Origin of the sequence: Shinella agrisoli (genome assembly GCF_046557955.1) — a bacterium.
Classification (GTDB): Bacteria; Pseudomonadota; Alphaproteobacteria; order Rhizobiales; family Rhizobiaceae; genus Shinella.
This window is the reverse complement of record NZ_JBJIEP010000013.1, coordinates 1-110171: the sequence shown is the minus strand read 5'-3', so window position 1 is coordinate 110171 and position 110171 is coordinate 1. Positions and strand designations below refer to the sequence as shown.

At 66.3% G+C, this 110171-nt stretch carries 107 protein-coding genes, 1 tRNA gene and 1 pseudogene (1 of these 109 running past the window's edge); 48 read left to right on the top strand and 61 right to left on the bottom strand.

From position 1 onward, the window contains the following. Window positions 1-997 carry the 5' portion of a TAXI family TRAP transporter solute-binding subunit gene (locus ACIIOY_RS15035; RefSeq protein ID WP_411035485.1) on the bottom strand. Its footprint begins 41 nt before the window's first position, so only the first 997 of its 1038 coding nucleotides appear in the window; its start codon is at window positions 995-997; its stop codon lies beyond the left edge, outside the window. Between the two features lie 45 nt (window positions 998-1042). Further along, window positions 1043-2074 carry a coiled-coil domain-containing protein gene (locus ACIIOY_RS15030; RefSeq protein ID WP_411035484.1) on the bottom strand — a complete coding sequence of 344 codons (1032 nt, stop codon included), beginning with the start codon at window positions 2072-2074 and terminating at the stop codon, window positions 1043-1045. 155 nt (window positions 2075-2229) lie between these two features. On the opposite strand from ACIIOY_RS15030, the gene hspQ reads away from it, so the two are divergent. Beyond that, complete coding sequence (hspQ, locus tag ACIIOY_RS15025; protein WP_411035483.1) at window positions 2230-2562, top strand: heat shock protein HspQ; 333 nt, start codon at window positions 2230-2232, stop codon at window positions 2560-2562. 236 nt (window positions 2563-2798) lie between these two features. Here the strand turns inward: hspQ and ACIIOY_RS15020 are convergent, their stop codons facing one another. Next, window positions 2799-3422: an invasion associated locus B family protein gene (locus tag ACIIOY_RS15020; RefSeq protein WP_411035482.1), complete on the bottom strand. Its 624-nt coding sequence runs from the start codon at window positions 3420-3422 to the stop codon at window positions 2799-2801. A 294-nt stretch (window positions 3423-3716) separates the two neighbouring features. Between ACIIOY_RS15020 and ACIIOY_RS15015 the strand changes: the two genes are divergently transcribed. Continuing rightward, on the top strand, window positions 3717-5519 hold the full coding sequence (locus ACIIOY_RS15015) for an extracellular solute-binding protein (protein ID WP_411035571.1): 1803 nt from the start codon (window positions 3717-3719) through the stop codon (window positions 5517-5519). A gap of 170 nt (window positions 5520-5689) precedes the next feature. Then, on the top strand, window positions 5690-6361 hold the full coding sequence (locus ACIIOY_RS15010; protein ID WP_411035481.1) for a DsbA family oxidoreductase: 672 nt from the start codon (window positions 5690-5692) through the stop codon (window positions 6359-6361). A gap of 6 nt (window positions 6362-6367) precedes the next feature. Here ACIIOY_RS15010 and mfd read toward each other — a convergent pair whose 3' ends face one another. Next, window positions 6368-9880: a transcription-repair coupling factor gene (gene mfd, locus ACIIOY_RS15005; protein WP_411035480.1), complete on the bottom strand. Its 3513-nt coding sequence runs from the start codon at window positions 9878-9880 to the stop codon at window positions 6368-6370. Continuing rightward, on the bottom strand, window positions 9877-10185 hold the full coding sequence (locus ACIIOY_RS15000; protein WP_411035479.1) for an FAD assembly factor SdhE: 309 nt from the start codon (window positions 10183-10185) through the stop codon (window positions 9877-9879). Before ACIIOY_RS15000 ends, mfd begins: the two co-directional genes overlap by 4 nt. 106 nt (window positions 10186-10291) lie before the next feature. Between ACIIOY_RS15000 and recG the strand changes: the two genes are divergently transcribed. Then, window positions 10292-12397 (top strand): ATP-dependent DNA helicase RecG, encoded by a 2106-nt coding sequence (gene recG, locus ACIIOY_RS14995; protein WP_411035478.1) that lies wholly within the window; start codon window positions 10292-10294, stop codon window positions 12395-12397. A gap of 98 nt (window positions 12398-12495) precedes the next feature. Next, the gene (locus tag ACIIOY_RS14990; protein ID WP_411035477.1) at window positions 12496-12711 is read left to right on the top strand and encodes a hypothetical protein; all 216 of its coding nucleotides are present in this window, start codon (window positions 12496-12498) and stop codon (window positions 12709-12711) included. 169 nt (window positions 12712-12880) lie between these two features. Here ACIIOY_RS14990 and ACIIOY_RS14985 read toward each other — a convergent pair whose 3' ends face one another. The 5 genes from ACIIOY_RS14985 to ACIIOY_RS14965 form a co-directional block, all read right to left on the bottom strand. Next, window positions 12881-13588 (bottom strand): DUF502 domain-containing protein, encoded by a 708-nt coding sequence (locus ACIIOY_RS14985; protein ID WP_411035476.1) that lies wholly within the window; start codon window positions 13586-13588, stop codon window positions 12881-12883. A 35-nt stretch (window positions 13589-13623) separates the two neighbouring features. Then, complete coding sequence (locus tag ACIIOY_RS14980) at window positions 13624-14118, bottom strand: GNAT family N-acetyltransferase (protein ID WP_411035475.1); 495 nt, start codon at window positions 14116-14118, stop codon at window positions 13624-13626. Next, complete coding sequence (gene glmS, locus ACIIOY_RS14975; protein ID WP_411035474.1) at window positions 14115-15941, bottom strand: glutamine--fructose-6-phosphate transaminase (isomerizing); 1827 nt, start codon at window positions 15939-15941, stop codon at window positions 14115-14117. Before glmS ends, ACIIOY_RS14980 begins: the two co-directional genes overlap by 4 nt. Window positions 15942-16065: 124 nt before the next feature. Next, window positions 16066-17445, bottom strand: a complete 1380-nt coding sequence (glmU, locus tag ACIIOY_RS14970; RefSeq protein WP_411035473.1) for a bifunctional UDP-N-acetylglucosamine diphosphorylase/glucosamine-1-phosphate N-acetyltransferase GlmU — start codon at window positions 17443-17445, stop codon at window positions 16066-16068. A gap of 81 nt (window positions 17446-17526) precedes the next feature. After that, window positions 17527-19176, bottom strand: coding sequence for a Na/Pi cotransporter family protein (locus tag ACIIOY_RS14965; RefSeq protein ID WP_411035472.1), 1650 nt, complete (start codon window positions 19174-19176; stop codon window positions 17527-17529). Window positions 19177-19458: 282 nt separating this feature from the next. Between ACIIOY_RS14965 and ACIIOY_RS14960 the strand changes: the two genes are divergently transcribed. The 6 genes from ACIIOY_RS14960 to lexA all read left to right on the top strand — a co-directional run bounded on the left by ACIIOY_RS14960 (window position 19459) and on the right by lexA (window position 25744). After that, window positions 19459-21348: a peptidylprolyl isomerase gene (locus ACIIOY_RS14960; RefSeq protein ID WP_411035471.1), complete on the top strand. Its 1890-nt coding sequence runs from the start codon at window positions 19459-19461 to the stop codon at window positions 21346-21348. Between the two features lie 15 nt (window positions 21349-21363). After that, window positions 21364-22377 carry an anthranilate phosphoribosyltransferase gene (gene trpD / locus ACIIOY_RS14955; protein WP_411035470.1) on the top strand — a complete coding sequence of 338 codons (1014 nt, stop codon included), beginning with the start codon at window positions 21364-21366 and terminating at the stop codon, window positions 22375-22377. A gap of 17 nt (window positions 22378-22394) precedes the next feature. Beyond that, complete coding sequence (gene trpC, locus ACIIOY_RS14950; protein ID WP_411035469.1) at window positions 22395-23210, top strand: indole-3-glycerol phosphate synthase TrpC; 816 nt, start codon at window positions 22395-22397, stop codon at window positions 23208-23210. Beyond that, window positions 23210-23704 carry a cyclic pyranopterin monophosphate synthase MoaC gene (gene moaC, locus ACIIOY_RS14945; RefSeq protein ID WP_411035570.1) on the top strand — a complete coding sequence of 165 codons (495 nt, stop codon included), beginning with the start codon at window positions 23210-23212 and terminating at the stop codon, window positions 23702-23704. The genes trpC and moaC overlap by 1 nt, the downstream gene beginning before the upstream one ends. After that, window positions 23704-24927, top strand: a complete 1224-nt coding sequence (locus ACIIOY_RS14940) for a molybdopterin molybdotransferase MoeA (protein ID WP_411035468.1) — start codon at window positions 23704-23706, stop codon at window positions 24925-24927. The genes moaC and ACIIOY_RS14940 overlap by 1 nt, the downstream gene beginning before the upstream one ends. Before the next feature lie 94 nt (window positions 24928-25021). Continuing rightward, complete coding sequence (gene lexA / locus ACIIOY_RS14935) at window positions 25022-25744, top strand: transcriptional repressor LexA (protein ID WP_411035467.1); 723 nt, start codon at window positions 25022-25024, stop codon at window positions 25742-25744. On the opposite strand, the gene ACIIOY_RS14930 is transcribed toward lexA, so the two are convergent. After that, window positions 25735-28191, bottom strand: coding sequence for a ComEC/Rec2 family competence protein (locus tag ACIIOY_RS14930; protein WP_411035466.1), 2457 nt, complete (start codon window positions 28189-28191; stop codon window positions 25735-25737). The two genes, lexA and ACIIOY_RS14930, sit on opposite strands and share 10 nt — an antisense overlap. A 301-nt stretch (window positions 28192-28492) precedes the next feature. On the opposite strand from ACIIOY_RS14930, the gene gltA reads away from it, so the two are divergent. Continuing rightward, window positions 28493-29782 carry a citrate synthase gene (gene gltA, locus ACIIOY_RS14925; protein WP_411035465.1) on the top strand — a complete coding sequence of 430 codons (1290 nt, stop codon included), beginning with the start codon at window positions 28493-28495 and terminating at the stop codon, window positions 29780-29782. A gap of 201 nt (window positions 29783-29983) precedes the next feature. Here gltA and lpxB read toward each other — a convergent pair whose 3' ends face one another. From lpxB to ACIIOY_RS14855, 14 genes are all read right to left on the bottom strand, one after another. Beyond that, complete coding sequence (gene lpxB / locus ACIIOY_RS14920) at window positions 29984-31162, bottom strand: lipid-A-disaccharide synthase (RefSeq protein WP_411035464.1); 1179 nt, start codon at window positions 31160-31162, stop codon at window positions 29984-29986. Beyond that, window positions 31159-32037, bottom strand: coding sequence for an LpxI family protein (locus ACIIOY_RS14915; RefSeq protein ID WP_411035463.1), 879 nt, complete (start codon window positions 32035-32037; stop codon window positions 31159-31161). The genes lpxB and ACIIOY_RS14915 overlap by 4 nt, the downstream gene beginning before the upstream one ends. 5 nt (window positions 32038-32042) lie before the next feature. After that, the gene (gene lpxA / locus ACIIOY_RS14910) at window positions 32043-32858 is read right to left on the bottom strand and encodes an acyl-ACP--UDP-N-acetylglucosamine O-acyltransferase (protein WP_411035569.1); all 816 of its coding nucleotides are present in this window, start codon (window positions 32856-32858) and stop codon (window positions 32043-32045) included. After that, window positions 32855-33322 (bottom strand): 3-hydroxyacyl-ACP dehydratase FabZ, encoded by a 468-nt coding sequence (gene fabZ, locus ACIIOY_RS14905; protein WP_411035462.1) that lies wholly within the window; start codon window positions 33320-33322, stop codon window positions 32855-32857. Before fabZ ends, lpxA begins: the two co-directional genes overlap by 4 nt. After that, window positions 33315-34382, bottom strand: a complete 1068-nt coding sequence (lpxD, locus tag ACIIOY_RS14900) for a UDP-3-O-(3-hydroxymyristoyl)glucosamine N-acyltransferase (RefSeq protein WP_411035461.1) — start codon at window positions 34380-34382, stop codon at window positions 33315-33317. The genes fabZ and lpxD overlap by 8 nt, the downstream gene beginning before the upstream one ends. Before the next feature lie 49 nt (window positions 34383-34431). Then, the gene (bamA, locus tag ACIIOY_RS14895) at window positions 34432-36774 is read right to left on the bottom strand and encodes an outer membrane protein assembly factor BamA (RefSeq protein WP_411035460.1); all 2343 of its coding nucleotides are present in this window, start codon (window positions 36772-36774) and stop codon (window positions 34432-34434) included. Between the two features lie 237 nt (window positions 36775-37011). Beyond that, entirely contained in the window at window positions 37012-38145 is a 1134-nt protein-coding gene (rseP, locus tag ACIIOY_RS14890; protein ID WP_411035459.1) for an RIP metalloprotease RseP, read from the bottom strand. Between the two features lie 25 nt (window positions 38146-38170). After that, window positions 38171-39004 (bottom strand): phosphatidate cytidylyltransferase, encoded by an 834-nt coding sequence (locus ACIIOY_RS14885; protein ID WP_411035458.1) that lies wholly within the window; start codon window positions 39002-39004, stop codon window positions 38171-38173. Then, window positions 39004-39750, bottom strand: coding sequence for an isoprenyl transferase (locus tag ACIIOY_RS14880; protein WP_411035457.1), 747 nt, complete (start codon window positions 39748-39750; stop codon window positions 39004-39006). Before ACIIOY_RS14880 ends, ACIIOY_RS14885 begins: the two co-directional genes overlap by 1 nt. 41 nt (window positions 39751-39791) lie before the next feature. Next, on the bottom strand, window positions 39792-40352 hold the full coding sequence (gene frr / locus ACIIOY_RS14875) for a ribosome recycling factor (RefSeq protein ID WP_411035456.1): 561 nt from the start codon (window positions 40350-40352) through the stop codon (window positions 39792-39794). Between the two features lie 58 nt (window positions 40353-40410). Further along, on the bottom strand, window positions 40411-41133 hold the full coding sequence (gene pyrH / locus ACIIOY_RS14870) for a UMP kinase (protein ID WP_411035455.1): 723 nt from the start codon (window positions 41131-41133) through the stop codon (window positions 40411-40413). A gap of 206 nt (window positions 41134-41339) precedes the next feature. Then, window positions 41340-42263 carry a translation elongation factor Ts gene (gene tsf / locus ACIIOY_RS14865; protein WP_411035454.1) on the bottom strand — a complete coding sequence of 308 codons (924 nt, stop codon included), beginning with the start codon at window positions 42261-42263 and terminating at the stop codon, window positions 41340-41342. Between the two features lie 254 nt (window positions 42264-42517). Continuing rightward, window positions 42518-43285 carry a 30S ribosomal protein S2 gene (rpsB, locus tag ACIIOY_RS14860; protein WP_411035453.1) on the bottom strand — a complete coding sequence of 256 codons (768 nt, stop codon included), beginning with the start codon at window positions 43283-43285 and terminating at the stop codon, window positions 42518-42520. 270 nt (window positions 43286-43555) lie between these two features. Beyond that, window positions 43556-44383, bottom strand: a complete 828-nt coding sequence (locus tag ACIIOY_RS14855) for a cell envelope integrity EipB family protein (RefSeq protein WP_411035452.1) — start codon at window positions 44381-44383, stop codon at window positions 43556-43558. Between the two features lie 180 nt (window positions 44384-44563). Here ACIIOY_RS14855 and ACIIOY_RS14850 point away from each other — a divergent pair, with 180 nt between their 5' ends. The 5 genes from ACIIOY_RS14850 to ACIIOY_RS14830 are packed head-to-tail and all read left to right on the top strand — an operon-like array spanning window position 44564 to window position 47839. Continuing rightward, window positions 44564-45028 (top strand): RidA family protein, encoded by a 465-nt coding sequence (locus ACIIOY_RS14850; protein WP_411035451.1) that lies wholly within the window; start codon window positions 44564-44566, stop codon window positions 45026-45028. Next, window positions 45028-45753: a glycerophosphodiester phosphodiesterase gene (locus tag ACIIOY_RS14845; protein ID WP_411035450.1), complete on the top strand. Its 726-nt coding sequence runs from the start codon at window positions 45028-45030 to the stop codon at window positions 45751-45753. The genes ACIIOY_RS14850 and ACIIOY_RS14845 overlap by 1 nt, the downstream gene beginning before the upstream one ends. Before the next feature lie 2 nt (window positions 45754-45755). Continuing rightward, window positions 45756-46949 carry a GNAT family N-acetyltransferase gene (locus tag ACIIOY_RS14840; protein WP_411035449.1) on the top strand — a complete coding sequence of 398 codons (1194 nt, stop codon included), beginning with the start codon at window positions 45756-45758 and terminating at the stop codon, window positions 46947-46949. A gap of 21 nt (window positions 46950-46970) precedes the next feature. Beyond that, a complete protein-coding gene (locus ACIIOY_RS14835) occupies window positions 46971-47396 on the top strand; it encodes an HIT family protein (protein WP_411035448.1) in 426 nt (141 codons plus the stop codon). Continuing rightward, window positions 47393-47839 (top strand): YqhG/Tai3 family protein, encoded by a 447-nt coding sequence (locus ACIIOY_RS14830; protein WP_411035447.1) that lies wholly within the window; start codon window positions 47393-47395, stop codon window positions 47837-47839. Before ACIIOY_RS14835 ends, ACIIOY_RS14830 begins: the two co-directional genes overlap by 4 nt. Here ACIIOY_RS14830 and ACIIOY_RS14825 read toward each other — a convergent pair whose 3' ends face one another. From ACIIOY_RS14825 to ACIIOY_RS14790, 8 genes are all read right to left on the bottom strand, one after another. Beyond that, window positions 47840-48184 carry an AzlD domain-containing protein gene (locus tag ACIIOY_RS14825; protein WP_411035446.1) on the bottom strand — a complete coding sequence of 115 codons (345 nt, stop codon included), beginning with the start codon at window positions 48182-48184 and terminating at the stop codon, window positions 47840-47842. Then, a complete protein-coding gene (locus ACIIOY_RS14820; RefSeq protein ID WP_411035445.1) occupies window positions 48181-48915 on the bottom strand; it encodes an AzlC family ABC transporter permease in 735 nt (244 codons plus the stop codon). Before ACIIOY_RS14820 ends, ACIIOY_RS14825 begins: the two co-directional genes overlap by 4 nt. Before the next feature lie 228 nt (window positions 48916-49143). Beyond that, window positions 49144-51651, bottom strand: a complete 2508-nt coding sequence (clpA, locus tag ACIIOY_RS14815) for an ATP-dependent Clp protease ATP-binding subunit ClpA (protein ID WP_411035444.1) — start codon at window positions 51649-51651, stop codon at window positions 49144-49146. Between the two features lie 9 nt (window positions 51652-51660). Next, on the bottom strand, window positions 51661-52011 hold the full coding sequence (gene clpS / locus ACIIOY_RS14810; RefSeq protein ID WP_411035443.1) for an ATP-dependent Clp protease adapter ClpS: 351 nt from the start codon (window positions 52009-52011) through the stop codon (window positions 51661-51663). Window positions 52012-52276: 265 nt separating this feature from the next. Next, a complete protein-coding gene (locus ACIIOY_RS14805; protein WP_411035442.1) occupies window positions 52277-52630 on the bottom strand; it encodes a phasin family protein in 354 nt (117 codons plus the stop codon). 216 nt (window positions 52631-52846) lie between these two features. Further along, entirely contained in the window at window positions 52847-53050 is a 204-nt protein-coding gene (locus ACIIOY_RS14800; RefSeq protein ID WP_064330164.1) for a DUF3126 family protein, read from the bottom strand. Window positions 53051-53145: 95 nt separating this feature from the next. Then, entirely contained in the window at window positions 53146-53979 is an 834-nt protein-coding gene (cysE, locus tag ACIIOY_RS14795; RefSeq protein ID WP_411035441.1) for a serine O-acetyltransferase, read from the bottom strand. 90 nt (window positions 53980-54069) lie between these two features. Continuing rightward, the gene (locus tag ACIIOY_RS14790; RefSeq protein ID WP_411035440.1) at window positions 54070-54855 is read right to left on the bottom strand and encodes an alpha/beta fold hydrolase; all 786 of its coding nucleotides are present in this window, start codon (window positions 54853-54855) and stop codon (window positions 54070-54072) included. Window positions 54856-55021: 166 nt separating this feature from the next. Between ACIIOY_RS14790 and ACIIOY_RS14785 the strand changes: the two genes are divergently transcribed. Both ACIIOY_RS14785 and ACIIOY_RS14780 read left to right on the top strand, forming a co-directional pair. Then, entirely contained in the window at window positions 55022-55270 is a 249-nt protein-coding gene (locus ACIIOY_RS14785) for a zinc-finger domain-containing protein (protein WP_411035439.1), read from the top strand. A 22-nt stretch (window positions 55271-55292) separates the two neighbouring features. Further along, window positions 55293-56450, top strand: coding sequence for an FAD-dependent monooxygenase (locus tag ACIIOY_RS14780; RefSeq protein WP_411035438.1), 1158 nt, complete (start codon window positions 55293-55295; stop codon window positions 56448-56450). 6 nt (window positions 56451-56456) lie between these two features. Here the strand turns inward: ACIIOY_RS14780 and ACIIOY_RS14775 are convergent, their stop codons facing one another. Next, complete coding sequence (locus ACIIOY_RS14775; protein ID WP_411035437.1) at window positions 56457-57647, bottom strand: cystathionine beta-lyase; 1191 nt, start codon at window positions 57645-57647, stop codon at window positions 56457-56459. A gap of 356 nt (window positions 57648-58003) precedes the next feature. Here ACIIOY_RS14775 and ACIIOY_RS14770 point away from each other — a divergent pair, with 356 nt between their 5' ends. The 4 genes from ACIIOY_RS14770 (at window position 58004) to ACIIOY_RS14755 (ending at window position 62285) form a co-directional block, all read left to right on the top strand. Beyond that, window positions 58004-59032 (top strand): amino acid ABC transporter substrate-binding protein, encoded by a 1029-nt coding sequence (locus tag ACIIOY_RS14770; RefSeq protein WP_411035436.1) that lies wholly within the window; start codon window positions 58004-58006, stop codon window positions 59030-59032. Window positions 59033-59127: 95 nt separating this feature from the next. Continuing rightward, window positions 59128-60336, top strand: a complete 1209-nt coding sequence (locus ACIIOY_RS14765) for an amino acid ABC transporter permease (RefSeq protein ID WP_411035435.1) — start codon at window positions 59128-59130, stop codon at window positions 60334-60336. Window position 60337: 1 nt separating this feature from the next. After that, window positions 60338-61492, top strand: coding sequence for an amino acid ABC transporter permease (locus tag ACIIOY_RS14760; RefSeq protein WP_411035434.1), 1155 nt, complete (start codon window positions 60338-60340; stop codon window positions 61490-61492). Window positions 61493-61508: 16 nt separating this feature from the next. Further along, window positions 61509-62285, top strand: a complete 777-nt coding sequence (locus ACIIOY_RS14755; protein ID WP_411035433.1) for an amino acid ABC transporter ATP-binding protein — start codon at window positions 61509-61511, stop codon at window positions 62283-62285. Between the two features lie 108 nt (window positions 62286-62393). Here the strand turns inward: ACIIOY_RS14755 and ACIIOY_RS14750 are convergent, their stop codons facing one another. Beyond that, a complete protein-coding gene (locus ACIIOY_RS14750; RefSeq protein WP_411035432.1) occupies window positions 62394-63368 on the bottom strand; it encodes a GlxA family transcriptional regulator in 975 nt (324 codons plus the stop codon). Between the two features lie 286 nt (window positions 63369-63654). On the opposite strand from ACIIOY_RS14750, the gene ACIIOY_RS14745 reads away from it, so the two are divergent. After that, window positions 63655-64077 (top strand): BA14K family protein, encoded by a 423-nt coding sequence (locus tag ACIIOY_RS14745; RefSeq protein WP_411035431.1) that lies wholly within the window; start codon window positions 63655-63657, stop codon window positions 64075-64077. Between the two features lie 37 nt (window positions 64078-64114). Here the strand turns inward: ACIIOY_RS14745 and ACIIOY_RS14740 are convergent, their stop codons facing one another. Further along, window positions 64115-64705, bottom strand: a complete 591-nt coding sequence (locus ACIIOY_RS14740; RefSeq protein WP_411035430.1) for a TetR/AcrR family transcriptional regulator — start codon at window positions 64703-64705, stop codon at window positions 64115-64117. A gap of 118 nt (window positions 64706-64823) precedes the next feature. On the opposite strand from ACIIOY_RS14740, the gene ACIIOY_RS14735 reads away from it, so the two are divergent. After that, window positions 64824-66047 (top strand): MFS transporter, encoded by a 1224-nt coding sequence (locus tag ACIIOY_RS14735; RefSeq protein ID WP_411035429.1) that lies wholly within the window; start codon window positions 64824-64826, stop codon window positions 66045-66047. 313 nt (window positions 66048-66360) lie between these two features. Here ACIIOY_RS14735 and pyrG read toward each other — a convergent pair whose 3' ends face one another. From pyrG to tpiA, 3 genes are all read right to left on the bottom strand, one after another. Next, window positions 66361-67989 carry a CTP synthase gene (gene pyrG, locus ACIIOY_RS14730; protein ID WP_411035428.1) on the bottom strand — a complete coding sequence of 543 codons (1629 nt, stop codon included), beginning with the start codon at window positions 67987-67989 and terminating at the stop codon, window positions 66361-66363. 145 nt (window positions 67990-68134) lie between these two features. Continuing rightward, the gene (gene secG, locus ACIIOY_RS14725) at window positions 68135-68647 is read right to left on the bottom strand and encodes a preprotein translocase subunit SecG (RefSeq protein WP_411035427.1); all 513 of its coding nucleotides are present in this window, start codon (window positions 68645-68647) and stop codon (window positions 68135-68137) included. A 128-nt stretch (window positions 68648-68775) separates the two neighbouring features. Continuing rightward, window positions 68776-69546 (bottom strand): triose-phosphate isomerase, encoded by a 771-nt coding sequence (gene tpiA / locus ACIIOY_RS14720; RefSeq protein ID WP_411035426.1) that lies wholly within the window; start codon window positions 69544-69546, stop codon window positions 68776-68778. 181 nt (window positions 69547-69727) lie between these two features. Between tpiA and ACIIOY_RS14715 the strand changes: the two genes are divergently transcribed. Next, window positions 69728-71317 carry a caspase family protein gene (locus ACIIOY_RS14715; protein ID WP_411035425.1) on the top strand — a complete coding sequence of 530 codons (1590 nt, stop codon included), beginning with the start codon at window positions 69728-69730 and terminating at the stop codon, window positions 71315-71317. 16 nt (window positions 71318-71333) lie between these two features. Beyond that, a complete protein-coding gene (locus tag ACIIOY_RS14710) occupies window positions 71334-71948 on the top strand; it encodes a hypothetical protein (RefSeq protein WP_411035424.1) in 615 nt (204 codons plus the stop codon). A gap of 3 nt (window positions 71949-71951) precedes the next feature. On the opposite strand, the gene ACIIOY_RS14705 is transcribed toward ACIIOY_RS14710, so the two are convergent. Continuing rightward, window positions 71952-72836: an alpha/beta hydrolase gene (locus ACIIOY_RS14705; RefSeq protein WP_411035423.1), complete on the bottom strand. Its 885-nt coding sequence runs from the start codon at window positions 72834-72836 to the stop codon at window positions 71952-71954. A gap of 208 nt (window positions 72837-73044) precedes the next feature. Between ACIIOY_RS14705 and parE the strand changes: the two genes are divergently transcribed. Together parE and ACIIOY_RS14695 are read left to right on the top strand one after the other, a co-directional pair. Continuing rightward, window positions 73045-75114: a DNA topoisomerase IV subunit B gene (gene parE, locus ACIIOY_RS14700; RefSeq protein WP_411035422.1), complete on the top strand. Its 2070-nt coding sequence runs from the start codon at window positions 73045-73047 to the stop codon at window positions 75112-75114. Window positions 75115-75184: 70 nt separating this feature from the next. Then, entirely contained in the window at window positions 75185-75616 is a 432-nt protein-coding gene (locus tag ACIIOY_RS14695) for a hypothetical protein (RefSeq protein ID WP_411035421.1), read from the top strand. Window positions 75617-75619: 3 nt separating this feature from the next. On the opposite strand, the gene ACIIOY_RS14690 is transcribed toward ACIIOY_RS14695, so the two are convergent. Next, the gene (locus ACIIOY_RS14690; RefSeq protein WP_411035420.1) at window positions 75620-76747 is read right to left on the bottom strand and encodes a DUF2336 domain-containing protein; all 1128 of its coding nucleotides are present in this window, start codon (window positions 76745-76747) and stop codon (window positions 75620-75622) included. A 127-nt stretch (window positions 76748-76874) separates the two neighbouring features. Here ACIIOY_RS14690 and ACIIOY_RS14685 point away from each other — a divergent pair, with 127 nt between their 5' ends. After that, window positions 76875-77486: an aldolase/citrate lyase/malate synthase family protein gene (locus ACIIOY_RS14685; protein ID WP_411035419.1), complete on the top strand. Its 612-nt coding sequence runs from the start codon at window positions 76875-76877 to the stop codon at window positions 77484-77486. 40 nt (window positions 77487-77526) lie between these two features. On the opposite strand, the gene ACIIOY_RS14680 is transcribed toward ACIIOY_RS14685, so the two are convergent. Together ACIIOY_RS14680 and ACIIOY_RS14675 are read right to left on the bottom strand one after the other, a co-directional pair. Beyond that, on the bottom strand, window positions 77527-78135 hold the full coding sequence (locus ACIIOY_RS14680) for a flavin reductase family protein (protein ID WP_411035568.1): 609 nt from the start codon (window positions 78133-78135) through the stop codon (window positions 77527-77529). A gap of 4 nt (window positions 78136-78139) precedes the next feature. Further along, window positions 78140-78724, bottom strand: a complete 585-nt coding sequence (locus ACIIOY_RS14675; protein ID WP_411035418.1) for a nitroreductase family protein — start codon at window positions 78722-78724, stop codon at window positions 78140-78142. Window positions 78725-78825: 101 nt separating this feature from the next. On the opposite strand from ACIIOY_RS14675, the gene ACIIOY_RS14670 reads away from it, so the two are divergent. Then, window positions 78826-79818, top strand: a complete 993-nt coding sequence (locus tag ACIIOY_RS14670) for an RgsD C-terminal domain-containing protein (protein WP_411035417.1) — start codon at window positions 78826-78828, stop codon at window positions 79816-79818. Here ACIIOY_RS14670 and ACIIOY_RS14665 read toward each other — a convergent pair. The 8 genes from ACIIOY_RS14665 to ACIIOY_RS14630 form a co-directional block, all read right to left on the bottom strand. Beyond that, a complete protein-coding gene (locus ACIIOY_RS14665) occupies window positions 79815-80651 on the bottom strand; it encodes a lysophospholipid acyltransferase family protein (RefSeq protein ID WP_411035416.1) in 837 nt (278 codons plus the stop codon). The two genes, ACIIOY_RS14670 and ACIIOY_RS14665, sit on opposite strands and share 4 nt — an antisense overlap. Before the next feature lie 147 nt (window positions 80652-80798). Next, on the bottom strand, window positions 80799-82769 hold the full coding sequence (thrS, locus tag ACIIOY_RS14660) for a threonine--tRNA ligase (RefSeq protein ID WP_411035415.1): 1971 nt from the start codon (window positions 82767-82769) through the stop codon (window positions 80799-80801). 127 nt (window positions 82770-82896) lie between these two features. Next, entirely contained in the window at window positions 82897-83550 is a 654-nt protein-coding gene (locus tag ACIIOY_RS14655; RefSeq protein WP_411035414.1) for a hypothetical protein, read from the bottom strand. After that, window positions 83547-83957: a RusA family crossover junction endodeoxyribonuclease gene (locus ACIIOY_RS14650; protein ID WP_411035413.1), complete on the bottom strand. Its 411-nt coding sequence runs from the start codon at window positions 83955-83957 to the stop codon at window positions 83547-83549. The genes ACIIOY_RS14655 and ACIIOY_RS14650 overlap by 4 nt, the downstream gene beginning before the upstream one ends. A gap of 372 nt (window positions 83958-84329) precedes the next feature. Next, window positions 84330-84857: a DUF1697 domain-containing protein gene (locus ACIIOY_RS14645; RefSeq protein ID WP_411035412.1), complete on the bottom strand. Its 528-nt coding sequence runs from the start codon at window positions 84855-84857 to the stop codon at window positions 84330-84332. Further along, the gene (locus tag ACIIOY_RS14640; RefSeq protein ID WP_411035567.1) at window positions 84854-85261 is read right to left on the bottom strand and encodes a DUF2267 domain-containing protein; all 408 of its coding nucleotides are present in this window, start codon (window positions 85259-85261) and stop codon (window positions 84854-84856) included. The genes ACIIOY_RS14645 and ACIIOY_RS14640 overlap by 4 nt, the downstream gene beginning before the upstream one ends. Before the next feature lie 16 nt (window positions 85262-85277). Beyond that, on the bottom strand, window positions 85278-85634 hold the full coding sequence (gene yidD / locus ACIIOY_RS14635; RefSeq protein WP_411035411.1) for a membrane protein insertion efficiency factor YidD: 357 nt from the start codon (window positions 85632-85634) through the stop codon (window positions 85278-85280). A 39-nt stretch (window positions 85635-85673) separates the two neighbouring features. Beyond that, complete coding sequence (locus tag ACIIOY_RS14630) at window positions 85674-86120, bottom strand: iron-sulfur cluster assembly scaffold protein (protein ID WP_411035410.1); 447 nt, start codon at window positions 86118-86120, stop codon at window positions 85674-85676. 332 nt (window positions 86121-86452) lie between these two features. On the opposite strand from ACIIOY_RS14630, the gene folE reads away from it, so the two are divergent. The 3 genes from folE (at window position 86453) to ACIIOY_RS14615 (ending at window position 88856) form a co-directional block, all read left to right on the top strand. Then, window positions 86453-87064: a GTP cyclohydrolase I FolE gene (gene folE, locus ACIIOY_RS14625; RefSeq protein WP_411035409.1), complete on the top strand. Its 612-nt coding sequence runs from the start codon at window positions 86453-86455 to the stop codon at window positions 87062-87064. A gap of 36 nt (window positions 87065-87100) precedes the next feature. After that, the gene (gene hisI, locus ACIIOY_RS14620) at window positions 87101-87553 is read left to right on the top strand and encodes a phosphoribosyl-AMP cyclohydrolase (protein WP_411035408.1); all 453 of its coding nucleotides are present in this window, start codon (window positions 87101-87103) and stop codon (window positions 87551-87553) included. 340 nt (window positions 87554-87893) lie between these two features. After that, a complete protein-coding gene (locus ACIIOY_RS14615) occupies window positions 87894-88856 on the top strand; it encodes a patatin-like phospholipase family protein (protein ID WP_411035407.1) in 963 nt (320 codons plus the stop codon). A gap of 74 nt (window positions 88857-88930) precedes the next feature. On the opposite strand, the gene ACIIOY_RS14610 is transcribed toward ACIIOY_RS14615, so the two are convergent. Continuing rightward, window positions 88931-89359 (bottom strand): CBS domain-containing protein, encoded by a 429-nt coding sequence (locus ACIIOY_RS14610; RefSeq protein WP_411035406.1) that lies wholly within the window; start codon window positions 89357-89359, stop codon window positions 88931-88933. Between the two features lie 187 nt (window positions 89360-89546). After that, entirely contained in the window at window positions 89547-90287 is a 741-nt protein-coding gene (locus tag ACIIOY_RS14605; RefSeq protein ID WP_411035405.1) for a rhomboid family intramembrane serine protease, read from the bottom strand. A gap of 296 nt (window positions 90288-90583) precedes the next feature. Between ACIIOY_RS14605 and ACIIOY_RS14600 the strand changes: the two genes are divergently transcribed. From ACIIOY_RS14600 to ACIIOY_RS14575, 6 genes are all read left to right on the top strand, one after another. Further along, on the top strand, window positions 90584-91228 hold the full coding sequence (locus ACIIOY_RS14600) for a PAS domain-containing protein (protein WP_411035404.1): 645 nt from the start codon (window positions 90584-90586) through the stop codon (window positions 91226-91228). Window positions 91229-91368: 140 nt separating this feature from the next. Continuing rightward, complete coding sequence (locus ACIIOY_RS14595) at window positions 91369-91980, top strand: PilZ domain-containing protein (RefSeq protein ID WP_411035403.1); 612 nt, start codon at window positions 91369-91371, stop codon at window positions 91978-91980. Between the two features lie 458 nt (window positions 91981-92438). Continuing rightward, complete coding sequence (locus ACIIOY_RS14590) at window positions 92439-93038, top strand: transglutaminase-like cysteine peptidase (protein WP_411035402.1); 600 nt, start codon at window positions 92439-92441, stop codon at window positions 93036-93038. A 242-nt stretch (window positions 93039-93280) separates the two neighbouring features. Then, window positions 93281-94042, top strand: coding sequence for a hypothetical protein (locus ACIIOY_RS14585; protein ID WP_411035401.1), 762 nt, complete (start codon window positions 93281-93283; stop codon window positions 94040-94042). A gap of 105 nt (window positions 94043-94147) precedes the next feature. Beyond that, entirely contained in the window at window positions 94148-95608 is a 1461-nt protein-coding gene (locus tag ACIIOY_RS14580) for an SPOR domain-containing protein (protein WP_411035400.1), read from the top strand. Window positions 95609-95773: 165 nt separating this feature from the next. Beyond that, complete coding sequence (locus tag ACIIOY_RS14575; protein WP_411035399.1) at window positions 95774-96046, top strand: hypothetical protein; 273 nt, start codon at window positions 95774-95776, stop codon at window positions 96044-96046. Window positions 96047-96061: 15 nt separating this feature from the next. On the opposite strand, the gene ACIIOY_RS14570 is transcribed toward ACIIOY_RS14575, so the two are convergent. Further along, window positions 96062-96499, bottom strand: a complete 438-nt coding sequence (locus ACIIOY_RS14570) for a DUF1489 family protein (RefSeq protein WP_411035398.1) — start codon at window positions 96497-96499, stop codon at window positions 96062-96064. 73 nt (window positions 96500-96572) lie between these two features. Further along, on the bottom strand, window positions 96573-97973 hold the full coding sequence (locus ACIIOY_RS14565) for an L-serine ammonia-lyase (protein WP_411035397.1): 1401 nt from the start codon (window positions 97971-97973) through the stop codon (window positions 96573-96575). A gap of 588 nt (window positions 97974-98561) precedes the next feature. Between ACIIOY_RS14565 and ACIIOY_RS14560 the strand changes: the two genes are divergently transcribed. The 3 genes from ACIIOY_RS14560 (at window position 98562) to ACIIOY_RS14550 (ending at window position 100845) form a co-directional block, all read left to right on the top strand. Then, entirely contained in the window at window positions 98562-99251 is a 690-nt protein-coding gene (locus tag ACIIOY_RS14560; protein ID WP_411035396.1) for a DUF599 domain-containing protein, read from the top strand. A 204-nt stretch (window positions 99252-99455) separates the two neighbouring features. Next, window positions 99456-100367: an acetyltransferase domain-containing protein gene (locus tag ACIIOY_RS14555; protein ID WP_411035566.1), complete on the top strand. Its 912-nt coding sequence runs from the start codon at window positions 99456-99458 to the stop codon at window positions 100365-100367. A 4-nt stretch (window positions 100368-100371) separates the two neighbouring features. Then, a complete protein-coding gene (locus ACIIOY_RS14550) occupies window positions 100372-100845 on the top strand; it encodes a methyltransferase family protein (protein WP_411035395.1) in 474 nt (157 codons plus the stop codon). A gap of 18 nt (window positions 100846-100863) precedes the next feature. Here ACIIOY_RS14550 and ACIIOY_RS14545 read toward each other — a convergent pair whose 3' ends face one another. Together ACIIOY_RS14545 and mgtE are read right to left on the bottom strand one after the other, a co-directional pair. Continuing rightward, window positions 100864-101250, bottom strand: a complete 387-nt coding sequence (locus ACIIOY_RS14545) for a MerR family transcriptional regulator (protein ID WP_411035394.1) — start codon at window positions 101248-101250, stop codon at window positions 100864-100866. Between the two features lie 108 nt (window positions 101251-101358). Beyond that, window positions 101359-102789 (bottom strand): magnesium transporter, encoded by a 1431-nt coding sequence (gene mgtE / locus ACIIOY_RS14540; protein ID WP_411035393.1) that lies wholly within the window; start codon window positions 102787-102789, stop codon window positions 101359-101361. Between the two features lie 305 nt (window positions 102790-103094). Between mgtE and ACIIOY_RS14535 the strand changes: the two genes are divergently transcribed. Further along, window positions 103095-103589 carry a peptide deformylase gene (locus ACIIOY_RS14535; protein ID WP_411035392.1) on the top strand — a complete coding sequence of 165 codons (495 nt, stop codon included), beginning with the start codon at window positions 103095-103097 and terminating at the stop codon, window positions 103587-103589. Between the two features lie 114 nt (window positions 103590-103703). Continuing rightward, complete coding sequence (locus tag ACIIOY_RS14530; protein WP_411035391.1) at window positions 103704-103952, top strand: DUF982 domain-containing protein; 249 nt, start codon at window positions 103704-103706, stop codon at window positions 103950-103952. 51 nt (window positions 103953-104003) lie between these two features. Here the strand turns inward: ACIIOY_RS14530 and ACIIOY_RS14525 are convergent. Beyond that, a tRNA-Leu gene (locus tag ACIIOY_RS14525) sits at window positions 104004-104088 on the bottom strand. Window positions 104089-104283: 195 nt separating this feature from the next. On the opposite strand from ACIIOY_RS14525, the gene lipB reads away from it, so the two are divergent. Further along, entirely contained in the window at window positions 104284-105030 is a 747-nt protein-coding gene (gene lipB / locus ACIIOY_RS14520; RefSeq protein WP_411035390.1) for a lipoyl(octanoyl) transferase LipB, read from the top strand. Here lipB and ACIIOY_RS14515 read toward each other — a convergent pair. The 3 genes from ACIIOY_RS14515 to ACIIOY_RS14505 all read right to left on the bottom strand — a co-directional run bounded on the left by ACIIOY_RS14515 (window position 105003) and on the right by ACIIOY_RS14505 (window position 109364). Further along, window positions 105003-106247: a zinc metalloprotease gene (locus ACIIOY_RS14515; RefSeq protein ID WP_411035389.1), complete on the bottom strand. Its 1245-nt coding sequence runs from the start codon at window positions 106245-106247 to the stop codon at window positions 105003-105005. The genes lipB and ACIIOY_RS14515 overlap by 28 nt on opposite strands. Before the next feature lie 116 nt (window positions 106248-106363). Beyond that, entirely contained in the window at window positions 106364-108316 is a 1953-nt protein-coding gene (locus ACIIOY_RS14510; RefSeq protein ID WP_411035388.1) for an acetyl-CoA carboxylase biotin carboxylase subunit, read from the bottom strand. Window positions 108317-108413: 97 nt separating this feature from the next. Then, window positions 108414-109364, bottom strand: a complete 951-nt coding sequence (locus tag ACIIOY_RS14505; RefSeq protein WP_411035387.1) for a DMT family transporter — start codon at window positions 109362-109364, stop codon at window positions 108414-108416. 154 nt (window positions 109365-109518) lie between these two features. On the opposite strand from ACIIOY_RS14505, the gene ACIIOY_RS14500 reads away from it, so the two are divergent. Both ACIIOY_RS14500 and ACIIOY_RS14495 read left to right on the top strand, forming a co-directional pair. Then, entirely contained in the window at window positions 109519-109923 is a 405-nt protein-coding gene (locus ACIIOY_RS14500; RefSeq protein WP_411035386.1) for a helix-turn-helix domain-containing protein, read from the top strand. Between the two features lie 84 nt (window positions 109924-110007). Next, window positions 110008-110171, top strand: a pseudogene (locus ACIIOY_RS14495) (S-(hydroxymethyl)glutathione dehydrogenase); the annotation flags it as partial.

Genomic DNA, 110171 nt, shown 5'->3' with positions numbered 1-110171 from the left:
CGTTCGAATCGTCCGCATCCGCGCCGGAGGCGTTGCCGGCAGCCGGCTTGCAGGCCGGCTTGTAGTCGAGCGCCATGCCCGTCTTCACGCAGACGCCCACCTGCCAGCCGGGCGGCAGCGCCGTCAGGTCCACGGTCTTCCATTTCGGATGGCCCGTCGCCTTCAGCCTGTCGAGCCCGGTGAGGATGAGGTTGGAGAAATCCGCCACCGACTTGCAGCTGTCGCGATGATAGGCGTTGCGCCGGATGTCGTAGTCGTAAGTCATCATCACGGCCTTGACGGCGATGAGGTCGACCGGCTGGTCCTGGAACGAGTAGGTGCCGGCCTCGATGCGCGACGGCGTATAGGTCGCCAGCAGCGGCGCCTCGGTGATCGGCAGGAGATGGAACTTCGCCTTGTCGATCGCGCTGCCGGAAAAGAGCGAGGCGGGCGCGCCGGCGACGTAGAAGAAGGCGTCGATCTCGCCCGACAGCAGCTTCGGCAGCGCCTCGTCCGGGTTGATGTCCATGCGCTGGCCGGCCTTCACCTGCAGGATGTCCATGATGAGCGTGGCGGTGAGGAACGTGCCGCTGTCCTTCTTGCCGACCGCGACTTTTCTGCCGGCGAGGTCCTTCATGCCGGCGATGTCCTTGCGCGCCAGCACATGGATCTCCTCGTTGTAGAGGGGGAACATGATGCGCACGCCCTTGACCGCCTTCTGCACCTCCGGATCGTTCGCCTCGAACGTCTTGAGGTATTCGAGCACGTCGCTCTGCACGATGCCGAATTGCGTGTTGCGCCGGTTGCGCACGCCGACGAAGTTTTCCAGGGAGCCGGCGCTTTCGACCACGTTCAGCTTGAGGCCGCATTCGGCGCCGAGCGCGGCGATGTCCCGGCCGATCTGGATATAGGTGCCTTGCGGGCCGCCGGTCATGATGTTGCGCTCGAATTCCTGCCCCGATGCGCCGCCCGCCGAAAGCGCAAGGCCGAGCGCGGCCGCCACAACAGATCGCTTCATCCAAATCTCCTTCCCAAAGCCGGCGGCCGGGCCGCCGGACTAAATTCAGCAGTCGCTGTCGAGACCGCGCATCAGGTTCCTGAGCGTCAGGACCGGCACGCGCGTGAAGACGCCGCCGAGCGCATTGGTGACGCATTCGCCGGACACCAGCGTGCGCTCCAGCTGGTCGCGCTGGGCACGCGTCAGGCGGTCGAGGCCGGGCGTGTCCTGCATCGCCTCGGCCACGAGCGCGGCATTGCGCGGGCTGCGGCCCTCGTCGGGTTTCGCATTGTCGAGCGCCGGCTTGTCGCCGCCGTCCGTCTGGCCGCCGGGCTGCGCGGATCGCGCGGCCGCCTCGAGCGCGCCGATCCGTGCGGCCAGCGATGCGTTGCGTGCATTGAGCGCGGCGATTTCCCGGTCCTTGCGGGCCACCTCCTCGCGCAAGGCGGGAAGCTCCCTCGTGCGGATCGCTTCTTCGGCCTGCCGCGCCTGCGATAGGTCCCGCCGCAGCGTGTCGGCCTCCGCTTCCAGGCGCTCCATCTCGGCGTCGCGTACCGCGCCCTGCCGGCTGCACGCCTCATCGAGCGCCTTTTCCAACCGCGCGATCCGGTCGGCGTTGAGCGAGAGCCGGCGTTCGCGGTCCCGCACCGCTTGCTCGGCCCGCTTCCTCAGCGCTTCGGCATCGGCGAGGCGCTGGGAGGCCAGTTCCAGCTCGTTCTTCAGCTCCGGCACCACCTCCTGCGTCAGCCGCGCATTCTCGGCGGCCGCGCTCGCCGCTTCCGATGCGCCCGCATCGGTGCGCAGGGTTTCGACCTGGCGCCTGAGGGCGTCGTTCTCCCCGGCGAGCGCCTGCGCCTTGCGGGTGCTTTCCTCGACCTGGGCGACACGCGCGTCGAGTTCCTTGGCAAGGTCGGCGATACGCCGGTCGCGCTGCTCGATGTCGCCGGCGGGAGCCGCGCCGTCCGTCATGCGGAAGGCGCCGTAGCCGGCCGCACCGCCGAGCACCAGGCTCACCAGGACGGCAAACGCGATGCCGCCCAAGCCGACGCCGCCGCTTCCCGCCGGTCCGTTGCCGCTCCTGCCCCACTGATTGTTCATGCCACCTGATCCGTCCGAGACGTTACTCTTCGAGGTACGCCGAAACGGCTGGAGGCGCAAGCGCCGCGAGCCTCTCCCGTTGGAACGTTCCACGCACCGGAACTATTGATGTTTCAGCGAAATTACCCAAATATAAGAGGAAAGGTAGGTACGCCATGAAGATGCGGAATGCAAAATTTGCCATCGGCGACGTGGTCCGCCACCGGATTTTCCCCTTCCGTGGCGTTGTCTTCGACGTCGATCCCGAATTCGCCAATACGGAAGAGTGGTGGAATGCCATTCCGGCCGAAATCCGGCCGTCGAAGGACCAGCCCTTCTACCACCTCTTCGCGGAGAACGACGACACGGAATACGTCGCCTATGTCTCCGAACAGAATCTCGTGGCGGACGACAGCGGCAAGCCGATCCGCCATCCGCAGGTCCGCGCGCTGATGGATGTGGACCAGGGGCACTATCGCTGGAAAGAGCAGAGCGGCATCTTCCACTGATCGCCCGCCGCAAGTTCAGGGCAACAAAAAACCCGGCCGATGGCCGGGTTCAGTTTGCCGACAAAGTCCGCCCAACCTCTCCTTCGTCATGGTCGGGCTTGACCCGACCATCCATAAGCTTTGAAAAGAATGGATCCTCGGGTCAAGCCCGAGGATGACGGCGTGCTTGGAACAATGTTCGTCATCAAATTGAACCCGGCCGATGGCCGGGTCCTTCGTGTCAGAGGATGCGGAGCTTACTGGCTCTTGGCGGCCTTCTGGGCGTCTTCGAGCTTCTTGCGGGCTTCCTCGGCCTTCTTCTGCATTTCTTCCTGCAGCAGGCGCTGGCGCTCTTCGAGCTGCGACTGTTCGATCGGCTCGCCGTCGAAGACGCCGGTGAAGCCTTCGAGCGAGATCTTGATCGGGTTCGGCGCGCGCTGGAAATTGATCGAGGTGAAGACGACTTCGCCGCCCTTCTTCAGGCTGGAGATCATCTGGTCGGTCAACAGCACTTCCGCGACGCACTTGTCGGGCATGCAGATGGCGTAGTCGATCTTCTGGCCCTTGCCGCCGTCGATCTGCATCTGGACGCCCGGCGGGATGAGACGGGCGCTCGGAACCGAGACCTGCATGATCTTGCGGTTGGTCTTGCCGGTGACGGTGATCAGGCCGACGGCGGTGATGAGCTGGCCGCTGCTTGCCGTCAGCAGGTTCTGCACGATGCAGACGTCGTTGTCTTCCTGCTTGGTGCAGACCTTGAACCAGCCCTTCGGCGGCGTGGCCTGCTGAGCGAGCGTTGCGGACGGAGCGGCCGCCAGGGCAACGGAAGCAGCAAAGGCGGAAAGCACGGTCCGCTTGATGAGGTGCGATGTGAAGATCATAACGAGTTCGGTCTCCTGAAAATCCGGTGCCGGAGCGACAGCGCCCCTCCTCAAAGCCCCTCGCGGGCGTTTTGGTCAGCCGTGCGCTCTCCTGTCGGCGAAATGAGGCATTTGCATGACCCGCTTCGGCGTATCCTGTTACAATGGGCCGCGCCGGATATCCAGCCTTTCCTTGCGAAATTCCCCCCGCGCCTTCTATTTCCGGCCCCGCCACGGTACCGTCCCCGTTGCTGCGGCTATAATGGACGAGAATCATCCGGACCTCACGAGGAGACCCCCTTGCGCCCCTTCCTGATGGCCTTTGCCGCCTCAATGCTCGCGCTTACGGCGATGCCCGGCTCGGCAGCGCCGCTGCACGGCATCGCCATGCACGGCGAGCCGGCCCTGCCGCCCGACTACAGGCATTTCACCTACGTCAATCCCGACGTGAAGAAGGGCGGGCGCATCGCCTACGGCGTCGTCGGCACTTTCGACAACCTCAATCCCTTCATCCTGAAGAGCATGCGCACGACGGCGCGGGGCATGTGGGATCCGGAATTCGGCAACCTCGTCTACGAATCGCTGATGCAGCGCTCGCGCGACGAGGCCTTCACGCTGTACGGCCTGCTCGCCGAAACGGTGGAGTGGGACGACGACCGCACCTTCATCCAGTTCAACCTCAATCCCAAGGCGCGCTGGGCGGACGGCAAGCCGGTGACGCCGGAAGACGTGATCTTCAGCTTCGAGCTTCTGCGCGACAAGGGCCGCACGCCCTTCAACCGGCGCCTCGACGGCGTGGAGAAGGTCGAGAAGGTCGGCGAGCGCAGCGTGCGCTTCGCCTTCAACGACAAGGCCGACCGGGAAACGCCGCTGCTGATCGCCGCCTATTCGCCCATCCTGCCCAGGCATGCGATCGACGTGGAAACCTTCGACCGCACCTCCCTCGCCGTCCCGCTCGGCTCCGGTCCCTACAAGGTGAAGGAGGTCAAGCCCGGCGAGAAGATCGTCTATGCCCGCGACCCGGACTATTGGGCGAAGGACCTGCCCGCCAAGATCGGCTTCGACAATTACGACGAGATTTCCGTCGAATACTTCCTGCAGGAGAACTCCCTGTTCGAAGCCTTCAAGAAGGGGGAGATCGACCTCTACCAGGAAGGCAACCCGACGAAATGGGCGCGCGGCTACGATTTCCCGGCGGCGCTCTCCGGCGCCGTCGTCAAGGACAGCATCAAGCCGAAGACGCCCTCCGGCATGCTCGGCTTCGTGTTCAACACGCGCCGTCCGCTCTTCCAGAAGCAGGAGCTGCGCAAGGCGCTGACGCTGGTCTTCGATTTCGAATGGGTGAACCGCAGCCTTTTCGAGAACGCCTACAAGCGCACCGAGAGCTACTGGCAGAATTCCGACCTCAGCTCGCTCGGCGTGGCGGCCGACGCGCGCGAGCGCGAGATCGCCGGCAGCGCGATCTCGCGCATCGAGCCGGATATCCTTGCCGGCACGCATCGCCTGCCGAAGACAGACGGTTCCGGCCGCGACCGCAAGGTGCTGCGCGAGGCGATGGAGCTGTTCCGCAAGGCCGGCTACGCCATCAAGGGCGGCCAGATGGTCGATGCGGCCGGCAAGCCGCTCGCCTTCGAGATCATGACGCAGAACGCCGATCAGGAAAAGCTCGCGCTCGCCTACCAGCGCTTTCTGGCCGCCCTCGGCGTCCGGGCCGGGATCCGCACGGTGGACGATTCGCAGTACCAGAGCCGCAGCCAGACCTTCGACTACGACGTCATCGTCAAGGCGTTCCCGTCCTCGCTTTCGCCGGGCAGGGACCAGATCAGCTATTGGAGCTCGACCATGCGCGACCTGCCCGGCAGCTCCAATTTCGCCGGCGTCGCCGATCCCGACGTGGACCGCTTCCTCGATGCCATGCTGAAGGCGCGCACCGCGGAGGACTTCCGCTCGGCCGTGCGCCTGCACGACAGGATGCTGCTTTCGGGTTATTATGTCGTGCCGCTCTATCATCTCGGCGAGCAGTGGGTCGCGCGCTCGAAGCATATCGGCCGGCCGCAGACGGCTCCGCTCTACGGTTTCCAGTTCCCGACATGGTGGGACGAGCGGGCGCAGCAATAAAGGGGGCATCCCCAGAATTCGGGTTACGCCGAGGTAACCTGTTGAAAGCCGCGGTTGCGCGGCTTATCTCGACGGTAACTTTGAACCTGCCGCGCATTCCCTCATACTGATCTTGCTTTCGGGATTTGCGCGGCGGCCGGGATTTTCCGGCATCGCGAAAGGAAGCCCGGATGGAAGCCATTACGATCGATGTCGTCTCGGACGTCGTGTGCCCCTGGTGCTACCTGGGCAAGAAGCGGCTCGAAAAGGCGATCGACAACGTGAAGGACGAGCTTGCCGTCTCGGTGACGTTCCGCCCCTACCAGCTCAATCCCGACGTGCCGCCCGAGGGCGTCGACCACAAGAAGCACCTCGCCGAAAAGCTCGGCGGGACCGCCGCCGTCGAGCGTGCGCACGACATGCTGACCGGCCTTGGCCGGCAGGACGGCATCGACTTCGATTTCCCGGCGGTGAAGATCAGCCCGAACACGCTGGATGCCCATCGCCTGCTGCGCTGGGCGATGATCGAGGGGCCGGAGATCCAGAGCCGCGTCGCGCTCGCCCTCTTCAAGGCCTATTTCGAGGAGGGGCGCGATGTCGGGGACCGCGCGGTCCTCATCGACATCGCCGAAGCCTGCGGCATGGACGGCGCCGTCGTGACCGCCCTCTTCTCCGCCGGCGCCGACGTCGATTCGGTCAAGGAGGAGATCGGCATGGCCCGCGACATGGGCGTGACCGGCGTGCCCTGCTTCATCATCGACAACAAGTATGCCGTGATGGGCGCCCAGTCGGTGGACGTGCTCACCAACGCCTTCCGCGAGATCGCGGCGATGAAGGCGCAGGAAAGGACCGGAAAGCATTGAGGGGCGTCATGCCCCCTGCTTGGCCAGCCCCGCCAGCTGCGTCATGACCTGCGCCGCGCCCGTCAGGCGCTTTTCCGGCGTCGGGTAGTCGCGGGACAGGAAGAGGCTCTGGTCAGGGCGGATCTTCGCGAGCGTGCCCTGCCTGGAGATGTAGCCGACCAGCGCCGCCGGGTTCGGGAACTCCTTGTTGCGGAACTGCACGACGACGCCCTTCGGGCCGGCATCGAGCTTCTCGACATTCGCCACGCGGCAGAGCGACTTGATGTAGACGATCTTCAGGAGATGCTGCACCTCGACCGGCAGCGGGCCGAAGCGGTCGATCAGCTCCGCGCCGAAGGCGTCGATGTCGGCAAGCTCGGTGATCTCGCCGAGGCGGCGGTAGAGGCCGAGCCGCAAGTGAAGGTCCGGCACGTAGTCGTCCGGGATCATCACTGGGGTGCCGACGGAGATCTGCGGCGACCAGCCGGTGTCGGCGATCTCCTCGTCGCCCTTGATCTCGGCGACGGCCTCTTCCAACATCTGCTGGTAGAGCTCGAAGCCGACCTCCTTGATATGGCCGGACTGTTCCTCGCCGAGGAGGTTGCCGGCGCCGCGGATGTCGAGGTCGTGGCTGGCGAGCTGGAAGCCTGCGCCGAGCGTATCGAGCGATTGCAGCACCTTCAGCCGCCGTTCCGCCGTGCCCGTCAGCGTTCGGTTGACCGGCAGCGTCAAAAGCGCGAAGGCGCGCACCTTCGACCGGCCGACGCGCCCACGCAGCTGATAGAGCTGGGCGAGGCCGAACATGTCGGCGCGGTGGATGATCATCGTGTTCGCCGTCGGCACGTCGAGGCCGGATTCGACGATCGTCGTCGAGAGCAGCACGTCGTAGCGGCCCTCGTAGAAGGCGTTCATGATGTCCTCGAGCTCGGTCGCCGGCATCTGGCCGTGCGCGACGGCCACCTTCAGCTCCGGCACGTCCTGCCGCAGGAAATCGTGGATCTCCGCAAGGTCGCTGACGCGCGGGCAGACGTAAAAACTCTGGCCGCCCCGGTAGTGCTCGCGCATCAGCGTCTCGCGGATGACGAGCGGATCGAAGGGCGAGATGAAGGTGCGCACCGCCATGCGGTCGACCGGCGGCGTGGTGATGAGCGAGAGCTCGCGCACGCCCGTCATCGCGAGCTGCAAGGTGCGCGGGATCGGCGTCGCCGAGAGCGTCAGCACGTGCACGTCGCTCTTCAGCTCCTTCAGCCGCTCCTTGTGCTTGACGCCGAAATGCTGCTCCTCGTCGATGATGAGGAGGCCGAGATTGGCGAACTTGATCGACGAGCCGAGCAGCGCGTGGGTGCCGACGACGATGTCCGTCTTGCCCTCGGCAAGCTCCTTCTTCGTGAGCGCCAGTTCCTTCGATCCGACGAGGCGGGAGGCCTGCTGCACCCGGATCGGCAGGCCGCGGAAACGGTCGCAGAAGGTCTTGAAATGCTGGCGGGCGAGCAGCGTGGTCGGCACGACGACGGCGACCTGCACGCCGTTCATTGCGGCGATGAAGGCCGCGCGCAGCGCCACCTCCGTCTTGCCGAAACCGACGTCGCCGCAGACAAGCCGGTCCATCGGCCGGCCGGCGCCGAGATCCTCGCGCACGGCCTCGATGGCGTTCGCCTGGTCGTCCGTCTCGTCATAGGGGAAGCGGGCGGCGAACTCGTCGTAGACGCCCTCCGGCGCCGTCAGCACCGGCGCATGGCGCACGAGGCGGGCGGCGGCGACCTGGATGAGGCCGCTCGCCATGTCGAGCAGGCGCTTCTTGAGTTTGGCCTTGCGCGCCTGCCAGGCGACGCCGCCGAGCTTGTCGAGGATCGCGTCCGTCCCCTCGCTGCCGTAGCGCGAGAGAAGGTCGATGTTCTCGACCGGCAGGAACAGTTTCGCGTCGTCCGCATAGACGAGCTCCAGGCAGGCATGCGGCGCGCCCGCCGCCTCGATGGTCCTGAGGCCGACGAACCGGCCGATGCCGTGCTCGGCATGGACGACGATCGAGCCCTCGTCGAGGCCGGCGACCTCGGTGATGAAATCCGCGCCGCGCTTGCGGCGCTTGGCGCGCCGCACCATGCGGTCGCCGAGGATGTCCTGCTCGCCGATGACGACGACGTCGCCCGCCTCGAAGCCGCTTTCGAGGCTGAGGACCGCGGACCCCGCCTCGCCCGGCTTCAGCTTGCGAAGGTCGGCGAACTTCTCGACCGGCACGACATTGCCGAGCCCGTGTTCCGCGAGCACCTGCAACAGCCGGTCGAGCGAGCCTTCCGACCAGCCGGTGACAAGAACCTTGGCGCCCGAAGCGCGCTTGTCGGCGATGTGCTTCACCGCCTGGTCGAAGACGTTGACTCGGCCGCCGTCCGCGTCCTCGCCGCCCACCGGCCGCGCCCAGCGTACGCCCGGCCGCGCCTCGATGGTCTCGACATGCCGTGCCTCGCCCTCGTGCTCGTTGAAGGGCGAGAGGCGGATGGCGTTCCGCGCGTCGAGCTCGCTCGCAAAACGCTCGGCGTCGAGATAGAGCTGGCCGGGCGGCACGGGCTTGTAGGGCGTCGCCTGCGCCACCTGCCCCTTGCCGGGCGTGGCGGAGGCAAGGCGCGCATCGTAGTAGTCGCGCACGAGGCGCGAGCGCTCGACGGCCGCCTCGCGCACCGTATGGTCGGTGACGATGCGGAAGCCTTCGAGATAGTCGAAGGCCGTTTCCAGCCCGTCGTAGAACAGCGGCAGCCAGTGCTCCATGCCGGCATAGCGCCGGCCTTCGGAAACCGCCTGGTAGAGCGCATCGTCGCGCGTCGCGGCGCCGAAGGAGGCAAGGTAGTGCTTGCGGAAATGCGAGATCGTCTCCGGCGTCAGCGTCACCTCGCTCATCGGGTTGAGGTCGAGGGAGCGCGCCTGGCCCGTCGTGCGCTGGCTCGCCGGGTCGAAGGAGCGGATACTCTCCAGCGTGTCGCCGAAGAAATCGAGGCGCACCGGTTCGAGACTGCCCGGCACGAAGACGTCGAGGATGCCGCCGCGCACCGCATATTCGCCGACCTCGCGCACGGTCGCCACGCGCTCGAAGCCGTTGCGCTCCAGCCGCGCCGCCACGTCGTCCATGCGGATCTGGTTGCCGGGCTTTGCCGAGAAGGCGAGGCTCTCGATGACCGACCGCGGCGCCGTCTTCTGCAGCATGGCGTTGACAGTGACGAGCACGATGGCCGGGTGCGGCTTCTTCCGGTGGGCGATCAGCGCCGAGAGCGCGGAAAGCCGGCGCGCGGAAACCTCGGCGCTGGGCGACACGCGGTCGTAGGGAAGGCAGTCCCATCCGGGCAGCGTCAGCACCGGAATGTCGGGCGCGGCAAAGCCGAGCATCTGTTCCAGATCGGAGATGCGCTGGCCGTCCGACAGCAGATAAGCGACGGGACCGGACTTGCGGGCAAGCTCGGCGAGAATCAGCGGCTCGACGCCGGAAGGCACGGCACCGATCGTCATCGGCCGGCCGGCCGCTGCAACGCGTTCGGGGGAAAATCCGGGGATCATGCGCGGTCGTCTTTGAAGAGCGGCGAGAAATCGGGGCGGTAGGCGGCGATGCGCGGGAAGAGGCCGCTGCGGAACTCCTCCGGCACGGGCTTTTCGCCGGTCACCCATTTCACGAGGTCGTTGTCCTCCTCGGCCATGATGCGCTCCAGCTCGTCCAGCTCGGCGTCGGAGAGCGTCGCGATCTCGGCATCGGCGAAGGCGCCGAGCACCAGGTCCATCTCGCGGATGCCCCTGTGCCAACAGCGGAAAAGGATGCGCTTGCGGCGCGGGTCGATCTCGGCGCTGGAGCGTCTCGTTCCCGTCATGATCGTCCTCGCTTTCTGCCGCATGGGAAATTCCGCGCTTCTATAGACCGGCAAAAGCCGCTTGTCAGCCTTGCCAAAGCGTCCTTCTCCGGCGATTTTGGCCGCCATGCGCCCTGCCCTGCTCGATCCGCTCTTCGCACCGCTCTCCTCGCTTCCGGGCATCGGCCCGAAGCTCGGCGACCTGTTCGCGCGCCTGCTCGGGCAGGAGAGCATCGAGGACTGCCGGGTCATCGACCTCGTCTTCCATTTCCCGCACTCGATCGTCGACCGGCGCAACCAGCCGGGCATCGCCAACGCGCCGCAGGGCGTCATCGTCACCATCACCGGCCGCGTCGACCGCCACCAGCCGCCCCCGCCCGGCAAGCCGAACCAGCCCTACCGCGTCTTCCTGCACGACGAGACGGGGGAACTGGCGCTCACCTTCTTCCGGGTCAAGGGCAACTGGCTGGAAAAGGCCTTGCCGCTCGACGAGACGGTGGTGGTGAGCGGCAAGGTCGACTGGTTCAACGGCCGCCCCTCGATGGTCCATCCGGACTACATGGTCCGGCTCGGCGAGGCGGACAGCCTGCCGCTGGTCGAGCCCGTGCACGGCCTTACCGCGGGGCTTACCGCGCGCGTGCTGCGCAAGGCGGTCGAGGCGGCCGTCGCCCGCGTGCCGCACCTGCCCGAGTGGATCGACGAAACGCTTCTGCAACGGCAGGGCTTTCCCTCCGCCTTCGACGCCTTCCACCGCATGCACGACCCGCGCGACGAAACGGACCTCGACCCGCAGGCGCCCGCCCGCCGCCGGCTTGCCTATGACGAGTTCCTGGCCGGCCAGATCTCGCTCGCCCTCGTGCGCCAGCGCCTGCGCAAGGTCGCCGGCCGGCCGGTGGTCCCGACCGGGGCGCTGAGCCGCCCCGTCGTCGACGCCCTGCCCTTTTCGCTGACGGGGAGCCAGGAGGCGGCGGTCGCCGACGTGCTGAAGGACATGGCCGGCGAGCAGCGCATGCTGCGGCTCCTGCAAGGCGACGTCGGCGCGGGCAAGACGGCGGTGGCGCTGATGGCGATGCTCGCAGCCGTCGAATCCGGCGGGCAGGCCGTGCTGATGGCGCCGACGGAAATCCTCGCGCGGCAGCACTTTGCCACGCTCTCGCGCATGGCCGCGCCCGCCGGCGTCACCATCGACGTGCTGACCGGGCGCACCAAGGGCCGCGAGCGCGACGCCATCCTGGAGCGCATCGCCTCCGGCGAGACGCAGATCGTCATCGGCACGCATGCGCTGTTCCAGGACAACGTCGCCTACAGGGACCTCGTGCTCGCCGTGGTGGACGAGCAGCACCGTTTCGGCGTGCACCAGCGCCTGCGCCTGACGGCCAAGGGCATCTCGCCGCACATGCTGGTGATGACGGCGACGCCCATCCCGCGCACGCTGGTGCTCGCCGCCTTCGGCGACATGGACGTATCGAAGCTCACCGAAAAGCCCGCCGGCCGCAAGCCGATCCAGACCGTCGTCGTGCCGCAGGAGCGCACGGGCGAGATCGTCGAGCGCCTGCGCGCCGCGCTCGCCGAGGGCAAGAAGGCCTACTGGATCTGCCCGCTGGTCGAGGAATCGGAAGAAAGCGACCTGATGTCCGTCGAGGAGCGGCATGCGACGCTCGCCGGCGTCTTCGGCAATGCCGCCGGCCTCGTGCACGGGCGGATGAGCGGGCCGGAGAAGGATGCCGCCATGCTCGCCTTCAAGAACGGCGAGACGCGGCTTCTGGTGGCGACGACCGTGGTGGAGGTCGGCGTCGACGTGCCGGACGCCTCGATCATGGTGATCGAGCACGCCGAGCGCTTCGGCCTCGCCCAGCTCCACCAGCTGCGCGGCCGGGTCGGGCGCGGCGACGAGGCGTCGAGCTGCATCCTGCTCTACAAGGGACCGCTCGGCGAGAACGGCCGGGCGCGGCTCTCCATCCTGCGCGAGACGGAGGACGGTTTCCGCATCGCCGAGGAGGACCTGAAGCTGCGCGGCGAAGGCGAGCTCCTGGGAACGCGGCAGTCCGGCACGCCCGGCTTCCTCGTCGCGAGCCTGGAGGCCCACGGCGACCTCCTGGAGATCGCCCGCAAGGACGCCGCCTACCTGCTGGAGCGCGACCCGGACCTGACGGGCGCGCGCGGCGAGGCGATCCGCACCCTGCTCTACCTCTACCGCCGCGACGAGGCGATCCGGTTCCTGCGCGCCGGCTGAAGCAGTCCGGCAAAAATCTCCGGCCACAAAATCGTGATTTCGCCGATACCGGGCGTGAAGGCATACTGGGCGGGCATCAGCGAAGAAGGAGAAATGCCATGAAGACAGTTCTCGTAGTCGCAGCGACGCTCGGCCTGTCGGCCTCCGCAGCCTTTGCGGACTGCGCCTGGCACAACAAGACCTCGGCTGAAGCCAAGGTCGACAAGACGATCACGACCGCAAGCGTCACCACCACGGAAAAGCAGTCCCGCCTTCCGGCGGAAGCCGACCGGATCGTTCCGGAAGAGCAGAAGGACGAAGCGGCCACCAAGTAGGCTGCTTTCGAGCCCGTCCCTCGGGCGTTCCGCACCTCTCCGTCGCCGTGCTCGGCCTGGCCCGGGCATCAATGAGGGTTGCCGACAGGGATGAACCTCGGCGTTGAGCCGGGGAGATGCCGCGCGGTCCGCCGAGGACCGGCGATACCCTGGCGGCGGCTCGCCTCCCCTACCCCTTCTTCTTGGCTTTCGCCTTGGCCTTGCGCTGCTCCTCGCTTTCGACGAGCTGGAGCGACTTTTCCGGCGGCGTGACGAGGCCGACGGAGATGATGAGCTTGGCCGCATCCTCCGGGCTCATGTCGAGCGGCACGATCTTCTCCCGCGGCACGTAGACGAGCCAGCCGGCGGTCGGAAAGGGCGTCGGGGGCAGGAAGCAGGCGACCATGTCCTTGCCCATGGACTTGAACTTCACCGCGATCTCGCCGCGCGCATCCGTCGCCACGAAGACGACCGACCAGAGGCCGGCGCTCGGATATTCGATCATCGCCGCCTTGTTGAAGGACGTGCCCTTGTCCTTCAGCACCGTCTCGAAAATCTGCTTGAGGCTCTTGTGCACCGTGCGCACCAGCGGCGTGCGGTTGAACAGCGAGTCGCCGAAGTCGACGATGGTGCGGCCGATCAGGTTCTTGCCGAGGAAGCCGACGAGCGTGATCAGCACCAGCGCGATCAGCAGGCCGAAGCCGGGAATGGCGAACTGGAGGTAGTTCTCGGGGTTGTACTGCGCCGGGATATAGGGCTTCACCCAGCTGTCGGCCCAGCGGATGAACGTCCAGGTCAGCCAAATGGTGATGGCGATCGGCGCGCAGATGACGAGGCCGGTCAGGAAATTGTTGCGCAGCCGCATGGCAAGCGACTGTCTCGGAACAAGGTCGGTCATCTGATGTCCAATGTGGGGCAAGCGTGGGAGGCCGCTCAGCCGTAGAAACCCGGATGATAGGAAACGGTTCCCTCGGCGTAAACCGGTGAAAATGCCACACGCATGAAATACTCGGGCGGAACGCCGTCGAGCGTCAGCCTCGCATCCGGCTCGAAGCCGAAACGGCGATAGTAGGCCGGATCGCCGAGCAGCACGCAGCCGGCCGCCCCCAGAGCCTTCAACCGCTCCAGCCCCTCGCGCACCAGCCTGCCGCCTATGCCCTCGCCCTGCCGGGAGGGTTCGACGGAAATCGGGCCGAGGCCGTACCAGTCAGGGCTGCCGTCCGAGACCGTGACCGGCGAGAAGGCGACATGACCCACGATGGCGCCGTCCGCTTCCGCCACGAGCGAGAGCGTGAGGGCGCCTGCCGTGCGCAGGCGGTCGATGATCAGGTGCTCCGTGCCGTCGGCATGCGGCGCCGTCCTGAACGCCGTTTCCGTCAGCGTGCGGATGGCATCCGCGTCCCCTGCACGCTCCGGCCGGACGATCATTCGACCGTTACGGACTTGGCGAGGTTGCGCGGCTGGTCGACGTCCGTGCCCATGAAGACGGCCGTATGGTAGGCCAGCAGCTGGATCGGCAGCGAATAGATCATCGGCGCGATGATCTCGTCGACGTTCGGCAGCACGATCGTCGCCATGGTCGGGAGCTTGGAGGCGGCGGCGCCCTTCTCGTCGGTGATGAAGATGATCCGGCCGCCGCGGGCCGCCACCTCCTGCATGTTCGAGACGGTCTTGTCGAAGAAGCGGTCGTGCGGGGCGATGACGATGACGGGCATGGTCTCGTCGATCAGCGCGATGGGGCCGTGCTTCAGCTCGCCGGCCGCGTAGCCCTCGGCATGGATGTAAGAGATTTCCTTGAGCTTCAGCGCGCCTTCCATCGCCAGCGGATAGCTGGTGCCGCGGCCGAGATAGAGCACGTCCTTACACTTGGAGAGCTCGCGCGAAAGCTGCTCGATCGCAGGCTGGATGGCGTTGAGCACGCTCGCCATGATGCGCGGCATTTCCGCGAGATGGCGCACGAGCTCCTTCTCTTCCGCCTCGGTGAGTGTGCCCCGTGCCCTGCCCGCGCCGATGGCGAGCGCCGCCAGCACGGTGAGCTGGCAGGTGAAGGCCTTGGTGGAGGCGACGCCGATTTCCGGGCCGGCGAGGATGGGGAAGACGGCGTCCGATTCTCGGGCGATCGTCGATTCGCGCGTGTTGACCACCGCACCGATCTTCAGGCCGTGCTCCTTGCAGTAGCGCAGCGAGGCGAGCGTGTCGGCCGTCTCGCCCGACTGCGAGATGAAGAGCGCCGCCGAAGCGGGATTCAGCGGGATTTCCCGGTAGCGGAACTCCGAGGCCACGTCGATCTCCACCGGCAGGCGGGCATAGCGCTCGAACCAGTATTTCCCCACGAGGCCGGCGAGATAGGCCGTGCCGCAGGCGGAGATGGCCAGGCTCGGCACCTTGGCGAAGTCGATGTCCGTGGCAACGGGGCGAACCGTGTGCGCGAGGAAGTCGACATAGTGGCTGAGCGCGTGCGAGATCGCCTCCGGCTGCTCATGGATCTCCTTTTCCATGAAGTGCCGGTGGTTGCCCTTGTCGATGAGATAGGCGGAGGCCGAGGAAACCTGCTTCGGACGCTCGACGCGGTTGCCGTCGATGTCGAAGACGAAGGCGCCGTCGCGGCCGATCACCGCCCAGTCGCCGTCGACGAGATAGCTGATCTCGCTGGTGAACGGGGCGAGCGCGATGGCGTCGGAGCCGAGGAACATCTCGCCCCGGCCGTGGCCGATGGCGAGCGGCGGGCCGTTGCGCGCGGCCATGATGGTCGACGGATCGTCCTCGAAGATGACCGCCAGCGCATAGGCGCCGGTGACGCGCCGCAGCATGGCGTGCATCGCCTCGCGGCGCCCCAGCCCCTCGCGGCGGAATTTCGCGATGAGCTGGGCGACGACTTCCGTGTCGGTCTGCGTCGTGAAGGTCGCGCCGCCGGCGACGAGCTCGTCCTTCAGTTCGGAGAAGTTCTCGATGATGCCGTTGTGCACGACGGCGACGCCGTCGACGAAATGCGGGTGCGCATTGCCTTCCGTCGGCGCGCCGTGCGTCGCCCAGCGCGTGTGCGCGATGCCGATGGTGCCGGCAAGCGGTTCTTCCGAAAGGCGCTTCTCCAGGTTGAAGAGCTTGCCCTCGGCGCGGCGGCGCGCGAGCCGGCCGTCGATGACGGTGGCGACGCCGGCCGAATCGTAGCCGCGGTATTCAAGGCGTTTCAGGGCATCGACAAGTCGGCCCGCAACCGGCTGGATTCCGACGATACCGACAATTCCGCACATGGATCGCTCCGCTCTTGAAAACTGTTTCGATGGCGCTCTTTTCGTAGAGCTTTTTTATCGCAGCGCAACACGCCCGCACTCACTTTCGATTGCAAGCGTTAATGCGGCACACGGCGGACGAAGACTATTCGGCCGCCTTCTTCTTGGCGTCCTTGATCGCCTGGTTGCGCTCGCGCACGAGCACCGCGCGGCCCGCCTTGTTCTCCTGCCGCGCCCGGCCGAAGGCGACGGCGTCGTCCGGCACGTCGGCCGTGATGACGCTGCCGGAAGCGACATAGGCGCCGTTGCCGATCGAGACGGGGGCGACGAGCGCCGAGTTGGAGCCGATGAAGGCATCCGCGCCGATGCGGGTCACATGCTTGTTGATGCCGTCATAGTTGCAGGTAATGGTGCCCGCGCCGATATTGCTGCGCGCGCCGATGAAGGCGTCGCCGATATAGGTGAGATGGTTGACCTTGGCGCCCGCGCCGATCTCCGCCTTCTTCACCTCGCAGAAGTTGCCGACCTTCGCCCCCTCCCCGAGATTGGCGCCGGGACGCAGGCGCGCATAGGGCCCGACCTCGGCGTCAGCCGAAACATGCGCGCCCTCGATATGCGAGAAGGAATGGATGACCGCGCCGCTCTCCACCGTCACGCCCGGACCGAAGACGACGTTCGGCTCGATCGTCACGTCGCGGCCGATCTTCGTGTCGTAGGAAAGGAAGACCGTTTCCGGCGCGATCATGGAGACGCCGTCGATCATCATCTCGTGGCGGCGGCGCTGCTGCCAGAGCCGCTCGATGACGGCAAGCTCCGCGCGGGTGTTGCAGCCGGTCAGCTCCTCTTCCGGCGCCTCGACGGCGATCGCCCGCCCGCCCGCCGCGCGCACGACCTCGACGATGTCGGTGAGGTAGTATTCGCCCTTGGCGTTGGCGTTGCCGATGCGGCCGATGAGGTCGAGCGCCTTGCGGCCGTCGATGGCCATCAGGCCGCCGTTGCAATAGGTGATCGCCCGCTCGGCCTCGCTGGCATCCTTGTGCTCGCGGATCGCCAGGAGTTCGCCGTCCTCCACGATCAGCCGGCCGTAGCCGGTCGGATCGGCCGTCCTGAAGCCGATGACGACGACGTCGGCGCCGTTCGCAAGTCCGTCGCGCGCGGTGATCAACGGCGTCTCCGTGATGAGCGGTGTATCGCCGAAGACGACGAGCACGTCGTCAAAACCCTTCGTGATCGCGTCGCGCGCGGCGAGCACGGCGTGCGCCGTGCCGAGCCGTTCGGTCTGGATATGGACGGAGCTCTCCACCGCCGCGTTCTTCGCCGCCGCCTCGACCTTCTCCGCGTCGCGGCCGAGCACCAGCGCGATGTCGCAGATGCCGGCCCGGGCCAGCGCATCGACCACATGCGCGATCATCGGCCGGCCTGCGACGGGGTGCAGCACCTTCGACTGCGAAGACTTCATCCGCGTGCTTTCACCCGCGGCCAGGATGACGGCCAGGCAAGTGCGTTTCGTCCGGTCTGCGGTCATTGGGAATTCCTCGTTCACGCGAAATCGACGCCGTTCCTTAGCAAAAAGGCGCGCCAGGAGACAAAGGGATTTCGCAGCCTGTCAGTTTGCGCTGCTGCGCAGGCGGCTTTCCGTGAGCAGGCCGTTTTCGTCGAGGATCGGATAGGCGACGGAGACGAGGTGCGCATTTACGCGCTTGAGGTCGCGCAGCATGTCGAGATGGAGCGAACTCGTCTGGAGGCTGTCGAGCCGGCCGTCGCGCAGCCGCTCCAGATGCCGCTCGGAGGATTGCTTCTCCATGCGCCGCACGTCGACCTTCACCTCCATGAGCTGCCGCGCCAGCCCGGCATCGCGCGTGACGAAGATCGTCTGGGCGATGCGCAGGTTCTCGATCGTCAGGTTGAAGAGGTTGGCAAGCTCCTTGTAGCCGTCCTCGGAGAATTTCAGGCCGTTGACGATCTTCTTGCGCACCTGCTCCTGAAGGCCCTTCTCGATGATGTCGCCGACATGCTCGAGATTGATGGCGTAGTCGATGATGACGATGGAGCGCGCCGCGCATTCGCCGGTGACGCCCTGCCGGCCGAGGCGGGAGAGATAGATCTTCACCTCCTGCTGCAGCACATCGACCTGCCGCTCCAGCTCGCCGATCTCCTTCAGCGGCGCGAGATTGTTGTCGTTGAACGCCCGCATCGTGCGGATCAGCATCGATTCGATGAGGTCGCCGACGCGCAGCACTTCGCGCGTCGCCCCGGAAAGGGCGACGACGGGGTTCGAAAGCGCGGTGTCGTCGAGATATTTCGGCCCGGTGTCCGGCTCCTTCTCCTCGGGAACCAGCTTCTCCATGAGGCGCGACAGAGGGCCGGAAAGCGGCCACAAGACGAGCGCGACCGCCAGGTTGAACGCAAGGTGCACGTCGACCGGAAGCTTTGCGGCGGGAACCGGCAGCAGGGCCAGCAGTTCGGCGACCTGTCCGGCGAAGGGCAGGACCGCAAGGCACCCGACCCCGCGCACCAGGAGATTGCCGAGCGTCACGCGCCGCGCGGAAGCCGCCGCCTTCAGCGTCGCGATGACCGGCGGCACCGCCCCGCCGAGATTGGCGCCGAGCACGAGGATGACCGTCAGCGCCGGCGAAAGGATGCCCATCGCCGTCAGCGACAGGATGAGCACGACGACCGCAAGGCTGGACGAGGAGACGACGGCGAGCACCGTCGAGAAGGCGAGCGCGGCCGGCCATGCGCCGTCGAGCAGTGTCAGGAAGGCGGCGAGCGCCGGCGACTGGCGCATCGGTTCCGTCGCAAGGCCGAGCAGATGCAGGGAAAGCAGCATCAGGCCGATGCCGACGAGCGCGGAACCGAGGCCCTGCCGGGCGGTCGAACCGCTCGACCTGTGGAGCACGACACCGGCGAGGATGACGAGAGGCGAGATCGATTCGATGCCGGTCGCGACCAGCCAGGCGGTGACCGCGGTGCCGACATTGGCGCCGAGCAGCACGATCTGCGCCATCCTCGCCCGCACGAGGTTCTTCTCCACGAAGGAAGCGATCATCAGCGCCGTCGCCGTCGAGCTCTGCAGGGCGACCGTCGCGACGAAGCCGGCGAAAAAGGAGCGGAACGGGCCGCGCGTGCCGAGCGCCAGCCCGGAGCGCAGCTTGACGCCGAAGGCCCGCGTCATGCCGTCCTTCACCTGCGCAAGGCCGAACAGGAGCAGGGCCACGGCGCCGAAAAGATTGATCATGACGATGGTGGATTCCACGACTGGTGCCTCCCTGCATGCCGGCCGCGGACGGACTCAGCGGAGTAATCCCGCATCCGATCACGAATTTTCAAATTATGACAGTAGAACTCAGTCGGAATATGCCAATAATTTCAAAAAAATTTCATTTGCCGGCAAATGAAATCGACAGTTTCCGGCCGATTTGCGGCGGCCACGGTTTTGCCGGTCGTCGCGCGCACGCTCTGCACTTCAATTCCCGCGAACTTTCCGTTAAGAGACGACTTCCGGCCGCGCGGCCGCGTATATGAGGAAATTTAGACGATGCTCGACGCCCTGAGACGCGCCTCCCGTACCTGGGTGGCAAAAGCCCTGCTGATCATTCTGGTCGGTTCCTTCGCAGTCTGGGGCGTTTCGAGCTCGATCGTCACCGGTGCGTCGAACGCCGTGGTCACGGTCGGCGACGTCAAGGTGTCGCCCACCGACTTCCGCCTCGCCTACGAACGCCAGGTCGCGACCATGTCGCAGCGTTTCGGCATGCGGCTCAATGCCGAGCAGGCCCGCGCCTTCGGCATCGAGAACCAGGTTTTCGCCGAGCTCGTCGCCGGCGCGGCGCTCGACCAGCTTTCGCGCGACATGAACCTCGGCCTTTCGGAAGGCCGCCTTGCCCGGCTGATCGCCGACGACCCCGCCTTCCGCGGCGTCAACGGGCAGTTCGACCGCACGGCCTTCTCCGCGATCCTGCGCAATGCGGGCCTGCGCGAGAACGACTACATCAACAACCGCAGCCAGGTGGCGATCCGCACCCAGGTCGTGGAGGCCGTATCTGACGGCTACAAGGCCCCGGACGTGCTGACCAATGCGCTGCGCCAGTACCGCAACGAGGCGCGCACCATCGATTTCCTGCTGCTCAGCAACGCCAACATCGATCCGGTCAAGGCGCCGGGAGATGACGTGCTCGCCCCCTGGTTCGAGGAGAACAAGGCGAAGTATCGCGCGCCTGAATACCGCAAGTTCGTCTATGTCTCGCTCGAGCCGAAGGATATCGTGGACGCGGCCGCCATCACCGACGAGGCGCTGCGGGCCGAATACGAGAGGAACAAGGAAAAATACCGCACGCCGGCGACGCGCACGATCGAGCAGCTGGCCTTCGCGGACCGCGCCGCGGCAGACGCGGCAGCCGCCAAGCTCGCCTCCGGCACGACCTACGATGCGCTCGTCGCCGAGCAGGGCAAGACCGCCGCCGACGTTCTCCTCGGCGACTTCACGCAGGCGAACATGCCGGACCAGAAGCTCGCCGAGGCCGCCTTCGCCGTCACCGAGGACGGCGGCACGACGCCGGTCATCGACGGCACGTTCGGTCCGGTCATCCTGCGCGTGACGAACATCCGTCCGGAGAACGTGAAGACCTTCGACGAGGTGAAGGACGAGCTGCGCAACGAACTGGCGCTCGCCGAGGCCGCCGACGGCATCCTTGCCGTTCACGACCGCGTCGAAGACAGCCGTGCCGAAGGCCTGAGCCTTGCCGAGGCCGCCGCCAGGAACAACCTCAAGGCCGTGACGATCGATGCGATCGACGCCGAAGGCAACGACCAGAAGGGCGAGGAGATCAACGGCCTTCCGGAGGAGGCAGCGCTCCTCGGCGAAGTCTTCAAGACCGACGTCGGCGTGGAGACGCAGCCGATCAATATTGGCCGCGAGGGCTATGCCTGGTTCGAGGTGCTCGACGTGATCCCCGACCGCGACCGCACGCTCGACGAGGTGCGTGAGCGCGTCATCGCCGACTGGACCGCCGAGCAGCAGCGCCAGACGCTCGCCAGGAAGGCGCAGGAGCTGGCCGAGCGCGTGCGCAAGGGCGGCGACCTTGCGGCCATCGCCGCCGAGCTCGGCATGGTCGTCGAGAACAAGACGGGCCTTCATCGCGGCGCCCAGGATCCGGTGCTGGGGCCGGCGGCCGTCGCTGCGGCCTTTGCCGGTCCGGTCGGCCATGTCGCCAATACGCCCGGCGTCGACGGCGAGGGCCAGATCCTCCTGAAGGTGACCGAGGTGAACACGGATGCGGCGACCGACGCACTCTCCAACGAGGACCAGCAGATCGCCGCCGTCGCCCGCGCCAGCGGCGACGACATCCTCGACCAGATGGTAAGTTCGCTGCAGACGACCTACGGCGTCTCCATCAACCGGACGCTCGCCGAACAGAGCATCGCGCGGTAGGGGGAGAGGAACCGCATGTCCGACCTGAAACCCTACATCGCCAAGGTCGCAGCCGGCAGCGCGCTCGACCGCGAGGAAGCCCGCGGCGCCTTCGAGATCATCATGTCCGGCGCCGCCACCCCCTCGCAGATCGGCGGCTTCCTGATGGCGCTGCGCGTGCGCGGGGAGACCGTGGACGAGATATACGGCGCCGTCGGCTCAATGCGCGCCCGCATGCTGCCCGTCGAGGTGCCCGCCGATGCCATCGACATCGTCGGCACGGGCGGCGACGGCGCGGGCACCTACAATATCTCGACGCTCGCGGCGATCATCGTCGCCGGCGCGGGCGTGCCCGTCGCCAAGCACGGCAACCGGGCGCTGAGCTCCAAGTCGGGCACAGCGGATGCCCTCTCCTGCCTCGGCGTCAGACTCGATATCGGCCCGGCCGACATCGCCCGCTGCGTGCACGATGCCGGCCTCGGCTTCATGTTCGCCCAGCTCCACCATCCGGCGATGAAGCATGTCGGCCCGTCGCGCGTCGAGCTCGGCACGCGCACGATCTTCAACCTGCTCGGCCCCCTGTCCAATCCCGGCGGCGTCAAGCGCCAGCTCCTCGGCGTGTTCTCGCCGCAATGGCTGGTGCCGATCGCCGAGGTGATGCGCGATCTCGGTTCGGAAAGCATCTGGGTCGTGCACGGTTCGGGCCTCGACGAGATCACGACCACGGGCACCACGCAGGTGGCGGCGCTTGAAAACGGCAAGATCCGGACCTTCGAGCTGACGCCCGCCGATTTCGGCCTTGCCCGGGTGACGCTCGACGACCTGCGCGGCGGCGACGGCGCGCACAATGCCGCCGCCCTCCTTTCCGTGCTCGGCGGTGCGCACATGCCCTACCGCGACGTGGCGCTCGCCAATGCCGCGGCCTCCCTCGTCGTTGCCGGCAAGGCGCAGACGCTCGCGGAAGGCATGAGGCTTGCGACGGAATCGCTCGAAAGCGGCCGCGCCCGCGCCGCGCTGGAACGCCTCGTTGCGGTTTCCAACGAAGGCTAGGCGGAGTAGGATTGGCCATGACCGACATCCTGAAGAAGATCGAAGCCTACAAGCTGGACGAGATCGCCGCCGCCAAGGCGCGCGTCGCCCCGGCCGAGCTTCGCGCCCGGATCCGCGACCAGGAGCCGCCGCGCGGCTTTTTCGCGAGCCTCAAGGCGAGGAAGGCCGAAGGCCGCTTCGGCCTGATCGCCGAGATCAAGAAGGCAAGCCCCTCCAAGGGCCTCATCCGGCCGGATTTCGATCCGCCGGCCCTGGCAAGGGCCTATGAGGCCGGCGGTGCCGCCTGTCTTTCCGTGCTCACCGACACGCCGAGTTTTCAGGGCGCCCCGGAATTCCTGACCGCCGCACGGCAGGCCTCGGCTCTGCCGGCGCTGCGCAAGGATTTCATGTTCGACAGCTACCAGGTGCTGGAAGCGCGCGCCTGGGGCGCCGACTGCATCCTCCTCATCATGGCCTCGCTCGGCGACGACGCGGCGAAGATGCTGGAGGACGCCGCCTTCTCACTCGGCATGGACGTGCTGATCGAGGTGCACGACGAAGAGGAGATGGAGCGCGCCCTTAAGCTGAAGTCGAGGCTCGTGGGCGTCAACAACCGGAACCTGCGCACCTTCGAGGTCGACCTTGCGGTATCGGAGAAGCTCGCCGGCATGGTGCCGGAAGACCGCCTCCTGGTCGGGGAGAGCGGTATCTTCACCCATGCTGATTGCCAGCGCCTCGCTAAGGCCGGCATCTCCACCTTCCTCGTCGGCGAAAGCCTGATGCGCAAGGACGACGTGGCGGCGGCGACGCGCGCGCTTCTGACCGGCGACGCCGGCGTGCTGGCGGCAGAATGATGGCCGACGACGGCCGTTCGCTCACCCATATCGACGCCTCCGGCGAAGCCAACATGGTGGATGTCGGCGACAAGGCCGAGACCGTACGCATCGCCGTCGCCGAAGGCTTCATCCGCATGGCGCCGGCGACGCTCGACCTCATCCTCAAGGGCGACGCCAAGAAGGGCGACGTCATCGGCACGGCGCGGCTTGCCGGCATCATGGCCGCCAAGCAGACATCGAGCCTCATCCCGCTCTGCCACCCGCTGATGCTGACCAAGGTGGCGGTGGAGATCCGCGAGGACCGCGCTCTTCCCGGCCTGCGCGTCGAGGCGACGGCGAAGCTCACCGGCCGCACCGGCGTCGAGATGGAAGCGCTCACCGCCGTCAGCGTCGCCTGCCTCACCGTCTACGACATGGCCAAGGCCGCCGACCGCGAGATGGAGATCGGCGGCATCCGCCTCCGCGAGAAGTCCGGCGGCCGCTCCGGCGATTACAAGCGGAAGGACGCCTGATGTCCCTCCTGTCCGTCGCCGATGCCCTCGACCGCCTGCTCTGCGGAGCCAAGCCGGCGCAGCGCACGGAAAGCGTTCCGCTGCACGAGGCCCAGGGCCGCGTGCTCGCCGAAGACGTCGCGGCCCGCCTCACCCAGCCGCCCTTCGACAATTCCGCCATGGACGGCTATGCGGTGCGCCATGCGGACATCGCCGAGCTCGGCGCCGTCCTCAAGGTCGTCGGCACCTCTTCGGCCGGCCATGCCTTCGAAGGGTCCGCCGGCCCCGGCGAGGCGGTGCGCATCTTCACCGGCGCGCCGCTGCCCGCCTTCGCCGACACCGTGCTTCTGCAGGAAGACGCGGAGGTGCTGGAGGACGGGCGCATCCGCACCACCTTCCTCACCGCCAAGGGTCGCCATATCCGCCCCCGCGGCCAGGATTTCCGCGAAGGCGAGGTCGTGCTCAGGGCCGGCGACGTGCTCGATGCCGGACGGCTGACGGTCGCCGCCGCGATGAACCATGCGGCGCTCACGGTGTACGCCCGCCCGCGCATCGCGCTGCTGGCGACGGGCGACGAGCTGGTCCCGCCCGGCGCCTCGCCCGGCGCAAGCCAGATCATCGCCTCCAACACCTACGGCGTATCGGCCATCGCCCGCGAGGCCGGCGCCGAGGTCATCGACCTCGGCATCGTCGGCGACGACAGGCAGGCGATGCTCGAGGCCGTGCGCCACGCCCTCACCCTCGACATCGACGTGCTCGTCACGCTCGGCGGCGCCTCGGTCGGCGATTTCGACCTCGTCCAGCCGGTGCTCGGCGAGGCCGGCATGGCGCTCGATTTCTGGCGCATCGCCATGCGTCCCGGAAAGCCGCTGATGGTCGGCCGCCTCGGCGCCGTCCAGGTGGTCGGCCTTCCCGGCAATCCCGTTTCCAGCCTCGTCTGCTCGCTGATCTTCCTCGAACCCCTCGTCCGCCGCCTCGCCCGCCTGCCCGAAAGGAGCCGGCTGCGCGCGGCGGTCGCCGCGGTGCCGCTCCAGCAGAACGACCGGCGGCAGGACTATGTGCGGGCGCGAATCGCCCGCGGGCCGGGCGGCGAACTGCTGGTCACGCCGCACGACAGGCAGGATTCCTCGATGATGAAGGTCTTTGCCGCGTCGGAGGGCCTGCTCGTCCGCCCGCCGCACTCGCCGGCCGCGCAGGCGGGCGCCGCCTGCGAAATCCTTCTCCTGCGCGAACCTGACGCCTGAGCCCGTATTATTGTTTCACGAGCCTCTTGCGGAACACATATGGAACAGATAGTGTCTGTTCTGGATTTGTTTCACGATTCTGGTTGGAGAGGCCATGCTGACGCGCAAACAACAGGAACTCCTCCTGTTCATTCATGAGCGTATGAAGGAGTCCGGCATTCCCCCGTCCTTCGACGAAATGAAGGACGCGCTGGATCTCGCCTCGAAATCCGGCATCCACCGCCTCATCACGGCGCTGGAGGAGCGCGGGTTCATCCGCCGCCTGCCCAACCGCGCGCGGGCGCTGGAAGTCATCAAGCTGCCGGACGCCTATTCGTCGAGCCTCCAGCCTCGCCGCGGCTTCTCACCGGCCGTCATAGAAGGCAGCCGCGGCAAGCAGCCGCTGCCGTCCGCCCCGCAGCAGCGCATGCCGGCGCAGGCGGACATGTCCGCCTCCGTTTCCGTGCCGGTCATGGGCCGTATCGCCGCCGGCGTGCCGATCTCCGCCATCCAGAACAACACCCATGACATCACCGTGCCCGCCGAGATGATCGGCAGCGGCGAGCATTACGCGCTGGAGGTCAAGGGCGATTCGATGATCGAGGCCGGCATCCTCGACGGCGATACGGTCATCATCCGCAATGCCAGCACCGCCAATCCGGGCGAGATCATCGTGGCGCTGGTCGACGACGAGGAAGCCACGCTGAAGCGCTTCCGCCGCAAGGGCGCCTCCATCGCGCTCGAAGCCGCCAATCCCGCCTACGAGACCCGCATCTTCGGGCCGGACCGCGTGAAGATCCAGGGCAAGCTCGTCGGCCTCATCCGCCGCTACAACTGATTGCCGGATTCGGCTTCGAACCGGCCGCTCCGCCAGTCGTAGGTGCGGTGCCGCGACCAGGGCCGGTCGAGCGTCTCGACGGCGGTCGTGATCCGGGCCGCGGCCAGGGGCGAAGCCGTCGCGGCGCCCGTGGGCGTGATTTCCAGAGCCCCTGTCCGCCGCAGGTGCCGCGCCGTCACCATCCGGGCGCCGGAGCGGCAGGCGTCGAGCCGCAGGGCAAAGGATACGACGACGAGGTCTGCGGCATCGCAGGCCGTGCCGAGGAAGGCGACGTCCTCCAGCGCGACAATCCGCCAGCCGCTCGGCGAGACGGCGGCGCAGAACGCCTTTGCTTCGCAGACGAAGCCGTTACGCTTTCCCGCCGCCTCGAAGGCCGCGGACATGGCCGCTTTCGCCTTCTCCCGATCCGCCCTGCGGCGCGGCCTCTTCTCGCTGGAAGCTGCCGCGCCCTCCTCTGCCTCTTCCACCGTCAAACCTGCCGTCTTGCGCGTCTCCGGCTTGACGAGCGCGCCGAGCCGAAGCGCGCGGCGCCATTGGTCGTAGATGAAGTCGGGCGGTCGTGTCCGGTTCGTCGAAACCCCGCCGTCGCGCAGGACGGCGACGAGTCGGCCGTCTTCCGAGACAAGCACTTCGGGCATGCTGCGGCTGCCCGGCCAGCAGGCGGCGCCGATTCCGAGGACGATGAGCAGCGTGCCCAGGTGGCGCAGCCGCGTGCGCAGGATGCAGACCAGCCCGCCGCCGACGCCGACCAGGAGGAAGGCAAGCGGCGGTATGCGGCCGGTAACGATCTCCCCATTCCAGCCGGAGACCCAGTTCGACAGCGCGATCATCCATTCGATGCCCTTGCCCATGATCGCGAAGGGCACCGCATCGAGGCCGAACGGCATCAGCAGCACGGCGATGAGGCCGAACGGCATGACCACGGCGCTGATCACCGGCATGGCGAGCAGGTTGCCGGCGAGCCCGTAGGCCGGAATGCGGTGGAAATGGCCGATGGAATAGATCAGCGTCGCAAAGCCGCCGATCAGGGAGGAAAGGAGAAGCCCGCCGAAGAAGCGGCCGAGCGCGCCGCCGAAGAGCCGGAAAGGCCCTCCCCCGCTCTCCTGCCGGACCGGCCTCTCCCGCCAGGCCGCATAGCCGGCGACGAGGCCGAGGGTCGCGGCATAGGACATCTGGAAGCCGGGATTGGTGACGGCGGACGGCGTCGCCAAGAGGATGAGGATCGCCGAGATCGCGACGTTGCGCAGGCTGATGGCCGACCGTCCGAAAAGCACCGCCACGAGCATGACGCAGATCATGATCCACGAGCGCACCGCCGAGATCGCCCCGCCCGAGACGAGGATGTAGAGCGTCACCATGAGGAGCGCGCCGGCGGCGGCGATCTTCTTTGCCGGATAGCGCTCGGCAAAACCCGGGACCAGCGCCATCAGCATGCGCGCGCCGACGAGGAAGGTGCCGGCGGCAAGCACCATGTTGAGCCCCGAAATGGCAAGCACATGGGCAAGCCCCGCCTGCCGCAGCGCCTCGACCGTCTCCTCGCTGATCGCGCGCTGCTCGGCCGTCACGAGCGCCGCGGCGATCGCGCCGGCATCGCCGCCGATGCGGCCGCGGATATGCTCGGTCAGGTTGTTTCGCCAGGTCGCGATCTCCTGCCGGATCCGCTCTTTCCACCCGGCTTCGGCCCCCGCAAGGGCCGCCGGCGCTCTGTAGAAATAGCCGACGGCGCCATTGCCGGCGAAATAGGCGTCGAAGGCGAAGTCGTTGAGGCCTGAAAGCGCCGGGCCGGAGGGCGGGCCGAGACGCGCGCGTCCCGTGATGCCGCCGCCGATGGGGATCGCCTCGTGCCGGCTCCTGGCAAGCACCGTCACCACGCCGGGCGGGCGCTTCAATTCGGGATCGCGCGTCGTCTCGAGCGCGATGCGGTAGCGGATCGCGCCCCGTCCGTCGCTTTCGCGCGACAGGACCTGGCCGCCGATCTCGGTCGTCACCGGCGCATCCAGGAGGACCGTGCCGAGCCGCGCGCTTTCGAGCGCCGCCAGCAGCATGCCGACGGGAACGAGCAGGGCGGCGCCAGCGGCGAGCGCAGCCCAGTCCTCGCGATGGCGCAGGCGCCAGGCGGGCCAGAGCGCCGCGCAAGCGCAAAGGACCAGCGCATGGAGCGGCGGCTCGGACCCAGCGGCGAACCACAGCGCCGCCCCGACGCCGAGAAAGACGGGAACGAAAAGGAAGAAATGGCCGTGCGCGCGCTCTTCCGCAAGGGCCGCGGCGAGCGTCTGCCGGCCCTTTGCCCGCTCCCCGAGCCGCCCGGCCGTGCGCAGGATGGCGGCAAGGGGCCGGCGGCGCGGCGTTCCGGGAAGGGAAAGCGGCAAGGCGCCCTCTTCGGCCGCCGCCCGCCAGGCATGGGCCTCAGGAACTTCCCGCCGCTCCGCGACTTCCACCTTCGCCATGATCCCATCCGTCCCATGCCCACTATGCAATCGAACGGAGAAATCTTCAATCGCCAGTAGGCGCGCAAAATGCTAAGCCAGACAGAAAGGATGCCCCCTCCATATTTCGCCGGGCACTCTCAATGGTTGCTTGCAACTTCGCGGAAACGGTAGATATTGCGTTGCCGGAAAGCTCGTTTCCGCAATGCACAATTTGCCTTTCGTATCGCTTGGCAGGACACCGCAAATGGGCTAGCAAAACGAGCATGTTCATGGCCTTGGCACACCCTCGTGCCACCATTCGCAACAACGGAGGATCGTTATGACAGGAACAAGCGCGGACGTATCGATCGGTGGCAAGACAGTCGAGCTGCCGACGCGATCCGGAACGATCGGCCCCGATGTGATCGACATCGGCACGCTCTACAAGAACACCGGCGCCTTCACCTACGATCCCGGCTTCACCTCCACCGCCTCGTGCGAGTCGAAGATCACCTATATCGACGGCGACGAGGGCATCCTGCTTCACCGCGGCTATCCGATCGAGCAGTTGGCCGAGCACGGCGACTTCCTGGAAGTCTGCTACCTCCTGCTCTACGGCGAACTGCCGACGAAGTCCCAGAAGGACGACTTCGACTACCGCGTCACGCACCATACGATGGTGCACGAGCAGATGAGCCGCTTCTTCACCGGCTTCCGCCGCGACGCCCACCCGATGGCCGTCATGTGCGGCTGTGTCGGCGCCCTCTCGGCCTTCTACCACGATTCCACCGACATCACCGATCCGCACCAGCGCATGGTCGCCTCGCTGCGCATGATCGCCAAGATGCCGACGATCGCCGCCATGGCCTACAAGTACCATATCGGCCAGCCCTTCGTTTACCCGAAGAACGATCTCGACTATGCGTCGAACTTCCTGCGCATGTGTTTCGCCGTTCCGTGCGAGGAATATGTGGTGAACCCGGTGCTGGCCCGCGCCATGGACCGCATCTTCATCCTGCATGCCGACCACGAGCAGAACGCGTCCACCTCGACCGTGCGCCTTGCCGGCTCCTCGGGTGCCAACCCGTTCGCCTGCATTGCGGCTGGCATCGCCTGCCTCTGGGGCCCGGCCCATGGCGGCGCGAACGAGGCGGCGCTCAACATGCTGGCCGAGATCGGCACGGTCGACCGCATCCCGGAATACATCGCCCGCGCCAAGGACAAGAACGACCCGTTCCGTCTCATGGGCTTCGGCCACCGCGTCTACAAGAACTACGATCCGCGCGCCCGCATCATGCAGAGGACGACGCACGAGGTCCTGGGCGAGCTCGGCATCAAGGACGATCCGATGCTGGAAGTGGCGATGGAACTCGAGCGCATCGCTCTTACGGACGAGTACTTCATCGAGAAGAAGCTCTATCCGAACATCGACTTCTATTCCGGCATCACGCTGAAGGCGCTGGGCTTCCCCACCACCATGTTCACCGTGCTCTTCGCGCTCGCCCGCACGGTCGGCTGGATCGCCCAGTGGAACGAGATGATCGAGGATCCCGAGCAGCGCATCGGCCGCCCGCGCCAGCTCTATGTCGGCGCTCCGAAACGCGATTACATCCCGGTCTCCAAGCGCTGATTCCAGCGAGGCGACGTGAAAGGAGCCCGGCCAGAACTGGCCGGGCCAGGTTTTGACGACCACCATCGCCCGCCCATTGCCGTCATCCTCGGGCTTGACCCGAGGATCCGCCGCTACTCCGTGCATAGGAATGGATGGTCGGGTCAAGCCCGACCATGACGGAGGGGAGGTTTCAGGGCTTCGTCAGCCGTCTGAACCCGTTCAGTCCCGGCCGGGCTTTTTCGCGGCAAGGAGGTCGAGGATCACCGCCGCGCCGGTCTCGCCGGGCGGGCGCTCGGTCTGCATGCGCTCGAAGACGAGGTCGTAGCCTTCCAGCATGGCGCGGCGCTCGGCGGTGTCTGCCGAAAGCCGCTCGAACCAGCGCGTCAGGCTGCCGGGGCGCACCTGCTCGTTGAGATATTCCGGCACGACGGCATAATCCGCGATGATGTTGGGAATGGCCGCCGTCCAGATCTTCACCTTGCCGAGGAAGAGATTGGCGAGCCAGTCGAAACGGTAGGTGGAAACGACCGGCACGCGGGCGAGCGCCAGTTCGAGAATGACCGTGCCCGAGGCGGCGATCGCCGCGTCGGCTTCGGAAAACGCGCGCCATTTCTCCTCGGAGGAGACGGTGACCTGCGGCTTCACCGGCCAGCCGGCCGTCAGCCGCCTCACCAGCGCCTCCTGGCGCGGTACGGTGGGCAGGAGGAAACGCATGCCCGGATGGCGCTCGGAAAGCTCCCGCGCCGTTTCGCCGAAGACCGGCAGAAGGCGGTTGATCTCGGTGCTGCGCGAGCCGGGAAGCAGCAGGCAGAGGCGCTCGCCGGCATCGCGGTCCGTGCGGGCCAGCCGCGCGGCGCGGACGCGCCGCAGATCGGGATCGGCGGTCAGCCGATGGCCGACATAGGTCGTCTTCGGGCCGCCGAGACGCTCCATCGCCGCCGGCTCGAAGGGCAGCAGCGCGAGAACGTGGTCGACATAGGCGCGCATGCGCGGCGCGCGCTCTTCCTTCCAGGCCCAGACGCTGGGGCAGACATAATCGACCACGGGCAGGTCCGGCAGCGCCTTGCGCACGCGCCTTGCCACGCGATGGGTGAAATCCGGGCTGTCGATGATGACGAGCACGTCCGGCCGCGCGGCGATGATGGCGTCCGCCGTCTGGCGGATGCGGCGGAGAAGTGACGGCAGGCGCTTCAGCACCTGCGAAACGCCCATGATGGAGAGCTCGGAGAAGTCGAACAGGGAGGTCAGCCCCTGGCGTTCGAGCGCCTCGCCGCCGACGCCGACGAGTTCGATCCGCCCGCTATAGGCTGCGCGCAGGGCGGCGATGAGGTCGCCGCCGAGCAGGTCCCCGGAGACTTCGCCGGCGATGACGCCGATCCTGATCGTCCCTGCCTTCATCCCGCGTTCTCCGTTCTTTCCGGCAGGATCCCCGTCACGAAGAGGCCGTGCGCATCCGCCTCGGCAACGATCGCGTCGCGCTCGAGCACCAGCGAGCGGCCCGCTTCCACGGCGATGCCGGCAAGCCCGGCCGCCTTCGCACGCCGCAAGGTCTCGACGCCGATCGACGGCAGGTCGGCACGCAGGTCCTGCCCGGGCTTGCAGAGCTTCACCAGCACGCCCCTGCGGCGCCCGGAGATGCGGCCCGCGGCGCGCAGCTGCGCCACGCGCTCCAGCATCGCATCCGTGCCCTCGGCCCCTTCCAGCGCCACCACGCGGCCGCCGACGGCGACGGCGCCCTGCCCCACGTCCAGCCGCCCCAGCGCCAGGGCCGCCGCAGCCGCAGCCGCGATGTCGGCTTCGGCGGCCGCATCCGGCGCGTTCCTGCCGAGCGGCCCCTCGCTGCCGAGAAGGTCCGGCACGATCTCGTGCGCGCCCACGACGCGAACGCCTTCCGCCTCGATGAGGCGGATGACCATCTTCAGCACGGCATCGTCCCCGCCCTTGAGCAGCGTGCGGACCACAGAAGGAACGGCGAGCAGCGCCTTGAAGGGCGCGCGGATGTCGCGCCATTCCGGCCGGCGGCGCACCCAGCCGGTGAGCACGGCACGGCCTATGCCATGCCGGCGGAAGGCGGCGCCGATGGCGGCATGGTTTCCGATGGAGATCGTCTCATGGTCGTAGCCCGACCAGTCCTCGCCGGACTCGTTGCTGAGCGCGAGGACGTAGGGGTTTTCGCCGCGGGCGCGGGCGGCATCGGCGACGTAACGCGGCAGCATGCCGCCGCCGGCGATGATGGCCAGCCGGTCGCGTGGCTCGGGCCGGCCCTCCGCCATGCCCCTCAGCCCTTGCCCCGGTTCGGAGACGAAAGGGCGCGCTCGCTCTCTGCGGCGATGAAATCGAGGATCTGCATGACCGGAACGCTCCGCGCATATTCCGCGCGGATCGCCGCGGCATTGGCGCGGATCGACCCCTTGCCCTCGAAGATCTGCTTGAAGGCGCGGCGGACCTCGTGGATCGTCGGCTTGTCCATGCCCGCGCGGGTCATGCCGACGACGTTGAGCCCGCCGAGGACGCCGGGATTGCCGTTCAGCATGCCATAGGGGATGACGTCGTAGGACACCGCCGAAAGGCCGCCGATGAAGGCCTGGCGGCCGATGCGGGTGAACTGGTGGACCGCCGAGCCGCCGCCGAGGATGACGCGGTCCTCGACGACCACATGACCGGCCAGCATGACGTTGTTGGACATGACGATGTGGCTGCCGAGGATGCAGTCGTGCGCGACATGGGAATTGGCGAGGAACAGGTTGTCGTTGCCGATAACCGTCTTGCCGCCGCCTTCGGTGGTGCCGGTGTTGACCGTCACGCCTTCGCGGAACGTGCACTTCTCGCCGACCGTCAGGGTCGTCTCGGCGCCGTCGTGGTGCAGGCTCTGCGGGTCGCCGCCGATGACGGCATTGGAGAAGATGCGGCAGCCGCGGCCGATCGCCGTGCGGCCCGTCACGATCGCATGCGGCAGAAGCTCGACCTCATCGTGGAGAACGACCTTGGGCCCGACATAGCAGAAGGGACCGATGACGGCGTTCTCCCCGATGACCGCCCCGTCCTCGACGACGGCAAGCGGGTGGATCTTCGCGCTGGCGGCAATCATTGTCAGGCATCTTCCTTTTTCACGATCATCGCGCCGATATCAGCTTCGGCGGCAAGTTGCCCATCAACTTTTGCGTCGCAGTGAAACTTCCAGATATTGCCGCGCTGCTTCTGTTTCGTGACGTGGAATTCCACGCGGTCGCCGGGCACGACCGGCCTGCGGAAACGGGCGTTGTCGATCGTCATGAAGTAGACGAGGTTCGAGCCGGTCCCGGCCTTGCGCGCGCAGATCGCCCCTGCCGTCTGCGCCATGCCTTCGACAAGCAGCACGCCCGGCATGATCGGATGGTCGGGGAAATGCCCCATGAAGTGCGGCTCGTTCACCGTCACGTTCTTGATGCCGATCGCCGAATCGTCGCCGTCGATCTCGATGATCTTGTCGACGAGCAGGAAGGGATAGCGGTGGGGAAGAAGGGTCAGGATCTCGCGCAGATCGGCCACGCCGAGCGTCGCCTTGGTTTCTTCACTCATCTTTGCCCCCCTTCTTCTGGACACGAGTGCTGGACCGCATGACGAGCTCCGCCATGTCGCGCAGGAAATCGCGCATCGGGCGCGCCGGGATGCCGCCGTATTTCTCACCCGCCGGAATATCGGCCACGACGCCGCTCATGGCGGCGATCTGCACGCCGTCGCCGATCGTGATGTGGCCGTTGATGCCGGAGGCGCCGCCGATCATCACGCCGTCGCCGATCCGCGCGCTGCCGGCGATGCCGACCTTGCTGACGATGCCGCAATGGCGGCCGATGCGCACATTGTGGCCGACCTGGACCTGGTTGTCGATCTTGGTCCCCTCGCCGATCACGGTATCGTCCATCGTGCCGCGGTCGATCGTGGTGTTCGCGCCGATCTCCACATTGTCCTGGATGATGACGCGGCCGATCTGCACGATCTTGATCATGCCCGGCTTCAGGCCCGGCGCATAGCCGAAGCCGTCCTGGCCGATGCGTGCGCCGGGATGGATGATGACATTGTTGCCGATGAGCGCGTACTGGACCGTGGCGCCGGCCGCGATCGTGCAGTTGCGACCGATGCGGACGCCTGCGCCGACGATCGCGCCGGGGCCGATGCGCGTGCCCTCGCCGATTTCCGCGCCCTTGCCGATCACGGCCGCAGGCTCGACGACGACGCCGGCCTCCAGGCGCGCCTCCGGATCGACATAAGCGCCCGGCGCAATATCGGTCGGGACGGACGTCATCCCCTCGGGCCGCATCGCGGACGGGTGCAGCAGTTCGCCGGCCATGGCGAAGGCGGTGTGCGGGCGGGTGGAAAGCAGGACGGCGATGCGCTCGGGCACCAGCGGCGCGAGCGTCCTGTCGCACAGGATCGCCGTCGCCTCGCTCGTTTCGAGCTCGGCACTCATCTTGCGGGACAGGATGTAACAGAGATCGCCGTCCTTCGCCCGGTTCACGGGCGACACGCTGCGCACGACACGGTCGGCATGCGCAGCATCGGCAAGTTCCGCCCCGAGCGATACCGCAAGGTCGCCCAGACGGATCCCGTCATGGGGCGGAAAAAACCAGTTATGCTCCATCGGCGCGACTCCAGAACGTCCATGTTCTCGCAGTTCTGGACGAATTGCCTCAGAACTGGGTTGCGATGCCGAACTTGAAGCGCTGGGTCTCGTCGAACGATTCCTTCTTGAAGGGAACCGCATAGTCGAACCGCAACGGACCGAACGGGGACGCCCAGATGATGGAGGCACCGACCGATGCACGCAGGCTCATGTCCGTGCCGACAACCGTATCGGACCCCGCGTTTACGTCGTTGCCGTACAGCGTACCGGCATCGACGAAGAGGGCGCCGCGGAAGCCCGAGTCACGCGGCAGGAGCGGAAGCGGGAACGATGCTTCGGCAGAAACCGTGAAATAGGTCGTGCCGCCAAGCGAGTCGTATCCCGACATGCCGGTTTTTCTCGCCCGCGGGCCGATACCGCCGGATTCGAAGCCCCGGATATCGGAAGACGACAGCGTGAACTGGTCGAAGACCTTCGTATCGCTGCCCGTACCCCACATGTGGCCGCCGCCGACGGAAAGCGAGCCGATGACATCGGCATCCTCCAGCAGCGTGTGGAAATAACGCGCCTTACCGGAGATCTTGTAATAGTCCGAGTCCCCGCCGAGACCGGCGAACTCCTGCGTGACCTGCGCGAAGATGCCCTCACGCGGCAGCGTGCGGTCATCGATCGTATCGAAGGTCAGGCTATGCGAGATCGAGGAACGAACCCACGGGCTGCCTTGAACAACATTCACGTAGGGCGTCGAAAGCTCGGCCAGATTGCTGGAGCTATAGTCCAGCTTCGTGTAGTTGTAGCGGAAGGTCGTCGACAGGTCTTCCGTGATCGGTGCCGTCACCCGCAGGGTGAAGCCCTGACTGTCGACACTGTAGTAATCTTCGCTGTCGTCTTCGTTCTTGAAGATGTCGAAGCCCGCGGCGAGGCGGTAGCCGAGGAAATACGGCTCCGTGAAGGACAGGCTGTAGTCGCGCGAATCCTTGCCGCCGCCGGCCGCCAGGCGAATGTACTGGCCGCGGCCGAGGAAGTTCTTTTCCTCGATGGAGGCTTCCAGCTTGAAGCCGCCGTCGCTGCCCGTCTCGTAACCGGCGCCGATACCGAACGAACCCGTCGACTGGTCCTGGACATCGACGATCACGACGACGCGGTCCGCCTCGCTGCCGGGTGCCGTCGTGATGTTGACGGAGGAGAAGTATCCGAGCGCCTCGAGGCGGCGCTTCGCGCGCGCGATGACTTCCTGGTTGAAGGCGTCGCCCTCACCGATGTCGAACTCGCGGCGGATGACGTAGTCGCGCGTGCGGGTGTTGCCGCGGATCTCGATGCGCTCGACATAGGCACGCTCGCCCTGGTCGACCAGGTAGTCGACGGCGATCGTGCCGTTGCCGAGGTCGCGGTTGCCGCGCGGCGTCACGCGGGCGAACGGATAGCCCTTCGCCGCGACACGCTGCGAGATCTCGGACATCGTGTCCTGGACGTCCTTGGCGCGGTAGACCTTGCCCGGACGGGATTCGATCAGGCCCGTTAGCTCTTCGGAGTCGAGGCCTTCGACCGTCGATTCGACGTTCACGTCGCCGAAATTGTAGCGCTGGCCTTCCTCGACCGTGAAGGTGACGACATATTCGTTCGAGGCTTCGTCGAGAACGGCCTCCGAGGAGATCACGCGGAAGTCGGCATAGCCGTTGTTGAAGTAGAACTGGCGCAGCGCCTCTTCGTCGGCGCGCAGCTTCTCTTCGCTGTAGACGTCCTTGCGGGTCAGGAACGAGAGGAAGTTCGACTTCTTGGTAAGGATGACGGAACGCAAGCGGCTGTTGCTGTAGGCCTCGTTCCCGACGAAATTGATCTGCGAGATCTTCGTGCGGTCGCCCTCGTCCACGACGAAAGCGAGGTTCACGCGGCCGTTGCCGATCGGATGGGTCTGGGTGGTGACGGTGGCGTCGCTGCGGCCGATCGCGGCATAGGCGTCGCGGATCGCCTGCTTGTCGGCCTCGATCGTCGTCTCGCTGTACGGGCCGAGCGGGCGCGAACGCAGGACAGCCTCCAGCTTGTCGTCCTTGATCTTGCGGTTGCCGTTGATGACGACCGCGTTGATCAGCTGGTTCTCGTTGACGACGACGACGAGCGCGCCGCCGGAGACCGAGATCCTGACGTCGGAGAAATAGCCGGTCGCATAGAGGCGGCGCACGGACTCGTCGATATCGGCATTCGAGAAATTCTGGCCGGGCTTGATCGAGATATTGGCCCTGACCGTGTCGGCGCTGACGCGATCGGCGCCGCGCACCTGGATGCTGCGGACGACGGCCGCTTCAGCGCTGGAGGCGGAGACAAGCGTGGCAACAGAGCCGCCCGTGACAACCATACTCGCCGACAATGCAACGGCAGACACGGCGTTCAAAAAGTTTGAACCAGCTTTCATCTTCACAACTTACCTTCGTTTCATCGCCCGGCAGGCATGCCCGATTCCGGTCACGTTTGCCGTTTTAACCGCTTTTGCCATACAAGCAAGGTCACGCGTTAATTTCTGTTTACTTCAATTCAAACCGTGGCCCGAAGGCCACTACCTGCCTTCGATCACGGTAAACAGACCGTTAGCGCGACCTCCCGGGACTGCGGCTTTCCCTCATCGATTCTCCGCCGGCGGCGCCGGCCCGTTTCAGCCGAGCAGCATGGATATGTCGTTCCAGGTCGCAAAGACCATCAGCATGAGCACCAGCGCCATGCCGATGCGGAATGCGATCTCCTGCGCCCCCGGCCCGACAGGCCTGCCCCGGACAGCCTCCACCGCATAGAACATCAGGTGGCCGCCATCAAGTACCGGAACCGGCATCAGGTTCAAAAGTCCAATGGAAACAGACAGAACGGCGGCAAGTTGCAGCAATGCGGCAACACCGAGCGTCGCCATCTGGCCGGAAGCCTGCGCCACGCGGATCGGACCGCCGAGCTGGTCGGCCTTCATGCGGCCGGTCACGAGGTTCGACAGATAGTCGAAAGTGCCCGTCACGATATGCCAGCTTTGCAGCACGCCCTGCCCCACGGCCTCCAGCGGCCCGTACTCGATCACGCGGAAGTTGCCGGTCTCCTGGTTGGTGACGATGCCGATGAGGCCGAGCTCGACCTTGTTGCCGAACTGGTCGGTGATCTCCGTGCGCTGCGGCACCATGGGAAGGTCGAGGTCGGCGCCGTCGCGGCGCACGGTGACGACGATCTTGAACTCCGGGCGGACGCTGACATAGCGGCGCACGTCGTCGAAGGTCGCGACGGGATTGCCGTCGAGCGCGACAAGCAGGTCGCCAGGGCGCACGCCCGCCGCCTCCGCCGCGCTGCCGGGGCGCACCTCGGCGACGATCGGATCGGCGACCTGGCGGCCGTAGATGGAGAACATCACGGCGAAGATGGCGATGGCGAGAATGAAATTGGCGATGGGGCCGGCGGCGACGGTCACCGCCCTTTTCCACAGGGCTGCGCCCAGGAAGGTGCGCTTGCGCACCGCCTCCGGCAGCGCGGCGACGGAATTGTAGTCCGGGATGGAGGCCGGATCGTCGTCGCCGAGGAATTTCACATAGCCGCCGAGCGGTATCGCGGAGAGCTTCCAGCGCGTGCCGTGCCGGTCGGTGAAGCCGAAGAGCTCCGGGCCGAAGCCGACCGAGAAGGCCGTCACGCCGATCCCGGACCAGCGGCCGGCGAGATAGTGGCCCATCTCGTGCACGAAGACGATCAGCGTCAGCACGATCAGGAAGGGAATGATATAGCCCGTCACGAAACCGACGGAGCCTGCCAGCATTTCCATGATTCCAGTCCCCAATGTTTCGTGGTCACGGGCCGAAAAGGAACACGCCCGCCGGCGCGTTCGCGGTGCCCGACACGATCGCATCGCCTAACGCAATGAGGAACGCGGCGAAGCAGGCAAAAACAAGGCCGTCGACGCGGTCCATCACGCCGCCGTGCCCCGGAATGAGGCGGCTGGAATCCTTCACGCCGAAACGGCGCTTGATGAAGGACTCGAAGAGGTCGCCGATCTGGCTGAACACCGAGAGCACCAGCGCGATGACGGGCACCCACAGACCGTTCAGCGGGAAGAAGGCCATGTGCACCAGCGTGCCGGCGGCGACGGCGGAAACCGCGCCGCCGATCGCCCCCGACCAGGTCTTGCCCGGCGAGATGGGCGGCGCGAGCTTCGGCCCGCCGATGGCGCGTCCGATGAAGTAGGCAAGGATATCCGTCGCCCAGACGACGGCGAAGATGAAGACCATGGCCGCAAAGCCGTGGGCTGTGTCGCCGCGGATCGCCGCGAACGAGATCACCGTGAGGCCCGAATAGACGATGCCGCCGGCAAGCCAGCCGCTTCCCTTCATCGCCAGCGCATAGACGATGCCGATCGCCACAGCGCCGATGAGCGCGGGAAGCGCGAACGCGTCGAAACCGAGCAGGACGAGCACCGAGACGAGCGCGACCGACAGCCAGCCGAAGGCATTGCCGCGGAAATCCGTTTCGGGAAGCCGCGTGATGGTCGACCATTCATAGTAGACGAGCATCGCGATCAGAGCGGCGAGCACCCGGAAGGCGAGGCCGCCGAACCATGTCGCCGCAAGCACCACGGCGGCCAGCACGATGCCGGAGAGGATACGCAGGCGCAGCTCACTCTGCATCACGAACCAACCGCAAGCGTGGTGGCAGGCTGCAATCCGCCGAAACGGCGTTCCCGCATGGCATAGCGGGAGAGCGCGGAAACGAAGGTCTCGCGCGAAAAATCCGGCCAGAAATCGGGAATGAACATCAGTTCGGCGTAGGCCGCCTGCCAGAGCAGGAAATTCGACAGCCGTTCCTCGCCGCTGGTGCGGATGATGAGGTCGGGATCGGGAATGCCGGCGGTATCGAGCGCGGCGCCGATGCGCTCCGCCGTGATCTGGTCGGGGCCGAGCCGCCCGGCGGCGACATCGGCGGCAAGCGCGCGCATGGCGCGGGCGATCTCGTCGCGCGAACCGTAGTTGAACGCGATCACCAGCGTGATGCCGGTGTTTTCGCGCGTCGTGTCCTCGGCTTCCAGCAGCAGCGGCAGGATGTCGCTCGAAAGGTTCGCCCTGTCGCCTATGATGCGGATGCGCACATTCTGCTTGTGCAGCACGGCAAGGTCGCGGCGGATGAAGGTCTTCAGCAGCCCCATGAGGTCGGAGACCTCGCTTTGCGGCCGGCTCCAGTTCTCCGAGGAGAAGGCGAAGAGCGTAAGGTAGGAGACGCCGCATTCGGCGGCGGTCCGCACCGCTTCGCGCACGGCCTCGACGCCCTTGCGGTGCCCCATGGCGCGCGGCAGGCCGCGCGCATTCGCCCAGCGCCCGTTGCCATCCATGATGATGGCGACGTGTGCCGGTACGGTGCTGGGCGAGAGCTGGTTCATGGGCGATCCGGAAAGGAGGAACGAAAGCAGGCGGCCGGGCCTCAGACCTGCATGATTTCCTTTTCCTTCTCGGCAAGCAAGCGATCGACGTCAGAAATCGTCTCGTCCGTCATCTTCTGCACCTTTTCGGACTGGCTGCGGGAGAGATCCTGGCCGATATCCCCGTCCTTTTCGGCTTTCTTGAGGTCGTCCATGCCGTCGCGGCGCACATGGCGGATCGCCACCTTGGCCTTCTCGGCATAATCGTGGGCCACCTTGACCAGCGACTTGCGGCGCTCCTCGTTGAGCTCGGGCAGCGGGATGCGCAGGTTCTGGCCGTCGACGATCGGGTTGAGGCCGAGGTTCGATTCGCGGATGGCGCGCTCGACGGCGCCGACCATGCTCTTGTCCCAGACGGAGACGGACAGCATGCGCGGCTCGGGGACGGAGATGTTGGCGACCTGGTTCAGCGGCACGCGCGAACCGTAGGCTTCGACCTGCACCGGATCGAGCACGTTGGCGGAGGCCCGGCCGGTGCGCAGCGATGCGATGTCGTTCTTGAACGCGTTGATCGCGCCGTCCATGCGGCGCTTCAGTTCCTTCAGGTCAATACCTTCACTCATCGGAATGCTCCCGTTTTCATAGAGCGGCTGCACGCGGCGGGCGTGCGCGCCTCAAGAATCAGTTGTCGGTTACGATGGTACCGCGTCCGCCACCGGTCAATATTTCGGCAAAACCGCCCTTTTCGTGGATGGAGAAGACGATGATCGGAATGGCGTTCTCGCGCGCCAGGGCGACGGCGGCGACGTCCATGACGGCAAGGCCCTTTTCGAGCACCTCGCTGTGCGTCAGGCGGTCGAAGCGGGTTGCGGTGGGGTCCTTCTTCGGGTCGGCGGAGTAGATGCCGTCGACCTGCGTGCCCTTGAAGATCGCCTGCGCGCCCATTTCGGCGGCGCGCAGCGCGGCGGCCGAGTCGGTCGTGAAGAACGGGTTGCCCGTGCCGCCGGCGAAGATCACCACGCGGCCGAGCGACAGGTGATGGAGCGTCGCGCGCTGCGAGAAGCTTTCGCAGATCTCCGGCATGGCGATGGCCGAGAGCACGACGGTGTCGACATCGAGCTTGCGCAGCGAGGTCGCGAGCGCCAGCGCGTTGATGACGGTCGCCAGCATGCCCATGTGGTCGCCGGTGACGCGGTCGCCGCCCTTGGAGGCCACCGCCACGCCGCGGAAGATGTTGCCGCCGCCGACGACGACGCCCACCTCGACGCCGAGCGCGCGCGCCTGCGCGATGTCGGAAGCGATGCGGTCGGCGACCGCGACATCGATGCCGAAGCCCTGCGATCCCATCAGCGCCTCGCCGGAGGCTTTCAGCAGAACACGTTTGTAGATTGGCTTGGCAGTCATCGTCGCTCCTGAACTCGTGGGCCTGCTCGCCGATCCGGCAGCCGGGCGGAACCAGGGGCGGTCCTGCGAAGGGCAGCCCTCGCCGCAGAAGAAATTTCGGGGCAGGCATTTCGGCAAGCCGGATACACGAAGGGCGCCGCGTTGTCACGCGGCGCCCTCGCCTTTTCCCAATCGGGCGGTTCTTTTCCCAAGCGGGATCGAGAAAATCAGCCCTTTGCGGCCGCGGCGACTTCGGCGGCGAAGTCCGTCTCTTCCTTCTCGACGCCTTCGCCGAGCAGCAGGCGGGCCATACCGACGACCTCGATCGGCGCGCCGACGGTCTTTTCGGCTTCCTTGACGGCAGCGCCGACGGTGAGGTCGGGGTTCATCACGAAGGCCTGCGACAACAGGGCGACTTCCTCGAAGAACTTGCGCATGCGGCCCTCGACCATCTTCTCGATGATGTTGTCCGGCTTGCCGGAAGCGCGCGACTGCTCGATGAAGACGTTGCGCTCGCGCTCGGCGACGGCGGCGTCCACTTCCTCGGCGCGGATGGCGAGCGGCGCGGTCGCGGCGATGTGCATGGCGACCTGGCGGCCGATGGTGCCCAGCGCTTCCTTGTTGCCGGTCGACTTCAGCGCGACGAGAACGCCGAGCTTGCCGAGGCCGTCGGCAACCGCGTTGTGGACATAGGTGGCGACGACGCCGTCCTCGACCGAGAGGGCGGCCGCGCGGCGCAGGTTCATGTTCTCGCCGATCGTCGCGATCGCGTCGGTGATGGTGTCCTGGACGGACTTGCCGGTCGCCGGGTAGGTGGCGGCCGAGATGGCCTCGACGGAGCCGTCCGTGCCGAGCGCCACGTTGGCGACGCCGCGCACCAGCTCCTGGAAGGCGTCGTTGCGGGCGACGAAGTCGGTTTCGGAGTTGATCTCGACGACGACGGCCTTGGTGCCGGCGCTGGCGATGCCGATCAGGCCCTCGGCCGCGGTGCGGCCGGACTTCTTGTCGGCCTTGGCGATGCCCTTGGCGCGCAGCCAGTCGATGGCTGCTTCCATGTCGCCGTTGGTCTCGGCAAGCGCCTTCTTGCAATCCATCATGCCTGCGCCGGTCTTTTCGCGCAGTTCCTTCACCATTGCTGCAGTAACAGTCATCCTATCGCCTCTTACGGGTTCTGGGGAAACGAACGGGCGCGCGCGCACCGCTGTTCCCGGTTTTCGGCAGGGGGAATGGCCCCCGAATGTAACAATGTGATGAACGGGTCATCAACGGCGTCTCCCGGCGGCCGATGCCTCAGCGCGCAAGCGCTGTCCGGAAAACGAACAAGGCCGTTCGACCTTTGGGTGGAGAACGGCCTTGTCCTGATTTTTCAACGGGAGGCGGCGAGGTGTCGCGCCTCCCTGCCCTATCAGGCTTCGGCTTCTGCTTCGAGCGCCGGCTCGACCGGTACTTCGGCGGAAGCGCCGAGGTCACGGCCCGAAGCGCCCTGCTGGCGGGCGATGCCGTCGATGGCGGCGCGGGCGACGAGGTCGCAGTAAAGGGCGATGGCGCGCGAGGCGTCGTCGTTGCCGGGGATCGGGAAGTCGATCGGGTCCGGGTCGCAGTTGGAGTCGATGACGGCGACGACCGGGATGCCGAGACGCTTGGCTTCCTCGATCGCGATCGATTCCTTGTTGGTGTCGATGATGAACATCAGGTCCGGCGTGCCGCCCATGTCGCGGATACCGCCGAGGGCCTTTTCAAGCTTCTCGCGCTCCCGCTCGAGGTTCAGGCGCTCCTTCTTGGAGTAGCCGGAGGATTCCGAGGACAGGATCTCGTCGAGCTTGCGCAGGCGCTGGATCGAGTTGGAGATCGTCTTCCAGTTCGTCAGCATGCCGCCGAGCCAGCGGGAGTTGACGTAGTACTGGGCCGAGCGCTTGGCGGCATCGGCGATGATCTCGGAGGCCTGGCGCTTCGTGCCGACGAAGAGGACGCGGCCGCCGCCGGCGACCGTGTCGCTGACGACCTGAAGGGCGCGCGACAGCAGCGGGACGGTCTGGGCGAGATCGATGATGTGGACGTTGTTGCGGTCGCCGAAGATGTACGGCTTCATCTTCGGGTTCCAGCGGTGGGTCTGGTGGCCGAAGTGGACACCAGCTTCCAGAAGCTGGCGCATGCTGAAATCAGGCAATGCCATGCCTTTTTCTCCTTTTCCGGTTGAACCTCCGCAAGGCGAACAGCACTTCCTTCGGAAATGCCACCGGCGGAAACGCCCGGATTTCTCCCGGACACTCCCATGCCTCACGTGTGGAATGGGTGCCCCTTAACCGCAGTTTACCGGCAAATCAAGGGCAGCGGGGGGAAAAATGTGCCGACGACTGGATTTCGCCCCTCATCCGGCCTGCCGGCCACCTCCCCGCAAGCGGGGCGAAGGAGAGGGTTAGGGTGACGGGCAAGCCGCACCCGCCTACTTGCACTCCTGCTGCTTGAACATCTCCAGCTTGGCGAGCTTGCCGGTCAGCACGAACTCGCCGTAGTCCATGGTGAGGTCGCGGGTGATGCCGTTCTCGTAGAGCTTGAAGGACATGCGGTAGACCGGCAGCGCATCGCCTTCGGCCGTGTCGTTGTAATAGGCGATCGAGACCGGCCAGAACTCCTGCTTCGAGAAGCTGCCCGCCTTGTCGGCATCCGGGTCGCCGGGCTGCGGCGTCTCCTTCTTGCCGACCACGGCGGTCGTCATCAGCGTCTTGTCGCCCGAATCCGAGCCGTCGAAGATGCGCGATTCGAAGAACCGCTCTCCCTTCTTGGCGCGCGCGATGACCTCCAGCATGTGCTCGGTCGGAAAGCGGCTCGCCGCAAGCTCCACCTGCTTGGTGTCCGGCGAGGTCAGGTCGACGCTGACGCCCTCCTTCTCCTCGCGGGCGGAACCGCGCACCTCCTTGTCCAGCTTCTCGTCGGTGAAGGAGCGGGTGAGGAAACGGAAGCTGCCGTTCTTCAGGTCTTCGTAGGTCGTCGTCTGCTGGTCGGTGAGGCGCGTCTCCTCGCCGGTGTTGACCTGGGTGACGAAGCGGAAGCTCACCGTATAGCCGTCGCAGGGGCTGCCGTTGAATTCATAGACCATGCGGCCGTACATGCCGGCGATGCCGGACCGTTCGGTCGCATCCTTGAGCTTCAGGTCGTAGACCGCGCGATGCGGCGCAAGCCCGCTCGCCGGCGTGGCAAGGGCGGTGGTGACGCCGCTGCCGGCCAAGCATGCCCCGGCCAGAAGAACCGCGACGAAGGCTGAACGAAACATCCGTTTCCTCCTGTTGAATCCGGTGGCGATGTTATATGAACTCTTCCGGCAAAAGCGAGGCAATATCCACGCCTTGCCACATTCATTTCCAATATTGCTACGGTCCCCCGTTGCAATGCCCCTCACAGCCGCGCCGCGCCGGCCCCATATGAATGCCGGCGATCAACAACGGAGACCGCAATGTCCGCTGAAATCGAAAACCGCGTCAAGCAACTGGGCTACGATCTTCCCGTGGCGGCAGCGCCTGCGGCCAACTACGTGCCCTTCGTCATCAGCGGCAACGTGCTTCACATTTCCGGCCAGCTGCCGATGCTGAACGGCAAGCTCGCCTATACCGGCCATCTCGGCAAGGATGTCGACGTCGCGGGCGGCCAGAAGGCGGCGGAACTGTGCGCCCTCGGCCTCCTCGCCCAGGCCAAGGCCGCGCTCGGCGACCTCTCGCGCATCAAGCGCATCATCAAGATCAACGGCTTCGTCGCCTCCGCCCCCGATTTCGTCGAGCAGCACCTCGTCATCAACGGCGCATCCAACTTCCTCGTCGGCGCGCTCGGCGAGGCGGGCAAGCACGCCCGCGCCGCCGTCGGCATGGCTTCGCTTCCGCTCAACGCCGCCGTCGAGATCGACGCCATCGTGGAAATCGCCTGATGCACGATCTCAACTGGCTGACCGAGAGGCCGATCGCCCATCGCGGCTACCACGACCTCAACCGGGCCGTCTGGGAAAACACCCTCTCCGCCTTCGCCCGCGCGGCCGATGCGGGTTTCGCCATCGAATGCGACCTGCAATATGCGGCCGATGCGATCCCCGTCGTCTTCCATGACGACGGGCTGAAGCGCCTCTGCGGCATCGAGGGCGACGTGCGCCAGCGCACCGCCGCCGAGCTCGGCCTGCTGACGGTCGGCGGCACGGCGGATCGCGTGCCGACGCTGAGGCAGCTCCTCGACCTCGTGAAGGGCCGCGTGCCGCTCGTGCTGGAGCTGAAGGGCCGCAGGGGCGACGATGACGGCTTCGCCATGGCCGTTCTCGATGCCCTCGAGGACTACGACGGCCCCGTCGCGCTGATGAGCTTCGACCACTGGCTGCTGAAGGACCTGAAGGAGGTCGGCGCCAACCGTCCCGTCGGCCTGACGGCGGAGGGCGCGCGGCCGGAGAATTTCGCCGTGCACGAGGAGGCGATGCAGCTCGGGCTCGATTTCGTCTCCTATTACTACGGCCACCTGCCGAACGACTTCGTCAGCCGGCAGCGCAGTCTCGGCCGGCCGGTGATCACCTGGACCGTGCGCGACGAGGAGGCACGCACGATCACGGCGGACAACGCGGACCAGATGACCTTCGAGGGCTTCGATCCGCGCGAGCCGTTGACGGCTTAGAGATGACAGGGACGGTGCGCATCCGCGTCGAAACGAGCTTCGCCGATATTCCGGCGGCAGACTGGGCGCGCCTTGCCGGCGCCTCCCGGCAGGATGCGCAAACGCCATACAATCCCTTCGTCAGCCATGCCTTCCTCTCCTCGCTCGAAGAATCGGGCTGCGCGGTCGCCGAGACCGGCTGGCTCGGCCAGCACCTTCTTCTGGAGGGCGACGACGGCGGACTGTTCGGCGCCCTGCCGGTCTATCTGAAGAGCCACAGCCAGGGCGAATACGTCTTCGACCACGGCTGGGCCGACGCCTTCGAGCGCGCCGGCGGCCGCTATTACCCGAAGCTCCAGGCCTCGATCCCTTTCACGCCGGCGACCGGCCCGCGGCTGCTCGGTCGCGCGGACCGGCCCGCCATCGAGACGCAGGCGGCTCTGGCCGAAGGCCTCAAGGAGCTGGCGCGCCGGCACGGCGTCTCCTCCGCGCATGCGACCTTCGTGCCGGAAGGGGAAATGGCGGTCTTCGAGGCGGCGGGCTACCTGCACCGCACGGACCAGCAGTTCCACTTCATCAATGCCGGCTACGGCTCGTACGACGATTTCCTGGAAACGCTCGCCTCCCGCAAGCGCAAGGCGCTGAAGAAGGAGCGCCGGGCCGCGCTGGAGCACGGCATCGAAATCGACTGGCTGACCGGCAAGGACCTCACCGAGGCGATCTGGGACCAGTTCTTCGCCTTCTACATGGACACCGGCAGCCGCAAATGGGGCCGGCCCTACCTCAACCGCCGTTTCTACAGCCTGATCGGCGAGCGCATGGCGGAGGACATCCTGCTCGTCATGGCACGCCGGGCGGGGCGCTATATCGCCGGCGCGATCAACTTCATCGGCGGCGACACGCTCTACGGCCGGCACTGGGGCTGCATCGAGGACCACCCCTTCCTGCATTTCGAGGTCTGCTACCATCAGGCCATCGATTTCGCGATCGGCAACCGCCTCACGCGCGTGGAGGCCGGCGCGCAGGGCGAGCACAAGCTCGCCCGCGGCTACCTGCCGGTGACGACCCATTCGGCGCACTACATCACCCATCCGGGCCTTCGGCACGCCGTTGCCGACTACCTCGAACGCGAGCGCCGCGACGTCGAGATGATGAGCGGGTATCTTGCCGACCACGGCCCCTTCCGCCGCGGCGGCGGCCCCAACGACACGGACTGAACAAGACACCGGGAGACGAACATGACCGCCTACGACACCGACAACATCTTCGCGAAGATCCTGCGCGGCGAGATCCCCTCGCACCGCGTCTATGAGGACGAGCACGCCGTCGCCTTCATGGACGTGATGCCGCAGGCGAACGGGCACACGCTCGTCATCCCCAAGGCGCCCTCGCGCAACCTCCTGGATGCCGATCCGCAAACGCTCGCGCGCCTGATACCCGTCGTGCAGAAGGTGGCGGTCGCCGCGAAGGAGGCCTTCGAGGCCGACGGCGTCACGGTCATCCAGTTCAACGAGCCGGCCGCCGGCCAGACCGTCTACCACCTGCACTTCCACGTCATCCCGCGCATCGACGGCGTGCCGCTGAAGCCGCATTCCGGCACGATGGAGGACCAGGGCATCCTGGCGGCGAATGCCGAAAAGCTCAGGAAGGCGCTCGCGAGATGAAGATGCTCACCCGCCGCGCCGTCCTGCTCGGCCTTGCCGGCGCCGCCCTCGCCGCGACCCTGCCGGCCTTCCCCGTGCTTGCCGCCGAACGCCCGGAAGAGATCGTCGGGCGGATCTATGCCGCCTATGGCGGCAACGGCAACGGTCCGCAGGACGTGCCCTACCTTCCGGACGTCGCCGACCAGCTTTCCGGCGAAAACCATCCCGGCTTCGACTTCTTCATCGACGCCCAGGATTTCGACAAGGTTTCCGCCGCCGTCACGCTGGTCTCGGAAAGCGATACGAGCGCTCTGGTCCGGGCGGATGTGACGAACTTCGGGCAGAGGAAGACGGTCGAGATCGACTTCGTGAAGAACGGAGCGGACTGGAGGATCGGCAACGTGCGCTATCCCGTCGCGGGCGGCTTCGACCTCCGCCAGAGCCTCGGCCTCGCGCCGCTCTGATCAGGCGCCGGTTATCGCAAGACCCGCGGCCAGGAAGGCGATGGCCGCGGCGATCCCCAGGATCTGGCGGAAGCGGCCGCCGGCGAAGAAGCACAACGCACCGAAGAGGACCGCTCCGAGCCGCAGCCAGAGCGGCGAGGTTTCCAGCGTTCCCGTCGGGAAGAAGATCAGCTTGGCGATGACGGCGGCCACGAGCGCCGTCGCCACCGCCCTCACCCAGTTCAGCACCTCCGAATTCTCGTCGATGCGGTTGCCGACCAGCACGCCCGCCCAGCGCCAGAGGTCGGTCGCGAGCCAGCCGGCGATGGCGATATAGATATAGGGCCAGACCCCGTCGAAGCTCATCGGCCCGCCTCCCGCCGGCGCAGCAGGCGCTCGCCCCACCAGGCGAGCGTGCCGCCGATGACGCCGGCAAGCAGGATGTCGTATTCCGGCGCGATCACGGCGAAGAGCCAGCCGAGCGCAAGGCCGACGCCGAGCGCCCAGTAGATCACCCGGTGGCGGGCGGAAATCCAGATCGAGGTGAGGAAATAGACCGGCGTCAGGAAGAACAGGCACCCGGAGACGACCGGCGGGAACTCCGACACGGCGCCGTAGACGAGGCCGACGAGCACGATGTTGGCCAGCGTCAGCGTGACGCCGAAGCCGGCGAAGAAGGCGACGCGGCCGCCGCGCGGCACGCCCTGCACCCGCTCCATGGCGAAGACCCAGGCGGTGATGGCGACGAAATGCGAGACGACGAGCAGCAGCCAGGTCGGCGTGCGGCGGTCACGGATTTCCGGCACCAGCGCCGCGACCATCGGCATCATGCGCACGGACGAGAGCGTCACCGCGATGAAGGCGGTCGCGACATGCGCGCCGGAGAGCATCGAGCCGACGAGGATCACCTTGGCCGGCAGCGCCCAGACCATGCCGGTCATGAACATCACCTGGTCGACCGGCACCTTCGCCTCCGCCGTGAAGGCGGCGAAGCCGACGAAGGAGAGCATCAGGATGATCGCCGGCAGGCTGAAGATGCCGCGCATGCCGAGAAGGAACCAGTGCGTCTGGGATCGGGGTTCTGTCGCGGCGGTCATGAAAATCTCTTGCAGTCAGAAATAGATCGGGCGGGCGGTCCGGCCCTGTTCGTCGACAAGCCTTGCCCCACTCACCGGTCGTCTCCGGCCTTGAGCCGAGGATCCAATGGCGTGCACACAGGGTGGACGGTCGGCGCAAGGCCGACCATGACAGGAGAGAGGTCCGTGTCCTGTCAACATTATGGGCCGGGCAGTCTCCTGCCCGGCCCATCCGATTCGTGAAAGCCGTTATTTCTTGCGCGGCACCTTGGGGACCGTGCCGGACTTGCGCGGCGGCTCGCCCTTCGGCTCCTCGGCCTTGGCTTCGGCCGCCTTCCTGGAGGCCTTGGCCTTGGCGGGCGACGCCTCGGCGGCGACGGTTTCCTTCGCCTTGCGCGGCTTTGCCTGCTTGGCGGGACGCTCCGCGATCTCGGCCTTTGGCTTGATCGGCGCGGTCTCCGGCACGGCGTCGAGGATCAGGCCCTTGGAGCCGTCTTCCTTTTCGCCCACGGAGACGCGCACGACGCCGCCCTTCTTGAGCTTGCCGAAGAGGATCTCGTCGGCGAGCTTCTTCTTGATGTTCTCCTGGATGACGCGCGCCAGCGGACGGGCGCCCATCTTCTCGTCGTAGCCCTTCTCGGCCAGCCAGGCGATCGCCTCCGGCTTGAGGTCGAAGGTGACGTTGCGCTCGGCAAGCTGCGTTTCCAGCTGCATGACGAACTTCTGCACGACCTGATGGATGACCGGCGTCGGCAGCGAGCCGAACGGGATGATCGCATCGAGGCGGTTGCGGAATTCCGGCGTGAACAGGCGGTTGATCGCCTCCATGTCCTCGCCCTCGCGCTTGGACGAGCCGAAGCCGATGGCGGCCTTGGCCATGTCGGACGCGCCCGCATTGGTCGTCATGATCAGGATGACGTTGCGGAAGTCGATCTTCTTGCCGTTATGGTCGGTCAGCGAGCCGTGGTCCATGACCTGCAAGAGGATGTTGTAGAGGTCGGGATGGGCCTTCTCGATCTCGTCCAGCAGCAGCACGCAGTGCGGATGCTGGTCGACGCCGTCGGTCAGAAGCCCGCCCTGGTCGAAGCCGACATAGCCGGGAGGCGCGCCGAGCAGGCGCGAGACCGTGTGCCGCTCCATGTATTCCGACATGTCGAAGCGCAGGAGCTCCACGCCGAGCGAGCTTGCAAGCTGCTTGGCGACCTCGGTCTTGCCGACGCCTGTCGGGCCGGAGAACAGGTAGCAGCCGATCGGCTTGTTCGGTTCGCGAAGGCCCGCCCGGGAAAGCTTGATCGCCGAGGCCAGCGCGTCGATGGCGAGGTCCTGGCCGTAAACGACCGAGCGCAGTTCCTTGTCCAGGTTGGCGAGCACCTGCTCGTCGTCCTTGGAGACGGTCTTGGGCGGAATGCGGGCCATGGTGGCGATCGTCGCCTCGATCTCCTTCTCGGTGATCAGCTTGCGGCGTTTTCCCGCCGGCAGCAGCATCTGGGCCGCACCCGTCTCGTCGATCACGTCGATCGCCTTGTCCGGCAGCTTGCGGTCGTTGATGTAGCGCGCCGACAACTCGACGGCCGTCTTGATCGCCTCGTTGGAGTATTTCAGCTTGTGATACTCCTCGAAGTAGGGTTTCAGCCCCTTCATGATCTCGATCGTGTCGTCGATCGTCGGCTCGTTCACGTCGATCTTCTGGAAGCGGCGCACGAGCGCCCGATCCTTCTCGAAGAACTGGCGGTATTCCTTGTAGGTCGTCGAGCCGATGCAGCGGATCGCCCCGGAGGACAGCGCCGGCTTCAGGAGGTTGGAGGCGTCCATCGCCCCGCCGGAGGTGGCGCCGGCGCCGATGACCGTATGGATCTCGTCGATGAACAGCACGGCGCCCGGATAGTCCTCGAGCTCCTTGACGACCTGCTTCAGCCGCTCCTCGAAGTCGCCGCGATAGCGCGTGCCGGCGAGCAGCGTGCCCATGTCGAGCGAGAAGATCGTCGCGTCCTGCAACGCTTCCGGCACCTTGCCCTCGACGATGCGCTTGGCAAGCCCCTCGGCGATGGCGGTCTTGCCGACGCCGGGATCGCCCACATAGAGCGGGTTGTTCTTGGAGCGGCGGCAGAGGACCTGGATCGTCCGGTTCACCTCGGCCTGGCGGCCGATCAGCGGGTCGATTTTGCCGCCCCTCGCCTTCTCGTTGAGGTTGACGCAGTAGGCGGTGAGCGCGTCCTGCTTCTTGGCGGCCTCCTCCTGCTCGTTGCCGCCGCGCTGCTGCTTCTGCTCGTTCTCGCTGTCCTCCGCGCCGCGCACGGGCCGCGCCTCGGTGGAGCCGGGCCGCTTGCCGATGCCGTGCGAGATGAAGTTGACGGCATCGTAGCGCGTCATCTCCTGCTCCTGGAGGAAATAGGCGGCGTGGCTCTCGCGCTCGGCGAAGATCGCGACGAGCACGTTGGCGCCGGTGACCTCCTCGCGGCCGGACGACTGGACATGGATCACCGCGCGCTGGATGACGCGCTGGAAGCTGGATGTCGGCTTGGAATCCTCCTCGTAGCCGGTGACGAGGTTCGCCAGCTCCTCGTCGACATACTCGGTCAACGTCTTGCGCAGCACGTCGAGGTTCACGTTGCACGCGCCCATGACGGCGGCCGCGTCGGCGTCGTCGATCAGCGCGAGCAGGAGGTGTTCGAGCGTCGCGTATTCGTGATGGCGCTGGTTCGCATAGGTCAGTGCCTGATGGAGGGCCTTTTCAAGGCTTGCAGAAAATGTTGGCACGTTCGTTCCTCATTTCTTTTCCATGACACATTGCAGCGGGTGCTGGTGCTGGCGGGAGAAGTCCATCACCTGTGTCACTTTGGTTTCGGCAACCTCGTAGGTGAACACGCCACACTCGCCTACGCCATGATTGTGCACATGCAGCATGATCCGCGTGGCCGCTTCCCGGTCCTTCTGGAAGAAACGTTCCAGGATATGGATCACGAACTCCATGGGAGTATAGTCGTCGTTGAGAAGCAGGACGCGGTACAGGCTCGGCTTTCTCGTCTTAGGTTTCGTGCGGGTAATGACGGAGGTGCCGCGGCTGGGAGTGTCGCCGCCGCCTTCCCCATCCTGCATCCAAACCCGTCTTGCATCCATTCGTGTTCATTCCCTTGATTACGGTCGCTTCCTTGGGGCGAACCGTGCGGCTGAGGCTGCCTTCTGGACCTGTTATCTAATGTCTCGGCACACGATTGTAAGACCCCTGCTTCGCACTGCAATCATAATCGCGGCGCATCCGAAGGAAATAGTGAAATTTGCTGCCGCTACGTAAGCCTCGCGCAATCCCGGAACGCGCAAAGGCCGGCTGCGGTTGCCCGCAGCCGGCCGATGAACGCTATACGCGCAGGCGGAAACTGGAAGCTTATGCCGCGACGGCGGCCTTGGCGGCAGCGGTGGCCTTGGCAACCGGCGCCTCATAGGGCTTGTAGGCGCCCTTGGCGAGGTCCGCATACAATTCGCCGAGCTTGGTCGCTTCCGCGACGAAGCCTTCATAGGAGGACTTCACGAAGGCGGCCTGCAATTCGAGAGCAGCTTCGACGCTCTTCACGCCCGAGAGTTTTTCGAAGTGGGCCAGGCTCTCCTCGAAGGACTTCTTCGAGAAGTCCGCCGTTTCGGCGGCGATCGCCTGAAAACCCTTGGCGACGTTCGTGTAGCTCTTGACGAACGTGTCCACGGCTTCCTTGTTCTTCTTGTTTGCCTCATCGAAATTGAACATCGAAGTCTCCTTTGGATCCCGTTGATGGGTCAGAAATCTATATGCAATGCACAAAAAAGTCAATGAAATGCTGCAATGCAGTATTCCGCAGACAAAGCAAGACCTTGCGCGATAGGTATGATTATTGGCGCTGACAAAAGCCAGTTTGTCGCAAAATTATAATGAAAAAGCCCGGCGCCATGGGCCGCCGGGCTTTTTTAGGGATTTTTGGACGGATCAGAGATCGATGTCGAGGATCGCCATGGAGAAGTTGTAGGACAGCTCCCCGTCCTCGTCGTCGCGGAAGATGACGCCCAGGAACTCGTCGCCGAGATAGACTTCCGCGGATTCATCCTTGCGCGGACGCGCCTTCACCACAATCTCCTTGTTGAGATTGCGCTTGAAGTAGGCCTCGAGCTTCCTGATTTCTTCCGGCTTCACAATATGTCTCCGTCAACGGTTGATGTGGCGCGCTTCTCGCACCTGCTCCCGGGCGTGTAAACCCTCGATGTCCGCGCGAAAGCGACTTTTCCCGGTCAGAGATCGTAGTCGAACGCGGCGAGCAGCTGGTCCATGGCGCGCGACGGCTCGTTGCAGCCGGCCTCGCCCACGACCTTGGCCGGCACCCCGGCGACCGTCGATTTCGGCGGCACGGGCTTGAGCACCACCGAGCCGGCGGCGATGCGCGAGCAATGGCCGATATGGATGTTGCCGAGGATTTTCGCGCCCGCGCCGATCATCACGCCGTCGCCGATCTTGGGATGGCGGTCGCCGCCCTCCTTGCCGGTGCCGCCGAGCGTGACGTTGTGGAGGATGGAGACATTGTCGCCCACCACCGCCGTCTCGCCGACGACGAAGCCGGTCGCATGGTCGAGGAAGATGCCCTTGCCGATGCGCGCGGCCGGGTTGATGTCGGTCTGGAAGACGCTGGACGAGCGGCTCTGCAGGTAGAGCGCGAGGTCGCGCCGGCCCTTGTCGTAGAGCCAGTGCGCGACACGGTGGGTCTGGATGGCGTGGAACCCCTTGAAATAGAGCACGGCATCGAGGAACCGCAGGCATGCGGGGTCGCGGTCGTAGACGGCCTGGATGTCGACGCGCAGGACGCTGCCCCACTCCGGCCAGTCCTCCAGCATCTCGTCGAAGATCTGGTGCAGCAGGTTCGCCTGAAGGTCCGGATGGTCGAGGCGCTCGCAGACGCGATGGATCACGCTTTCCTCCAGCGAGCGGTGGTTCAGCACCGTCGAATAGAGGAAGGCCGCCAGCAGCGGCTCGGCCTGGGCGGCGACGCGGGCTTCCTCGCGCAGGCTGTCCCAGATCGGATCCATGGCCTTGAGCTTTTCGCCGGCCCGCAGTTCGTTCGTCGCGACCATCGCCGCACTCCTTAGTCTCGTTCCCGCCCATATATAGAGCAAAGGGCGGCGGAGCGAAATGGCCGAGCCGCCCTTGTCGTGAACGGCGCGTCAGCGGCCGCCGATTTCCGCATAGAACTCCAGCACGGCGCGCTTGAACACCTTGTCGCCGACGGCGAGCATATGGTCGCGGCCGGGAATGTCGAGCGCGCGCGCGTCGGGCATCAGCGCGGCCAGCGGCTGCGGCGCGCCGGCGATGTCGTCCTTCGTCCCGACGCCGATCAGCGCGGGAACGTCGATGCGGCCCATGTCCGCCTCGCTCAGCAGGTCGCGCGAGGTCATGATGCAGGCGGCGAGCGCCTTCCGGTCGGATTTCGTCTGCTCGGCGAAGGCGCGGAACATGCGGCCGCGCGGATGGGTCACGGCATCCAGCGACGGCGCGAGCAGCGCATCGGCGATCGGGTCCCAGTCGCCGACGCCCTCCACCATGCCGATGCCGAGCCCGCCGAAGACGACGGAGCGCACGCGGTGCGGATGGGCGAGCGCCATGAAGGCGGTGATGCGCGCGCCCATCGAATAGCCGAAGACATGCGCCTCGGGGATCGCGAGGTGATCGAGCAGCGCGGCGGCGTCCCCCGCCATCAGCGGCGGCGTATAGAACGCCGGATCGTGCGGCTTGGCGCTCGCTCCATGGCCGCGGTTGTCGAGCGCGACGACGCGGTAGCCGGCGTCCCCGAGCGTCTTCAGCCAGCCGGGAAACACCCAGTTGACATTGGCGCTGGAGGCGAAGCCGTGGATCAGCAGCACCGGGTATCCGGAGGGATCGCCCTCGTCGAAGAAGGCAAGCTCCAGGCCGTCATGGACGAAGCGGGAAAAGGGCGGTGGATCGAGGTTCATTGCGAGGCTGTCTTTCGTTTTCCTTCCCCGCTCATAATGCCGTTTGATCTTCGAGAAAACGGCCGGCGGCGGAATTCTCGCCGGGCGCGACGGTTTTGCATCTACACATTTCATCGCAAGCCGACTATGGTCCGCGCCAGAAAAACGGCATTCCACGGAGCATGACATGGCTGGTCACAGCATCCCCCATTTCCAGAACGACGGCGGCCATCGCGTCATCGAGATCGGCGTGAAGGAGTTCATGTGCGTCGGCGCCTCCGTGCCGTTCGACCATCCGCACGTCTTCCTCGACATGGGCGACGACAACGAGAAGGTCTGCCCCTACTGCTCGACGCTCTATCGCTACAACCCGACCTTCAAGGCCACCCAGACCGATCCGGTCGGCTGCACCTTCACCAACCAGGTGGCGGCGTGACGGCCAGAAGGCCGGCGCGCCCATGCCTTCCGTAAAATCCGCGACCATCGTCGGCGCCGGCATCGCCGGGCTGACGACGGCATTGGCGCTCGCCCGGAAAGGCATCGCCTCGCATATCCTCGAGCAGGCCCCCGCCCTCGACGAGGTCGGCGCCGGCCTGCAGCTTTCCCCGAACGCGTCGCGCATCCTTGCCGGTCTCGGCCTTCTCGATGCGCTCGCCGCCCGCTGGACCGAGCCGGACCATATTCTCCTTGCCTCCGGCACCACGCTCGCCTCCCTCGCCTCGGTCCCGGCCGGCGGGGCGGCCCGCAGCCGCTGGGGCGCGCCGTACGGCGTCCTGCACCGCGCCTCGCTGCAGGCCGTTCTGCTGGATGCCGTTCGCCGGGAGCCGCTGTGCGTGCTGACGACCGGCCGGAGGATCGAGACGGCCGAGGCTGCCCTCGCCGCCGCGCCGTCCGACGTCCTCATCGCCGCGGACGGCGTCTGGTCGCGTCTGCGCCAGGGGGTGCCGGGCGCCCTGCCCGCGCGCTATTCCGGCAATGTCGCCTGGCGCTTCCTCGTGCCCTACGGCGCCGCGCCGCCCTTCCTCGACCCGCGCGCCGTCACCGCCTTCCTCGGTCCGCGGGCCCATCTCGTCGCCTATCCGCTCGCGGAAGCCCAAACCTTCAACATCGTCGCGATCCATGCCCAGGCGGAAGCGCCGCCGGAGGGCTGGCTGCGCAAGGGCGACGCGGCGGCGCGCGAGCGCCTGCTGGGTGCGTTCGCCGGCTGGCATGCGGACATCCGCCGCCTCCTGCCGCAGGCGCAGGACCCGCTGGTCTGGCCGCTCTTCGGCTGCCCCGACGGGGCCTGGACGGACGGCAAGACCGTTCTGGTCGGCGATGCCGCGCATGCCATGACGCCCTTTGCGGCGCAGGGCGCGGCGATGGCGATCGAGGATGCGGCGCTGCTGGCCGGCCGGCTCGCGGCGGCGGCCGGCATCCCGCAAGCCTTGCGGCAATTCGAGACGGCCCGGCGCGCGCGCGTCGCGCGCGTCCGCAGCCGCGGCGCCTTCAACCGCTTCGCCTATCACGCCCGCGGGCCGGTCGCGCTCGCCCGCGACCTCGTGCTTTCGCTGCGCCGGCCGGAAAGCCTCGCGGCCGATCTCGACTGGCTCTACGGCTACCGCACGCCGGACTGACCGGGCCTATACCGCCCGCGCCGCGGCAAGTCCGCGCTCGATGTCCGCCTTGATGTCCTTCACATCCTCTAGGCCGATCTGGAGGCGCAGCACCGGTCCCTCCTCCGGCCCCTTGGCGACGCGGCGGTCGGAAAGGTTCACGTGCACCGCAAGGCACTCGAAGCCGCCCCAGGAATAGCCGAGGCCGAAGATGCCGAGCGCATCGAGGAAGGCATGCGCCTTCGCCTTGTGGCGCTCCGGCGCTCCGCCCTCAAGCACGATGGAGAAGATGCCGCTCGCACCCTTGAAGTCGCGTTTCCAGAGGTCGTGCCCCGGAAAGCTCGGCAGCGCCGGATGCAGCACGCGGGCGACGTCGTCGACGCCCTCCAGCCAGCGCGCCAGTTCAAGCGCGCTCTCCTGGTGCCGCTCCAGCCGCACGCCCATGGTGCGAAGGCCCCGCAGCACCTGGTAGGCGTCGTCCGGCGAGGCGCAGGTGCCGAGCGTGATCTGCGTCTCATGCAGCCGTTCCCAGTGGGCGGCATTGGCCGAGACCGTGCCGAACAGGATGTCCGAGTGGCCGGCCGGGTATTTCGTCGCCGCGTGGATGGAGACGTCGACGCCGAAATCGAGCGGGCGGAAGTAGAGCGGCGTCGCCCAGGTATTGTCCATGGTCACGACCGCGCCGTGCCTGTGGGCGGCCGCCGCGATGGCCGGGATGTCCTGCATCTCGAAGGTGTTGGAGCCCGGCGCCTCGGTGTGGACGAGCTTCGTGTTCGGCTTGATCAGGTCCTCGATGCCTGCCCCGACCATCGGATCGTAGTATTCGATGGTGACGCCGAGGCGCCTCAGCATCGTGTCGCAGAAATGGCGGGTCGGGTGGTAGACCGAATCCACGATGAGCGCATGGTCGCCGGCCGAAAGGAATGCCAGGAACGGCACGGTGACGGCGGCAAGGCCCGAGGGCACGAGGATCGTGCCGGCAGAGCCTTCGAGCTCGTCGATCGCCGCGCAGAGCGCGTCCGTCGTCGGCGTCCCGCGCGTGCCGTAGGTGTATTTCTGCGCGCGCCTTTCCATCGTCGCCGCATCGGGGAAGAGCACGGTCGAGGCGTGGACGACCGGCGGGTTGACGAAGCCGTGGAATTCGGCCGGATCGTTGCCGGCATGGGCAAGGCGGGTGTTCACGCCGGCGCCGGCGAGGATTTCGTCTCTGTTTTTCATGGGATCGGTCCGGAGAGATGCGAGGGGATTTCGGGAACGCCGACTTTTCGCCAGCCGGACCGGCAGGTCAACCCCATACGAGGAGCGGCCCGATGTTTCCAAAGCGCTTCAAGTGTTGATTGGGACGATTTTTTGAGCGGTTTCCTGCACGGGACTGCGATTTTCTGCCCAAAATCCGATCAAGTGCCAACAAATTTAGGTTACTGACTGGAAAATGGGTCGGGTCACTTGACCCTGCGAAAATTTGAGCATGAGATAAGCAACCTCGCGCCGGGAGGGTGGCGAGTTCTGTGGGCGCGCCGTCCGGCGCGGGACCTGCGGACAAAACAAAGACAACAGAAAAAGGTTGTGAAAAAATGGCAAAAAAAATCGTGACGGCGCTCGTCGGCGCTGCCGCATTGGGGCTTGGCGCAACGGCAGCTCAGGCGGACACGCTCTCTGACGTGAAGGCCAAGGGCTTCGTGCAGTGCGGCGTGAACGGCTCGAACCTCGCCGGCTTCGGCGCGCAGGATTCGGCGGGCAACTGGTCCGGTCTCGACGTCGACCTCTGCAAGGCCGTGGCCGCCGCGGTCTTCGGCGACGCCACCAAGGTGAAGTACACGCCGCTCTCGGCCAAGGACCGCTTCCCGGCCCTGCAGTCCGGCGAAATTGACATTCTCGCCCGCAACACCACCTGGAGCGTCAGCCGCGATTCGCAGCTCGGCTTCGATTTCCGCGCCGTGAACTATTATGACGGCCAGGGCTTCATGGTGAAGAAGGAGCTCGGCGTGAAGTCGGCGCTCGAGCTTTCCGGCGCCTCGGTCTGCGTCCAGTCCGGCACGACGACCGAACTCAACCTCGCCGACTATTTCCGCTCGAACAACATGGACTTCAAGCCGGTCGTCTTCGAAGCGCAGGACGAAGCGGACGCCGCCTACAACGCCGGCCGTTGCGACGCCTACACGACCGACGCCTCGGGCCTCTACTCGATCCGCCTGAAGATGGCGAACCCGGACGACCACGTGGTCCTGCCGGAAATCATCTCCAAGGAGCCGCTCGGCCCGGCCGTCCGCCAGAACGATTCCAAGTGGCTCGACATCGTGAGCTGGGCGCATTACGCGATGGTGGCCGCCGAGGAATTCGGCATCACGCAGGCCAACATCGAGGAGATGAAGACCTCCGCCAACCCGGACATCAAGCGCTTCCTCGGCGAAGAGGCCGATTCCACGATCGGCGCCGACCTCGGCCTGCCGAAGGACTGGGCCGTGCAGATCATCAAGGCCGTCGGCAACTACGGCGAATCCTTCGAGCGCAACGTCGGCCAGGGCTCGCCGCTCAAGATCGACCGCGGCCTGAACGCGCTGTGGACGAAGGGCGGCCTGCAATACGCCCCGCCGGTCCGCTGAGCGGCCGTCGAACCGATCCGGGAGGGCAAGCCATTGCCCTCCCTTTTTGAACGAACGTCCGGAAAACAGGGCGAAAACAACGTCAGGGGAAATGCATGGCACTTGCGGATGCCCGAACAGGGTCCGGCGAACCGCCGAAGGTATCTCTTCTCTACAATCCTCAGCTGAGAAGCTACGTCTATCAGGTCGTGACGCTCGTCGTGATCGTCTCGGCGGTCTGGTACGCGTGGAACAACGTCGTCCAGAACCTCGCGCGGGCCAACATGACGGCCGGCTTCGGCTTCCTGAACAGCCGCGCAGGCTTCGACATCGCGCAGACCTTGATCGCCTATACGAGCGATTCGACCTATTTCCGCGCGTTGCAGGTCGGCCTCCTCAATACGCTCGTCGTCGCTGCCGCCGGCATCGTCACCGCGACGGTCGTCGGCCTGCTGGTCGGCATCGGGCGGCTGTCGCACAACTGGCTGATCGCACGCCTGTGCACGGTCTATGTGGAAATCTTCCGCAACATTCCGCCGCTCCTGGTCATCTTCTTCTGGTATCTCGGCGTTCTCGCCCTGCTGCCTTCGATCCGCAGCATCTTCCAGCACCTTCAGGAAAATCCGGATGCGGTCTTCTTCATCTCGAACCGCGGCATCTACATGCCGGCGCCGGTCTTCGGCGAAGGGTTCGGGACCGTCCTTGCCGCTTTCGCTATCGGCATCGTCGCGGCGATCGCCTTCACGGTCTGGGCCAACGCCCGCCAGCGCGCCACGGGCCAGCGCCCGCCGGTGCTCTGGGTCAATCTCGGCCTGATCGTGCTCTTTCCGTTCGTCGTCTTCCTGGTGCTGGGCAGCCCGCTCAGCTTCGACTATCCCGTGCCGGGGTCGTTCAACATGCGGGGCGGCATGGTCGTCGGGCCGGAATTCCTGGCGCTCTACCTCGCCCTGTCCCTCTACACGGCCTCGTTCATCGCCGAGATCGTGCGCGCCGGCATCCGCGGCGTCTCCAAGGGGCAGACGGAAGCCTCCTACGCGCTCGGCCTTCGGCCCGGCCAGGCCACCCGCCTCGTCGTGCTGCCGCAGGCGCTGCGCATCATCATTCCGCCGCTCACCTCGCAATATCTCAACCTCATCAAGAACTCCTCGCTCGCGGTGGCCGTCGGTTACGCCGACCTCGTCGCGGTCGGCGGCACCATCCTCAACCAGTCCGGCAAGTCGATCGAGATCATCGCGATCTGGATGCTGATCTACGTGTCGATCAGCCTCATCACCTCGCTGTTCATGAACTGGTTCAACGCCAAGATGGCCCTGGTGGAGCGCTGAGATGGCAGAAAGCATTACCTACGTCCGCGACCGGTTCATCGAGGCGGAAAAGCCGCCGGCGTCCGAATCCTCGGCCTTCGCATGGATCCGCCACAACCTGTTCGCCTCCTGGACGGACGGCGTGATGACGGTCATCGCCGCCGCCGCGCTTCTCTATTACCTGCCGGCGGCCCTCAACTGGCTGTTCGTGTCGGCGGTCTGGACCGGGGCCGACCGCACGGCCTGCCTCACGGTCGATCAGGGCGGCCAGCTGCCGTCCGGCTGGAGCGGTGCCTGCTGGGCCTATGTGAACGACCGCTTCGTGCAGTTCATGTTCGGCTCCTATCCGCGCAGCGAGCTGTGGCGGCCGCTGCTCGTCGTCGCCCTGTTCGTGGCGCTGCTCATCCCCTTCCTGATGCCGAAGGTGCCGCGCAAGGGGCTGAACGCACTCCTGCTCCTGGTCGCCCTGCCGATCGTCTCCTTCTTCCTGCTGCTCGGCGGCTCGTTCGGCCTCAGGCACGTGGAGACCTCGCTCTGGGGCGGGCTGATGGTGACGCTCATCATCTCCTTCGTCGGCATCGTCGTCTCGCTGCCCGCCGGCATCCTGCTGGCGCTCGGGCGCCGCTCGCAGATGCCGATCCTCAAGACGGCCTGCATCGTCTTCATCGAGCTGATCCGCGGCGTGCCGCTGATCACGGTCCTCTTCATGGCGAGCGTGCTGCTGCCGCTCTTCCTGGAGCCGGGCAACAATATCGACAAGTTCCTGCGCGCGCTCATCGGCGTGTCGATCTTCGCGTCCGCCTACATGGCGGAGGTTATTCGCGGCGGTCTTCAAGCCATTCCGAAAGGGCAATATGAAGCGGCCGATGCCCTTGGTCTAAACTACTTCCACAAAATGACCTTCATCGTGCTTCCGCAGGCCATCAAGCTCGTGATCCCCGGCATCGTGAACACCTTCATCGGCATGTTCAAGGACACCTCGCTCGTCACGATCATCTCGATGTACGACCTGCTCGGCATCGTGAAGGCGAGCTTCGGGGATTCCGGCTGGATCACGCCGGTCACGCCGCTGACGGGCCTGATCTTCGCCGGCTTCGTGTTCTGGATTTTCTGCTTCGGCATGTCGCGCTACTCGGCCTTCGTGGAACGCCGGCTCGACACGAGCCACAAAAGATAACTGAGAGGAAACAAGAATGGCCAACCAAGCCCAGGCGCAAAAGATGACGGTCTCCGCGACGGACGTCGCCGTCGAGATCGTCAACATGAACAAGTGGTACGGCGACTTCCACGTGCTGCGCGACATCAACCTGAAGGTCATGAAGGGCGAGCGCATCGTCATCGCCGGCCCGTCCGGCTCCGGCAAGTCGACGATGATCCGCTGCATCAACCGCCTGGAAGAGCACCAGAAGGGCCGGATCGTCGTCGACGGCATCGAGCTGACCAACGACCTCAAGAAAATCGACGAGGTGCGCCGCGAAGTCGGCATGGTGTTCCAGCACTTCAACCTCTTCCCGCACCTGACCATCCTCGAGAACTGCACGCTCGCCCCCATCTGGGTGCGCAAGATGCCGAAGAAGGACGCCGAGGAGGTGGCGATGCACTACCTGAAGCGCGTCAAGATCCCCGAGCAGGCGCACAAATATCCCGGCCAGCTTTCCGGCGGCCAGCAGCAGCGCGTGGCCATCGCCCGCTCGCTCTGCATGAAGCCGAAGATCATGCTCTTCGACGAGCCGACCTCGGCCCTCGACCCGGAAATGGTCAAGGAAGTGCTCGACACCATGGTCTCGCTCGCCGAGGAAGGCATGACCATGCTGTGCGTCACGCACGAAATGGGCTTCGCCCGCCAGGTCGCCAACCGCGTCATCTTCATGGACCAGGGCCAGATCGTCGAGCAGAACTCGCCCGCCGAATTCTTCGACAACCCGCAGCACGAGCGCACCAAGCTCTTCCTCAGCCAGATCCTGCACTGAACGCAGCGGCAGGAAGATGCGGAAGGCGGGCTTGCAGGCCCGCCTTTTTCGTGTTTACCGGGGGCTCGGGCTTGACCGAAGGATCCACACGCCCCGCCCCATCGCGTCTCACTTGCCCCGCAACTCCGCCCGCAGCTTCAGCGGGCTCGCGCCGAAATGGTTGCGGAAGGCGCGGGAGAAGGCCGACAGGCTGTCGAAACCGCTGCGCAGCGCCACCTCCTGTATCGGCAGCGGCGTGTCGCGCACCATCCTTTGCGCCGCCGTCAGCCGGAGGCGCAGGTAATATTTTCCCGGCCCGATGCCGAGGCCGCCGGCAAAGAGCGTCTCCAGCTTGCGCGTCGAAAAGCCGAGCCGCCGCGCAAGGGCGGCGACCGTCAGCGGCCGGTCGATCGTGCGTTCCATCAGGCGGATGGCGGCGGCAAGGTCCGGCTGATGCCGGCCGAGCCGTCCGAGCGAGACGAGCGGCTGCGCATCCGTCGCCGCATGGGTCTCGTCGTAGACGAAGACGCTCGCCACATCGAGCGCCACGGCGGAACCAAAATGCTCGCGCACCAGGTGCAGCATCATGTCGAAGGTCGGCGAGGCGCCGCCCGAGGTCCAGAGCGGCCCGTCGGTGACGAACCGGTCGGCGCGCACGTTGAGCGCCGGGAAGGCGGCGGCGAAGTCCTCCAGTTCCTCCCAGTGCGCCGTCGCGTCGCGGCCGTCCAGCAGGCCGGAGCGCGCCAGCAGCCAGCACCCCGATTCGATGCCGGCGACGACGCCGAAGCGGCGCGCCACCTTCTTGAGCCGGGCAACGAGATTGCGGTCGGCATGGCGGTCCTGGTTGAAGCCGGCGATGAGGAGGAGCGCATCCCCGCTCGTCACGTCGGCGAAGGACCCGTCGACGCGGATTTCCACCCCGCAGGTCAGCATGACGGGCTTGCCCTGCGGCGACAGGATCGTCCAGCGGAAGACCGGTTCCGGCACGACGCGGTTGGCCGCGCGCATGGGGTCGAGCACGGAGGCGAGCGACATGATCGACGACTCGGGAAGAAGGACGATCGTGATGTCGAGCGGCCCCTGCCGCGCTGCTTTCCGCGCCATGTGGAAATTGTCAAAAAAGATGCGCTTTATGTCAATCGGGAAAAACCTGTTCGGGCATGATCGGCCTCACAGGAAATCTGGAGATGCAGCCGGATTGTGGTGAGAGCCCCTGTACCCCGAACACCCTGATCCGCATTTTACCGGAACGGGTTGGCGAGCCGACGAGGCGGACCAACCCGTTTTTTTTGACATTTTCCCAATGGAATCACGGGTGCCGCGCTACCGATCCGGAACCCGGCTCCCCTTTTCCGCGTTGTGGGCGCGAACAAGCACGAAAGGTTTTCCCATGTTGAAGCTCAGGACCGGCCTTGCCGCAGGCGCCCTCTCCGTCGCCCTCGCCCTCACCTCCGCCATTCCGGCCCAGGCCGTCACCTTCGCCCGCGTCCCCGTGCCCGAAGCATCGGCCGTCGAGAAGGTCCAGTACCGCTACGAGCGCCGGGAGCGCCGCGCCGAACGCCGCTGGCACGGCCACCGCGGCTACCGCTCCTATCGTCTCGGCTACCGCCGCCATTCGGACGGCTGGTGGTATCCGCTCGCAGCCTTCGGCCTCGGCGCTGCCATCGGCGGGGCGATCGCCAACGAGCGACAGGCGGGTGGATCGCATGTGAGCTGGTGCGCCAACCGCTACCGCTCCTACCGGGCATACGACAACACGTTCCAGCCGAACTACGGCCCGCGCAAGCAGTGCGTCTCGCCCTATTCGAGGTAAGATCCGGCGAAATGCGGCGGGGCCGGAAACGGCCCCGTCATTTTTTCACCCGCAAGCCTTCCAATAACCTCCGGAAACCCTCGACGGCACGGCGGGACGTTTCCTCGGGCCGTTCCGAATTGGCGATCCACAGCGCCGCATGGCTGCTCGCGCCGTTGATCAGGCGTGCGGCCGCTTCCGTATCGATATCCGCCATCACGCCGTCTGCCTTGAGCTGCTCGATGCTGCGGCTGAGCGCCGCGATGCAGCCGCTGTTCGTCGGCCATTGCGAGACGTCGCCGAGGACGGCCGGTCCGTCGCGGAACATGATTCGCTGGATTTCCGGCTCCAGCGCCATCTCGATATAGGCGACGCATTCGTCGACGAACCCCTGCCAGCGGTTCGGCGCTTCGGCCGAAATCCGGTTGAGCCGCATCGTCATCTCGCCGTCGATTTCTTGGATGACCGCCTGGAGAAGGCCCTTCTTGTCGCCGAAATGGTGGTAGAGCGCACCGCGCGTCAGCCCTGCCCCGGCGGTGAAATCGTCCATCGACGCATGCGCATAGCCCAGCGTGCCGAAGGCGTGGCGCCCGGCGGCGATCAGCTTCGCGCGGGTTTCGGCGATCATTTCCTCGCGCGGCTTGCGCATGGCATCTCCTTTTCACATACGCCGCGTATTTTATTTGACATACGTCGCGTATGCAACTATCTCTTCGACATACGCCACGTATGTAAGTGGTGGAACCGCCCGTTTAAAGGAGCAGGCCATGTCCAATCCGTACAAAGAGATCTTCAGCGTGCCGGGAACCAAGGGATTTTCCGCCGCCGGCTTTCTCGCACGCCTTCCCATCGCCATGGCGCCGATCGGCATCGTCGCCATGCTGTCGCAGACGCACGGCGAATACTGGCTCGCCGGCGCCGTCTCCGCCACCTTCGCGCTCACCAACGCGCTCATCGCGCCGCAGGTCTCCCGTCTCGTCGACCGCTTCGGCCAGTCCGCCGTGCTGACGCCCGCGACGATCGTCTCCGTCCTCGCCTTCCTCGCGCTGATCGCCGGCACCAACCGGGGCTGGCCGGTGTGGACGCTCTTCGCCTCCGCCTTCCTGGCGGCCGCCATGCCGAGCATGCCCGCCATGCTGCGCGCCCGCTGGACGGAGATTTTCCGCGACCGGCCGGAGCTGAACACCGCCTTCGCCTTCGAATCGGCCGCGGACGAGCTGGTCTACATCGCCGGCGCCTCGCTCTCGGTCGGCCTTGCCGTCGCGCTCTTCCCGGAGGCCGGCATGCTCGTCAGCACCGCCTTCCTCGCCGTCGGCACGCTCGCCTTCGTGCTGCAACGGGCGAGCGAACCGGCCGTACGCCATGTCGCCGGCAGCACGCCGCAGACCTCGGCGATCCGCCTGCGCCCGGTGCAGATCATCACGCTCGCGCTCATCTTCGTCGGCTCCACCTTCGCGACGGCGGAAGTCAGCGCCGTGGCGATCACCAAGGAGCTCGGCCAGCCCAATGCCGCCAGCCTCGTCATCGGCGTCTATGCCGTCGGCTCCTTCGTCGTCGGCCTCGTCCTCGGCGCGCTGAACCCGAAGATGGCGTTGCAGAAGCAGCTCATGATCGCCGTCGCCGTGCTCGCCGTCACGACCCTGCCGCTGCCCTTCGCCGGCACGGTGCCGCTGCTGGCCGTCGCCGTCTTCCTCAGCGGGATCGCCATCTCGCCGACCTTCATCACCGCCTTCGGCCTCGTCGAGCGCCGCGTGCCGGCGGCCATGCTGACGGAAGGCGTCACCTGGGTCACGACCGGCATCGGCATCGGCATGGCGCTCGGCGCCTTCGTCGCCGGCTGGGCGGTCGACACGTTCGGCGCGCAGAACGGCTTCTGGGTCTCCGTCGTCGCCGGCATCGCAACCGTCCTCACCATCGGCATCGGCCAGCGCACGCTCGCCGGGGAGGATTGCAGCGACGGCGCCTGCCCTCTGCCGCAGGCCGCGGAGTAGGAGCAGGCCGACTTCTCCATCGTCATGGTCGGGCTCGACCCGACCGTCCATGCCGCGGGTGTCGCTGGATGCTCGGGTCAAGCCCGAGGATGACGGAGGCGAGGTTTTGTTTTCAACGGCATGAAAAGGCCCGGCATTCCTGCCGGGTTCAGCGTGTTGACAAGCCCTGCTCCAAGCACGCCGTCATCCTCGGGCTTGACCCGAGGATGCATTCTTTTCAAAAGCTTATGGATGGTCTGGCTCGCCCCGACCATGACGATGGAGGGGTTTGAGGCCCGGCGGGAATGCCGGGCTCTTGCCAGCGAGACGGGTTTCAGACCAGCCGGCTCTGCTCCAGCGCCGCCTCGATGAAACTCGCGAAGAGCGGGTGGGGATCGAGCGGCCGGCTCTTCAGCTCCGGGTGGTACTGCACGCCGATGAACCACGGATGGTCCGGATATTCCACCGTCTCCGGCAGGAGGCCGTCCGGCGACATGCCGGAGAAGACGAGGCCGCAGCCCTCCAGCTTCTCCTTGTAGTCGACGTTCACCTCGTAGCGGTGGCGGTGGCGTTCGGAAATGTCCGTCGAGCCGTAGATGTCGGCGATCTTCGTGCCGCTCTTCAGCGCCGCGCGGTAGGCGCCGAGGCGCATCGTGCCGCCGAGGTCGCCGGAGGCCGAGCGCTTCTCCAGTTCGTTCCCCTTCACCCATTCGGTCATCAGGCCGACGACCGGCTCGGGCGTCTTGCCGAATTCCGTGGAGGAGGCCTTCTCGATGCCGGCGAGGTTGCGGGCCGCTTCCACCACCGCCATCTGCATGCCGAAGCAGATGCCGAAATAGGGCACCTTGCGCTCGCGGGCGAAGCGCGCCGCATTGATCTTGCCTTCCGAGCCGCGCTCGCCGAAGCCGCCGGGAACGAGGATGCCGTGCACCTTTTCGAGATACGGCGCCGGGTCCTCCTTCTCGAAGACCTCCGACTCGATCCACTCCAGCTTGACCTTGACGTGGTTGGCAATGCCGCCGTGGTAGAGCGCCTCGATCAGCGACTTGTAGGCGTCCTTGAGGCCGGTGTACTTGCCGACGATGGCGATCGTCACCTCGCCTTCCGGCGTCTTGATGCGGTCGGAAACGGTCTGCCAGGCTTCCAGGCGCGGCTTGGGCGCCGGCTCGATGCCGAAGGCGGCCAGCACCTCGTCGTCGAGGCCTTCCTTGTGGTAGGCGAGCGGCACGTCGTAGATCGAGGCGACGTCGAGCGCCTGGATGACGGCGGACGGACGTACGTTGCAGAAGAGCGAGAGCTTGCGGCGCTCGGCTTCCGGGATTTCCCGGTCCGCGCGCACCAGCAGGATGTCCGGGTGGATGCCGAGGGCCTGCAACTCCTTGACGGAATGCTGCGTCGGCTTGGTCTTCAGTTCCCCTGCCGCCGGGATGTAGGGCATCAGCGTCAGGTGGACGTAGACCGCGGTGCCGCGCGGCAGGTCGTTGCCGAGCTGGCGGATCGCCTCCATGAAGGGCATGGCCTCGATGTCGCCCACCGTGCCGCCGATCTCGCAGATGACGAAGTCGTAGTCCTCGTTGCCCTCGGTGACGAAGTTCTTGATCTCGTTGGTGACGTGCGGGATGACCTGCACGGTCGCGCCGAGATAGTCGCCGCGCCGTTCCTTGTCGATGATGTTCTTGTAGATGCGGCCGGTGGTGATGTTGTCGGTCCTGGTGGCCGAGCGGCCGGTGAAGCGCTCGTAGTGGCCGAGGTCGAGGTCGGTCTCCGCGCCGTCGTCGGTGACGAACACCTCGCCGTGCTGCGTCGGGCTCATCGTGCCCGGATCGACGTTGAGATAGGGATCGAGCTTGCGAAGGCGGACGCGGTAGCCGCGGGCCTGAAGGAGAGCTCCGAGTGCTGCGGCCGCGATGCCTTTTCCGAGGGAAGAAACCACGCCGCCTGTGATGAATACATATCGCGCCATGGGAGTCACCGGATACCTTTTCAAAATCGATTCCGCCACCGAAAAATCACCTCGCGGTTGATTTCGGAAGTCGCAATCGGCGTTTTACACAGAAGAAGGCCGGTTGGTTTGCGCCAACCGGCCGGTTCGTTTTGGTTCTTGCGGCTTACTGGCCGCTCGGTACGCCGGCGTTTCCGCCCTCGCCCGTTGCGCCGCCCGTGCCGGTGCCCGTCGTCGCGGGCGTGTCGCCCGTCGTACCGGTGCCGGTGGAGCCGCCCTCGGTCGGAACGGCGTCGGTGCCGGTCGTCGCGGGCGTCTGGTTGGTCGTGTTGTTGTTCTGGGTGCCCTGGTTCTGCTGGCCGCCGTTGTCCTGCTGGCTTTCGCCGCCGCCGAGCGCGTCGAGGACGCCGCCCGTGCCGGTGGTGCCCGGAATGCGGTCGAGAATGTCGGTCGGACGCGTCTCGTAGCGGGCGAGGATACCCATGCCGAGCGCCAGGACGAAGAACAGCGTGGCGAGGATCGCCGTCGTGCGCGTCAGGGCGTTGGCCGTGCCGCGGGCCGACATGAAGCCGGAGCCGCCGCCGATGCCGAGGCCGCCGCCTTCGGACCGCTGGATCAGCACGACGCCGATCAGCGCGACGACGACCATGAGATAGATGACGAGCAAGATGGTCTGCATGTTTTCCAAGATCCCGGCCAGGCGGCCAAATTTCAGGTTTGCGGCTCAATATACCAAGCCGCGCGCCATTCCAAGCCCTTCCGGCCAATCCGCCGGCCTTTTAAGGCTATGGCGGAGAGCCGCCGTCCTCAGGCCGTCAGCGCCTCGTATGCGCGGTAGATGGCAAGGAAGTCGTCGGATTTCAAGCTCGCCCCGCCGATCAGCGCGCCGTCGACATTCGCGACGCCCATCAGTTCCTTCGCATTGCCGGGCTTGACCGAGCCGCCATAGAGGATGCGCATCCTCGCGCCCTCGCCGGCAAAGCGCGCGGTGAGTTCGGCGCGCATGAAGGCATGGGCCTCCTCGACGTCCGCCGCCGTCGGCGTCAGGCCGGTGCCGATCGCCCAGACGGGCTCGTAGGCGATGACCGTGTTTTCCGCCGTCGCGCCATCCGGCACGGAGGCGGCAAGCTGGGTCTTCAGCACGTCGAGCGTCTTGCCGGCCTTGCGTTCCTCGCCCGTCTCGCCGATGCAGACGATGGCGACGAGGCCGTTCCGGTGGGCGGCCTCGGCCTTGGCGCGGACCAGCGCGTCGCTCTCGCCGTGGTCCGTGCGGCGCTCGGAATGGCCGACGATGACATGGGTGCCGAAGCAGTCGGCGATCATCTCGGCGGAGATGTCGCCGGTATGCGCGCCGGAGGCCTTTTCATGGCAGTCCTGGGCGCCGATCCTGAGCGGGCTGTCGTCGCAGAGCGCGGTCGCCACGTAGAGGAGGGTCGCCGGCGGGCAGATCAGCGTTTCGACCTTTCCGGAAAGCGGTCCCTTCACGCCTTCGGCCATCGCCTTGATCTGGTCCAGCGATGCGCGCGTGCCGTTCATCTTCCAGTTTCCGGCGACGAGCGGTGTAACGTCCGGTGTCATGAGACCTCCCTCTCTGTAAATGTCGGTCGGCATGCGGCGTAGCAAATCGACGTCCCCAAGAAAAGATGCGTTTTACCGTACCTGGCGTTGAATATTCCTCTTGCCTGAAACGTAATCGAACGATGCCGAAAACCTGATCGGGGGCGAAGGGATGGGGGGCATGCGTCCCATACGATGCTGTATGGCTGCCGCCGCGGCCGCGCTTCTGCTCGCCGGCATCGCCGCCGCGCAGGAAAACCGGCCGTCGGGCGGGAACGAGGAGCAGACGCGCGGCCTGATGCCCATCAAGACCGCGGTCGGCCGCGTGACCGCCGAGGAGACGATGGCATCGCCGGAAGTCGGCGCCAAGCGGGTGGCGCTCGTGGTCGGCATGGCGGCCTATGCGTCCATATCGCCGCTGCGCAATACCGAGGCGGATGCGCGCGCCGTCGGGGCCATGCTTGAGCGGCTCGGCTTTGCGGTCGATCTCGCCATCGACGTTCCGCTGGCCCAGATGGAGGACACGATCGCCGCCTTCTCGCGCAAGGCGGAGACGGCGGACATCGCGATGGTCTACTACGCCGGCCATGGGGTGGAGGCGGCCGGCGAAAACTACCTCATCCCGGTCGACATCGCCGTCGACGACCCGGCGAAGATCCCCGATCGGGCGGTCAGCCTCACCGCGGTGCTCGAAAGCGTCGCCCGTGCCCGCAAGCTCCGCATCGTCATCCTCGATTCCTGCCGCAACAACCCCTTCCCCGCATCGAGGGGCCTTGCGGCCGCGGCCGGCGGCGTCAGTGCCGCGCAGGGTGCCGCGGTCATGGCCGCGGGCGGCCTGTCCGCGCCCGACCCGTCGCAGGGCATGCTCGTCGTCTATGCCGCGGAGGGCGGCAAGGTGGCGCTCGACGGGGATGGCGAGCACAGCCCCTTCGCGAGCGCCCTGCTGGAGAGCCTGCCGCGTCCCGATGTCGAGATCGGCCTCGTCTTCCGGCAGGTCCGCGACCGGGTGATGTCCCTGACGGGCAACCGCCAGCAGCCCCATTTCTACGGCTCGCTTTCCGGCGCCCCCTTCTTCCTGGCGGGCGAAGACGGCGCGCTCGCCGAGGTCGCCGACAAGGCCGGCCAGTGGCAGGCGCTCAGGCCCGAGCAGGCGGTCCAGCTGGCAAGCCTGGCGGAGGAGGGCAACACCCGCGCCATGATCGGCCTCGGCTACATGGCGCTGTCTCCCGATTCGCAGAAGTTCCAGCCGGAAAAGGCCTTCGAGCTCTTCAGGAAGGCGGCCGATGCGGGTGACGCGGAGGCCATGTTCGAGCTCGGCAAGCTCTACGAAAAGGGGATCGGCACGGCGCAGAACGTCGCCGAGGCGCTGAACCTCTACCGCAGGTCCGCCGATCTCGGCTTCGCCGATGCCGTCAACGATCTCGGCTTTCTCTACTACCAGGGCGCGGAGGGCCTGCCGCGCGATCCCAGGAAGGCGATCGAGCTCTTCATCAAGGCCGCCGACCTTCGCCATCCGCAGGCGATGTTCAACGTCGCGGCGCTGATCGACGACGGGCTCGTCGCCGGCAAGACGCCCGAGGATGCCGCAGCCTACCTCTATCAGGCGCTGCGCTCCGGCGTCGACGACGTGCTGCAGCAGCTCACCAGCCGCCCGACGATGTTCAAGCCGGAGACGCGGCGCGCGCTTCAGGCGGAACTGCGGCGCAACAGGTTCTATACGGGTGCGATCGACGGGGATATCGGCGCCGGCACGCAGCGCAGCATGCGCATCGCCTTCGGCCAGACGCCGTAACAGAGGGGAAGGACAAATGAACACGTCAATACGCGTACGCTCGTTCGGCGCCGCAATCCTTGCCGCGGCACTTGCCGTGGCGGGCGTGCAGGAAGCCTTCAGCCAGTCGACGCCCGGCGGGGGCACCAGCAGCGGCCCGACGGCCTCGGGAACGGCCGGCACCAGCACGAGCACGGCGACGCCGACCAGCTACCTCACCAACTCGATCACCCGGAATATCGACGCGGTCCGCGCGGAATGCGCCTCCTACGATCCGGTGTATCGCATCGATTGCCTGCGGCAGCGCCTGCTCGACATCGCCCGGCGCATCCCGCGCGGGCCGGCCTATGATGAGGCCCGGCGGATCATAAGCCAGGCGGCCGGCAAGCTCGGCCGCATCCAGGCGGGCAACATCGACCGGAGAGCCCCGCGCCAGCGCTCCCGCGGCAATGCGCGGCTGAAGGAGAGCAAGACCTACGTCGCCATCAAGCGAGAGAACCTGAACAAGGCGATGGAGCAGGCGCGGCAGGTCATCCAGGAAGCAGAAACCCAGCTGCTGCGCGCCGCCGAAAATTCGGAAAAGCGGGCGAACCACTACCAGCAGATCGCCGCCGCCGTGGGCTCGACCAAGGTCCTCCTGCGCTCGGCCTGAGCGCTATTGCGCAAACAGCCAGTTCAGCGTTTCCCGCCAGTCGGTCATGCGCACCGGCGTTCCGTGGCCGCCGGTCTGGAACAGCACGAAACGCGCCGGTATGCCGGCCTTGCGCAGCTTGCGGAAGACGGCGATCTGGTCGTTCGCCGCATAGACGCTGTCGCTGTCGCCGTGGGTGAAGTAGACGGGCAGCTTCGCCTTGAAGGCGGGCGTTGCGGCATAGTCGCCGTCCGCCGCCCCGCCCATCAGCACCATGCCGGAAAGGCTTTTGACGGCCGCCGCGTCGCGCACCACGCGCGCGCAGACGAAGCTTCCCATCGAGGCGCAGGCGAGGATGACCGGCGCATCCGGCGAAAGCGCCTTGGCCCTCAGGATGAGGCCGGAAACGCGCGCCGCCCCCGCATCGTCGAAGGACGGCACGCTCGGCGCGTAGTAGACGCCGCCGTTGCGCACGGCGAGGTTCTTGAGGCGGTTGAAGTTGCCGCCGAAGCTCCAGTCGTTGTTGCCGAGCCGCCGGTCGCCGCCGCGGCCGTGGATGAAGATGACGGTGAAGGCGGCGCCCTCGCCCCTGCCGGTCATCGCCACGTCGAGCGGCCCTGCGGGCGTGTCCAGCGTGACGTTCCGCTGCGCCTTCTTCACGGCCGTCGAGACATAGGCGGATTTCACCCGGCGCTCGGGCACCTTGTCGCGGGCGTTGATGTCGCGCAGCTCCTGGTAATCGACGACGCGCAGGGCGCCGCCGTCGCTCGTCTCGACCACCGCGCCGTAGCCGAACAGCTCGTCCTTCCAGGGCTGAAGCGTCAGCGCGGCGGCGTCCTGCGCCGCAAGGCCGGCGAAGAACACGGCAAAAACCAGCCGGCGAAGGCAATGAACTGTGGACTGAGGCATGAACAGGAGCTCCCTTGCGGTGGCGATACTTGCCATCCGCCCGCGCGCAAAGCAATCCTCGCCCGCAAGTCGGCGCCACGCGGCATCGCGAAAACCCACGGAATCTGGCAGAGTCGCCAGTGATTCGCCGACGCCCCATCCGCGCCATGCCCCGATCTGAACGGATCGGCGGGAAGAAGCGGCAAACGGAACAAACTCTGAACGGCCCATGCAAGACGATAACAACGACCTCTTCGCCAACCTGCCTTTCGAGCCCGCCCGGCAGCCTCCCGCGCCGGCGGAACGGGCCGTGGCCGCGCCTGCCCGCGAGAGTCGGCCGGAGCCCCGGCAAGCGCCGGGCGAAGGGTCCGGCGGCTACGACGCCTCGGCCATCCGCGTGCTCGAAGGCCTCGAGCCCGTGCGCATGCGTCCCGGCATGTATATCGGCGGCACGGACGAGAAGGCGCTGCACCACCTCTTCGCCGAGGTCATCGACAACTCGATGGACGAGGCCGTCGCCGGCCATGCCAACTTCATCGAGGTCCATCTCGACGCCGAGGGCTTCCTGACCGTCACCGACAACGGCCGCGGCATCCCGGTCGAGAACCACCCGCAGATGCCGGGCAAGTCGACGCTCGAGGTCATCCTCACCGTGCTGCATGCCGGCGGCAAGTTCGACGGCAAGGCCTACGAGACCTCGGGCGGCCTGCACGGCGTCGGCGTCTCGGTCGTCAACGCGCTCTCCGACCATCTGGAGGTCGAGGTCGCGCGCAACAAGAAGCTCTACCGCCAGCGTTTCTCGCGCGGCAAGCCGCTCGGCCCCCTCGAGGAGCTCGGCGACGTGCACAACCGCCGCGGCACCAAGGTCCGTTTCCATCCGGACCCGGACATCTTCGGTGCGCATGCGCATTTCGATCCGGGCCGCGTCTTCCGCATGGCCCGCTCGAAAGCCTATCTCTTCGGCGGCGTGGAAATCCGCTGGAGCTGCGACCCGTCCCTGCTGCCGGAAGGGTCCGAGACGCCGGAAAAGGCGGTCTTCCACTTCCCCGGCGGCCTCAAGGACTATCTCCAGGCCACGCTCGGCAAGGAACACACCGTCACCCGCGAGATCTTCGCCGGCAAGAGCGAGAAGCCGGGCGGCCACGGCTCGCTGGAATGGGCCGTCACCTGGTACGGCGGCGATTCGCTCATCCACTCCTATTGCAACACCATCCCGACGGCGGACGGTGGCACGCACGAGGCGGGGCTTCGCATCGCCCTTACCAAGGGGCTGAAGAACTACGCCGAGCTGACGCAGAACAAGCGCGCGGCGATGATCACCACCGACGACGTGATGATCTCCGCCGTCGGCATGCTGTCCGTCTTCATCCGCGAGCCGGAATTCGTCGGCCAGACGAAGGACAAGCTCGCCAGCGTCGAGGCCCAGCGCATCGTCGAGAACGCGCTGCGCGATCCCTTCGACCACTATCTCGCCGACAACCCCGCGGAAGCGGCCAAGCTGCTCGACTGGGTGATCGAGCGCGCGGAAGAGCGCATGCGCCGCCGCAAGGAGAAGGAAGTCTCCCGCAAGACGGCGGTGCGCAAGCTGCGCCTGCCCGGCAAGCTCGCCGACTGCGCGCAGAATTCCGCCGAGGGCGCCGAACTCTTCATCGTCGAGGGCGATTCGGCCGGCGGCTCGGCCAAGCAGGCGCGCAACCGCGCCAACCAGGCCATCCTGCCCCTGCGCGGAAAGATCCTCAACGTCGCCAGCGCCGGCCGCGAGAAGCTCGGCGCCAACCAGCAGATCGCCGACCTCATCCAGGCGCTCGGCTGCGGCACGCGCACGAAATACCGCGAGGAGGACCTACGCTACGAGCGCGTCATCGTCATGACCGACGCGGACGTCGACGGCGCGCACATCGCCTCGCTCCTCATCACCTTCTTCTACCAGGAGATGCCCGACCTCATCCGCGGCGGCCACCTCTACCTCGCCGTGCCGCCGCTCTACCGCATCAGCCAGGGCGGCAAGACGCTCTATGCGCGCGACGACCAGCACCGCGAGGAACTGATGCGCACCGAGTTCAACGGCCGCGGCAAGGTCGAGATCGGCCGCTTCAAGGGCCTCGGCGAGATGCTGCCCGCGCAGCTCAAGGAAACGACGATGGACCCGGCCAAGCGCACGCTGCTCAAGGTGGAGATCGACGACGTCGACTTCGAGGGAACGCGCACGGCCGTCGACGACCTGATGGGCACGAAGCCGGAGGCCCGCTTCCGCTTCATCCAGGAGCGCGCCGTCTTCGCGGACAACCTCGACATCTGAGGCGGCGGCGCCTTATTTTCGCGGCAATGCCGGCCTCTAACCGGCGACACCGGATGCGGAAAGGACGGCCATGAAAGCTGCGCTCATCGTCATGACGATCATGGGCTGCGACGACAGCGCGACCCAATGCCATTACATCGATACGGTCGACCGGAGCTGGCAGACCGTGGCGCTCTGCGACGCGCAGGCCGAGACCTACATCAACCGCCACCAGAACAGGAACTACCCGGTCATCGTCGCCGTCTGCGAAAGCTCCGGCGACCGGATGACGGCCGAGGTGGCCGAGCCCGATCCCGGCCCGACGCCCGCCGAGACCTCGGCGCAAAGCGAAGTCCCTGTCCCGGCCGAGACCGCCGAGGCGCGGCAGGGCCTTGCCGCGCGCACGCTGAACTTCGTGAAGAAGGCGATCCCCGACGCGGCCTCGCTGAAAGCGGCCGTCACCACGCCGGTGCGCTATGCCGAGGACGGCTATTCCTGGGTGGTGAAGCGCTTCGCCGAATAGCTCCTATGCCGCCTCGCGCGCGGCAATGAGCGCGTAGCTGCGCGCCGTCTGGCGCTGCTCGGCGATGGCAAGGCGCTCGACCATCTCCAGCATCGACCGGCTGGACGCGTTTCCCGCCTCGCGGGCGCGGGACAGCAGCCTCTCGGAAACGGAAAGCATGCCGTCTCCCCCCTTCGCCTCGCGCCGCCACAGCATCGTCGCCTCGGCGAAGAGCGCGCTGATGTCGCGGCCGAGGCCGGCGGTTTCGTAGAGCGCGCGCACGGCCGCCTCGCGGCCGTCGCAGAGGATGGACCGCACCCGCCGCTCCGCCTGCCCGGAAAGGTTGGCGATGGCCGCCGCGAAGAACTCGACGCGGCCGGAGCACAGCGCATGCATGAGGAAGACGGGCGTCAGCCGGCCGACAAGGCGCAGGTGCTCCACCAGCGCCGGCATTTCCTGGGGCGCCACCTCCCCCACCATGCCGATCGTCGCGACATCGCAGGCCTCCCGCGTGATGCGCTCGACGCGGCCGGTGCCCACCGCCGCCTGGATGAGCCCGAAGCCGGCGAGTGCCGAGCCGATCTTCTCGACCAGCGCATGGCGCGCATCGCTCGGCAGGTCGTCGCGATCGAGCAGCCGCGCGCGGATCTGCGCATCGTCGCCGAGACGGTCTGCGATGCGCGCCAGGCTGCGGCGCGAGATCGCGGCCCCGCCGTTGTCGAGCAGCGCCAGCGCCTCCGGCACGGCGCCGATCTCCGCAAGCGCGGCCGAGACCGGCCGGGAAACGAAGGCGCGATGCGCGATCAGCATGCGCGTCGTGTCGCTGCCCCTCGCAGCAAGATCCACGAGGTCGGCATCCATCAGCAGCGGCGAGCGCAGGATGACATGGGCGGCGATTTCCGGCTGGTCCTCCGCAAGCGGCAGGATGACGGCGCGCGGCGCCTCCTCGCAGTCGGCAAGCGCTTCTGCAAGGGCGAGCCGCACCTTCGGCGCCGGGTCGTCGAGCAGGAAGATCATCGCCATTTCCGCCGCATGCCGGTCGTCGGGCGCGATCCGCGCCCGCGCGTAAGCCCGCGCCAGCACACTGGCCGCCTTCGCCCTGTCGGCTGCTTGTGCGGTCTCGACCCAACGGAGAAATGCATGAACGATCAATGGACGCCCCAAACGCCTGAAAACGCTACTTGCGCCACGCTAGCGCCAAAGTGTTTAAGATTGGTTCACCATATCCGTTAACCGCGCGGTCATTGCCACGGATGCGCGCAAAGCCCTATGAAGAGGCATGAGAACGCTCCCTCACGCCCTGCTTGCGACGCCCGATGGCCTCGCCCTGCCCGCCGGGGCGGAAACCGACGGCCGCTTTGCCATCGTCGAAGCGGCGGCAAGCGTCGAATCGCTCCGGCATTCCCTTGCCGGCGGGGCGGCGGGCATCGCCCTTGCCGGGTGCCGAGACGGTGCGGCCGTCCAGCGTCTCGCGGTCCTTCTCTCCGTCGCCGAGGCGGAAGAAGGCCGTCCCGAAGGCAGCACGCCGATCCTTGCCGTCACGGACGGCATCCTGCCGGCGCCGTCCTCCCCTCGAAACCTTTCCGGCAAGTCGGGGCGGCTGGCGGGCCTGGTCTGGGACGAAAGGGCCCTGGCAGGTGCCCTGAACGCAAGGCGTTCCCGCGCCGGAAACGGCGAATGGACCGGCGCCTTCGCGGCCGCCCGCGCTGCCGTGCTGCTCACCGCCGCAGCCGCCGGCATCCCGGCCTACGATTCGGTCTCGGAGCTTGACGGAGAGGCCTTCGCGGCAGATTGCCGGCGCTCGCGCGACGACGGATTCTTCGGCCGCGTGGCAGGCGACGAAGCGCAGCTTGCCGCAATCGAGGCGGCCTATGGCCAAGCCCGAGGATGAAGGCGTTCGTGGGCGTGTCGGAAAACAAACCGACGGTGCCTCACCCCGCCTTCGGCCGCATCATGGCGAAGACATCCGCCCCGCCGTCGCAATAGTCCATATAGCCCATCCGCCCGAGCGGGCGGGCGACCGCCATGTCGAGCATGCCGTCACGGATGATCTCCTGGCTGATATGGATGCCGAGGACCTGGCCGAACACCACCCAGTTGTCCGATTCGCGCCCGTCCGCGTCGACCGGCCGAAGGATCTGCGTCGCGCGGCACTCGAGCGCCGCATAGGCCTCGCCGACATAGGGCGCATCGACGAGACGGCCCGTGACCGGCGTGAGCGCGGCGATGGCGAACTCGTCGACCCCGCGCGGCACGGCGACCGAGCTCGCATTCATCTGCTCGGCCAGATGCCGGCTTGCCAGCGAGCAGGTGAAGACGCCGGTCTCCTCGATGTTCGTCACGCTGTCCTTGCGGCCGCTCGACGAGAACATCACCAGCTTGGGCCTGTCGGCGACCGCGTTGAAGAACGAATAGGGCGAAAGGTTCAGCCGCCCGTCCGCCGCCTTCGTGCCGATCCAGCCGATCGGGCGCGGCGCGACGATCGCCTTTAAGGGATCGTGCTTGAGGCCGTGGGCGTTCGCCCCCGTCTCGTAGAACAGCGCGTCAGGCCTCATCGCCCACCCATGTGACGATCTCGGAAAGCTCCGGGCGCGGCCGTTCGGTCGGCGGCACGGTGGGCGTGCCGATATGGATGAAGCCCGCGACCTTCTCGCCTTCCCTCACCCCGAGGATCGGGTAGGCGCGCGGGTCGAAGGCGTACCATTCCGTCAGCCAGTTCGAGGCGAAGCCATGCGCATTGGCCGCCATCACCAGGTTGAGGCAGACGGCGCCGGCCGACATCACCTGCTCCCATTCCGGGATCTTGACATGCGGCGCCGCGCGGCTGACGACGGCGATGACCACGGGCGCGCGGGTGAGCCGCGTGTTCTCCACCTTCACCATCTCCTCGGAAAGGTCCGGCTTGTCGGCGAGCGCGATCTTCGCCAGTTCCTCGCTGATGCGCCGGCGCTCCTTCCCGCGATAGACGATGAAGCGCCAGGGCGCGAGCTTGCCGTGGTCCGGCACGCGCGAGGCCAGTTTCAGCATCTCCTCCACCTCGCCCCGCGACGGGCCGGGCTCGCTCATCTGGAAGGCGGGGATCGACCGGCGGGTCGAAAGATAATCGATCAGCTTGATTTCGGTTTTCATCGGGAGGGAGTTCCAATACCTTGGCCCGCGGACGCGGCCTTGAAAATGCCATTAGCCGGGTCTTCAAGTGGAGCCTTACAGTCAGGAAGTCAACCGTTCCCATGCGCATGCGTATCCCCCCCGTCGCTGCCGTGAGCCTCGCCGTGGCGAGCCTCGCCTCGTCGTTCGTTCCGGTCCGCGCGCAGGACGCCCTGGATAGCTTCTCGCAGATCACCACGCCGCTGAAGGGCAGCAAGATCACCTCGTTCAACCCGATCGTCACCGGCGAAGCAACTCCGCAGAACCTGCGCGACGTCACCTGCGAGGCGTTGCTGACCAAGGACGGCCAGCCGATGCAGCATGGCCTCACCTGGCGCGTCTTCTCGCCGATTCCCGGGGCCGACGGCAAGCTGCCGCTGCTCGCCACGTCCGAGGGCGGCTCGGCCGCCTTCCAGCTCGTGCCCGGCGAATATTTCGTCAACGTCGCCTTCGGCCGCGCCGGCGCAACGAAGAAGCTCGTGGTTCCCGAGGACGGCAAGGTCGAAAAGCAGGTCATGGTGCTCGATGCCGGCGGCATCATGCTGAACGCCGTTTCCGGCTCCGACGTGCGCATCCCGCCGAAGGAGCTGAGCTTTGCGGTCTACTCCGCCGAAGTGCGCGAGGACGGCGAGCGCAACCTCGTCATGGACAATGTGAAGCCGAATTCCGTCGTGCGCCTCAATGCCGGCACCTACCACGTCGTCTCCGACTACGGCACGGTCAACGCCGTCATCCGCGCCGACATCCAGGTCGAGGCCGGCAAGCTGACGCGCGCGACGATCCAGCACCGCGCCGCCAAGCTGACGCTGAAGCTCGTCTCCGAGCCCGGCGGCGAGGCGATCGCCGACACGGCCTGGTCGATCCTCACCTCCTCCGGCGACACCGTCAGCGAAAGCGTCGGCGCCTTCCCGACCCTCGTGCTCGCGGAAGGCAGCTACATCGCCGTCGCCCGCAACAAGAACAGGATCTACCAGCGCGATTTCCAGGTGAAGGCCGGCGTCAACAGGGATGTCGAGGTACTGCTCGACGAGAAGGCGGCAGAGCAGAAGGCAGCCGCCGAGGACGTGGTGGACTAACCCGCCCGGCGCGGAAAGGGTCTCGGGCGCGGCGCCATCGCGAACACCGCCTCGTGGAGCCGCGCCGTGACGGCCTTCCGGTCGCCCGAGGCGAGCGACGCCCAGGGAATGACGCCGCCGATGCGCGCGGCGATCGTCGAGCCGGAAAGCCGGCGGAACTCGCGGATCAGCAGCGAGAGCCTCAGCGTCAGCGATACCTTGCTGGCGAGGTGGAAGAGCCGCCCGTTCTGCCCCTCGAAATAGACGGGGATGACGCTCGCCTGCGCCGCCTGGATGAGCTTTGCCGGAAACATCTTCCACGGCAGGTCCTCCGCCCGGCCGAAGACCTTGCGCGCCGTCGCCACGCCCCCCGCCGGAAACACGATCACCGTCGTGCCCTCCTTCAGGAGCCGCACCGCCTCCGTCCGCGTCTTCATGTTGAGCGCGAGCGCCTCCTTCGTCTCCTCGAAGGAGACCGGCAGCGCATAGGGCTGCATTTCCGGCACTTTCAGGAGGTCGTTGTGGATCATCACCCGGAACGGCCGGCCGAGCTGCTCGGCGAGCGCCAGCACGGCGATGCCGTCGCCGATGCCGAAGGGATGGTTGGCGACGATGACGACCGGCCCCTCCGGCAGGTCCGGCGGCGGCCAGGCGCCCTGCACCCTGAGGCGCACGTCGATGAGGTCGAGCATGTCGCCGAAGACGCGCGCGCTCGTTCCCACGACGGAATTGCGCCAGATGTCGTAGAGCCGGGCGTAGCGGTCACGCCCGGCAAGGCCTTCCATGGAGCGGATGAACCATCGTTTGAGGCGCGGATCGTTCTCGTTGGCGTAGGAGAGTTCCTTGAACCGCACGGCGTTCCTCTCAATAACATGCAACGTGGACGCCTGAACCACACCGTTTCCGTATCCGTGACGAAAGAGAGGCGAGTGCCGGCGGCGGCCGATCCCGCACCAGCTAGCACGGGATCGTAACAGTTTTCCGACAGGGCCGGCGGAGGCCTACGCCTTGCCGAGCTTGCGCTTGAGGTCCGGCGGCATGGCCTCCAGCGACAGCGCCTCGACCGCCGCGTCGAGCGGCATGGCCGTCTGGTTCTGCGAGCCGAGCCGGCGGATGTTGACGGAGCGCTCCTCCGCCTCCCGCCGGCCGCAGACGATGATGACCGGCACCTTGGTCACCGAATGCTCGCGGACCTTGTAGTTGATCTTCTCGTTGCGAAGATCGGTCTCGACGGTCATGCCCGCCTCACGCAGCTTCTCCGCCACCTCGCGCGCATAGTCGTCCGCCTCGGAGGTGATGGTCGCGACGACCACCTGCAGCGGCGCGATCCACAGCGGCATGTGGCCGGCGAAGTTCTCGATGAGGATGCCGAGGAAGCGCTCCATCGAGCCGCAGATGGCGCGGTGGATCATCACCGGCTGGCGCTTCTCCGAGTTCTGGTCGATGTAGAAGGCGCCGAAGCGTTCCGGCAGGTTGAAGTCGACCTGCGTGGTGCCGCACTGCCATTCGCGGCCGATGGCGTCCTTCAGCGTGTATTCGAACTTCGGCCCGTAGAACGCGCCCTCGCCCGGCAGGATGCCGGTCTTGATGTTGTTCGACTGGCGCTGGATCGTCTCCAGCACCTCCGTCATGACGCCCTCGGCGCGGTCCCACAATTCGTCCGAGCCGACGCGCTTGTCCGGCCGGGTGGAGAGCTTGATGGTGATCTCGTCGAAGCCGAAGTCCTTGTAGACAGAGAGGATCAGGTCGTTGATGCGCAGGCATTCGGCCGCCATCTGCTCGTCGGTGCAGAAGACGTGGGCGTCGTCCTGCGTGAAGCCGCGCACGCGCATCAGGCCGTGCAGCGCGCCGGAAGGCTCATAGCGGTGCACGTTGCCGAATTCCGCAAGCCGCACAGGCAGTTCTCGATAGGACTTCAAGCCGTGCTTGAAGATCTGCACATGGCCCGGGCAGTTCATCGGCTTCAGCGCGAAGACGCGTTCGTCGTCGGTCTCGTCGCCGGCGACGGTCACCTTGAACATGTTGTCGCGATACCAGCCCCAGTGGCCGGAGGTCTCCCACAGCGACTTGTCGAGCACCTGCGGCGCGTTCACCTCCTCGTAGGTGCCGGCGAGCCGCCGGCGCATGTAGGCGACGAGCGTCTGGAACATGCGCCAGCCCTTGCCGTGCCAGAAGACGACGCCCGGCCCTTCCTCCTGGAAATGGAAGAGGTCCATCTCGCGGCCGAGCCGGCGATGGTCGCGCTTTTCCGCCTCGGCGAGGATGTTGAGGTAGGTGTCGAGCTCTTCCTGCGTGCGCCAGGCGGTGCCGTAGATGCGCGTCAGCATCGGGTTGTTCGAATCGCCGCGCCAGTAGGCGCCAGCCACCTTCATCAGCTTGAAGGCCGTGCCGATCTGGCCGGTCGAGGCCATGTGCGGCCCGCGGCACAGGTCGAACCAGTCGCCCTGGTAGTAGATCTTGAGGTCCTGCCCCTCGGAGATCGCATCGACCAGCTCGACCTTGTAGCTCTCGCCCTTCGACGCGAAGACCTCCCTCGCCTTCTCGCGCGGCCAGACCTCCTTGGTGAAGGGCCTGTTGCGCTGGATGATCTCCTTCATGCGCTTCTCGATCTTCGGCAGGTCGTCCGGCGTGAAGGGCTCGTTCCTGGCGAAGTCGTAGTAGAAGCCGTTGTCGATGACCGGCCCGATCGTCACCTGCGTGCCCGGCCAGAGCTCCTGCACCGCCTCCGCCATCACATGCGCGGCGTCGTGCCGGATCAACTCCAGCGCGCGGTCGTCGTCGCGCGTGACGATCTCGATCCGCCCGTCGGAAACGGGATCGGAGAGATCGCGCAAGGTCCCGTCGAGCGAGACGGCGACCGCCTTCTTGGCCAGCGACTTGGAAATCGCCTCGGCCACGTCACGCCCGGTCGAGCCCGCGGGATATTCGCGGACGGAACCATCGGGAAAAGTCAGGGAAACGGGTGCAGACATGAAAGATCTCCTATCCAGTCCCGCCAACGAATGCGGGTGGTATGCGAGGGAATGGCCGGAAGCCGGCGCGTTGCGTCGCGCGGTATACGGGGAAAACGGGGGGATTGGAAGGGGCCAACCGCGCCAGCTATTCAGCCGGACGGGCGCCGCCTTCATCCGGTGTCCGGATTTGAGAAACCAGTTCCAGAACGCGCTTCACGTCGGCCCGGGACGGTTCGATATCCAATTGTCCATGGGCGAGCTTGATGCGAAGACTGGCCAGTTCCAGAAGTTCCGACACCTCGTCGCTGCGGATATAGCCTTCCGACGCAAGAACGCCGACCATCCGATTCGCTTCGACCGGCTTGTCGTCGATAAGGCCGGCCTCCCTTGCACTCGCCTCCAGAACCGACCAGGCCAGCATGAACGACGCTTGATTATGCGCGCCCGACAGGCTTTCGATTCTTTTGACGATCTGGTCCAGCTCACCCGCGGGCAAGGCCGCGACAAGGGGGGCGAGCGAGTTGAAGTAATAGACTTGGAACTCCCAGTCGTCTCTGCCGTTGAACAGCTCGCGTATTCTCGCGAGGCTGCCCTCGACCTGCGGACTGCCACGCCCCTTGATCTCCAGGGCGATATTGGGCTTTCTTCCGACCGCGATGGCATCGGGGACGTATCCCTCAATAAAGGACGGCAACTCCGCTCTAGAGGGATTGCGTATCAATTTGTAGCCGCGGCGCACGAATTGAGGCTCGAGTTGATCCAGCGCCAAGCGTTCCATCTCGGAATGACTGGTTCTCATGTCTGTTCCTCATCAAAGGCCTCAAGCCGAATATAAACGATCGGCTCGAGCGAAGCGACAGCCGCATTGAAATGAAAACTGTCATCCGTAAGCGGAATGGGACGTCCGGGCTCGAAACGCTGAATGACAAGGCGCTCGATTTGCCTGTCATCCATATAGATGCATTCGCAAAGCCCGTCGAGGATAGGCTTGGCGGCGTTGTCGAGGTCCGGTTCAAGCGTGGTCTGGGGGAAAAAGTAGACCGTTGCAGTCAATAACCCCTGCAGCGCGAAATGCCCTTCGTCCATTTGACTGCGCGCTTGGTCGTGAACATCCCTTTTCCAATCTTCCAACGCGCTCTTGCGTTTGGTTTGATGGCTGATCGGATATCCTCGAATAAGCAATTCAAGCGGAAGTTCAGGTTCCATCAAATCCTTTTCCTGCCTGTGCAAAATCTCAGCGATTTCACAGTGGGAATCAACCTTGACTTGCTCCGCCTGTCGTTTTGTAACGAAGTTTTTTCACCCACATTTCCCCGTCCCCAGAACCTCCCTTATCCTGAACCTCCTTCCTTCGCCGGACGGATCGCGTAAAGTGTCGATGCGGCGGGAAGAAGCGAGGAGCACTGCGGGAGCGAAGGCTTCCGTCGTGACAGGCTTCCCCCTTCCCCGGGTCTCGCGGGGTCGGTTTGGGTCCGCCATGCAAGCAGGATGCGGGAGCGGTTTTCGGACAAGGTACAAGCGCCGGCAGACTGTGCAGCGACGCAGATTCCCGCCTGAAGGAGGCCGAGGCGCGCGCCGTCAGCCGAGCATCTTCCAAAGGCCGTTGACGGTGTTGGCGTTGCGCAGCGTGCCGATGCCGAGCTTCTTCGTCGTCAGGTGCGAGAGCAACCTCGTCTCGCTCGGCTTGCGGGAAAAGTCGATCCAGAGGTCGCCGCCCACGAGGGCGAGGCGGATCCCGGGCGCGGCGATGCCTTCGAGCCTCGCAAGCGCTTCCGGCCCGAGCGGCCGGCGCATGACGCGCACGCAGACGTCCGGTCCGTTGCCGTCCGGGAAGGGATTGCCGGCGGCAAGGCGCCCAAAGGCCTCCGCCGTGCGCAGGATGATATCGACATGCTTGCCGAAGCGCTCGCGGAAAGCCGCCTCCAGCCGGGCTTCGATGGCCGGAAGAGGCGCCTCGGCGGCATCGAAGATCAGGTTGCCGGTGGCGACCAGGGTGCGGGTGCCGTGGTAACCGAGGCCTTCCGCCATGGCCTTGAGGTCCGCCATCGCCACGCGCTTTCCGGGGCCGAGCACGATCGAGTGCAGGAGGGCGACATAGGTCGTCATGCGCGCCAATATCCGCGCGCCCCGGCCGGCAGGCGTTCCAGCGCGCGCTCGAAGGCGGGCCGGTCTACATGGCGGCGAAGCGCCGCCGCCACGTCCGCGATGGCGGAGGCAGGCGAAACGTTGTGGTCGCCGCGGAAGGCCAGCACCTCGCGGGTAAGGCTCTCCCGGTCCGCGAAAGCCTTTCGGGGCTCGGCCGTATCCCAGCCGGAAACGAAGATCGCGCGCAGGACGGGCGGCAGCACAGCCGCGAAAGCCAGCGCTTCATCGATGGAAAGGCGGCGGCGGAAGACCGTCAGCACCGCCTCCACCATCGTGTAGGCCTGATTGGTGGTCGCCAGCATGGCCGTGTCGCGCGCGTCGATGAGGAAGGCGTCGAAATCGCGGGAGGCGTTGCGGTATTCCATGGGCACGGTCACGGCGTCACCCCTGAAGCCGCCACAGCCGCCAGGGCGCCCACCAGCGCAGGCGGGCCTCCAGCGCCTCCGGCACGGGATCGAGCCCGTGCGTGCCGCCAGGGCCGCAGCGGGCGACGCGGAAGAGCGTCATGAAGCCGCCGTGCCACAGGCCATGGCGGGCGATCGCCTCGTAGCCGTATTCCGAGCAGGTCGGAAGATGCCGGCAGGAATTGCCGACGAAGCCGGAGAGCGTCAGCTGGTAGAGGCGGACGAGACCCATGCCGAGCAGGCGGCCCGGCGTCTTGCGGAACGGGCCGTTCCAGTTGCGGCCCCTGTAGGAAAGGCGCCCGGCGGCGTGCTTGCAGTCGGGAGCGTCACACATGGGCGCGTCCATCCAGAGGCAAGCCGCCCTGCACCGCCCTCACCCCGCCTTTTCCAGCCGCTTCGCCTCGATCTGGCCGATGGCGTCCACCACCGCGTCGAAGGTCAGCATGGTGGAGGCGTGGCGGGCCTTGTAGTCCTTGACGGGCCTCAGGAAGCGCATGTCCTCGAAGCGGCCGGTCGGGCCCTCGCCGTCGGCCTTCAGCATGGCGAGCATGTCCTCGCGCGCCTTGCGGATTTCGGCGGTGGTGGCGCCGACCACGTGGCGCGCCATCACGGAGGAGGACGCCTGGCCGAGCGCACAGGCCTTCACCTCGTGCGCGAAATCGCTGACGCGGTCGCCGTCGAGCTTCAGGTACACCTTCACCCGCGAGCCGCAGAGCTTGGAATGGGCGCCGGCCTCGGCGTCCGCGTCGGGCAGCGTGCCGATGCGCGGGATGTTGCCGGCGAACTCCAGGATACGGCTGTTGTAAATATCGTCCATCATGGTCCCGTTTTCCGCATTTTTTGCGGAATCTTCAATGATCCGAGGAGATTATTCCGGCCTCGTCGGTAAAAAAGCATGCCGTGTCGCCTCGGGCCCCTTTCGCATGCGTCGCCCGATACTATATGATAACTCGTATTGGGGTGAGGGTTTTGCAAGATGCGGAACACTCACCTGTTGTTTGGGAAACCGTGCCGGACGGTCAGCGCACTGTTAAGCGAAGACCCGAAAGCCCCGGAGCCCGCCAACGGAACCCAAGCCTGCAGGGTTAGGCGAATGGCCAGTGGCGAGTCCGATAAACACGTCAGGTAACCTGCAGAAAGGTCAATGGGTCCATGGACGCCATAGTCACCAATTTTCCGCGCATCGAGGATGAGTCCGGCCGCCCCACGCAGAAGGAGGCGGAGGATGCCGTGCGCGTTCTGCTTCGCTGGGCGGGCGACGATCCGGAGCGCGAAGGGCTGCTCGACACCCCCGCCCGGGTCGCCAAGGCCTACCGCGAGCTTTTCTCCGGCTACGACCTCGCCGCCGAGGACGTGCTCGGCCGGACCTTCGAGGAGGTCGCCGGCTACGACGACATGGTGCTGGTGAAGGACATCCCGTTCTTCTCGCATTGCGAGCACCATATGGTGCCGATCATCGGCAAGGCGCACGTCGCCTACCTGCCGAACGGCCGGGTGCTGGGCCTTTCCAAGATCGCCCGCGTCGTCGAGATCTACGGCCGCCGCCTGCAGACGCAGGAGACGATGACGGCGCAGATCGCCAAATCGATCGACGAGACGCTGAACCCGCGCGGCGTCGCCGTGATGATCGAGGCCGAGCATATGTGCATGGCGATGCGCGGCATCCAGAAACAGGGCTCGACAACGCTCACCACCACCTTTACCGGTGCCTTCAAGACCGAACCGGCCGAACAGGTCCGGTTCATGACGATGATCCGGAGCTAGGCGGAAAGCCGGCTCCGCGAAAGAGAGCCGACCGCCATGCCGATCACCTTCAAGACCCCGTCCAAGGACAAGGCCGAGCTCGAAACGGGCCCGGCCTTCACGCCGCGCTTCGACGAAAACGGCCTGGTGACCGCCGTGGTGACCGACGCGAGGGACGGCGAACTGCTCATGGTCGCCCACATGAATGCCGACTCGCTGGCGCTGACCATCGAGACCGGCATCGCCCACTACTGGAGCCGCTCGCGCAAGGCGCTGTGGAAGAAGGGCGAGACCTCGGGCAACCTCCAGACCGTCGTGGAGATGAGGACGGACTGCGACCAGGACGCCGTCTGGCTGAAGGTCGAGGTTGCCGGCCACGACGCCACCTGCCACACCGGCCGCCGGTCGTGCTTCTACCGCACGGTCTCGAACGGGCCGGACGGCGCGGTGCTGACGATCACCGGCGGCGAACCGCAGTTCGACCCGTCGGCGGTCTACAACAAAAATTAAGCATCCCGGCGCTTTCCGTTCCGTTTCGGCACGGATTTACGAATTGGCAACGGATATGCACGCCTAATATCGGGCATGGCGGCCCCTATCCCCGCCATGCGGATCAGGACATGGAACCCCATCGCTCGCACGCGTCACGAAAGGTTTCCAACGCCACCTCCAGCGAGGCGACGATCCCCACGGCAAGCACTTTCCTTCCGCCTTCCGGGATATTTTTCGCCCCGGAAGTTCCCCGCGTCACAGACTGCAACTATCCTGTCATCTATCGTGTTGCTCAGCGCGCCGAGGCTGCGGAACCGTTTGCCTCATGGCGAATTCCTCTCGGGTACGGAGGTCCGGAATGCTGAACTGGAGTTTTAATCGTAGTCTTGTAACGGCGGATGCATCTGATCCCGGCGGACCTTCAATGAACGACATGTCCCATATTCCCGCGCCGGCCCGGCCGCGCAAATCCAGGATCGCGCTGGCGCTCGGCGGCGGGGCCGCCCGCGGCTGGGCCCATATCGGCGTCCTCAGGGCGCTGGAGGAGGAAGGCGTCGAGATCGGCATGATCGCCGGCACGTCCATCGGCGCCCTTGTTGGGGGCTGCTACCTTGCGGGCAAGCTGGACGAGCTGGAGACCTTCGCCCGCTCGCTCACCATGCGGCGGATCGCGGGCCTGCTCGACTTCACCATTCGCGGCTCCGGCCTCTTCGGCGGCATGCGGCTGACGAAGCGCATGCAGGAGCATCTGGAAAACCTTTCCATCGAGGACCTCGACCGTCCCTTCGTCGCCGTGGCGACGGAGGTCAACAGCGGCCATGAGGTGTGGATCAACAGCGGCGCGCTGATCACGGCGCTGCGCGCCTCCTATGCCCTGCCCGGCATCTTCGAGCCGATCAAGTGCAACAACCGCACGCTGGTCGACGGCGCGCTCGTCAACCCGGTGCCCGTTTCGGTCTGCCGGGCGCACGAGGAGCCGCTGGTCGTCGCCGTCAACCTCAACTACGACCTCTATGGCCGTTCGGCCGTGATCAAGCACAGCGCGAGCCCGCAGAAGATCGACGAGACCCGGCAGGAGGACGGCGCCGCCCGCCTCGGCCTGACGAGCGTCATGGTGCAGTCGTTCAACATCATCCAGGACCGCATCTCCCGCGCGCGCCTTGCCGGCGATCCGCCGGACCTGGCGCTGCATCCCAAGCTTTCGGATATCGGCCTTTCGGAATTCCACCGCGCAGGTGAATCGATCGAGCGCGGCTACCTCGAGGCCAAGGCGCGCATTTCGGAGATCAAGCGCATGCAGGAAGTGGTCATGGCCCGCTGAACGGCGGGCCGGATAGGATAAACGGCGGGCGGAGCGAGGGATCGTTCCGCCCGAAACCGTTCCGATGGCGAAGGTCAGCTGGAAATATAGGCCTTGATGGCTTCGGCTTCGTGCTGGATGGCGCGGATGTGGGATTTGACGACGTCGCCGATCGAAACGATGCCGACGAGGCGCCCTTCCTTCTCCACCGGCATGTGGCGAGCGCGCAGCTTGCTCATCATTTCCATCAGTTCGTTGACGCTCTGGTTCTCGCCGCAACGATAGACATTGCCCCACATGATGGAGGAAATGGGCTTGTCCAGGCACTCGGCCCCGTTGCGCGCAATGGCGGCCACGATGTCGCGTTCCGTCGCAATGCCGGCGATGCGGTCGTTGCGGTCGACGATGACGATGGCGCCGATGTGGTTTTCATGCAGGTAGACGGCAGCCTGCCTGACGGTGAGCTGCGGGCCGCCGGTCACGACGTTGCGGCCTTTCTCGTCCAGTATCGTCTTTACATACATGCGTACCTCCCGTGTGCATCATGACGCTGAGAGGCGGGACACCCGCGCAGGAATGCCCTGCCAGTACGTGGGCGGCATCCGCTTCCTCCTCGAGGATGCTGCCCCGTCCCGGTGTGCATGTGCGAACCGGGACGAGTTCATGGTGCGCCACGAAAGAGGCGATTGCAAGACGGCTAATGGACTATCGTTAATCCCGGCGGCTCTCGTCCGCCGCCACGTCGAAGAGCGGGAAGAAGAGGAAGCCGAAGAGGAAGCCGCCGATATGCGCCTCCCAGGCGACCGCGCCGCCCGCGACCGGGCCGAAGATCTGGCCGAAGCCGATCAGGAAGTTCGTGAGGAACCAGATGCCGGAGAAGACCAGCACGGAGCGGTTGGAGAGCGCTTCGGGAATGGTGAGCCGCCGGTTGTGATGGGCGAACTGGCGGCTGATGCGCCCGCTCGGCGAAAAGACGAAGCGCGCCGCCGCTCCCATGAGGCCGGAAACGACCCCGGAGGCCCCGACGACGAGGATCATCGCGCCCCAATGCAGGGCGGTGTGGAACGCGACGGCCGCGACCGCGCAAAGGCACCAGAAGAGGAAGAAGCGGAACAGGCCGATGCGGCGCACGACGGGCGCCCCGAAGGCGACCATCCAGAAGGCGTTGAAGACCAGGTGCTCCCAGCTACCGTGCAGCAGCGAATAGGTGACCGGGCTCCACAGCCATCCGAGATCCTGCTCGGTGAGCGGAATGGTGTAGCGCCCCGGAATGAAGGCAAAGCGCAGGAGCACGAACTCGTCCGCCGAGGCGGACAGGAGATAGGTGCGCACGATATGGATCGAAGTGAGCAAGCCGAGCACGAAGACGAGGCTTCCGGGCAGGTTGAATGCCGGTTCCCGCTTGCGGACCTCCGGTCCCTCCCCCTGCACCCCGACGCCGTCGTTACTCATGAGCGATCCACCAAACTCTCTGAAACCCGACTCGGGCTTATACAGAGAAAAGAAAGGCCGTGCAGCTTTCGCTGAACGGCCGGCGCCCCGATCCCCGGGGCAGAAGTCGATGTGCAGTAAACCATTCCCTCCGTGGAGGGATGGACGGATGTTCCCCCAAGCCGGCCGCCCGCGCAACGCAAACCAATCGTTAACCTTAATATCGGGCTGGCACGAAACTCGCACAGTTTCCTCAAAATGCCCCGAACGCCACGTTCCGCGTGTCGTAACGGAACAGAATCGATTGGAAGGCGAGCATGCAGACGAAGGCCGCGACGGCACTCTACGATTATTGGACACGACAGCGCGGCGAGCGCGCCGTGCCGTTGCGCAGCGCCATAGAGCCCGCCGACGTCGCCGCGATCCTGCCGGACATCTTCCTTCTGGAGCACGGCCGGCTGCACGCGCCGCGGTTCCGCCTTGCCGGCACGCGCATCTGCGCGCAGTTCGGGCGGGAGCTGAAAGGCATGGACTTCGCTTCGCTGTTTGCGCCCGACCAGCGCAGCCGCATGGCGCGGATCGCGGAAAATGTCATGGCCGAGGCTGCCCCGGCCGTCCTCGAAATCCAGCTCGTCGACGGCGCGCTGGATACGACCCAGGCGGAAATCGTGCTGCTGCCGCTCGCCACCAAGGGCAAGACGGCCGACCGCATCATCGGCACCCTCGCCCCCCTGCCCGGCCAGCGCCAGCCGCTTTCGGCCTTCCGCTATGCCACGCCGTGCGCGCTGTCGGTCATCGATTCGAAGCGTGCGGGCGAGCCCGCCGGCAACAGGCCGCCGATCCCCATGCCCGCATCCGTCATGGCCATGCGGCCGGCCGGCCTCGGCCAGGCGGTGAGCCGCGTGATGCACCTGCGCATCTTCGAGGGAGGCCGCCAGCCCGGCAAGACGCAGGAGCGCTAGCTTCGGCGAACACAACCCGCAACGCCTAGAAGTTGTCGAATTGCCTGCCTGCAGCAACATTTTCCCGTTGCGGGGAACCTTCTGTTAACCCCGAAAGGTTAAGGGTTGGAAAGAGATAAGATCATCAGGCACGCGCGTTCATGTACTCCTTCCAGCAAGCATCGCCCGACGCCCGGAAACCGCAGCCCGAACAGCGCAGCTTCCAGCGCGTGTCGGTGAACCTGTCCGGCCGGCTGATGCTCGCCAGCCATGACGAATACGACTGCACCGCGATCGACATGTCGCCGGGCGACGCCAGCTTCGCCTGCGCGGCACGCCCGCGCATCGGCGAGCGCATCATCGCCTATATCGATCATGTGGGCCGCATCGAGGGCACCGTCGCGCTCGTCAACGAGGGCGGCTTCGTGATCGTGCTGAACGCCACGGACCGCAAGCGGGAGAAACTTGCCGCGCAACTGACCTGGATCGCCAACAAGCACGAGCTCGGCCTGCCGGAAGATCGCCGCCACGACCGCCTCACGCCCCGCAACACCCGCACCGACCTGACGCTGGACGACGGGCGCCGATACCCCTGCCGCATCATCGACCTTTCGCTTTCCGGCGCCGCCATCGATATAGACGTCCGCCCGGCGCTCGGCACGTCCGTCCAGCTCGGCAGCATGAAGGGCCGCGTCGTCCGCCACTTCCAGGAGGGCGTCGCCATCGAATTCTCCTCCGTGCAGTCGAAGGAAGCCCTCACCGCGTTCCTGTAGCATTTCGGGACGACCCAAAAGTCGCTCCTTTCCTGGAAGGGCCCCGCGGGGCCCTTTGCTGTTTCATGCCGGCTCAATGCCGGCGGCAAAAAAATCAAAAAAATTCCGCCAGCTCCCCGAGTGTCCCGGCACGGCACAGGTCCTCCGCCCGGCCCGGAAAGCATCCAGGCGGGCGCATTCGCGCGGCGGAAACCTGCTCCGGCGGCAGCAGGCGCAACCTTCCGCATGATCCGATTTGCAACGAAACAGTTTAAGATCAAAGACTTGAGCGCCAGGACCGGCATCCGGAGCCCGCCGGATTTCATTAAAATTCTAATCAAATACACTTCAAATAACGATCGAAATTTATTCTCATTCTATTCTTATGCTATCTTGATTTGAGCTAAGTTATACTTCCGGTTTTCGCGTAAACTCAAAACATACGTGTCATTGTGACCCCATCAAACGGGGACGACACAATGGCAAAAAAGATCAAGACAGGGACGTTTGCATTCCTCTTCTCTCTGGTCGCGGCGCAGGCGGCCGTGGCGCTGCCGGCCAACATTCCGCTGGCGGGCGCGACGAACCAGCCCATCGGCCACTACGAATTCTGCAAGCAGTACCGCGATGAATGCGGCCCGACGGGCAAGGACGAAGGCCCGCTGAAGCTGACGCAGGAAAACTGGAAGACGATCCTCAACGTCAACTACTCGGCCAATACCGAATACGTGCCGATGACCGACATGGAGATCTACGGCGTCGAGGAGCAGTGGACCTATCCGGAGGCGGCGGCGGACTGCGAAGACTACGTCCTGATCAAGCGCAAGCGCCTGATCGAAGCCGGCATTTCGCCCTCCAACCTGCTGATCACCGTCGTGCTCCAGCCGAACGGCGAAGGCCATGCGGTCCTGACCGTGCGCACCGACCGCGGCGATTTCGTGCTCGACAACATGCGCAACAAGGTCCTGCTCTGGTCCGAAACCGAATACCGCTTCCTGAAGCGCCAGTCGTCGGTCAACGCCGGCAAGTGGGTGAAGCTGCAGGACGGCCGCGCCGAAGCTGTCGGTAGCGTCAAGTAATCCCGCCGCCGGCACGGCTGCACGACGACAATGCCCGGCGGCCCGCCGGGCGCAAGAAAGGGCCCGGTCAGTCCCCGATCCCCGTCCCGACCATGGCCCTGCGGCCGGTTCTCCTGTCCCGGAACCGGCCGCTTCCTTTTGGACCGCCGCCAAACCCGGCGATCTCAACCGAAAATTAACCCTGTTCGCAGACCCTTCCGGCACATATCCAGAAATGGACGCCAGGAAAGCATGAGGGGAAGATGGCTGCGGCAACCACCGGCAACGACGAGCACGCCCCGCTCATCTCGAACCGCTTCCTGACGCGCCTGACGATCGGCGTCGCCGTCCTTGCGGGCCTGACGGTCGCAATCAGCGCCACCGGCCGCATGCTCGGCGAACGCATCGCGCTTGCCGGCCACACCGAGAGCACGGAGCTGATCGACATCGTCATCGGGCAGGACCAGCTCCGGCTGCCGGCCAACACGATCCGCTTCGAGGAGCAGCGCCGGACGGGGCGGGCCGAACGCGTCGACCTCTACCTCACATGGCCGGAAATGCACGGCTACTCGAACGCCGAGCGCGCCCGCTTCAACGATGCGACAAGGCCGGAGAGCCTGATTTTCCTCAATCTTTCGCAAAGCACCATGTCGAAGGACATGTCCGGGCGGCTGGGGCCTATCTACAGCCATCTCTTCGACGACCGCCCCGAGCCCGGCCCCGCGGGCCTCACCCTCCAGCGCCTCAAGGAGAATTCGGGCTACGGCGACGAGGTCTTCCTTACCGGCATCCTGCCGGACGGCTCCGACTATGCGGTGCGCTGCATGATGCCCGCGGACGAATCGCAATCGACGAGCGCGGACTGCCAGCGCGATATCCACATCGGCCGTGATCTTTCCGTGCTTTACCGTTTTTCGAGCAGACTTTTGCCGCAGTGGCAGGCCATGGAGGCGCGCGTGCGCGACTATCTCGGCCATTCCTTCGTGGAAAACGGCCGCTCTTCGTCCGCCGTCCGCAGCCGATAAAACACCGCCAACCTCAGAAACCAATGATTCATCATAAACCGATTGGTAACGCTGTGCCGCTACTGTGCCTGAAACGGTCGCTCCGGCAGGCTGCGCCAGAACGACATGTGCAATCCGAGAATGAAGAGTAACGTAGTGTCCCGTTCCGTATTCCTCGATTTTCTCCCCCGTTCCTGCCAGGCAGTTGCCAATGCGGCGAAAGGTCTCGTGGTGATCGGAATGGTCGCCACCGCTGCTTTCGCGACCCCGGCCGCGGCCAATCCGAAATATGCCGGCATCGTCGTCGACGCGAAGACGGGCAAGGTGCTCTACAGCGAGGATGCGGATGCGCTGCGCTATCCGGCATCCCTCACCAAGATGATGACGCTGTACCTGACCTTCGAGGCGCTGGAGGCCGGAAAGATCCGGCTCAACTCGCGCGTCCCCTTCTCGAAGAACGCCGCGAGCGAGCCGCCGACGAAACTCGGCGTCGGCACCGGCAGGTCCATCACGGTCGAGCAGGCGATCCTCGGCCTCATCACGCGCTCGGCGAACGACGCCTCCACGGCGCTCGCCGAATTCCTCGGCGGCTCGGAAGAGCGTTTCGCCCGCATCATGACGCAGAAGGCGCGCGCGCTCGGCATGACGCGCACCGTCTACCGCAACGCCAACGGCCTACCCAACTCCGCGCAGGTGACGACCGCGCGCGACCAGGCCCGCCTCGGCATCGCGCTCCGCCAGCATTTTCCGCAATACTATTCCTATTTCTCGGTGCGCAGCTTCCGTTTCGGCAAGCAGAACATCGGCAACCACAACCGGCTGCTCGGCAATGTCCGCGGCGTGGACGGCATCAAGACGGGCTATACCCGCGCATCCGGCTACAACCTCGTGACCTCGGCCGTCGCCGATGGCCGCAGCATCGTCGGCGTCGTGATGGGCGGCCGCTCGGGCGCGGCCCGCGACCAGCAGATGCGCAAGCTGATCGCCGCCTACATGCCGAAGGCCTCGCGCCGCGGCAGCGGCGACCTCATCGCCGAGACGAAGGATGCGCCGACGCTGACCGCCGAGGTCGCCAGCAAGGCCGCGACCGCTTCGGTCGGCGGATTCGACCTGCCGGAGAACGGGCCGGTCCCCTCCTACCGCTATAACGAGAGCCGCATCGAGACGGCCTATGCCGCGACGGCGAACGAGAACTCGGAAGTGGTCGGCAAGCGCGCGCTCGCCGCAACGCTCAAGGTCCAGCGCGAGGCCGCCGTCCCGCCGGAGGACCTGACGGAGGAACAGGGCGACACCAGCGGCGTCGACAGCCTGACCACGTCGGCCGTCGCCGAGGCCGTCCCCTCCGGCTGGGTGATCCAGATCGGCGCGACGCCCGACCGCGACCAGGCGCAGAAGCTGCTCGCAAAGGCCAGGGACCAGGGCGGCAAGGCGCTCTCCAGCGCGACGCCCTTCACCGTGGCGGTCAACAGCGGCAGCGAGCAGCTCTTCCGTGCCCGCTTCGGCGGCTTCGACAACCAGGACCGCGCCGCGGCCGCCTGCAAGGCGCTGAAGCGCAAGGGCTTCGCCTGCTGGGCCAGCCAGCAGTGACGAGATCGGAGCGCGCCCCAGTGTAACGGCGCCCTCCCCGAACTACCGCCTTGCGCCCGCAACGGCACCGGTGAGGTATTGCGTACCGGTGGCTGCGGGGGAAGGCCGGCAAGGCCGCAAAACGGCTCTGCCATCCTCGATTGGGTAATGCGTACGAGGCAGATCATGGCGATGAACGAGAACCTGTTCGATGTCCAACCCGCAGCGCGCGCGGAAAAGCGAAAGCCGCTGAAGGGCACGCTCCATCCGCTCCACGAGGCGGCGATGCGGATCGCGGATATCGGTCTTGGCCGTTCGCGCAACAAGACGAAGGATCTCGTCGGCATGCTGCTCGCCCACGGCGCCCGCGCCTGGCGTTCCGGCCAGCCGGCTGCCGGGATCCATCTTCACGTCGGCGTCAGCGAACGCCGCCATCCGGTGCGGCTTCGCCTGCGCTGAGCGCGGCAAGGCTTTTCAGAGAAGACCGAGTTCGGCGAGCTCGCGGCGCAGCTCCAGCGGCAGGTCCGCAGCGCCCTCGCCCATGTTCCTGAGGTCCCGCGGCGCATCGTCTTCCGTGAGGTAGCGCCAGCCCTGGAAGGCGCGGCGGGGCTGGAGCTCGGTTTCGACGACCTCCGGTCCCAGCACCAGCTCGCAACGCGAAATGCCGTCCGCATCCGTGAAAGTCTTGATGTTCAGCAATTGCTGGCGGGCCTGCACCTGCCCCTTGATCACCCAGTAGAGCGAGCCGCCGTCGAGCAGTTCCCGATCGCGTTTCGGGATCATGCGGGTGATGTGGCTGGAATGCGGCTCCATGCCCGCGGCGATCGCGATCAGCGAGCGTTCGGACACCCATTCGCGCAGGTCCTCGATCGAGTCCGCGCCGACACACAGTTTGATGAGATGAAGGGCCATGCCCCTTTGAACGCCCTTGCGCAGGCCGGGTCAAGGGGCCTCCGCGTCGCACTCCACAGGCAAGGGCTTCCGATCAGCACTCCACCACGTTGACGGCAAGGCCGCCGGTGGAGGTTTCCTTGTATTTCTCGTTCATGTCGACGCCGGTCTGGCGCATCGTCTCGATGCAGGCGTCGAGCGGCACGAAATGCTTGCCGTCGCCCTTGATGGCGAGGGAAGCCGCCGTCACCGCCTTGACCGCGCCGAGCGCGTTGCGCTCGATGCAGGGCACCTGCACGAGGCCGGCGATCGGATCGCATGTCATGCCGAGATGGTGCTCGAGCGCGATTTCCGCGGCATTCTCCACCTGTTCCGGCGTGCCGCCCATCACCGCCGCAAGGCCGGCGGCGGCCATCGCGGAGGCGGAGCCCACCTCGCCCTGGCAGCCGACCTCGGCGCCGGAGATCGAGGCGTTGTGCTTGATGATGCCGCCGACCGCGGCGGCCGTCAGCAGGTAGTCGCGGATGCCGTCCTGGTCGGCATCCTCGTGGAAGTGCAGGTAATAGCGGATCGTGGCGGGAACGACGCCCGCCGCGCCGTTGGTCGGCGAGGTGACGACGCGCCCGCCGGCGGCATTCTCCTCGTTGACCGCCATGGCATAGACGGAGAGCCAGTCGTTCGCGAGCAGCGGGTTCGCCTTGTTGGAACGCCATTCCTCCTGCAGCTTGTCGTGGATGGAACGGGCGCGGCGGCGCACCTTCAGGCCGCCCGGCATGATGCCCTCGTTCTTGAGGCCGCGGTCAATGCAGCTCTTCATCGCCTCCCAGATGCGGTCGAGGCCGGCGTTCAGCTCCTCGCGCGACATCGTGGCTTCCTCGTTCGCGCGCTTCATCTGCGCGATCGTCATGCCGGAGCGCTCCGCCATTTCGAGCATCTCCCTGGCGGAAGCGAAGGGGAACGGCACTTTCTTGTCGCTGGAGCGCGCCTTGCTGGTGCGCATCTGTTCGAGCTCCGTGTCGGTGACGACGAAACCGCCGCCGACGGAATAGTAGATGCGCTTCAGGAGCAGGCGGTCGTCACGGTCATAGGCGGAGAAGGTCATGCCGTTGGCATGGCCGGGCAGCGGGTTCTTCTTGTCGAAGACAAGGTCGGTCTTCGGCTGGAAAGCGTAACCCGGATGGCCGGGCGGCGAAATGCGGCCGGTGCGCTCGACCTCGGCGATGATCGCATCCATCCGGTCGGGATCGACCGAATCGGGCCGCTCGCCCATCAGGCCGAGGATGACGGCGCGGTCGGAGCCGTGGCCGACGCCGGTATAGGCGAGCGAGCCGTGCAGGCTCATGCGGATCGCGGCGACCTGCGCGCCCGCGGGGCGCGGCCAGTCGGCGGAGAGGATCAGGTCGAGAAAGCGGTTCGCCGCCGACATCGGCCCCATCGTATGGGAGCTCGACGGCCCGATACCGATCTTGAAAACATCGAAAACCGAAAGAAACATTTCCCGGACTTCTCCCTTGCCTTGGCAGGCGCTTCGAAGCTTGAAGCTACGTTATCATGCCGCACGCCCATGGCGATCTCCCGACATCGGGTTTTACGAACGCGACATGCCTCCTCCCCGCAAGCCGCTAAAACAAAAACAGCGCGCCTGGGAGGGACACGCTGCTTAAGTAAGGACGATTGCCTGGTATTTTCAAATGCCGCCGAAGAGATAGGCGATGACCAGGACTGCTCCAAAACCAAGGACTGCACGGACGGTGACGCCCCAGCAGGATTTCTCAACGGTGCTTTCCATGATTTCCCCGATGGAAGATGTCGTCGCAGCAGCCGTCTTCGGCGCTGCATGGCGCTCTGTTTAATGAAGAATTCATGAAACCGCAATCGCGAAAAATGGCAAAACCAAGGCGGCCACGTCATAGGAGCCCCGCGCCCAACGCATGACATGTCGCAAAATCAGGCGGTTGCGGCGGGCCGGCGAAAAATCCGGCAGGGTGCAGGCCGTCAACTTTCCGCCCAAGGTCTGAACGCGGCGGGCAAACGCATGCCGGCCCGCTTGCAAAATGCCGAATCCGTGGCAAAACGCTGTGGCATGAGCATCCCGGACCTTGCCGCCCTCGTCATCTTCGTCGCCCTGTGGATCGGGTATTCCTGGATCACGGACCGGGCAAGATTCTTCGACCGCGTCAGCCTCACGCGGGCGATGAGCTCGCAGCGCGCCCTGTGGATCCGCAATGCCATGCACCGCGACCTGCGCATGATCGACACGCAGATCATGGCGGGCCTGCAGAACGGCACGGCCTTCTTCGCCTCGACGTCCCTTCTGGCGCTCGGGGCGTGCTTCGCGCTGCTCGGCGCCACGGAGCAGGTCTTCGCCATCTTCAACGACCTGCCCTATGTCTTTCGCGGCAGCCGCGCCGGCTTCGAGCTGAAGGTCGGCGGCCTCGCCATCATTTTCGGCTATGCCTTCTTCAAGTTCGGCTGGTCCTACCGGCTCTTCAACTACTGCACGATCCTGCTCGGCGCGATCCCGATGAGCGGCGACGTCCACAAGGACCCGGCCGGCGCCGACCTTGCCGCCGACAGGGTCATCCGCATGAACATCCTGGCGGCCAAGCATTTCAACATGGGCCTTCGCGCCATCTTCCTGTCGATCGGCTATCTGGGCTGGTTCGTCAGCCCCTACCTCTTCATCCTGACGACCATCGGCATCATCATCGTGCTCATCCGGCGGCAGTTCTATTCGGAAGCGCGCCTGGCCGTGCTCGAACGCCTCGACTGACAAACCCTGTCCTGCGGCCACCTTTCGGCCATCCGCCCGGCGCAAGCTTGGCGTGACATTCTCCCATGGATCCAAGCGATGCGGCGACCCCGAACCATGACGACGACGCTGATTGACGGCAATGTGGCAGACGGCGGCGCGCAGACGCGCCGCCTGCCCCGCATTCCGCTGATCGACCAGGCCCGCGGCGTCGCCCTGGTCGCCATGGCGATCTACCACTTCACCTGGGACCTCGGCTTCTTCGGCTACATCGAGCCCGAGACGGCGACGACCGGCGGCTGGCGGCTCTTCGCCCGCCTGATCGCCGGCAGCTTCCTGTTCCTCGCCGGCTTCAGCCTCGTGCTCGGCCACGCGAGCGGCTTTCGCCCCCGGCCTTTCCTCATCCGCTTCGGGAAAATCGCGCTGGCGGCGGCCCTCATCACCATAGCCACCTGGTTCGCTTTCCCGCAGACCTTCATCTTCTTCGGCATCCTGCACGCCATTGCGGCCGCGAGCCTCGTCGGCCTTCTCTTCCTGCGCCTGCCGGTCGCCGTCACGCTGCTTGCGGCCGCAGCCGCCGTCGCCGCGCCGCTCTATCTGCGCTCGCCGGCCTTCGACCATCCGGCGCTGTGGTGGATCGGGCTTTCCGCGAACGTGCCGCGCTCGAACGACTACGTGCCGCTGCTGCCCTGGCTGGCGCCGGTCCTGCTCGGCATCGCGCTCGCACGCCTGTTCGTCGCAAGCACCCTTCCGGAGCGGCTGGCCGGCTACGGCAATGCGACCAGGGTCTGGTGGAAAAGCCTTCTCGAAAAGGCCGGCCGCCACAGTCTCGCCATCTACCTTGTTCATCAGCCCCTGCTGATCGCGCTGGTCTACGGCTTCTCGCTGGTTGTTCCGGCGCCGGCGGCAGACCCCGTCACCGGTTACACGAAGAGCTGCATGCGCGCCTGCGGGAACGAGCGTAGCGCTGGCTTCTGCCAGAGCTTCTGTGGCTGCACGCTCGACAGGCTGAGGGAACAGGACCTCTTCGCCGACCTGAACCGCGGCGCGATCGACGTGGCGTCGGACGAGCGGATCGGCGCGATCTCGTCGCAGTGCACGGCGGATGCCGAAAAGGAAACCGACTTCGAGGAGTAGGGTCATGAACGCCTATCGCATGAAGCCACTCGCCTTTCCCTGGCCCCCGTTCATCTACGGAGCGGCCATCGCGGCGGCCTTCGTGCTTCAGGCGTTTTTTCCGCTTGCCGTGGCGGACACGAACATCTGGTTTGCCCGGACGGCCGGCGGCGCGCTGATCCTTTGCGCGGTGGTGCTGGACGTGTGGGCGATGCGCACGCTGCTCGACTGCCACACGACGATCCTGCCGAATCGCTGTTCCACCCATCTGGTGACGTCCGGCCCCTACCGCTTCACGCGCAACCCCATCTATCTCGGATACACGCTGGCGACCGCCGGCATCGGCCTTGCGGTGCTCAACCCGTGGTGCATCGTGACGGCCATGGTTGCCGCCGGCGTCACCAGCATCGTCGCGATCAAGCGCGAGGAACTGCATCTTCTCTCGCGCTTCGGCATCGATTTCGAGCGCTACTGCAATGGAACCGCGCGCTGGATCTGACGGACGGGCAGCCGGATATCAGGTGCCGACGCCGATTTCGGCGAGACGCGTGAGACAGGCCTCCTCGACATTGTCGAGTTCGGCCAGCGTCTCCTCGATGTCGCGCCGCTTCTGGCGCAGCTCGTCCCGCTTCTCGCTGACCTTGGCCATGAGCAGTTCGAGTTGGCCCACCTCGCCCGGCGGGTCCTTGTAGACGCGGATGATTTCGCGGATTTCCGCGATGGTGAAGCCGATGCGGCGGCCGCGCAGGATCTCCTGGATCAGGCGGCGGTCGGCAGGGCGGAAAAGACGCGTGCGGCCGCGCCGCTCGGGGTTGATGAGCCCCTCGTCCTCGTAGAAGCGCAGGGTCCGGGTGGAAACTCCGAATTCGCGCGTCAGCTCGGTTATGGTATAAAACTTGTCCACGCCTGCTCCGATCGTATCTGGGCAGGCATTTTATTGACTTTTACGTATAAGTCAATTTTCCCTCTTCCCCCGGCGCACGCCCGCTGCACCATGGAGGCTGGAACTGCTTCAGCGGATGGCGAACCACCAGGTCGCGATGCCGAGGAAGGCGAAGAAGCCGACGATGTCCGTGACCGCCGTCACGAAAACCGCCGAGGAGACGGCCGGATCCGCGCCCGCCCTGTCGAGGAAGAGCGGGATCGCGATACCGGCGAGCGCAGCCGCCGTCATGTTGATGAGCATTGCCGCGGCGATGACGCCGCCGATATTCGCGTCGTGGAACCAGATGCCGGCGACAAGCCCGATCATGAGGCCGAAGGCCACGCCGTGCATCAGGCCGACGCCCGCCTCGCGCCGCACGACGCGCCAGGCGTTGTGAATGTCGAGGTTGCGGGTGGCGAGCGCCCGCACGGTGACCGTCATGGTCTGCGAGCCGGCATTGCCGCCCATGCCGGCGACGATCGGCATCAGCACGGCGAGCGCCACGATCTCCTCGATGGTCGCCTCGAACAGCGAGATGACGGACGCGGCGACGAACGCGGTCAAGAGGTTGACGAGCAGCCAGGGCGCGCGCGAGCGCACGGTCTCGATGGTGGTGTCGGAAAGCTCCTCGTCGCCGACGCCGCCGAGGCGCATCAGGTCCTCCTCGGCCTCTTCCTGGATGACGTCGACCACGTCGTCGATGGTGAGCACGCCGACGAGCCGCCCGTTCTCGTCGACGACGGCGGCGGAAAGAAGGTCGTACTGCTCGAAGAGCTGCGCGGCCTCCTCCTGGTCCATCTCGGCCGGGATCGGATGGTTCGTCTCGCGCATGATCGCCTCGATCTTCGTGCCCCGCGCGGTGCGCAGGATACGGTCGAGATCGATGGCGCCGAGCAGGCGGAAGGTCGGGTCGATGACGAAGATCTGCGAAAAGCTTTCCGGCAGGTCGGCGTCCTCCCGCAGGTAGTCGATCGTCTGGCCGACCGTCCAGAACGGCGGCACGGCGACGAACTCGGTCTGCATGCGGCGGCCGGCCGTGCTTTCCGGATAGTCCAGCGAGCGGCGCAGGCGGATCCGTTCGGTGAACGGCAGCTTGGAAAGGATTTCCTCCTGGTCCTCCTGGTCGAGGTCTTCCAGGATGTAGACGGCGTCGTCCGAATCCATCTCGCCGAGGGCGGCGGCGATCTGGTCGTTCGGCAGGTGCTCGACGATGTCGAGACGGATCGCCTCGTCGACCTCGGTCAGCGCCGCGAGGTCGAAATCGGCGCCGAGCAGCGAGACGAGCTGGCGGCGCTGCTCCGGCTGGATCGCCTCCAGGAGGTCGCCCATCTCCGATTCGTGCAGCCGCGCCACGTGGCGGCGCAGGAACAGGAGGTCGCGGTCGGCGATAGCCGCACCGACATGCATGAGGAAATCCGAGCGGACGGAGCCGTCCTCGGCATAGATGTCCTCGCCGTCGAAGGTACTGTGCTGTGCCTGTCCCTGATGGATGCGGTCGTCGTCGCCGGTGTTTTCCATCGGGCCGCTCCTTGCTTCGGGTTCGTCCGGCCCGGCACGTCGGCGGAGCGGGGACGACGGGGATTAAGTGCAGGGTTGAGGCGAAGCACCGCGCGCAGAAAGCTTCGCTTTCCATCGTGCTAAAGCAAAGCGCCCAGCCGGTCCATCGCCGAAAGCGGCAAAAGCCGGCCAGACGCAAAAATTTCGCAAGCTGTTGCAATTTCATGAAAATCACACGATTTGCGGCATGACGGATGCCCGCCGGCATTTTCCCCCTGCCGCAAACAGGCTAGGAGTGGCGGAGCCAACAGAGGCCCGGAGCAACCATGGCGGTCCTTCCCATCCTGCGCTATCCCGATCCGCGCCTGCGCCTGCCCTCCAGGAAGGTCGCAACCTTCGACGCACGGCTGGCGGCGCTCGCCGACGATCTCGCCGCCACCATGCGTGCCGCGCCGGGCATCGGCATCACGGCCGCCCATGTCGGCGTTTTGGAACGGCTGACGGTGATCGAGCTCGGCGGACCGGGCACGCTGCGGGTCTATGTGAACCCGCAAATCGAATGGTTCTCGCCGGAGCTGCAACGCCATGCGGAGGGCAGCGTCTCCATGCCGGGCGTGACCGAAGAGGTGGAGCGCCCTGCCCGCATCCGCCTCGCCTATCAGGACCTCGGCGGCGCGGCGCGCACCGAGGAGGCCGACGGCCTGCTCGCCGTCTGCCTGCAGCATGAAATCGACCAGCTCGACGGCATTTTCTGGATCGACCGCCTCTCGCGGCTGAAACGCGAGCGCGTCGTCAAGAGATACGGCAAGGCAAAGGCCTGATTCGTCCAACCCCTTCTTTGCAAAGCAGAATCTCTGCCCGAAAAAATCTTTTCGAGGCAGCGGAACAATGGGAGTCGATCCGCATTCCTGAGCGAAAAGCAAGGGACGAGAACAATGGCATCCATCAATTGGGACAAGAAGCTGGGCATCCTGCTTCCGGGCGCACTGCGGCCGCGCTTCGTGCAGGACGTCGCGAGCGCGATGTACCTGCTCGCCGAACTCTGGCCGGTGACCTACGGCAAGGCCTATCAGCGGGCGCTTGCCCATTGCGCCCGCGCTCTGGAAGGACGGTGCAGCGCCGCCCGCGCCCGGCTCGCCTTCATCGCAGCCGCGCGCGAGGCGCGGGTGCAGGTGGTGACCTGAGCCAGCCGGCAAGCCCGAAACAAAAAGACCCGCCGAAAGGCGGGTCTTTTTTGGTGCGGTCGAGAAGACTCGAACTTCCACGGGTTGCCCCACAGCGACCTCAACGCTGCGCGTCTACCAATTCCGCCACGACCGCATCGTGGTAGGCGTCGTCTTGCGGCGACGGGGGTGCATGTAGCAAAAGCATTTGGGGTGCACAAGGCCGTCCCCCAAGAAAAATGACGGAAAAGGGAACAATTTCAACAAGCCCTTCGCAACAGCCCGGAAGCCCCTGAAATCCTTGCATGATCGCCCCCATATCTGGCAGAACGGAACGAAAAGGACGGCCATCATGCAGCGTCAGGACATCACCACATCCCTTCTTGCGGTTCCCGGCTCGCCGCCGGTGCGCTGGCGCGTCGCGCACGGTCTCGTTCCCTATGAAACGGCCGTCGAAACCATGGAGAGCGAGGCCGCCGCCATCGCCCGCGGCGAGGCCGACGAACTCGTCTGGCTCGTCGAGCATCCGCCGCTCTATACCGCCGGCACGAGCGCGGACGCCGCCGACCTCGTGGCGCCGGATCGCTTCCCGGTCTTTTCCACGGGCCGCGGCGGCGAATACACCTATCACGGCCCCGGCCAGCGCGTCGTCTACGTCATGCTCGACCTGAAGCGGCGCCGGCAGGACGTGCGCGCCTTCGTGGCGGCGCTCGAAGCGGTGGTGATCGATGCGCTCGGCTCCATGAACGTCCGCGGCGAACGGCGCGAGGACCGCGTCGGCGTCTGGGTCCGCCGCCCGGACCGCCCGCCGCTGCCGGACGGCTCGCCCGCCGAGGACAAGATCGCCGCGATCGGCATCCGCCTGCGCCGCTGGGTGAGCTTCCACGGCTTCTCGCTCAACGTCGATCCGGACCTTGAGCATTTTTCCGGCATCGTGCCCTGCGGCATCCGCGGCTACGGCGTGACGAGCCTCGTCGACCTCGGCCTTCCCGTCATGATGAGCGACGTCGACATCCGCATCCGCCAGTCGTTCGAGCGGGTCTTCGGCCCGACCGTACCCGACGCGGACTGTCAGCCGAAGAGCCTGTCGCAGGCATAGATGATCGCATAGCCGTGCAGCGCGATGGCGGCGTAAAGGCCGAAGCCGGCCAGGAGCCGCTGCGGCGCCGTCATCGGCTCGAGCGCCCGCCGCGGCTTCACGCCGCCCGCGCCGATGAGGCTCAGCACCGTGAAGACGGCAAGACCGGCGATCAGAAGCAGCACCGGCAGGCCGATCCGCCAGCCGACCCACAGGATGGCGAGCGTCACCAGAAAGCTCGCCGCAAGCAGCCCGCGCCGTGCGGAAAAGACCTGCCGGAGCACCTGCCCGCCGTCGAATCGATGCATGGGCAACAGGTTCAGGAGGTTGAAGGCGCCGAGGACCAGCAGGAAGACGAGCAACGCGGCGCCGCCTGCCCCGCCCCACGCATCATGCAGCGCGATCAGCGGCGTCACGAGAAAGGCCGACATGCCGGCGCCCATCAGGGCGCAGACGGCGACCTCGAAGCGCGCGTCGTAGGGCCGCCCGCCGATGGCGATGCCGCCGAGCAACGGCACGAAGACCATGCGCACCCGCCGATGGCCGAAGGCGCGATAGGCCGCCATGTGGCCGAGCTCATGCAGGACGATCACCACGGTCAGCATCGCGGACAGGAGGAGGCCCTGCGCATCGAGCCCGAAGAACGGCCAGAGCAGCAGCGTGGAGAGGACGGCAAGGCCCGCCTGCGTCAGCGGGCGTTCGAGAACGCCCCGCACCTCGCCGCTGCCCGTCGCCAGCCATCGCTCCAGCGCCTTCATCTCGCGGCGAAGCTCTATGTAGCGCAAGACGAGGAAGGCGACGCCGCGGTAGCGGTCCGTTTGCGCGACGGTGAGCGCCGTGCCGCCCGGAACGGGCCGCAGGAAACGCCGCTCCACGAAATCCCGCCAGAAGGAGGCGTCGAGCGCGCTGTCCTCGATCACCCGCGTCTCGCAAGACATGCCCTTCCCGTCCGCCGCCTCGCACACCGCAAGCGTGCGCGTGATGGGATCGCCCCGGCGATCGGGATGGGAGAAGGTCTGCCTGACGCGGCCGGGCGACAGGCGCTCGCTGGAGAGCACGCACGGGTGCCAGTCGGCTTCCTTGCCGAGCGGGCTGACGAGCGCGGCGATCCGCCCCGGCGGAGCCTTGAAGACGCGGGTGAGCCGGAGCGTGCGGCGGCCGACCGGCGCGGCGACCAGTAGCCAGATCAGGCCGAGGTTGATCGCCAGCAGCAAAAGCACCGAAAGCGACGTCGACATGCCATCCTCCCCGGCCGTCATGGCAGGCAGGACGAGGCTAGAGGCAATCCCCTAACAAATGTTAAGAATCGGCCCCGGTCTCTTAACGAACCTGCGGGGCGGATCTCCCGCTGCTTCTAGGCGAATTCCATGATCACCGCGTCGACGGCGAGGCTTTCGCCGGGCCGGGCGCGGATCGGGCCGACCGTCAGGTCGCGCTCGGCGCGCAGGACGTTTTCCATCTTCATCGCCTCGACGACGGCCAGGGTCTCGCCCGCCTTGACCTCCTGCCCCTCGCTGACGGCGATGGAGACGACAAGGCCCGGCATCGGGCAGAGCAGCATCTTCGAGGTGTCCGGCGGCAGCTTTACGGGCATCAGCGCGTCGAGTTCGGCGTGCCGCGGGGTGAAGACGCGCGTGCGCACGGAAAGGCCCTGCCAGTCGATGCGCATGCCGTTCGGGAAGGGCCGGAGCTGCGCCGTGATGGGACGCCCGCCGACCGTCCCGCGCCAGACAGGCTCGCCGGGCCGCCAGTCGCTCTCGGCGGCTTCGTCCGCGGTGAGCGCATGGTAGCGCTCGCCGATCTTCACCACCCAGTCGTTGCGCCGCACCGCGGCCGGGCGCAGCCGGTCGGCTTGGCCGGCACGGCGCTCGGCGTCGACGAGATGGGCCGAGAGCGCGACGCGGGCGAGGATCGCCGCCTCCTCGTCCGTCGGCGCCATCGGCGCGAAGCCGTCCGGATACTCCTCCGCGATGAAGCCGGTGGAGAGACGCCCTTCCCGCCAGCGCGGATGGCGCATCAGGGCGGCGAGGAACGGCACGTTGTGCTCGATGCCGTCGACGGTGAAACCGTCCAGCGCATCGCTCATCGCATCGATCGCCTCAAGGCGCGTCGGCGCCCAGGTGCACAGCTTGGCGACCATCGGGTCGTAGTACATCGAGATCTCGGCGCCCTCGTAGACGCCGGTATCGTTGCGCACGATCGCCGCGCCGCCCGGGCCCTCGGCCGGCGGGCGGTAGCGGGTGAGCCGGCCGATGGAGGGCAGGAAGCTGCGGTACGGGTCCTCCGCGTAGAGCCGGCTTTCCACCGCCCAGCCGTCCAGCCTGATGTCCGCCTGGGTGAGCGCCAGCTTTTCGCCCGCGGCGATGCGGATCATCTGCTCCACGAGGTCGATGCCGGTGACGAGTTCGGTGACCGGATGCTCGACCTGCAGGCGCGTGTTCATCTCGAGGAAGTAGAAATTGCGGTCGCGGTCGACGATGAACTCCACCGTGCCGGCGCTCTGGTAGTCGACGGCCCTGGCGAGCGCCACGGACTGCTCGCCCATGGCGCGCCGCGTCGCCTCGTCGAGGAAGGGCGACGGCGCCTCCTCGACCACCTTCTGGTTCCGCCGCTGGATCGAGCATTCGCGCTCGCCGAGATAGAGCGCCGTGCCGTGCGCGTCGGCCAGCACCTGGATCTCGATATGGCGCGGCTCGACGATGTACTTCTCGATGAAGACGCGGTCGTCGCCGAAGGAGCTTTTCGCTTCCGAGCGGGCGCGCTCGAAGCCGTCGCGCACCTCCGCCGCGGTCCAGGCGATGCGCATGCCCTTGCCGCCGCCGCCGGCGGACGCCTTGATCATCACCGGATAGCCGATCTCGCCGGCGATGCGCTCGGCATGGCCGGCGTCCTCGATGACGCCGAGGAAGCCCGGAACGGTGGAGACCTGCGCGTCATTGGCGAACTTCTTCGATTCGATCTTGTCGCCCATGGCGCGGATCGCCTTCGGCTTCGGGCCGATGAAGACGATGCCCTCCGCCTCCAGCGCCTCGCAGAAGCTCGCGCGCTCGGACAGGAACCCGTAGCCGGGGTGCACGGCCTGCGCGCCCGTCTCCTTGCAGGCGGCGATGATCTTCTCCGCGACGAGGTAGCTTTCGGCGGCGGGCGCCGGGCCGATATGCACCGCCTCGTCCGCCATCTCAACGTGCAGCGCGTCGCGGTCGGCGTCGGAATAGACTGCGACGGTGGCGATGCCCATCCTGCGTGCCGTCTTGATCACGCGGCAGGCGATCTCGCCGCGATTGGCAATCAGGATCTTCTCGAACATGCTTTCCTCCCGGCAATCTTCCCCGGACGTTCTAGCCGCAAACGCCACGCCCGTTCAACGGCGCGGGGGCCGGAATTGGCCGGTTGCACCAAGCACTTTAGTCGAAGGCGATATCGGCGTTGACCTTCCGGCCCCTGTGCTCGCGCCAGATGATGAAGAGGCCGGAGGCGACGATGACCGCGATGCCGAGCCATTTCGACGGGGTCGGGAAGTCGCCGAAGATCGCATAGCCGAGCACGGTCGCCGAGATGATCTCGAAATACTGGAACGGCGCCAGCAGCGAGAGCGGGGCCATGCGGAAGGCGCGCACGACGAGCATGTGCGCGTAGCCGGAGAGCGCGCCGAGGACGATGAGCAGCACCAGCGCGAAGGCCGACGCCGGCAGCGAGGGCGCGAAATCGGCGATCCCTGCCGAATCGCCGAGGAACAGCGCCGCGCCCATGAAGATCGTGCCGCCGAAGCCGGCGATCGTCTGCATGGTGAGCGGCGAGTCGGCATTGCCGATGGCGCGGTTCATGAAGAGGTAGACGGAATAGAGGAACGCGCAGGCGACCGGCAGCAGCGCCGTCCAGCCGAAGAGCACGAAGCTCGGCTGGATGACGATGAGCGCGCCGCCGAAGCCGACGATGATCGCCAGCCAGCGCCGCCAGCCGACCCGGTCGCCGAGGAAGGCGGCCGACATGGCGGTGAGGATGAAGGGCTCGACGAAGTAGATCGCGAAGACGTCCGCAAGCGGCATGTATTTGACGGCCGCGAAGAACAGGAGGCTTGCCGCGCCGTGGATGGCGCCGCGCAGGAGGTTCAGCCAAGGACGCTTCGGACGCAGCATGGCGCCGCCGGCGGCCGTGAAGATCAGCGGGATCGTGCAGACGACCTGGAAGAAGAAGCGGTAGAAGGTCACCTGCCCCGGCGACATGCCGGCGAAGGTCGCCATGTACTTGGCGATCGCATCCATGCAGGGCAGCAGCAGCATGGCGACCGCCATCAGCGCCACGCCCTGCATGGTGCTTGCGCCCTGTTGGTCGGTGGTGCCGGCTGTGGCGTTCATGGTGCGACTCCTCGTTCGCCCCTGCATAGTCGTTTTCGGCCGGCTGGCAATGCGGGAAATCTGCCATGTGCAGGCGGCGCGAAGCGGCGCATTTGAGGTAGAAAACGGTCCCGGATTGCCTGTAAGCTTGCGGGACGAGACAATGGAGGCCGTGATGACCTTTCCCGGCGAGGGCAACACCATTCCCTTCCCTTCGGGCCGCGCCGACGGCGATACGCTCGGCGGACGCATCTGGCGGGCACGCGACGCGCTGGGATTGTCCCTTCAGGACCTCGCCTCGCGCATCGGCCTTCCGGAAGAGACGGTGGGCGGCTGGGAACGCGACCATGCGGAACCGGAAACCAAGGCGCTCTTCATGCTGGCCGGCGTGCTCTCCGTGTCGCCCTCCTGGCTGATCGCCGGCATCGGCGAGGCCCCGGCGGACCCCGCCGGTGACGAACACCTGCATCCGCTGCTGCGCCAGCTCCGGGAGATCCGCCAGCTTCACGAGCAGACGGGCAAGGCGATCGCCGCGCTGGAAAGCGAGATCGCCGGATTGATCAAAAAAGATCAGGACTGACTTTTTTCCGTTTACCGCCCTTGAGACGCCGGTCCGGCTCTGCAATGGTCGGGCCAACAACAGAATCCGCATAGGGAGAAGACCATGGACGTACGCGCCGCCGTTGCCGTCGAGGCAGGCAAGCCTCTGGAGATCATGACCGTGCAGCTCGAAGGCCCGCGGGCCGGCGAAGTGCTGGTCGAGGTGAAGGCGACGGGCATCTGCCACACCGACGAGTTCACGCTGTCGGGCGCCGACCCGGAAGGCAT

What these genes read in the sequence shown, in the direction of transcription:
- ACIIOY_RS14840 (WP_411035449.1), top strand. Translation starts at nt 45,756, where the DNA reads ATGACAGGGACGGTGCGCATCCGCGTCGAAACGAGCTTCGCCGATATT.
- ACIIOY_RS14855 (WP_411035452.1), bottom strand. Translation starts at nt 44,383, where the DNA reads ATGTTTCGTTCAGCCTTCGTCGCGGTTCTTCTGGCCGGGGCATGCTTG.
- frr (WP_411035456.1), bottom strand. Translation starts at nt 40,352, where the DNA reads ATGAGTGAAGGTATTGACCTGAAGGAACTGAAGCGCCGCATGGACGGC.
- ACIIOY_RS14515 (WP_411035389.1), bottom strand. Translation starts at nt 106,247, where the DNA reads ATGTCGACGTCGCTTTCGGTGCTTTTGCTGCTGGCGATCAACCTCGGC.
- fabZ (WP_411035462.1), bottom strand. Translation starts at nt 33,322, where the DNA reads ATGAGTGAAGAAACCAAGGCGACGCTCGGCGTGGCCGATCTGCGCGAG.
- ACIIOY_RS14630 (WP_411035410.1), bottom strand. Translation starts at nt 86,120, where the DNA reads ATGATGGACGATATTTACAACAGCCGTATCCTGGAGTTCGCCGGCAAC.
- ACIIOY_RS14585 (WP_411035401.1), top strand. Translation starts at nt 93,281, where the DNA reads ATGGCTGCGGCAACCACCGGCAACGACGAGCACGCCCCGCTCATCTCG.
- ACIIOY_RS14820 (WP_411035445.1), bottom strand. Translation starts at nt 48,915, where the DNA reads ATGACCGCCGCGACAGAACCCCGATCCCAGACGCACTGGTTCCTTCTC.
- hspQ (WP_411035483.1), top strand. Translation starts at nt 2,230, where the DNA reads ATGAAGATGCGGAATGCAAAATTTGCCATCGGCGACGTGGTCCGCCAC.
- bamA (WP_411035460.1), bottom strand. Translation starts at nt 36,774, where the DNA reads ATGAAAGCTGGTTCAAACTTTTTGAACGCCGTGTCTGCCGTTGCATTG.
- ACIIOY_RS14755 (WP_411035433.1), top strand. Translation starts at nt 61,509, where the DNA reads ATGGCCAACCAAGCCCAGGCGCAAAAGATGACGGTCTCCGCGACGGAC.
- ACIIOY_RS14940 (WP_411035468.1), top strand. Translation starts at nt 23,704, where the DNA reads ATGTCCCTCCTGTCCGTCGCCGATGCCCTCGACCGCCTGCTCTGCGGA.
- ACIIOY_RS14780 (WP_411035438.1), top strand. Translation starts at nt 55,293, where the DNA reads ATGCCTTCCGTAAAATCCGCGACCATCGTCGGCGCCGGCATCGCCGGG.
- ACIIOY_RS14765 (WP_411035435.1), top strand. Translation starts at nt 59,128, where the DNA reads ATGGCACTTGCGGATGCCCGAACAGGGTCCGGCGAACCGCCGAAGGTA.
- ACIIOY_RS15015 (WP_411035571.1), top strand. Translation starts at nt 3,717, where the DNA reads ATGGCCTTTGCCGCCTCAATGCTCGCGCTTACGGCGATGCCCGGCTCG.
- ACIIOY_RS14830 (WP_411035447.1), top strand. Translation starts at nt 47,393, where the DNA reads ATGAAGATGCTCACCCGCCGCGCCGTCCTGCTCGGCCTTGCCGGCGCC.
- mgtE (WP_411035393.1), bottom strand. Translation starts at nt 102,789, where the DNA reads ATGGAAAACACCGGCGACGACGACCGCATCCATCAGGGACAGGCACAG.
- ACIIOY_RS14770 (WP_411035436.1), top strand. Translation starts at nt 58,004, where the DNA reads ATGGCAAAAAAAATCGTGACGGCGCTCGTCGGCGCTGCCGCATTGGGG.
- ACIIOY_RS14675 (WP_411035418.1), bottom strand. Translation starts at nt 78,724, where the DNA reads ATGAAAACCGAAATCAAGCTGATCGATTATCTTTCGACCCGCCGGTCG.
- gltA (WP_411035465.1), top strand. Translation starts at nt 28,493, where the DNA reads ATGACAGGAACAAGCGCGGACGTATCGATCGGTGGCAAGACAGTCGAG.
- lipB (WP_411035390.1), top strand. Translation starts at nt 104,284, where the DNA reads ATGCAGCGTCAGGACATCACCACATCCCTTCTTGCGGTTCCCGGCTCG.
- ACIIOY_RS14570 (WP_411035398.1), bottom strand. Translation starts at nt 96,499, where the DNA reads ATGGCCCTTCATCTCATCAAACTGTGTGTCGGCGCGGACTCGATCGAG.
- ACIIOY_RS14560 (WP_411035396.1), top strand. Translation starts at nt 98,562, where the DNA reads ATGAGCATCCCGGACCTTGCCGCCCTCGTCATCTTCGTCGCCCTGTGG.
- ACIIOY_RS14835 (WP_411035448.1), top strand. Translation starts at nt 46,971, where the DNA reads ATGACCGCCTACGACACCGACAACATCTTCGCGAAGATCCTGCGCGGC.
- ACIIOY_RS14655 (WP_411035414.1), bottom strand. Translation starts at nt 83,550, where the DNA reads ATGAGAACCAGTCATTCCGAGATGGAACGCTTGGCGCTGGATCAACTC.
- ACIIOY_RS14535 (WP_411035392.1), top strand. Translation starts at nt 103,095, where the DNA reads ATGGCGGTCCTTCCCATCCTGCGCTATCCCGATCCGCGCCTGCGCCTG.
- ACIIOY_RS15010 (WP_411035481.1), top strand. Translation starts at nt 5,690, where the DNA reads ATGGAAGCCATTACGATCGATGTCGTCTCGGACGTCGTGTGCCCCTGG.
- ACIIOY_RS14695 (WP_411035421.1), top strand. Translation starts at nt 75,185, where the DNA reads ATGAAAGCTGCGCTCATCGTCATGACGATCATGGGCTGCGACGACAGC.
- ACIIOY_RS15030 (WP_411035484.1), bottom strand. Translation starts at nt 2,074, where the DNA reads ATGAACAATCAGTGGGGCAGGAGCGGCAACGGACCGGCGGGAAGCGGC.
- parE (WP_411035422.1), top strand. Translation starts at nt 73,045, where the DNA reads ATGCAAGACGATAACAACGACCTCTTCGCCAACCTGCCTTTCGAGCCC.
- ACIIOY_RS14805 (WP_411035442.1), bottom strand. Translation starts at nt 52,630, where the DNA reads ATGTTCAATTTCGATGAGGCAAACAAGAAGAACAAGGAAGCCGTGGAC.
- ACIIOY_RS14600 (WP_411035404.1), top strand. Translation starts at nt 90,584, where the DNA reads ATGCAGACGAAGGCCGCGACGGCACTCTACGATTATTGGACACGACAG.
- ACIIOY_RS14990 (WP_411035477.1), top strand. Translation starts at nt 12,496, where the DNA reads ATGAAGACAGTTCTCGTAGTCGCAGCGACGCTCGGCCTGTCGGCCTCC.
- ACIIOY_RS14985 (WP_411035476.1), bottom strand. Translation starts at nt 13,588, where the DNA reads ATGACCGACCTTGTTCCGAGACAGTCGCTTGCCATGCGGCTGCGCAAC.
- ACIIOY_RS14710 (WP_411035424.1), top strand. Translation starts at nt 71,334, where the DNA reads ATGAACACGTCAATACGCGTACGCTCGTTCGGCGCCGCAATCCTTGCC.
- folE (WP_411035409.1), top strand. Translation starts at nt 86,453, where the DNA reads ATGGACGCCATAGTCACCAATTTTCCGCGCATCGAGGATGAGTCCGGC.
- clpS (WP_411035443.1), bottom strand. Translation starts at nt 52,011, where the DNA reads ATGGATGCAAGACGGGTTTGGATGCAGGATGGGGAAGGCGGCGGCGAC.
- ACIIOY_RS14595 (WP_411035403.1), top strand. Translation starts at nt 91,369, where the DNA reads ATGTACTCCTTCCAGCAAGCATCGCCCGACGCCCGGAAACCGCAGCCC.
- ACIIOY_RS14580 (WP_411035400.1), top strand. Translation starts at nt 94,148, where the DNA reads ATGTGCAATCCGAGAATGAAGAGTAACGTAGTGTCCCGTTCCGTATTC.
- ACIIOY_RS14640 (WP_411035567.1), bottom strand. Translation starts at nt 85,261, where the DNA reads ATGGAATACCGCAACGCCTCCCGCGATTTCGACGCCTTCCTCATCGAC.
- ACIIOY_RS14705 (WP_411035423.1), bottom strand. Translation starts at nt 72,836, where the DNA reads ATGCCTCAGTCCACAGTTCATTGCCTTCGCCGGCTGGTTTTTGCCGTG.
- ACIIOY_RS14555 (WP_411035566.1), top strand. Translation starts at nt 99,456, where the DNA reads ATGGCGATCTACCACTTCACCTGGGACCTCGGCTTCTTCGGCTACATC.
- glmU (WP_411035473.1), bottom strand. Translation starts at nt 17,445, where the DNA reads ATGACCGCAGACCGGACGAAACGCACTTGCCTGGCCGTCATCCTGGCC.
- ACIIOY_RS14740 (WP_411035430.1), bottom strand. Translation starts at nt 64,705, where the DNA reads ATGCGCAAGCCGCGCGAGGAAATGATCGCCGAAACCCGCGCGAAGCTG.
- ACIIOY_RS14880 (WP_411035457.1), bottom strand. Translation starts at nt 39,750, where the DNA reads ATGAACCAGCTCTCGCCCAGCACCGTACCGGCACACGTCGCCATCATC.
- yidD (WP_411035411.1), bottom strand. Translation starts at nt 85,634, where the DNA reads ATGTGTGACGCTCCCGACTGCAAGCACGCCGCCGGGCGCCTTTCCTAC.
- ACIIOY_RS14550 (WP_411035395.1), top strand. Translation starts at nt 100,372, where the DNA reads ATGAACGCCTATCGCATGAAGCCACTCGCCTTTCCCTGGCCCCCGTTC.
- ACIIOY_RS14760 (WP_411035434.1), top strand. Translation starts at nt 60,338, where the DNA reads ATGGCAGAAAGCATTACCTACGTCCGCGACCGGTTCATCGAGGCGGAA.
- lexA (WP_411035467.1), top strand. Translation starts at nt 25,022, where the DNA reads ATGCTGACGCGCAAACAACAGGAACTCCTCCTGTTCATTCATGAGCGT.
- thrS (WP_411035415.1), bottom strand. Translation starts at nt 82,769, where the DNA reads ATGTCTGCACCCGTTTCCCTGACTTTTCCCGATGGTTCCGTCCGCGAA.
- ACIIOY_RS14610 (WP_411035406.1), bottom strand. Translation starts at nt 89,359, where the DNA reads ATGTATGTAAAGACGATACTGGACGAGAAAGGCCGCAACGTCGTGACC.
- lpxB (WP_411035464.1), bottom strand. Translation starts at nt 31,162, where the DNA reads ATGAAGGCAGGGACGATCAGGATCGGCGTCATCGCCGGCGAAGTCTCC.
- pyrH (WP_411035455.1), bottom strand. Translation starts at nt 41,133, where the DNA reads ATGACTGCCAAGCCAATCTACAAACGTGTTCTGCTGAAAGCCTCCGGC.
- pyrG (WP_411035428.1), bottom strand. Translation starts at nt 67,989, where the DNA reads ATGGCGCGATATGTATTCATCACAGGCGGCGTGGTTTCTTCCCTCGGA.
- trpD (WP_411035470.1), top strand. Translation starts at nt 21,364, where the DNA reads ATGTCCGACCTGAAACCCTACATCGCCAAGGTCGCAGCCGGCAGCGCG.
- ACIIOY_RS14825 (WP_411035446.1), bottom strand. Translation starts at nt 48,184, where the DNA reads ATGAGCTTCGACGGGGTCTGGCCCTATATCTATATCGCCATCGCCGGC.
- ACIIOY_RS14615 (WP_411035407.1), top strand. Translation starts at nt 87,894, where the DNA reads ATGCTGAACTGGAGTTTTAATCGTAGTCTTGTAACGGCGGATGCATCT.
- secG (WP_411035427.1), bottom strand. Translation starts at nt 68,647, where the DNA reads ATGCAGACCATCTTGCTCGTCATCTATCTCATGGTCGTCGTCGCGCTG.
- ACIIOY_RS14650 (WP_411035413.1), bottom strand. Translation starts at nt 83,957, where the DNA reads ATGGAACCTGAACTTCCGCTTGAATTGCTTATTCGAGGATATCCGATC.
- ACIIOY_RS14735 (WP_411035429.1), top strand. Translation starts at nt 64,824, where the DNA reads ATGTCCAATCCGTACAAAGAGATCTTCAGCGTGCCGGGAACCAAGGGA.
- ACIIOY_RS14915 (WP_411035463.1), bottom strand. Translation starts at nt 32,037, where the DNA reads ATGGCGGAGGGCCGGCCCGAGCCACGCGACCGGCTGGCCATCATCGCC.
- trpC (WP_411035469.1), top strand. Translation starts at nt 22,395, where the DNA reads ATGACCGACATCCTGAAGAAGATCGAAGCCTACAAGCTGGACGAGATC.
- ACIIOY_RS14505 (WP_411035387.1), bottom strand. Translation starts at nt 109,364, where the DNA reads ATGAACGCCACAGCCGGCACCACCGACCAACAGGGCGCAAGCACCATG.
- ACIIOY_RS14685 (WP_411035419.1), top strand. Translation starts at nt 76,875, where the DNA reads ATGAGAACGCTCCCTCACGCCCTGCTTGCGACGCCCGATGGCCTCGCC.
- glmS (WP_411035474.1), bottom strand. Translation starts at nt 15,941, where the DNA reads ATGTGCGGAATTGTCGGTATCGTCGGAATCCAGCCGGTTGCGGGCCGA.
- ACIIOY_RS14845 (WP_411035450.1), top strand. Translation starts at nt 45,028, where the DNA reads ATGCACGATCTCAACTGGCTGACCGAGAGGCCGATCGCCCATCGCGGC.
- ACIIOY_RS14790 (WP_411035440.1), bottom strand. Translation starts at nt 54,855, where the DNA reads ATGAACCTCGATCCACCGCCCTTTTCCCGCTTCGTCCATGACGGCCTG.
- ACIIOY_RS14645 (WP_411035412.1), bottom strand. Translation starts at nt 84,857, where the DNA reads ATGACGACCTATGTCGCCCTCCTGCACTCGATCGTGCTCGGCCCCGGA.
- ACIIOY_RS14500 (WP_411035386.1), top strand. Translation starts at nt 109,519, where the DNA reads ATGACCTTTCCCGGCGAGGGCAACACCATTCCCTTCCCTTCGGGCCGC.
- rseP (WP_411035459.1), bottom strand. Translation starts at nt 38,145, where the DNA reads ATGGAAATGCTGGCAGGCTCCGTCGGTTTCGTGACGGGCTATATCATT.
- ACIIOY_RS14670 (WP_411035417.1), top strand. Translation starts at nt 78,826, where the DNA reads ATGCGCATGCGTATCCCCCCCGTCGCTGCCGTGAGCCTCGCCGTGGCG.
- cysE (WP_411035441.1), bottom strand. Translation starts at nt 53,979, where the DNA reads ATGGTCGCGACGAACGAACTGCGGGCCGGCGAAAAGCTCAAGGCCATG.
- ACIIOY_RS14565 (WP_411035397.1), bottom strand. Translation starts at nt 97,973, where the DNA reads ATGTTTCTTTCGGTTTTCGATGTTTTCAAGATCGGTATCGGGCCGTCG.
- ACIIOY_RS14715 (WP_411035425.1), top strand. Translation starts at nt 69,728, where the DNA reads ATGGCTGCCGCCGCGGCCGCGCTTCTGCTCGCCGGCATCGCCGCCGCG.
- ACIIOY_RS14605 (WP_411035405.1), bottom strand. Translation starts at nt 90,287, where the DNA reads ATGAGTAACGACGGCGTCGGGGTGCAGGGGGAGGGACCGGAGGTCCGC.
- ACIIOY_RS14930 (WP_411035466.1), bottom strand. Translation starts at nt 28,191, where the DNA reads ATGGCGAAGGTGGAAGTCGCGGAGCGGCGGGAAGTTCCTGAGGCCCAT.
- lpxD (WP_411035461.1), bottom strand. Translation starts at nt 34,382, where the DNA reads ATGGAGCATAACTGGTTTTTTCCGCCCCATGACGGGATCCGTCTGGGC.
- ACIIOY_RS14885 (WP_411035458.1), bottom strand. Translation starts at nt 39,004, where the DNA reads ATGCAGAGTGAGCTGCGCCTGCGTATCCTCTCCGGCATCGTGCTGGCC.
- recG (WP_411035478.1), top strand. Translation starts at nt 10,292, where the DNA reads ATGCGCCCTGCCCTGCTCGATCCGCTCTTCGCACCGCTCTCCTCGCTT.
- mfd (WP_411035480.1), bottom strand. Translation starts at nt 9,880, where the DNA reads ATGATCCCCGGATTTTCCCCCGAACGCGTTGCAGCGGCCGGCCGGCCG.
- moaC (WP_411035570.1), top strand. Translation starts at nt 23,210, where the DNA reads ATGGCCGACGACGGCCGTTCGCTCACCCATATCGACGCCTCCGGCGAA.
- rpsB (WP_411035453.1), bottom strand. Translation starts at nt 43,285, where the DNA reads ATGGCATTGCCTGATTTCAGCATGCGCCAGCTTCTGGAAGCTGGTGTC.
- ACIIOY_RS14510 (WP_411035388.1), bottom strand. Translation starts at nt 108,316, where the DNA reads ATGTTCGAGAAGATCCTGATTGCCAATCGCGGCGAGATCGCCTGCCGC.
- ACIIOY_RS14750 (WP_411035432.1), bottom strand. Translation starts at nt 63,368, where the DNA reads ATGGCGCGGAAAGCAGCGCGGCAGGGGCCGCTCGACATCACGATCGTC.
- ACIIOY_RS15020 (WP_411035482.1), bottom strand. Translation starts at nt 3,422, where the DNA reads ATGATCTTCACATCGCACCTCATCAAGCGGACCGTGCTTTCCGCCTTT.
- ACIIOY_RS14960 (WP_411035471.1), top strand. Translation starts at nt 19,459, where the DNA reads ATGCTCGACGCCCTGAGACGCGCCTCCCGTACCTGGGTGGCAAAAGCC.
- ACIIOY_RS14745 (WP_411035431.1), top strand. Translation starts at nt 63,655, where the DNA reads ATGTTGAAGCTCAGGACCGGCCTTGCCGCAGGCGCCCTCTCCGTCGCC.
- ACIIOY_RS14850 (WP_411035451.1), top strand. Translation starts at nt 44,564, where the DNA reads ATGTCCGCTGAAATCGAAAACCGCGTCAAGCAACTGGGCTACGATCTT.
- tpiA (WP_411035426.1), bottom strand. Translation starts at nt 69,546, where the DNA reads ATGACACCGGACGTTACACCGCTCGTCGCCGGAAACTGGAAGATGAAC.
- ACIIOY_RS14785 (WP_411035439.1), top strand. Translation starts at nt 55,022, where the DNA reads ATGGCTGGTCACAGCATCCCCCATTTCCAGAACGACGGCGGCCATCGC.
- tsf (WP_411035454.1), bottom strand. Translation starts at nt 42,263, where the DNA reads ATGACTGTTACTGCAGCAATGGTGAAGGAACTGCGCGAAAAGACCGGC.
- ACIIOY_RS14775 (WP_411035437.1), bottom strand. Translation starts at nt 57,647, where the DNA reads ATGAAAAACAGAGACGAAATCCTCGCCGGCGCCGGCGTGAACACCCGC.
- ACIIOY_RS15000 (WP_411035479.1), bottom strand. Translation starts at nt 10,185, where the DNA reads ATGACGGGAACGAGACGCTCCAGCGCCGAGATCGACCCGCGCCGCAAG.
- ACIIOY_RS14980 (WP_411035475.1), bottom strand. Translation starts at nt 14,118, where the DNA reads ATGATCGTCCGGCCGGAGCGTGCAGGGGACGCGGATGCCATCCGCACG.
- ACIIOY_RS14575 (WP_411035399.1), top strand. Translation starts at nt 95,774, where the DNA reads ATGGCGATGAACGAGAACCTGTTCGATGTCCAACCCGCAGCGCGCGCG.
- hisI (WP_411035408.1), top strand. Translation starts at nt 87,101, where the DNA reads ATGCCGATCACCTTCAAGACCCCGTCCAAGGACAAGGCCGAGCTCGAA.
- ACIIOY_RS14590 (WP_411035402.1), top strand. Translation starts at nt 92,439, where the DNA reads ATGGCAAAAAAGATCAAGACAGGGACGTTTGCATTCCTCTTCTCTCTG.
- ACIIOY_RS14530 (WP_411035391.1), top strand. Translation starts at nt 103,704, where the DNA reads ATGGCATCCATCAATTGGGACAAGAAGCTGGGCATCCTGCTTCCGGGC.